Genomic DNA, 113,651 nt, shown 5'->3' on the forward strand with positions numbered 1-113,651 from the left:
CTGGTGCCGTCCGACACGGACCCGGTGGTGCCCTCGGACACGGCGTGGCACCCGGTGGACGCGCTGCCCGCGACCGCGTTCGACCACGAGGCGATCTGCCGCCGGGCCCGGAACCGGCTGGCGTCCAAGCTGTCCTACACGAACGTCGGATTCGCCTTGGCCCCACCGGAGTTCACCATCTCGGCGCTGCGCTCGCTGTACTCGGCGGCGCTCGGGTACGAGGTGACGGCGACCAACCTGCAACGCGTGCTGTCCCGGCGCGGCCTGCTGGAGCCGACCGGCGCGGTCGCCCCGGTCGGCCCGTCCGGCGGCCGGCCCGCGGCGCTGTTCCGGTTCGTGTCACGGGAGATGCGGGTCACCGATCCGTTCGCCGTGCTGCGACCACCGAGCAGCCGTAACTTGGGCACGTGACCACGACGCTCCCCCTGTTTCCGCTGGGTACCGTGCTGCTCCCGGGAACGTCGCTGCCCCTGCACGTGTTCGAGCCCCGGTACCGGCAGCTCACCGTCGACCTGATGACCGAGCAGCTACCCGGTCGGTCGTTCGGCGTCGTCGCGATCCGCCAGGGCTGGGAGGTCGGGACGGGCAACGCGACAGCGCTGCACGCCGTCGGGTGCGAGGCCCTGCTCCGCGACGCGAAGCCGCTGCCCGACGGCCGGTTCGACCTGGCGACGTCGGGCGGGCGGCGGTTCCGGCTGGTGGACGTGGACACCGAGAGCGCGCCCTACCTGCTTGGCAAGGTGGAGTGGGTGGAGGACGTGCCGCTGCCTGCGGAGGTGGCGGAGGTGCTGCCGTTGCTGGTGGACGGGGCGATGGGTGCGTTCCGGCGGTATCGGCGGGCGGCGTTCGAGGACGACCCGGTGGTGGCGAGGACGGACGCGCTGGCCTACGCGCTGGCCAACGACTGCCTGCTGACCCTGGAGGACCGGCAGCACCTGCTGGAGGAGCGCTCGGAGGCGCGGCGGCTGCGCATGGTCCGCCGGATGATGCACCGCGAGGCGGGGATCATCACAGCCCTGCACGCGGTGCCCGCACCCATCGCCGACCTGGGCCACCTCCCCCACCGCAACTGACGCCCTTCCCTCCCGCACCACATCGCCGACCCGCCCCCTCACATCGGTGCCCTGGGCCGTCTTCCCATCCCCCTGGGCCGTCTTCCCATCCGCCCGGACCATCTACCCATCTCCCTGGACCGTCTTCCGATCCCCCTGGACCGGCAGTTGCGTCTGAGCATGCCCGCATGTTCTCGTGTTGATTCGTCCTATTGCCCTCTAGTGGGATTGTTCAACAATCCTCTACGGTGTGGTCCAGCGCACAACCCCACGTCTGCGAGGTGAGAGATGAGCAGCAGCACCGCGGAGACCGCCCGGACGGACGGCGGCCCCTTCGCCTGGTTCCGCACCCTCGGCCGCAACGGCCGGAAAGCCTTCATCGGGGCGTTCGGCGGGTACGGGCTGGACTCGTACGACTTCCAGGTCCTGCCCCTCGGCCTGGTCGCGATCACCGCCTACTTCGGCATCACCAAGGGCGAAGCCGGCCTCCTGACCACGGTCACCCTGGTGGTCAGCGCCATCGGCGGCGCGGTCGCGGGCGTCATGGCCGACCGCATCGGCCGCGTCCGCACCCTCATGATCACGGTCGCCACCTACGCCGTCTTCACCGTCCTGTGCGGCTTCGCCACCAGCTACGAGACGCTCCTCGTGTTCCGCGCCCTGCAAGGCCTCGGCTTCGGCGGCGAGTGGGCGGCGGGCGCGATCCTCGTCGCCGAGTACTGCAAACCCCAGTACCGGGGCCGCACGGTGGCGTTCATCCAGAGCGCGTGGGCCGTCGGCTGGGCGCTGTCCGTCGTCGTCTACACCGTGGTCTTCAACTTCTTCCCGCAGGACATCGCCTGGCGGGTGCTGTTCTGGACCGGCGCCCTGCCCGCGCTCCTGATCATCTACGTCCGCCGCACCGTCAAGGACGCGCCGCACGTCACCGAACGCCGTGCCACCAGCGACCACAAGGGCTCGTTCCGGGCGATCTTCGCCGGGGACCTGACCCGCACCACGCTCTTCGCGTCCCTCCTCGCGACCGGCGTCCAAGGCGGGTACTACACGCTGGCCACCTGGCTGCCCACCTACCTCAAGTCGGAACGCGGCCTCACCGTCATCGGCACCGGCGGGTACCTGGCGTTCCTCATCTCCGGCGCGTTCATCGGCTACGTCGCCGGCGGCTACGTCACGGACTGGTTGGGGCGCAAGAAGACCTTCGCGCTGTTCGCGATCCTGTCCGCCGGGCTGATCATGCTCTACACCCAGATCCCGGCCGGCGCGAACACCACCGTCCTGTTCCTCGGCTTCCCGCTCGGGTTCTGCATGTCGGCGATCTTCAGCGGCTTCGGGTCGTTCCTGGCCGAGCTGTACCCGACCGCGCTGCGCGGCACCGGCCAGGGGTTCACCTACAACTTCGGCCGGGCGGTGGGCGCGCTGTTCCCCACGCTGGTCGGCTTCATGGCCGACCGGATGGGCGTCGGCGGCGCGATGGTGTTCGGCGCGATCGCCTACGGGATCGCCGTGGTGGCGCTGCTCGGGCTGCCCGAGACCCGGGGAAGGGAACTGCTGTGACCTCCGAAGCCGTGAACTCCGATACTGCGAACCCGGAGCTTGCGACGCCCGAGCAGGTGCGCCGCCACGCCACCGGCCCGACCGCCGGCCTCGCCGACGGCTACACCCAGGCCAACCTGATCGCCGTGCCCCGGGACTGGGCCTACGACGTGCTGCTGTTCGCCCAACGCAACCCGAAGCCGTGCCCGGTGCTGGACGTGACCGACGCGGGATCGCCGCGCACCGCACTGGCGCCCAACGCCGACCTGACGCGCGACCTGCCCCGCTACCGGATCTGGGAACACGGCGAACTGACCGCCGAGCCGACCGACGCCACCGCGCACTGGCGGGACGACCTGGTGGCGTTCCTGATCGGGTGCAGCTTCACCTTCGAGTCGGCGCTGACACGGGCCGGCGTGCCGCTCCGCCACGTCGAGCAGGGCCGCAACGTCCCGATGTACGTCACCGACCGCGAATGCCGCCCGGCGGGCAAGCTGCACGGCCCGATGGTGGTGAGCATGCGCTACCTCCCGGCCCACCTCACCGACACCGCCCGCGAGATCACCGCCCGGATGCCCGCCGTGCACGGGTCGCCCGTGCACATCGGCGATCCGGCCGGGCTGGGCATCAAGGACCTCGACGAACCGGACTTCGGCGATCCGACCGTCCCGCACGACGGCGACGTCCCGGTGTTCTGGGCGTGCGGCGTCACCCCGCAGGCGGCGGTGATGGCGTCCAGGCCGCCGTTCGCGATCACGCACGCGCCCGGCCACATGTTCGTCACCGACATCCGCGACGAGGACTACCGCGTGTGCTGAGTTCCGCCGGCTCTCCGTGTCGACGCTCTGCCTGCCGACGCTCTGCCCGCCGACGCTCTGCCCGCCGACGCTCTGCCCGCCGACGCTCTGCCCGCCAACGCTCTGCCCGCCAACGCTCTGCCCGCCAACGCTCTGCCCGCCAACGCTCTGCCCGCCAACGCTCTGCCCGCCAACGCTCTACCTGCCGACGCTCTGCGGCGGTGCTTCAGCCGAGCCGGCGACCGAGGTCGTCCAGACCGTTCCACGCCGCCAGGCACCCGTAGGCCAGCGCCGTGCCCAAGGGCCACGCCAGCAAGCCCCACCACGTCTCCAGGACGGGGGCCAAGGCGATCATGTCCCCCACCTTGGGCGCGGCGCTCACCGCGTACCGGCTGCCCGCCGACCCGAGGCCGGTCCGCTGCGCCAGGTACGCCGCCACCCCGCCGCCCACCGTGGCCGCGAGCATCACCACCGGCCCACGGCGTTCCCGCAGTAACCACACCGCGATCCCGGCCAACAGCCCCGCCGCGAGCCCGATGAGCACGAACAGCATCAGCCCGTCCAGCCGGTGGTAGCTCTCCCCGGTCACCGGGATCAGCGAGCCGTCCTGCGCGACCACGACGTTCTGCGGCGGCGCGACCCGGGCCCACAGCCACCCCACGGGCAGCCCGAACAAGGCGATCGTGGACAACACGGCGAACCCCGGCAACAGGTCACGCTTCACCACGACCCGAGGACGCGGCGGCGCGTAGCGGTAGACGAAGACTGGTGGCACGCGGACGGGCGCGGCCCGCTCGTCCACCGGTTGTTCCGCCACGCACGACCTCCCCAGCCCGGACTACCGATGCAGGGCAGGTTACCGCGCGGAGGTGATCTCGCCGTGACGGCTGCACGTGGCCGTCCAGCCGACCGGCGTCACCTGCACCACCATGCGGCGCGCACAGGCCGCGCAGAACCTCGGCGGGTCGACCACGCGGAGGCGCTCCGCGCACGCCGTGTGATCGGTCCCGCCGAGGTCCTTGCCGCAGTAGTTGCAGTACGTGAGCGCGTCGGCCATGGTCACAGCGTCTTGCTCAGTTCCTTGATCGGCATCGACAGCTCCTGGAGCATGTCCAGGTCGTCCTGCGCCGGACGGCCCAGGTTGGTCAGGTAGTTGCCGACGATGATCGCGTTGACCCCGCCCAACATGCCCTGCTTGGCGCCGAGATCGCCGAAGGTCAGCTCCCGCCCACCCGCGAACCGCAGGATCGTGCGCGGCAGCGCGAGCCGGAACGCACCGACCGTCCGCAACGCGTCCGGCCCCTCCACGACGGGGTAGTTCTCGTACGGCGTGCCGGGGTTCGGGATGAGGAAGTTCAGCGGCACCTCGTCCGGCTCCAGGGAGGCGAGCTGCACGGCGAACTCGGCCCGCTGCTCCAACGTCTCACCCATCCCGATGATCCCGCCGCAACACACCTCCATCCCGGCGTCCCGCACCATCCGCAACGTCTCCCACCGCTCCTCCCACGAGTGGGTGGTGACGACCTGCGGGAAGTGCGAGCGGGCGGTCTCCAGGTTGTGGTTGTAGCGGTGGACGCCCATCGCGACCAGCTCGTCCACCTGCTCCTGGGTCAACATGCCCAGGGAACACGCGATCTGGATGTCGTTGCCGTCGTCGCGGATGGCCTTGATCCCGTCCCGAACCTGCGACAACAGCCGCTTGTCCGGCCCGCGCACGGCGGCGACGATGCAGAACTCGGTCGCGCCGGTGTCGGCGGTCTGCCGGGCGGCGCGCACGAGCCCGGGAATGTCCAGCCACGCGGAACGCACCGGCGAGGGGAACTGACCGGACTGCGAGCAGAAGTGGCAGTCCTCAGGACACCCGCCGGTCTTCAGCGACACGATCCCCTCAACCTCGACCTCCGGCCCACACCACCGCATCCGGACCTGGTGCGCGACCTCCAACAGGTCGGGAATGCGGTCGTCGCCCAGCCGGAGCACGTCGAGCACCTGCTCCTCGGACAGACCGACACCGCGCTCCAGCACCTGTTCACGGGCAACGCCGAGGATATCGACCTGTTCGGGAGCTGCGGTCACGACTTCTCCATAGGGTTGTCCGGCGGTTGTCCGCCGGCCAGTCTGCCGCACAGCGGTACTCACGACCCAGCGACGTACGTCACTGATACGGTCAACCTGCCCGCCTGCGGCCTCCTTCAGGGTGAACCAGTGCGCTTGGTGTCAACCTGATGCCGCTCCCACCGCATGAGCCTATATAGGCACGGTGGCGGTCTCGGCGGCCGACACGTACGTGCACCAGGTGTATGTCAGACGTGTCGGTCAGCAGATGTGTCCGACCCGTTGGCCAGGTGCGCGAGAGGTCAGCAGACGTCCGGCACCGTGGGCACGCGACCGGCGCCGTTGAAGGTGTCCGGCGCCGTGCGTCGGTAGCCGGCAGGTCAGCAGGTGTGCAGCGCGGCGAACTTCTCCGGGTCGAACGTGCCGCCGAACCAGGGCGACAGCGCACCTCGGGCCATCTCCACGAAGTCGCTTCGACCCAGGGTGGCCGCGCCGTCCGGCAGCACGCCGAGCAGGGGGCCGCCGGCGGCTTCGGGGAGGTCGGCCAGGTTGCAGCGGGCTGCCAGGTCCGGTTCGGCGGGCCAGCGGCCCACTACGACGCCTACCGACTCCAGGCCTCGGTGGAGGAGGGCTTCGGTGGTCAGTGCCGTGGTGTTCAGGGTGCCCAGGCCGGCGTGTGCGACGACCAGGACCGGAGCGTTGAGGGCCCAGGCCGCGTCGGCGATGGTGGTGCCCTCGTCGTCGAAGTGCACGAGCAGGCCGCCTGCGCCCTCCACGAGCACCAGGTCGTGGGTGTGGTCGAGGTCTACCGCTGCGGCGGCTACCTCGCTGGGGTGCACGGTCGGTTGGCCGGCTCGGCGGGCGGCGGTGGCCGGGGCCAGGGGGTCCGGGTATCGGCGCAGTTCGCGGGTGGTTACCGGGCCTGCCAGGCGGATCACTTCGGCCAGGTCGCCTGGCTCGTCGGCGGCGACGCCGGTCTGTGCGGGTTTCAGGACGGCGACCCGGCGGCCGTCGGCGGCTGCCAGGGCGGCCAGCGCGGCGACTACCACCGTCTTGCCGACCTCGGTTCCCGTTCCGGTGATCACGAGGACGCTCACGGGCACTCACCCTACGACTACACGGAGCGTCGCGGCCGGCCACGTTCTAGCATCACGCCTATGGGTGAGATCGTTCTCTACGGTGCGGACTGGTGTGGTGACTGCCGGCGGGCCAAGGCCTGGCTGCGGGAGCACGAAGTGCCGTTTTCCGAGGTCGACGTCGAGCGGGATGATGCTGCTCGGGATCGGGCTGTTGAGTTGGCGGGTGGGCGGAAGAATATTCCGGTGATCGTGTTGCCCGGTGGTGTGGTGCTGGTAGAGCCGACGAACGTCCAGTTGGCGGAAGCCGTCAAGGTCTGACGTTGGGCAGGAAGAACCAGGCCGGCAAGAATCGGACCGCCGGGAACCGGGGCGGGAGGAACCGCGCCGGGAGGAACCGAGGTGTTGGCAGGCCGCGGGCCAAGCCCAAGAACTGGTTCACCAAGCGTCCCGGGTGGCAGCAGACCGGGATCGTCCTGGCCGCTACGGCACTCGGCGTGGGCGGGCACTTCTTCCTGTGGGGCAAGCTGTTCCCAGTGCTCGGCGAGGCGGTGGGCCACATCCCGGTGCTGTCCACGGTCGTCGGCTGGCTGTTCGCGGGCGGCGCGTTCGGTGCGCTGGGCATCGTGGCGATCAACCACGAGACCGCGAAGCCGGAGAACGCGAAGCGGCTGAAGATCGTCGCGTGGGTGTGGTCGGCGGTCGCCGTGTTGTGCATTCCCACCGGTTATGCGAACGGCATCCGGCTGCCGACCGACTTCTGGGCGGGTGTGTACGCCGGTGCGTACGGGGTGGCGGCGGTGCCCCTGGCGTTCCTGGTCGTCGTTGTGCTGTGGGCGCTGGTCGTCAAGCTGGTGAAGCGCAAGGGCGAGCCGACCGGGCAGCCGGTGGGGTGGGTGTTGATCGCGTATTCGGCGCTGCTGCTGGTGTGGGGGTCGACCTTGCTGCGGTCGTGACACCGTCCCGAGAAGCGACACCTTCCCGAGAAGCGACACTGCCCCGAGAAGCGGCACCGTCCCGAGGAGCGACACTGCCCCGAGGAGCGACGCCGTGCCGGGAAGCGACCGCCTCGCACGTCCCTCAACGACGCTGCTCGTGTGACGCCCTGGCCGCCGCCACGACGGCCGATCCGATCGCGGCCACCTCGTCGTCGGTGCTGATGAACGGCGGCATGGTGTAGATCAGGTCGCGGAACGGCCGTAGCCACACGCCGTGTTCGACGGCCGCCGCGGTCGCCGCTGCCATGTCGACCTGGTGGTCGAGCTGCACGACGCCGATGGCGCCCAGCACCCGCACGTCGCCGGGCGCGTCGGCCAGTCCGGCTTTGAGCCCGTCCGACACGCGCTGCACGGACGACCGCCAGTCCTGGGACAGCAGGAGGTCGATCGACGCCAGCGACACGGCCGAGGCGAGCGGGTTGCCCATGAACGTCGGTCCGTGGGCCAGCACCGGCACTTCGCCGCGGGAGATGCCGTCCGCGACGCGGCCGGTGCACAGGGTTGCCGCCATGGACAGGTATCCGCCGGTCAGCGCTTTGCCGACGCACATGATGTCCGGGCTGACGGAGGCGTGGTCGGCGGCGAACAGCTCGCCGGTCCGGCCGAAGCCGGTGGCGATCTCGTCGAAGATCAGGAGCACGTCGTGCGCCAGCGTCAGTTCGCGGAGCACGTGCAGGTAGCGCGGGTCGTGGAACCGCATGCCGCCCGCGCCTTGGACGACGGGTTCCACGATGACGGCGGCCAGTTCGCCGGCGTGCTGTTCGATGAGCCGTGCCAGCTCTTCCACGTACGAGGTCTCCAGCGAGCGTGGTGGCGCGGAGGCGAACACCTGGTCTGGCAGCACGCCGCGCCACAGCGAGTGCATGCCGCCTTCCGGGTCGCACACGGACATGGGCTGGAACGTGTCCCCGTGGTACCCGCCGCGCCAGGTGAGCAGCCGCTGTTTCTCCGGTCGTCCCTGCGAGCGCCAGTACTGGAGGGCCATCTTCACCGCGACTTCGACCGACACCGATCCCGAGTCGCACAGGAAGACGTGTTCCAGCGGCGGGGGCGTGATCTCGACCAGTCGTGCGGCGAGGGCCACGGCGGGTTCGTGGGTGAGGCCGCCGAACATCACGTGGCTCATCCGGCCGAGTTGGTCGCGCACGGCGGCGTCGAGCACGGGGTGCCGGTAGCCGTGGATGGCGGCCCACCAGGAGGACATGCCGTCGATGAGTTCGCGGCCGTCGTCCAGCCGGAGCCGGACACCCTCCGCCGCCGTGACGACGAGCGGCTGGTGGGTGCCCGGCATCGGGCCGTACGGGTGCCAGACGTGTGCCTGATCCAGCTTCAGCAGCTCATCGCGGTCCACGAGCCGAGAGGCTAACCGGCAGTGTGTAGAGGCCGCGAATGAGTGTGCTGGACCGCCACCGCAGCGTCTCGGGTTCGTCGGCCAGGCCGATGTCGTACCGGTCGAGCAGGGTGCCGACGGCGATCTCGCCTTCGATGCGGGCGAGTGGCGCGCCGAGGCAGTAGTGGATGCCGTGTCCGAAGGCGAGGTGGCCGCCGGCGGGCCGGGTGATGTCGAACGTCTCCCCGTCCGGGAACCGGTTGTCGTCGCGGTTCGCGGAGATGAGCGACGCGAGCACGATCTCGCCTTCGGGGATGGTCACGTCGCCGACTGTCACCGCTTCGGTGGTGAAGCGGAACGTGGCCTGGTTGACCGGTCCTTCGTAGCGGAGGAATTCCTCCACCGCGCCGGGCAGCAGGGATCGGTCGGCGCGGAGCTTTTCGAGCTGTTCGGGGTGGCGCAGCAGGTTGAGCACGCCGGTGGCGATCAGGTTGACGGTGGTCTCGTGGCCGGCGACCAGGAGCAGGAAGGCCATCGAGATCAGTTCGGTGTGGTCGAGCCGGTCGTCGTCCTCGGTGGCGTGGACGAGGGCGGAGAAGATGTCGTCGCCGGGGTTGGCGCGCTTGTCGTCCACCATGCGGGACAGGAACGCCGCCATCGCGCCGCCTGCCTCTTGGATAATGGCGGGTTCGTTGCCCGCGAGGAGGATGTTGGACCAGCGCCGGAAGTCGTCGCGCTGGTCCATCGGCACGTCGAGTATTTCGCAGATGACCGTGATGGGCAGCGGGAACGCGAGTGCTTCCACGAGGTCGACCTCGGGTTGCCCGGCGACCGCGTCGAGCAGTTCGTCGGTGATCTCCTGGATGCGCGGGCGGAGCCGTTCGACCCGGCGCGCGGTGAAGGCCTTGGTGACGAGTTTGCGCAGTCGGGTGTGGCTGGGCGGGTCGCTGTTGAGCATGTGCTGGGCGAGTGACTGCTCGAAGCGGGCGCGTTCGCCTTCGCCGACGAAGTGCCGGTCGAACAGCGGCTCGAACTGGCTGTAGTCCTTGCTGAACCGCGCGTCGGCGAGCACGAGCCGGGCTTCTTCGTAGCGGGTGACCAGCCAGGCTTTGAGGCCGCGCGGCAGGACGACCTGGTGGGCGGCGGACTGTTCGCGCAGTGCGGCGTGGAACGTGTGCGGGTCTTGGAAGTACTCGTCGCCCAGTTCTTCCTGGGTGATGGTGTTCTCCCCCATGGTGGCCCCTCCTGTTTGAGTTAACCCTGTTAACTCAACGTTCGGGGAATGCCGGATGGTGCCCGTTCCGCCGAACGTCACTCGATCAGCCTAACGATCCTGTCCGATATCTACCGGAAGGCAGACGTGTGGGCGGTTTCCGCTTGGTCGGATCGGTCCATGAAGATCACACGCATGGCCTGCGCCCTGGGGGTGCTCGGGCTGCTCGCCGCCGGCTCGGGGTGGGCTTCGGCGGCGGACCGCGACCGCGTCGGGTGGCGGGCGTGCCACGACGGCCTGTGGTGCGCCGGGGTCGAGGTCCCCGCCGACTGGTCCCGGCCGCGCGGGGACCGGATCGCCGTGGGGCTGCTGAAGATCCCCGCCCGCGGCGACCGGCTCGGCACGCTCCTGCTGAACCCCGGCGGGCCCGGCCCGTCGATCCGGAACTTCGCCCTCCCGACGTACCGGGACCAGTTCGCGGAGTTGGCGGAACGGTTCGACGTCGTGGTGTTCGACCCGCGCGGCATCGGCGAGAGCGGCGGCGTCACCTGCCCCGGCCCGAACCCCGTCGCCGTGACACCGCCGCTGACCGAGGCCGGCCACGCCTCCTATACCGCGGCCAACGCGCGGTTCGCCGCGGACTGCGCACCCGCCACGGGGTCGTTGCGGGTGAACGCCCGGCAGGTCGCCCACGACATGGAGGCCGTCCGGGTCGCGTTGGGTGAGCGGAGGCTGAACTACTTCGGCAACTCCTACGGCACGGTGTACGGGCAGGCCTACGCCGACCTGTTCGGTCGCAACGTGGGCCGGATGTACCTGGACAGCGTGCTGGACCACACGCGGCGGGACCTCGCGGACTGGACCCGGCCGGCCGCCATCACCGCCGAACGCAACCTGCACCGGCTCGCCGCGTGGTGCGCCGAGGACCCCGCCTGCGCCCTGCACGGCCAGGACCTGGTGGCGGTGTGGGACCGGGTGCTCGCCCGCGCGCCGATCCCCGCTCCCGGCACGGACGGCGTGGACGCGACCGCGATCCTGGCGTGGGCGGCCGGCCGGATCGGCAACGACCGCGGTTGGCCGGCCCTCGCGACCGGGCTCGCGCAGGCCGACCAGGGCGACGCGACCGCGATGGTCCGCCGAGGGTGGCTGCCCGACACGAGTCTCGCGCGGACCGCGCTGTGCTCCGACTTCGTCTTCCCGGACGACTACGACAGCCTCAAACGGGTCGAGACCGGACTCCGGCAGACCGTCGCGCCGCGACTGGGCTGGGCGACGCAGGCGTGGAACGTCTCCGGGCACTGCTCGGGCCTGCCCAGAACAGGTCTGCACCCGCCGCGGCCGATCCACGCGCACGGCCTGCCGCCCGTGCTGATCGCCAACGGGGACAACGACCCGCTGACGCCCGCCGAACACGGCCGACGCGTCGCGGCGCAGCTCCCCGGCGCGCGATACCTCGCCGTGGACGGCAACCACGGTCTCTACCTGCGCGGGAACAGGTGCGTGCGGGACCACGTGAACCACTACCTGTGGACGGGTGGGCTGCCGTGGGCGGGCGCACGCTGCTGAGCCGCGTGTACAAACGTGCCATGGACCGCCGCCGGGACGCGTTGTCAGCGCTCCTGGCGGCGGCCGTGGTGCTGGCACTGGGCCTGTTGGAGCACCCGACGGACGTGGCGGCCCGGACCGCCGCCTCGATCGCCGTCGCGGCGCCGCTGGCCGTGCGCCGCACCCTTCCCCTCACCGCGGCGGTCGCGTCGGCGGCGGTGGCGATCGCCGGCACCGCCACCCTCCCGGCCTGGCCCGGCAGCCTCGTCGCGACGGCCGCGTTCGCCTCGGCCGCCTACCACCGCCACCCCCTGCCGGTGCTCGCGCTCTCCGTGTCCTGGCAGGTGGTCGGCAAGCTGCTGGCGATCAAGCCCGACGGCGCGGCGACGGTCACCGACCTGGTCCTGCTGGGCGTCGCCCCGGTGGCCGTCGGCCACGCGCTGCGGCTCCACCGCGGACGGGCCGAGCAGGCGGAATCCCTCTACCGCGAGGAAACCCGCCGGGTGGTGGCCGAGGAACACGCCCGCATCGGCCGCGAAGTGCACGACGCCGTGGGCCACCACCTCACCGCGATCCGCCTCCAGGCCACCGCCGTCCGCCACGTCGGCACCGCCCTCCCCCCGGCCGCGGACCAGGCGCTGGCCTCGATCGCCGACTCGTCCGCCGCGGCCCTCGCCGAGATCCGCGACGTGCTGGCAGTGGTGCGGGACAACGGCACGAGCCTCGCCGACCTGCGTGCCCTGGCGGACCGGGCCACCACCCCGGTCAGCCTCACCCGGACCGGGCCGGCCGACCCGCTGCCGCCGGCGGTCGACCACGCCGGCTACCGGCTCGTGCAGGAAGCCCTGACCAACGCCCTCAAGCACTCCGACGCGACCAGGATCGACGTGACGATCCACCAGGACCGCCACGCCCTCGCCATCACGGTGGCGGACAACGGGAACACCACGCGCACCGACACCGAAGGCGAGGGCCTGCGCGGCATGGGAGAACGCGTCCGACTGCTCGGCGGCACGCTCCGGATCACACCCGCCGACCCGCACGGCTGGCGCGTCGAAGCCCGCCTCCCCCTGGGCCGGCCGTGATCCGCACCCTGATCGCCGACGACCAGGCCCCGGTCCGGTGGGCGCTGCGCCTGATCCTGGACGCCGAACCGGACATCGAGGTGGTGGACGAGGCGGGCGACGGCGCGGAAGCCGTCGACAAGGCGCGGTGGCGGGGCGTGGACGTGGTGGTGCTGGACCTCCGGATGCCCCGCCTGGACGGGATCGCCGCGATCCGCCGGCTCGCCGACTCGGTCAACCCGCCGCCCGCCGTGGTCGCCCTGACCACGTTCGACCTGGACGAGTACCTGTTCGGCGCGCTCCAGGCCGGCGCGGCGGGCTTCGTGCTCAAGGACAGCGACCCCACCCTGCTGGTCGACGCCGTGCGCGCGGCGGCGAAAGGCCAGGGGCTCATCGACCCCCAGGTCACCCGCCGGACGATCCGGAGGTTCGCCGAACTCGCCCCGCGCCCCGTCCAGACCGACGACCGGCTCACCCCGCGGGAACGCGAAGTGCTGCTCCTGGTCGCCCGGGGCCTGAGCAACGCCGAGATCGCCGACGCCCTCACCGTCGGCGAGGGCACGGTCAAGACGCACGTGGCGCGGGTGCTGGCCAAGCTCGGCCTGCGCACCCGCGTCCACCTCGTCATCCACGCCTACGAGAACGGTCTCCGGTGAACGCGGTCGACCCAGCCCCACGAGGACGGGCTCCGGTGAGCGCCGTCAGCCCAGGCAGCCCGGACCCAGCAACGCCTTCAGGTCGCCCATCAACGACGGCGTCGGGCTCACCCGCAGCGCGTCGTCCAGCTTCAGCAGCGTGTTCCGGCTGGAGTTGATCACCAGGTTGAGGTGCACCTCGGTCGTCCCGGGGTGCGCCCGCAGCACTTCCTTCAGCGACGTCACCAGCTTCGGGTCGCAGCGCGACGCCGACACCTTCAGCTTCAGCGCCTGCGCGCCCAGCTCCGACAGGTCCGGCACCACGAGGTCGTTGGCGATCAGCGAGATCCGGTCCTCGCGCTTCGCCACCCGCGCCTTCACCAGCACGATCGCGTCCTCGGCCACCGACATCCCGTGGATCACGTAGCTCTTCGGGAAGAACAGCACCTCGATGCCACCGGCCAGGTCCTCAAGCTGCGCCGACGCCCACGGCTCGCCGTTCTTGTTCACCCGCCGCGTCACCGACGCCAGGATGCCGCCCAGCGTCACCTGCGTCCCGTCCGGCACGTCGCCTTCCAGGATGCGGGCGATCGAAGTGTCCGAATAGGACTCCAGCACCTGCTCCACGCCGTTGAGCGGGTGCCCGGACACGTAGAGCCCCAGCATCTCCCGCTCCAGCGTCAACTGGTGCTTGGGCTCCCAGAACTCGTCCGGGATCTTCACGTCGAAGACGCTCGCGCCGTCGTCGCCGCCACCGTCGCCGAACAGGTCGAACTGGCCGCGCGCCTCTTCCTTCTTGGTCAGCATGATCGCGTCGACCGCCTCGACGTGCACCATGTGCAGGCCCTTGCGCGGGTGGCCGAGCGAGTCGAACGCCCCGGACTTGATGAGCGATTCCACGACCTTCTTGTTGCACACCGTCGCGTCGACCTTGCGCAGGAAGTCGGAGAAGTCGGCGAACTTCCCCTTCTCCTTGCGCGCCTTGATGATCGCCTCGACCACGTTCGCGCCGACGTTGCGGATCGCGCCCAGCCCGAACCGGATGTCGTCGCCGACCGCGACGAACTCCCGCTCCGACTCGTTGACGTCCGGCGGCAGCACGGTGATGCCCATCCGGCGGCACTCGGCCAGGTAGATGGCCGACTTGTCCTTGTTGTCGGAGTTCGTGGTGAGCAGCGCGGCCATGTACTCGCCGGGGTAGTTCGCCTTCAGGTACGCGGTCCAGTACGCGATCAGGCCGTACGCGGCGGAGTGCGCCTTGTTGAACGCATAGTCGGCGAACGGGACCAGGATGTCCCACAGGGTCTTGATGGCCTCCGGCGAGTAGCCGTTGTCCAGCATGCCCTTCTCGAAGCCCTCGAACTCCTTGTCGAGGATCTCCTTCTTCTTCTTGCCCATCGCGCGGCGCAGCAGGTCCGCTTGGGCCAGCGAGTAGCCCGCGACCTTCCGCGCGATCGCCATGACCTGCTCCTGGTACACGATCAGGCCGTAGGTCGTGTCCAGGATCTCCGCCAAGGGCTCTTCCAGCTCCTTGTGGATCGGCACGATCTCCTGCTGCTTGTTCTTGCGCAGCGCGTAGTTCGTGTGCGAGTTCGCGCCCATCGGACCCGGCCGGTACAGGGCGATGACGGCCGAGACGTCCTCGAAGTTGTCCGGCCGCATCAGCCGCAGCAGGTCCCGCAGCGCGCCGCCGTCGAGCTGGAACACGCCCAGCGTGTCGCCCCGCCCCAGCAGCTCGTAGGTCTTCTTGTCCTCCAACGGGACCGTCGCGATGTCGATCGCGCCCTTGCCGTTCAGCTCGATGTTCTTCAGGGCGTCGTCGATCGTGGTCAGGTTGCTCAGGCCCAGGAAGTCCATCTTCAGCAGGCCGAGCGTCTCGCAGGTCGGGTAGTCGAACTGCGTGATGATCGACCCGTCCTGTGGCCGCCGCCACACCGGGATGTGGTCCGTCAGCGGCTCGGCGGACATGATCACCGCGCAGGCGTGCACGCCCGCGTTGCGGATCAGGCCCTCCAGGCCCCGCCCGGTGTCGATGATCTCCTTGACCTGCGGGTCCGTGTCGTACAGGGCGCGGACCTCGGCGGCCTCCGAGTACCGCTTGTGCGACGCGTCGAACACGCCGGCCAGCGGGATGTCCTTGCCCATCACGGCCGGCGGCATCGCCTTGGAGATCCGGTCCGCCACCGCGTAGCCGGGCTGCCCGTACAGCACCCGGGCGGAGTCCTTGATCGCCGCCTTCGCCTTGATGGTGCCGAACGTGATCACCTGGGCGACCTTGTCCGAGCCCCACTTCTCCGTCACGTACCGGATCACGTCACCGCGCCGGCGCTCGTCGAAGTCGATGTCGATGTCGGGCGGGCTGACCCGGTCCGGGTTCAGGAACCGCTCGAAGATCAGGCCGTGCGCCAGCGGGTCCAGGTCGGTGATGCCCATCGCGTACGCGATCAGCGCGCCCGCCGCCGAGCCGCGGCCGGGACCGACCCGGATGCCGGACTCCTTGGCCCAGTTGATGAAGTCGGCCACCACCAGGAAGTACGACGGGAAGCCCATCTGCAGGATGACGTCGATCTCGAACTCGACCTGCTTGCGGTGCACCTCGTCCACGCCCTGCGGGAAGCGGCGGCGCATGCCCTCCCACACCTCGTCGCGGAAGTAGTCCGCCTCGGTCTTGCCCTCCGGCACCGGGTAGCGCGGCATCAGGTTCTGGAACGCGAACATGCCGGTGGTGTCGACCTTCTCCGCCACCAGCAGCGTGTTGCGGCACCCCTCCTGCCACGCGTCGGACGAGTCGATCGCCCGCATCTCCTCCGGCGACTTCAGGTAGTAGCCCGTGCCGTCGAACTTGAACCGGCTCGGGTCCTGGAGCGTCTTGCCGGTCTGCACGCACAGCAGCGCGTCGTGCGCCTCGCGATCCTCGGCGTAGGTGTAGTGCGAGTCGTTCGTCACCACGAACGGGATGCTCAGCTTGCGGGCGATGTCCATCAGCCCGCCGCGGACCCGGCTCTCGATCTCGATGCCGTGGTCCATCAGCTCCACGAAGAAGTTGTCCGCGCCGTAGATGTCCCGCCACTTCGCGGCGGCCTCCAGCGCCTCCTTCTCGTGCCCCAGCCGCAACCGGGTCTGCACCTCGCCGGACGGGCAGCCGGTGGTCGCCATCAGCCCCGCCGAGTGCTCGGCGATCAGCTCGGCGTCCATCCGCGCCCACTTGCCGAGCTGGCCCTCCGTGGAGGCGCGGCTGGCGACCTTCATCAGGTTGTGCAGGCCCTCGTTGGTGCGGGCCCAGATCGTCTGGTGGGTGTACGCGCCACTGGCCGACACGTCGTCGGACTTCTGGCCGGGATCGCCCCACAGCACGCGCTTCTTGTTGAACCGGGACTCGGGCGCCAGGTACGCCTCGATGCCCACCACCGGCTTGATGCCGGCCGCCGTCGCCTGCCGGTAGAAGTCGTAGGCGCCGTACATGTTGCCGTGGTCGGTGATCGCGGCGGCGGTCATGCCGAGGCGCTCGCACTCGGCGAACATGTCCTTCAGCTTCGCCGCGCCGTCCAGCATCGAGTACTCGGTGTGCACGTGGAGGTGCACAAACGAGTCCGCCACCATGCCTCCTCGGAGATCGTAACTGCCCGGTGGGAAGGCGCGGGCACGAGACTCCCGACCCTATAACTTCCCGGCCGGACGGGTGAAGCGGGACACGGGGCTTTCGCGGACCTCCACGGCGGGGCGGCGCAGCGAAGATCGCCACAGGCGGGTAGCGTTCAAGGGGTGGTAGCGCCGGATCCCGTCGACGCCCGTCTCCTGGCCATGCTCGCGGAGATGGGCCGTGCCGCCGTGCACGAGCTGGCCGCGAGACTGGGCATGGATCCGCGCGAAGCCGCCACCCGGCTGATCACCTTGTCCGGCAGCGGGTTGCCGCTGCTGGTGGGCGTCGAGTGCGATCCGAACGGCATCCGCAAGGCGTTGGCCAACAGCGTGGCCTGGGGCAACTACACCGGGCCCCAGGGTGCGCGCGGCACGCCCAGCGGCCCGTACCAGCCCGCTCCCGGCACGGTGCGCGGCACGCCGTCCGGCGCGTACCGGCAGGGCCCGCCCAGCGGCCCGTTCCCCGCGCAGCCCCACTCCGGCCCGGTGCCGGTGCAGTCCGGCCCGATGCCCGCGCCCGAGCCGATGAGCACGTGGGGGCCGCCGCAGTCGTCCGGGTGGGCGCGCGGTGACCAGGCCCCTTCGCCCAAGTCGCGCACCGGCAAGATCGGCAGCACGTTGGAGACCGAGGGCCTGGAAGGCGCCCGGTTCACCATCCAGCTCGTCGAGGTGGTCGACCCGGCGGACTTCCTGTTCACCGCCGCCGGGTACAAGCTGGCCGACGGCGAGCGGGCGGTCGTCGTGCACACCGAGTTGGCCAACATCGGCACGGTGGCGTTCAACGCGCTGCCCGACATGTACCTGGTGCTGATGACCAACACCGGTGAGACGATCGGCAAGGCGCCCGTGTCGCTGTCGTCCCGGCCGCCGCACAAGATCGGCGTGCAGCCCGGGGAGACGGCCGGCGGGCACACCGTCTACGTGCTTCCCGAGAACACCGCGGTCACGTCGGTCCGGTGGAGTTCCCGGCCGGAGACCGATCTCAACACCCTCGTCTGGACGGTCGACGACTGAGACCGTGGCGGCCGGTGGCTCGCGGCGCGCCTAGACGGTCACCACCACCTTGCCGCGGGTGTGGCCCTGCTCGACGTAGGTGATCGCGTCGGCGACCTGGTCCAAGGGGTACGTCCGGTCGATCACCGGGCGTGCTTTGCCCGACGTCAGGAGTTCGCCCACGGTCGCCAGGTCCTCGCGGCGGTTGCGGGCCAGGAACGGCATCAGGCGTTGGGTCGCCAGGGTGGTCAGCAGCAGCATTCCCACCGGGCGCAGCAAGGGGCTCACCAGGTGGTCCTCGAAGGTCTTCTGGCCGATCCCGACGAGCGTCCCCCTCGGGGTGAGCGCCCGCCGGATCTCCGCCAGGGCGCGGTTGCCGGCCATGTCCAGGATCAGGTCGTACGGCCGGCTCTCCGACTTCGTGAAGTCCTCGGCCGTGTAGTCGACCACGCGGTCCGCGCCCAGCGCGCGGACCAGATCCACGTTGTCGCCGCGGCAGACTCCGGTCACGTGCGCGTCGAACGCCTTCGCGAACTGCACCGCGAACGATCCCACGCCGCCCGCCGCGCCGTTGACCAGCACTCGCTGTCCCGCTTGCAGCCTGCCCACGTCCCTCAGCGCCTGCAACGCGGACAGCGCCGCGACCGGCACCGCCGCCGCCTGCTCGAACGTCAGGTTCTCCGGCTTGGCCAGCAGCACGGCGTCCTCGCGGAAGCAGGCGTACTCGGCGAACGCGGCGCTGCGCAACTCCGCCGACGTACCCCGACCGCCGAACACCTCGTCGCCCACCGCGAACCGGGTGACCTCGGCGCCCACCTGCTCGACCTGCCCCGCCAGATCGGCGCCCAGGCCCCCGCCCGGACGGGCCAGGCCGGACGCGGCCCGGGTCACGAACGGTGTGCCGCGCACGAAGTGCGAGTCGAGCGGGTTGACGCCGGCCGCCCGGACCCGGACCAGCACGTCGCGCGGACCTACCTCCGGTAGGTCGACGTCCTGTAACCGCAGCACTTCAGGTGCGCCGTAAGTCTCGTAGCGGATCGCTTTCACCAGTCCCCCTGCATCGTCACTTGTCGCGGTTGAACAGCTTTCCCAGGAACGAGCGCTTGGCGGCCGGTGGCGCGGCGTCCGGTCGGGGCGCGGGCTGCTCGTGGGACGCAGGCCGCGCTTGGGGCGCGGGCGGCGGTGTTTCCGGCAGTTCGCCGCCGATCACGGCGGGAGCGACGCTCCACCCGTCCGGATCGGTCGCGGCGGGCGTGAAACGGTTGCGATAGACCGGCTCGTCCTCCACGGGGCGCGCCCGCTGGGCCCGGTGCTGGGCCTCGGCCGCGGCCCAGGCGTCCACCGTGCCCGGCGCCATCGGCGCGGCGCGGCGGCCCGCTGACGGGTCGACCCGCGGGATGCCTTGCGGTGGCGTGCGATCCGGATCATCGATGTGCGTTGACACCACGCGTACCTCCCATACGAGCGGGCCTGTTGATCCGAACGTTACGCGAACGCGACCTGCGTGGGGAGGCGATGTGGTCAGCCCTCGGCTCGGAGCAACTCCAGCGCCGCCGCCAGGTCGTCCGGGTACTCGCTGGTGAACTCCACCCACTGCCCGTCCGCCGGGTGGTGGAAGCCCAGGGTGCGGGCGTGCAGCCACTGCCGCGTGACGCCCAGCCGCTTGGCCAGCACCGGGTCCGCGCCGTAGGTCAGGTCACCGACGCACGGGTGCCGCAACGCCGAGAAGTGCACCCGGATCTGGTGCGTGCGACCGGTTTCCAGGTGCACGTCCAGCAGCGACGCCGCCCGGAACGCCTCCACCACCTCGTAGTGGGTGATGCTCGGCTTGCCGTTGGCCATCACGGCGAACTTGTAGTCGTGCTTGGGATGCCGGTCGATCGGCGCGTCGATGGTGCCCTTGATCGGGTCCGGGTGCCCCTGCACCAGCGCGTGGTACAGCTTGTCGACGGTCCGTTCCTTGAACGCGTGCTTCAGCGCCGAGTACGCGTGCTCGCTCTTGGCGACGACCATCACGCCCGTGGTGCCGACGTCCAGCCGGTGCACGACGCCCTGCCGCTCGGCCGCGCCCGAGGTGGCGATCCGCACACCCGCCGCCGCGAGGCCGCCGACGACGGTCGGGCCGGTCCAGCCGGGACTGGGGTGCACGGCCACGCCGACCGGCTTGTCCACCACGATGATGTCGTCGTCCTCGTGCAGGACCTCCAGGCCCTCCACGGCGATCGCCTGCACCTGCACGGGCCGTTCCGGCTCGGGCAGCGTCACCTCCAGCCGCGACCCGGCCACCAGCCGGTCGGACTTGCCCGCGGGCTGCCCGTCCAGCACGACCGCGCCGGACTCGGTGAGCGACGCCACCACCGTCCGGGACAGGCCGAGCAGCTTCGCGAGCCCGGCGTCCACCCGCATCCCGTCCAGGCCGTCGGGCACGGGCAGCGTCCGGTAGCCGCTCATGCGCCCTTCCCCGCGGACTTCTTGTCCACCCGCGTGCCGTCGTAGTCGCGCTGGAGGATCGCCATCAGCACGATCACCCCGCCGCCGACGCAGATCGCGGAGTCGGCGATGTTGAACGCCGGGAAGAACGCGCCGTAGGGCTCGACGACCGAGATGAAGTCCACGACGTGCCCGCGCAGCGGTCCGGGACCGCGGAACAGCCGGTCCACCAGGTTGCCCAGCGCGCCGCCCAGCACCAGGCCCAGGCCGATGGCCCAGCCGACCGACCGGAGCTTGCGGGCGATCCACAGGATGAACCCGACCACGCCGCACGCGACCAGCGCGAGGATCACCGTCCAGCCCGACGCCAGGCCGAACGCCGCGCCCGAGTTGCGCAGGAACGACAGGTACACGAGGCCGCCGAACAGCTCGACCGGCTCCTCGCCCTCCAGCGTCGCCACGGCGACGATCTTGGTCACCAGGTCCAGCGCCAACACCACCGGCGCGATCACCGCCAGCAGCGCCACCCGGCGCTTCGGCAGCGGCTGCCCGGCTCCGGCGTCGGTCGGGACGTCCGGCTCGACGCCCGACTCGCTGTTCGGCCCGGTGTTGGACTCTGTGCTCACCGGGCCATTGTCCAGCATCGCGTCAGCGCAGGAACGGCGGGAGCGCCCGGTCGTCGTCCACCGGCTCCCAGCGGCCGTCGACGATCCGGTAATCCGACCGCGGACCCTCGACCACGAGCGACCGCAGAGCCGCCACGAGCCGGTCCACGTGCCCGACCGTCGTGCCCAGCCCCAGCGACGCGCGCAGCGCCCGGTCGCCTTCGGCGAGCCGGTGCACGGCCACGTGCGCGCAGAACGCCCCGTCCCGCACCCCGATGCCGTGCTCGGCGGACAGCGCCGCCGCCAGGAACCCGGCGTCCTGGCCGCCGACCACGAAGCTCACCACGCCCACCCGGTCGTGCGCGGAGCCGAACAACGCCAGCTCCCGCACACCGGGAACGGTCGCGAGGCCGGCCCGGAGCCGGGACAGCAGCTCCCGCTCGTGCGCGACGGTCTGCTCCCAGTGCCGCCCCAGCACGTCGCACGCCACCGCGAGGGCGTGCACGCCCACCACGTTCGGCGACCCGGCCTCGTGCCGCTCGGGCACCGCCGACCACGCCACGCCCAGCCGGTCGCCGTGGTCGGTGACCCGTGCCGTCGCGCCGCCGCCGACCAGGTACGGGTCGGCGGCCTGCAACCAGTCCGCCCGCCCCACCAGCACACCGGCCCCGAACGGGGCGTAGACCTTGTGCCCGGACAGCACCGCGTAGTCCACGTCCAGCGCCCGCAGGTCCACCGGCCGGTGCGGGGCGAGCTGGGCCGCGTCCAGCGCGATCCGCGCGCCGTGCCGCCGGGCCACCGCCGCCAGCTCCGCCACCGGCCACACCTCGCCGGTCACGTTCGACGCGCCGGTCACCACGACCAGCCGAGGGCCCTCCGGCGTGGCGCGCAGCGCGCGGTCCAGCTCCAGCACCGCCGCGGCGGGCGTCGCGGGCGTGCGCAGCCGCCGCACGTTCGGCCCGCGCCACGGCAGCAGCGCGGCGTGGTGCTCGGTGTCGAACAACACCACGGACGTGCGCCGCGGCAGGCTGCGGGCCAGCAGGTTCAGCGAGTCGGTCGTGTTGCGGGTGAACACCACGGTGTCACTCGGCCGCGCGCCGAGGAACCGGCGCACCGAGTCACGCGCCTGCTCGTAGACGCGGGTGGACACCCGGGACGCGAAGCCCGCGCCCCGGTGCACGCTCGCGTACCAGGGCAGCAGCTCGTTCACGGCGTCCCGCACCTGCTCCAGGCAGGGCGCGCTGGCGGCGTGGTCGAGGTTCGCGTACTCGACGCGCTCCCCGGTGACCAGCGGCACGCGCAGCGCGGCGCCGACGACACGGGGCAGAGCGGCGATCGATCCGGGAACTGCGACAGTCACGGCAACCCTCCGACGGGTCCGGCGGACTCCGTGGCATGGGAGGCCCGCGCTTGCCCGACGCCCTGCGCGCCAGGCCAGGTCCTCATCGGGGGCACCCCACCGCGGTAGGAGGGTTGCCGGCCAGCTAGCCCGAGCTTCGCGCTGGCACTCATGACCTCGCCGCCGACGCTAGCCGACATCCGGCCGCCGGGTCGAGCGGCGTTCACATTCTGGGAGCGTCACGGCAGCCCGGCATCGCCCTTCAGCGCGAACCGCCCGGCCCGGCCGCTCGGATCACGGCAGCCCGGCATCGCCCTTCCAACGCGCGAACCGCCCGGCCCGGTCGACCGCGCGGATGCGGCGCTCGGTCGCCGTCCGGGCGGTCTCGGTGCACACCACCAGCAACTGGTCGTGCTCCTGCAACCGGGTGGTCGGCTCCGGCGTGAACCCCTGGTCGGCGCGCACCACGAGGCTCACCGACGCCCCCGGCGGCAGCCGCAGCTCGGACAGGTACACCCCGTGCAGCTTGGACCCGCCCTGGATGCGGACCTGGAGCAGCTCCGCGCCCAGCTCGTCCAGCGCCGAGGAGTCGACCTCGACCTCCGTGGCCTCCCCCGACCGCACCAGCTTCAGCCACCGGGCCAGCCACGGCAATGAGGTGCCCTGCACCACGGTCAGCACGATGACCAGCACGAACACCGCGTCCACGAGCTGCTGCGCGCCGGGCACCTGCTGGATGAGCGGGATGAGGGCGAACACGATCGGCACCGCGCCGCGCAGCCCCGACCACGAGATGAACACCTGCTCGCGCCACGGCACGCGGAACGGCAGCGCGGCGACCACCACCGACAGCGGCCGGGCGAGCAGCACCAGCACCGCGCCCGCCACCAGCGCCGGCACCAGCGCCTCCAGCAGCCGGCCCGGCGAGGCGTACAGGCCGAGCAGCACGAACAGCCCGATCTGCGCGATCCAGCCCAGGCCCTCGGCGAACGACAGCGTGTCCGACCGGTGCGGCAGCCGGGCGTTGCCCAGGACCAGCGCGGCGATGTACACGGCGAGGAAGCCGGACGCGTGCGCGAGGTCGCCCACCGTGTAGGCCAGCAGGCAGACCGCGACCGTGGCCAGCGGGTACAGGCCCGTCGACGGCAGCGCCGCCCGCCGCAGCCCGACGCCGCCGAGCCACCCGAGCGCGATGCCGATCGCCGCGCCCGCGACCAGCTCGTACCCCATCAGCAGCGGCGCGGTCCAGGTCACCGGGTCGGGCGAGGCGAGCAGCACGACCGCGATGTACACCGGGGCGTCGTTGATGCCGGACTCCAGCTCCAGCGGACCGATCAGCCGCTTGCCCACCCCGACCCCGCGCAGCACGCTGAACACCGCCGCCGCGTCGGTGGACGACAGCACCGCGCCCCACAGCAGGGCGGTGCGCCAGTCCAGGCCCAGCAGGTGGTGCAGCGCCAGGCCGGTGACGCCGATGCTGACCGCCACGGACACTGTGGACAGTGCGATGCCCAGGCCCAGCGCCGGTTTCACCGACGACCAGCGGGTCGTCAGACCGCCCTCGGTGAGGATCAGCACGAGCGCCGCCGTGCCCAGCGAACGGGTCAGGTCGGCGTCCTCGAACTGGATGCCGACCACCGCTTCGCCGAGCAGCACGCCGATGCCCAGGTACAACAGGAGCGAGGGCAGACCCAGCTTGATCGACACCCGCACCGCGATGACGGAGACCAGCAGAACCGCGGCGCCGATGCCGAGAACGGCAGTCACACCACCCACTCGACCTCCTGTTGTTCACTCGGTGGAGGTCATTCTCCCTGGTGACACCGATTTGGACTAATCCGGCAATCGTCACACCGCCGCCCGGCCCGTCGCGGCGGCCCGGCACCGACCGTCCACATCGGACCGCGGAGGCCGGGCGGGCGCTAGCCGTCCAGCAGGCGTGCCAGCCTTTCCCGCGCGTCCGGCGGGGCCGGGTCGACCTGCACGACCTTGTCCCGGCCGCGTTCGCCGCGCACCACTCGGACGTCCTGCCTGCGCACGCCGAACGCCTCGGCCAGCGCCTTGCGCACGGCCTCGTTCGCCTTGCCCTCCACGGCGGGGGCGGCGACCGCGACGACCAGCGCCGTCCCGTTCCACCGGCCGCCCACGGCGTCCCGCTTCGCGCCCGGCTTCACCCGGACGTCCAGCCGGAAGACGTCAGGCACGGGACGTCACCGCGGCCAGCATGTCCTCCAGCAGCGCCCGGCGGGCGGTGACGACGTGCGGGGTGCTGGACAGCAACTGCGCCTGTCCCAGGTAGACGGAGTAGGCGAGGACGGCCCGGTGCCGCGCGGTCCCGTCCGGGAAGCCCATGGCGCGGAACAGGTCCTCCAGGTAGCCGATGCGCCGCTCGGCGACCCGGCGCAGCACGGGCGCGACCGCCGGGTCGTCCTTGGCGGCGAGCATGGCCAGCTCGACCGCGCTGTCCCGGATGTCCTCCAGCACCATGCCGAACAGCAGCCGCAACCGGCCCAGCGGGGTGGTCTCGGCCTCGACCCGTTCGATCACGGCCTCGGTGTGCTCGCGTTCCCAGCGTTCGAGGGTGGCCGTGAGCAGCGCCTCGCGGTTGGGGAAGTGCCAGTAGGCGCTGCCCTTGGTCGCACCGAGCCGGACGGCGAGCGGTTCGACGGCCACCGCCGCCACACCGCCCTCGGCCAGCGCCCGCAGGGCCACCCCGGTCCAGTCGTCTTTCGTCCGGCGCTTCCTCACAACTCCGTACGCTACCGTATGGTCAGCACCATACGGAGCCGTATGGAGGAAACCATGATCGAGAACGTGCACGGGCGGCAGGTGCCCGGCGACAACTGGGTCGACCGGGTGGTCGAGCTGTGGCCGGCCGACCGGTGGCCGCGGCTGGTGCTCGACCGGCCGCTCGGCGTCGGCGCGGACGGCGGCCACGGCTTCGTCCGCTACCGGTGCACGGCCTACGAGCCCGGCAAGCGGGTGGAGTTCGCCTTCGACCCTCGACTCGGCCTGGTCGGGACGCACACCCTGGAAGCCGTGCCGGGCGGCGTGCGGCACGTGCTCACGGGTCACCCGACCGGGTGGATGCGGCTGTGGTGGCCGCTCGCGGTGCGGTGGCTGCACGACGCCCTGATCGAGGACCTGTTCGACAACATCAGCGTTTCCGCCGGTCAGGCGATCCGGCCGGCGCGCTGGTCGCCGTGGGTGCGCACGCTGAGGGCGGTCCTGCGCCGCACCGCCTGAACCGGCGGCATCCACAACCCTCCACGGCGTCCGTCTTCCGGGTGCCGGGCGCTGACCAGAGGGAGGGTTCGTGACACCGGGAGACTCCGATGACCACGCAGCCGCCTTCAGCGACTTCTACCACCGCGAGCGCACCCGGCTCGTCCGGTTCGCCGCCGTGATGTCCCCGCACCTCGACCACGAGTCCGCGGTGCAGGAGGCGTTCGTCAGCGCCTGGCGCAACTGGCCGTCGATCAGCCCGCCCGCCCGCCGGGCGTGGCTGGCCAAGACCATCCGCAACCTGCTGGTCGACCAGGCCCGGCGGCTGGAGCGGCCCAGCGAGGTGACCGACGAGGTCGTCGCGCGGTCCCGCATCCTGGTGCAGCGGCATCGCGAAGCCGAGGCGTGGCACGAGCTGACCAGCACGCTCGCCGCCATCGCCCGGCTGCCCGACCAGTTGCGCACGGCCCTGGTGCTGAGGTTCTGGGACTTCGGCGACGACGAGATCGCCGACGTGCTGGGATGCAGACGCGAGTCCGTGCGCCGGTACGTGTCGGACGCGCGGGCGAGGGTCAGCGAGACGGTCGGCAACTCCGAGCGCCGGGTGCGGGGCCCGCGGCGCGGGAAGGGGACACGATGACCGACGACGACCCGGACTCGCCACCGAACCCGAACTCGCCGAAAGAACCGGACTCGCCGACAAACCCGGACTCGCCGACAGACCCGAACCCGAACTCGCCGACAAACCCGGACTCGCCGACAGACCCGGACTCGCCGGCGGACCTGGACCCGCGCCTGGCCGACCTGCGCGCCGAACTGAGCGAGGCGATCCCCGACGACCCCGGCGCGGACGACCTGGGCGTGGCGGCGATCATCGCGCAGGCCTCACCCACGCCGACCACCCCGGAACGCCACGCGGCCCTGCTCACCGCCGCGCGCGACGGCGACCGCCGGGCCCTGAACACGCTGATCGCCGAACTGACCCCGCTGGTCTGGCACGTGACCCGCGGCAACGGCCTGGACCAGCAAGTGGCCGAGGACGTGGTGCAGACCGTGTGGCTGAGCCTGCTGCGGCACCTGGACCGGATCGCCGAACCACGGGCCCTGGCGGGCTGGCTCATCGTCACCACGCGCCGGGAGGCGCACCGGGCGTGGCGCGAGGCGAACGGCCGGGCGGCGCTGTCGACGGACTCGGCCGTCGACGTCCCGGACACCCGCTGGCTGCCGGAGACCGAAGCCCTGCGCGACGACCGCGACCGCCGCCTGTGGCGGGCCTTCGCCACGCTGCCCCGCCGCTGCCAGGAACTGCTGCGCCTCACCGTGCTGGCCGGCCGCGCCGAGTACCGGGCCGTGGCCGAGGCGCTGTCCATGCCGAGGGGCAGCATCGGCCCCACCAGAGGCCGCTGCCTGCACACACTGCGCTCCCACCTGGACCGCGAGGGAGGTGCCTGACATGCCCGACGACCTCGCCCCGTGGCTGGACGACCTGGTCACCACCCTCGACCCGCCGCCGCCCCACCTGGTGGAACGAGTCCACCTGCTGGTGGCGATCGCCCTGGCGTTCCGGGTGGCCTGAGCCTCCCCGATGGCCTGACGGACGCCGCACGGCCCGGAGCCGTGCGGCGTCACCCCGTCAGCTCAGATCCGCCGCACCGCGACCTTCACCTTCACCCCGTCGCCCACGACACCGACCGAGCCCTCCTCCACGGACCCGTAGGACACCTCGCTGCTCAACGTCTCCGAGGCCACGAACTCCTCGAACCGCCGCACCGCCTCGTCGACCTCCCCGGCAGGGAGCTGCAAGACCAGCGAGATCCGGTCCGACACCTCCAGGCCGGCGTCCTTCCGCGCCTGCTGCACGACCCGCACCAGGTCACGGGCGACGCCCTCGGCGGCCAGCTCCCCGGTCACCTCGGTGTCCAGCACGACCAGCCCGCTGTTCTGCGGCAACGCCGCCGTGGCGCCCCGGTCGGTCGCGACCAGCCGCTGCTCGTACTCCTCCGGGAACAGCTCGACGCCCGCCGCCACCACCGTCCCGTTCACCTCGGTCCAGTCGCCCGCCTTGACGGCCTTGATCACCTTCTGCACGTCCGGCCCCAGCCGGGGGCCCGCCGCCCGCGCGTTCACCGCGAGCTGGAAGTGCCCGTACGCGTCCACGTCGGTGGTCAGCTCGACCTCCTTGACGTTCACCTCGTCCCGTAGGATTCCGGTGAACGCCTCCAGCCGCGCCGCCTCGCCGGCCGCGATCACGAGCTTCGCCAGCGGCAGCCGCACCCGCAGCTTGTTGGCCTTGCGCAGCGACAACGCGGTCGACGCCACCTGCCGCACCTGGTCCATCGCTGCCACCAGGGCGTCGTCGGCCGGCAGGTCCGAGGCGCGCGGGAAGTCGGCCAGGTGCACCGAGCGCCCGCCGGTCAGACCCCGCCACACGGCCTCGGTGGTCAGCGGCAGCAGCGGCGCGGCCACCCGGCTCACCACCTCCAGCACGGTGTGCAGCGTGTCCACCGCGTCCTGGTCGCCCGCCCAGAACCGGTCCCGGGACCGGCGGACGTACCAGTTCGTCAGCACCTCCAGGTACTCCCGGATGGACGCGCACGCGCCGGAGATGTCGTACGTGTCGAGCTGCCCCGTCACCTCCGCCACCAGGTCGTGCGTCTTCGCCAGCGCGTACCGGTCGAGCACGTGCGGCGAATCCGTCCGCCACGTCCCCTCGACGTCCTCCGCGTTCGCGTACAACGCGAGGAAGTGCCAGGCGTTCCACAGCGGCAGCACCGCCTGGCGCACCGCGTCGCGGATACCGCGCTCGGTGACGACCAGGTCGCCGCCCCGCAGGATCGGGGACGCCATCAGGAACCACCGCATGGCGTCCGAGCCGTCGCGGTCGAAGACCTCGTTCACGTCCGGGTAGTTCTTGCGCGACTTGGACATCTTCTGGCCGTCGTCGCCCAGCACGATCCCGTGCGCCACGCAGTTCTTGAACGCCGGCCGGTCGAACAACGCGGTCGCCAGCACGTGCATCGTGTAGAACCAGCCGCGGGTCTGGCCGTTGTACTCCACGATGAAGTCGCCCGGGTAGTGGTCGTCGAACCACTCCGAGTTCTCGAACGGGTAGTGCACCTGGGCGAACGACATCGCGCCCGACTCGAACCAGCAGTCCAGCACCTCGGGCACCCGGCGCATCACCGACTTCCCGGTCGGGTCGTCCGGGTTCGGCCGGGTCAACTGGTCGATGTAGGGCCGGTGCAGGTCGGTCGGGCGCACGCCGAAGTCGCGCTCCAGCTCGTCCAGCGAGCCGTACACGTCCACCCGCGGGTGCTCCGGGTCGTCCGACACCCACACCGGGATCGGCGAGCCCCAGAACCGGTTCCGCGAGATGTTCCAGTCCCGCGCGTTCTCCAGCCACTTGCCGAACTGGCCGTCCCGGATGTGCTCGGGCACCCAGTTGATCTGCTGGTTCAGCTCGACCATCCGGTCCTTGAACCGCGACACGGCGACGAACCAGGACGACACGGCCCGCTGGATCAACGGGTTGTCGCACCGCCAGCAGTGCGGGTACGGGTGGTCGTAGGTCTCGTGGCGCAGCAGCAGGCCCGCGTCCCGCAGGTCGCGGATGATCGCCTTGTTCGCGTCGAAGACGTGCTGCCCCTCGTACGGCGGCACGTCCGCGGTGAACCGGCCGTGCGGGTCGACCGGCACGACGACCTCGATGCCCGCCGCGTCGGTGACGACCTTGTCCTCCTCACCGAACGCGGGCGCGATGTGGACGATGCCCGTGCCGTCCTCGGTGGTGACGTAGTCGGCGGCCAGCACCTGGTGGGCGTTCTCCCTGCCCACGAAGAAGTCGAACGGCGGCGCGTACCGGCGGCCCACCAGGTCGCTGCCCTTGTAGCGGGCGACGACCGGGGGCTCCTCGCCCAGCTCACGGGCGTACGCGGGCACGCGGGCCTCGGCGAGCAGGTAGCGCTCGCCGTTCGCCTCCACGGTCACGTAGTCCACGTCCGGGTGCACCGCGGCGGCCAGGTTGGACGGCAGGGTCCACGGCGTCGTCGTCCACACCAGCGCCAACTCGCCGGAGTCGAGCCGCAGGCCGACCGTCACCGCCGGGTCCTGCCGGTCCCGGTAGGTGTCGTCCATCTTGGTCTCGGTGTTGGACAGCGGCGTCTCGCAGCGCCAGCAGTACCAGAGCACCCGGAAGCCCTCGTAGACCAAGCCCTTGTCCCACAAGGTCTTGAAGGCCCACATGACGCTTTCCATGTAGTCCGGGTCGAGGGTCTTGTAGTCGTGGTCGAAGTCCACCCAGCGCGCCTGCCGGGTCACGTAGTCGCGCCACTGGCCGGTGTACCGGAGCACCGAGGTGCGGCAGACCTCGTTGAACTTCTCGATGCCGAACGCCTCGATCTCGGACTTCGACGAGAACCCGAGCTGCTTCTCGGCCTCCACCTCGGCGGGCAGGCCGTGCGTGTCCCAGCCGAACCGCCGCTCGACGTGCCGGCCGCGCATGGTCTGGTAGCGCGGGACGACGTCCTTGACGTAGCCGGTCAGCAGGTGGCCGTAGTGCGGCAGGCCGTTGGCGAACGGCGGGCCGTCGTAGAAGACGAACTCGTTGGCGCCCCGGTCCCCCGCCGGACGGGCGTCGATCGAGGCCTGGAACGTCCGGTCGGACCGCCAGAAGTCGAGGACGTCCTGTTCGAGGACGGGAAAGGACGGCTGGGAGGGCACCGAGCCCCCACCTGCCTTCGGGTAGGCCATCGTGCTGCTCCTCGCGTGCTGCGTCATTCCGGCACGCGGGGACGACACGCCGGGCCAGGCGCACCGCGGTACCACCCCGCTTGCCGACGCAGGTTCACGACGGCCTCTCGTTGACGGCTGTGACGGGCCGCACCCGTCCGGTTCTACTGAGGCTCGCGCCCGTTCTTCCGGAGGCTCCCCGGTGATGGCCGGATCGACGCCGTGCTCACTCCAGCGTAACCGGTCCGCGCAAACCGGTTGTCGGGCCGTTCCACTCCCGCGGCACTAGGCCCCGGCGGCACGATTCCGCGCCGCCAGGGTCGAGTCCGGGCGGCACACCGCGCACGGCGTGAAGCCGAGCTGACGGGCCTCGGACACCGGCAGGCCCAGCGACGCCCGACCGTCCAGCCAGGTGCACGCGGCCAGGTGGTAGCGCGGTCGCTCGTCCACCACCCTGATCTCGTCGGCCAGCTCGGCGACGATCAGCAGGTCGGCCGCGTCGGTGTCCTCCTCCTCGGGCTCTGTCGCCTGATCGGGTGACACGGGGGCGTCGTCGTCGACACCGTCCTCGTCCGCGGGATGATCGACAGCGGGAGGCTGCCGATCACCCGGCTCCGCCGTGGCGCCGGCCGCCCCGGGGGTCGGACCCGACCGGCGGCGCAGCCACCAGTCCCAGACCAGGACCAGGGCCGCCGCCGCGCTCGCGCCCACGGAGAGCCACGCCCAATGGGTCTGGGCGGAGGTCAGCGCGGGCACGAGCAGCCCCAGGGCGGCCAGCACCAACAGCAGAACGATGTAGAGCACGTCCGCAGACTAGATCAACGGGTCAGCCCGCTTCGGCGCGTGCCCCGAACGAGTAGCCCTGCTGGCGGCCATCGGACGGTGCGGCCGGGCCGCGGTCCTGCAGGTCGCGCAGCGAGGACTCCAGCATGGTCTTGAGCCGGGTCCGGTACTCGCGCTCGAACGTCTGGAGCTTGTCGATCTGCTTCTCGAGCGTGTTCTTCTCCTGGGTGATGTTGCCCATCACCTCGGCGTGCTTGCGCTGCGCGTCGCGGTCGAGCGCGCCCGCCTTCTCGCGGGCCTGCCGCTCCAGTGTCTCGGCACGGGTGCGCGCGTCGTTCAGCATGGTCTCGGCACGGGTGCGCGCCTCGTTGACCATCGTGTCGGCCTTGGCGCGGGCCTCGGAGAGGAGCTGCTCGGACTTCGTCCGGGCCTCCGACAGCATCCCGTCGGCCTCGGCCTTGGCCTCCCCGGTGAGCCGGTCGGCCATCTCCTGGGCCAACCCGAGCACCTTCGCGGCCTGGACGTGGTGGTCCCCACCACCACCGGGTGAAGTCTGCTCCAGCGCCGAGGGGGGTGGCACCGGGGCGAGTCGGCGAGGCTCGTCGACGACGCGGCTCGGACCGACGCCGGCGGCGACCTTGGCCCGTGCGTCCTCAAGATCGGCGCGTGCGGTCTCGACCTGCTGGTCGAGCTGCTCGACCTGCTGGCGCAGGTCGTTGTTCTCCTCGATCAGGCGGGCGAGCTCGCCCTCAACCAGGTCGAGGAACGCGTCCACCTCGTCCTCGTTGTAGCCCCGCTTGCCAATCGGCGGCTTGCTGAACGCGACGTTGTGCACGTCCGCGGGGGTCAACGGCATCAGATCACCTCACGCACTCCTGGGCTGTGGACATCCCTGGTCCCCTCACCTGGGATCGGCTACTCGCATCAGAATGATAACGACCAGCAACAGCACAATAATGGACAAGTCCAGACCGATGCCCCCGATCCGCACCGTCGGGATGAGCCGGCGGAGCAGTCGGACCGGGGGATCGGTCACCGTGTAGACGGTCTCCAGGGCCACCGCGACGCCGCCCGCCGGCCGCCACTCCCTGGCAAAAGACCGGACGAGCTCCACCACGACACGCGCCGTGAGCAGCAGCCAGAACGAGAACAGCACGTAGTAGACCACGAGCGACAGGGCATACACACCGTCAACTGTGCCATCACTCACCCGTGGTTGAGGAACCCGCCCTCCGCGAGCCGCCTCCGATCCTCCGCCGTGACGTCGATGTTCGGCGGTGAGAGGAGGAACACCTTATTGGTGACCTTGTCGATCGAGCCGCGCAGCGCGAACGCCAGCCCGGCCGCGAAGTCCACCAGCCGCTTGGCGTCCGCGTCGTCCATGTCGGTGAGGTTCATGATCACCGGGGTGCCGTCGCGGTAGTGCTCGCCGATGGTCCGCGCCTCGTTGTAGCTGCGCGGGTTGAGCGTGGTGATGCGGCCCAACTGGGTGCGGGCGGGCTCGGGCGCCGAGCGGACCCGGGATACCGGCTCCCGCTGCGGCTCGACGGCCAGCGCGCCGTGCGTGGGCTCGGCGCTCCAGGACCGCCGCGACCGGGCGCGCGCGTCCGGCTCGTAGTCCACGGCGTCGTCCTGCTCACCGCGGTAGCGGTTCACCGGGCGACGGCCGTTGCGCTGGTCGGGGTAGGTCTCGTAGTCCTCGGGCTCGGCGTACTCGGGCCGGTAGTCGTAGCGGCCCGGACGGTCGTGCTCGTAGTCCGGGTCGTCGGCGTACTCGGCGGGAACCATCCCGAAGTAGGCCTTCAGCTTGTGAAACCCGCTCATGGTCGAGCCCTTCCTCCGCCGATCCCTACCCGCAAGGACGTCGCGGCCGTCCCAGAGGTTCCAGACAGTTACGGCGAGGCTAGTCTCCGGCTGCCCAGCAACGCTGTTCCGACACGCACGCACGTGGAACCGCACGCGATGGCATCTTCCAGGTCACCGGACATCCCCGCCGAGATCACGTTGGCAGTGGGATGATCGTCACGCAAGCGGGTTACCGCACCTTGTAGAGCGTCAAACGCCTGCACTGGAGACATCCCGAGGGGTGCGACGGTCATCACACCGCGCAGCACAAGTTCATCCTTCCGAGCGACATACTCGGCCAGTCGCGGAACGTCCGGCAGCGGACAACCGCCCCGTTGCGGGTCGCCGTCGATGCTGACCTGGATCAACACGTCGAGCGCCCGGCCGGCGGCCCTGGCCAGCGCGTCCACCAGCCGCTCGGAGTCGACCGAGTCGACTTGGTCGGCCCAGCCGACGACGGATCTGGCCTTGTTCCGCTGGAGGCTGCCGACCATGTGCCACCGAGCCGACGCGTCCGGTCGCAGCGCGCCGAACTCCGCCACCTTGGCCCCGGCCTCCTGGTCGCGGTTCTCGGCGAACTCGGTGAGCCCGAGATCACTCAAAAGTGCGACATCCGCAGCCGGAAACGTCTTGGTGACCGCGAGCAACGTCACCTCGGCCGAATCCCGCCCGACCGCGTCACAAGCCCGCTCGATCCGCTGACGAACCTCAGCGAGGTTCGCCGCCAACTCGTCCCGCCGGTTCACCCGTCGATCCAGATCACGCCGGCGATCCGCCCAGTGCCGGGATCCCGCCGATGGCTGAAGAGGTCCCGCTCCTCGACCGTGCAACGAGGGTCGACACCCACCTTGCCGACCCCGGCGTCGGCCAACTGCTGCCACAACCCGGCCCGCAGATCAAGGGACGGCTTGCCGGCACGAGTCTTGGCCGCACTACCCGGCAGGTGCTTCTCGACATCGTCCCGCATCCCGGCGGGCACCTCGTAGCACTGCCCGCACACCGCCGGCCCGAGCAACACCTCGACCCGCCCCAACTCGGCCCCGAGCCCGCGCATCGCCTCCAGCGCGGCAGGCACCACACCGACCCGCGCGCCGACCCGTCCGGCGTGGACAGCGGCGATCACCCCGGCCTCGGGATCACCGAGCAGCACCGGCACGCAGTCGGCGGTGAGCACCACGAGCGCGAGCTTCGGAACATCGGTGACCACCGCGTCAGTAGCTTCGAGCGGCCCGTCCTGAGGCCCGTCGACCACCTGAACCGTCCGCCCGTGCACCTGCTCCATCCACACCAGCCGGTCCTCGGACAACCCGAGCCCTTCAGCCAACCGCCGGCGATTGGCAACGACAGCAGCCGGATCATCCCCGACGTGATCGCCAAGGTTGAACGACTCGAACGAGGACTTCGAAACCCCACCCTGCCGGGTAGTCACGACACGACGAATGCGCACCCCCACAGCCTGCCACGCACACCAACGCGCACGAGCACACCGACCCGAAGCCCGCGCGAGAGCACAGCAGCCCGAGGCTGGCGCAGGCACAACCACCCGAAGCCCGCGCGAGCACAGCAGCTAGGAGCTTGCGCGAGCACAAAGAAGGGGCCTCGTGTTCTCCCCGTATGGCCTGCCCGCAGGGCTACCGCGCTTGTCCAGGGAGCGCAAGCACGCTTTTCGCTTGCGCTCCCTGGACAAGGGTGGTGGTCTTTGACCAGGTCATACGGGGAGAACACGACGCCTTGCCCTTCCTCCCCGGAGGCCTGCCCAGCGGCGAGCGCCCGCTTTTGATCTTTGGTCTTGAGGCGGTCGCGATCGCGCTTCGACGAAGAGCTACAAGCGTCCTCGCCGGACAGGCAGGCCGCCAAGGATGATCACAAAAGCAGGACCAGGGCGTCGTGCCATCCCCGTATGACCTGGTCAAAGACCACCACCCTTGTCAGGGATGCGCAAGCGAAAAGCGTGCTTGCGCATCCCTGACAAGCGCGGTTCCCTGCGGGCAGGCCATACGGGGATGACACGCAGCCCACCGACAGGTGTGCGCGCTGCGCGCGCCACTGCAAGAGCGCGAAGCTCGCCACTGCGAACAGCAAGAAAAAGGGAGACCCGCCGACTGGTCGGCGGGTCTCCCTCTCGAAGTGCTGGGCCTCAGGGCACCTGGCTAACGTCGCATGAAGGGCGGGACGTCCACCTCGTCGTCCGGGTCGTCCGTCACCGGCACGGCGCGGCTGGGCAGTCCGCCCTGCGGCAGGGTCCGGGGCATGGTCGGCTGGGGCTGCGGCACCGGGGTCGGCGTCGGGGTGGGCGGAGGCGTCTGGTACGCGGGTGGCGGGTTGCCGTTGGTCTGCGGCGGCACGGTCGGCCTGGGTGGCATCACCGGCGGGGGCGCCTGTTCCACCGGCTGGACGGGCTGCTGGTTCACCACGCCCGATTGCCCCGGAGCCACCGGCCCGCCACGGGTCGAGCTGGACAGCGCCTGGGGTTCCAGCTTCTTGTGCGTCGGTCCCCCGCTGTCGAAGCCGGCGGCGATCACCGTGACCCGGACCTCGTCGCCCAGCGAGTCGTCGATCACCGTGCCGAAGATGATGTTCGCGTCCGGGTGGGCGGCTTCCTGGACGAGCGACGCCGACTCGTTGATCTCGAACAGGCCCAGGTCGGAACCGCCCGCGATGGAGAGCAGCACGCCGTGCGCGCCCTCCATGGACGCTTCCAGCAGGGGCGAGTTGATCGCCTTCTGCGCGGCCTGCACCGCCCGGCCCTCGCCTCTCGCCGAGCCGATGCCCATCAGCGCCGAGCCCGCGCCGGACATGACCGACTTCACGTCGGCGAAGTCCAGGTTGATCAGACCGGGCGTGGTGATCAGGTCCGTGATGCCCTGGACACCGGACAGCAGGACCTCGTCCGCCGAGCGGAAGGCGTCCATCAGGCTGACGCCGATGTCGCCGAGCTGGAGCAGCCGGTCGTTGGGGATGACGATCAGCGTGTCGCACTCGTTGCGGAGCGCCTGTATGCCGTCTTCCGCCTGCTTGGCGCGGCGCTTGCCCTCGAACGAGAACGGCCGGGTGACGACGCCGATGGTGAGGGCGCCGAGCTTGCGGGCGATGGACGCCACGACCGGCGCGCCGCCGGTGCCCGTGCCGCCGCCCTCGCCGGCCGTGACGAACACCATGTCGGCGCCCTTGAGGACTTCCTCGATCTCTTCGCGGTGGTCCTCGGCGGCCCTGTGGCCCACCTCGGGGTTCGCGCCCGCGCCGAGGCCGCGGGTCAGTTCACGGCCGATGTCGAGCTTCACGTCGGCGTCGGACATCAGCAGAGCCTGTGCGTCGGTGTTCACCGCGATGAACTCGACACCCTTGAGCCCGACCTCGATCATCCGGTTGACGGCGTTCACACCGCCACCGCCGATGCCGACGACCTTTATCACCGCGAGGTAGTTGTGCGGGGGCGTCATCGGATCCGCCTTCCTGATCGTGTCCGTGCTCATGTGCTGGAGTGGATGACCACCGGTGTCACACCCGGACGGAGCTCCACCCGGATTGAAACCCTCAACCAGAGGTCAAGAGTTATGTCAACCCCGTATGTTCTTGCAGGACGTTATGCACGAAGAATGCCTCGGTCCAGCAGCCACGCCGTGTTGTGTCCCGACCGGGTGAGCCACGTCTACTCGCCGGTCACCCCGTCGAGCATCTCGCGCACCACGTCCAGGTGCCCCGCGTGCCGACCCGTCTCCTCGATGAGATGGATCAGCACCCAGCGCGTGGAAAGCCGCTTGTCCCCGCGGAACACCACCTCGTGGTCGAGGTCGAGCCCCGCGGCGACCTCCCGGCTCACCGCGCACTGCGCAGCGTAGTCGGCCACCAATCCCGAGATCGTCTCACCCGGCTCGATCCGCCAGTCGGCGTCCGGATCCTCCCGCGAATACGGGGCCACGTCCGGCTGCCCCAGCAGCGCCACCCGGAACCAGTAGTGCTCCACCCACCGCAGGTGCTTGACGATGCCCGCGGCCGTGTTGAGCGGCGACGGGAGCACCGAACGGCGGGCGTCCTCTTCGGACAGTCCGGCCACCTTCAGCTCGATGGTGCCGCGCAGGTAGTCCAGGAAACCGCCCAGCAGCGAACGTTCATCGCCGGTGAACGGCACGTCCACCCGGTCCTCGGGCCTGGTCACGATCTTCGTCTCGGTCATGGCGCGCAGTATCGCGGCAGGTCACGGCTGCGCAGAACCGAGTTTCGCCCGAACCTCCGCCGACGTGGGACGTCCGACCGCTCCGACGCCCGCCGCCACGCGCGCACCGCGGCCTCGTGGTCGCCCACCGCGTGGTGAGCATCACCCAACCGTAGAGCGGGTCGCCGGCCCCGAACCGGTTGCCGACCTTCTCCCACAGCGTCGCGGAAGGCTCGCACGGCATGCGCGATCCCGCTTCCGGGAGCGCGCCCAGCCGGGAGTCAGGACACCGTCGGCAGCTCCGGGCTCGACACGTCGAACACCGTTCCTTCACGGGTCATCAACACCTGCGCCACGGCCGCCTTGCGCGGCGTGTCCACCGCCGACCCCCACCGGATCTCCCGGCCGGCGGTCAGCGCCAGCTTCACGTCCGCGCCGGTGGTGGCCGACACGGTGAGCACTTCCCGCCGCAGTTCCTCGGGCAGCCCGGTCAGCACGGCGACCGCGGCCGGCAGCCCCGCCGGCTCGGCGGTCAGCTCCGGCAGGCCCTCCGGCGGCTGCGCCAGCACCGCGTAGTCCTTGCCGGTGGCGTCCACCAGGTGGGCGCCGTCGGCCAGGTCGACCACCGCGACCGGCGTGCGCTCGTCCACGGTGAGCCGCACGGTCCCCGGCACCGACCGCTCCACCCGCACCGCCGCCACCCGGGACAGCTTGCGCACGCGCTCCACGATCCCGTCGACGTCCAGCCGGACCAGCGGCGTGCCCTCTTCGATCTCGGCGGCCTGGCGCACCTCGTCGGCGGTCAGCTCCACGACCCCCTGCACCTCCACCTCCCGCACGCCCAGCAGCGGCGTGAACCAGACCGCGCCCACCACGCCGGTCACCACCAGCAGGACGAGGACCGCGATCGCCCGGCGGCGCAGCACCGTGCGCCGGGACGGTCCGCCACGCCCGGCCGGGCGCCGCCGCCGCACGGGGGCGGGGCGGCGGCGCGCCGTGGGCGTGCTCATCACCGGTCCAGCTCGCCGACGATCTCCGAGCCGAGCATGGTCACGTCGCCCGCGCCCATGGTCACCACCACGTCGCCGTCCCCGACCAGGCCCGCCACCAGCGCGGGCACCCGGTCGAACGACGGCTCGTAGTGCACCTTCTCCGGAGCCAGCGGCACCTTGCCCGCCACCAGCGCACCGGTCACACCCGGCTCGGGGTCCTCCCGCGCGCCGTAGACGTCGAGCACCACGACCTCGTCGGCCAGGCCGAGCGCGGTGCCGAACTCGTCCGCGAACAGCCTGGTCCGCGAGTACAGGTGCGGCTGGAACACCACGACCAGCTTGCCCTCGCCCGCGACCGGCCGGGCGGCGGTGAGCTGCGCGGCGACCTCCGTCGGGTGGTGGGCGTAGTCGTCGTAGACCCGCACGCCCGCCCCATGGCCCTTGAACTCGAACCGCCGGCGCACCCCGCCGAACGCGGCCAGGCCCTCCAGCACGCAGTCCCGCGCCGCGCCCAGCTCCAGCGCCGCGACCAGGGCCGCGATCGCGTTGCCCGCCATGTGCTCGCCGGGCACCGCGACGCGGATGTCCACCGTCTCGCCGCCGACCTCCACGACCGCGAGCCCGCCGCCGTCGCGGGGCCGGTAGTCGACCAGCCTCGCCGCGTCCGGGCCGGTGGCCGTGCGGCCGTACGGGCGGACCCGGATGCCCCGGGCGGTCGCCCGCGCGGCGAGGGCCGCCGCGCCCGGGTCGTCCACGCACGCCACCAGCACCCCGTCGGGCCGGACGCGTTCCAGGAACGAGTCGAACACCGCGACGTACGCCTCCACGGTGCCGTGGTGGTCCAGGTGGTCGGCTTCGACGTTGGTCACCACCGCCACGGACGGCGCGAAGAACAGGAACGACCCGTCGCTCTCGTCGGCCTCGGCCACGAACACGCCGCCCGTGCCCTGGTGGGCGTTCGCGCCGGACTCGTTCAGGTCGCCGCCGATCGCGAAGGAGGGGTCCATCCGGCAGTGTTGCAGGGCGACCGTGAGCATCGAGGTCGTGGACGTCTTGCCGTGCGTGCCGGCGACGCAGGCCACGCGGTGGTCCAGCATCAGCGCGGCCAGCGCCTCGGCCCGCCGCAGCACCACCACACCGCGTTCGCGCGCGGCCACCAGCTCGGGGTTGCCCTCGCGGATCGCCGTGGACACCACGACCGCCGTCGGACCGCCGTCGAGCTGGTCCAGGTGCGCGCTCTCGTGGCCGAGCGCGATGGCCGCGCCCTGCGCCCGCAGCGCCAGCACGGTGCGCGAGTCCTTGGCGTCCGAGCCGGACACCTGCGCGCCCCGGGCCAGCAGGATCCGCGCGATGCCGCTCATACCCGCGCCGCCGATGCCGACCAGGTGCACCCGGTCGAGCACGGTGGACGGATCGCCCGGCAGGCCCTCGTCGCCGCGCACCGCGCCGCGGAGTTCTCCGGCGTTGTTCACTTCTCGATCACTTCCAGGACGATGCGGGCCAGCACCTCGTCGGCCTCCCGGTGGCCGGTGCCGAGCGTCGCGGCGGTCATCGCGGCCAGCCGCGCGCGGTCCGCGACCAGCGGCACCACGTGCTGCGTGACCCACTGCGGCGTCAACTGGTCGTCGGGCACCAAGAGCCCGCCGCCCGCGCGCACCACCGGACCGGCGTTCAGCGCCTGCTCGCCGTTGCCGATCGGCAGCGGCACGAACACCGCCGGCAGGCCCACCGCCGACACCTCGGCGACGGTCATCGCGCCGGCTCTGCACAGCACCGCGTCGGCCGCCGCGTAGGCGAGGTCCATCCGCTCCAGGTACGGCACCGGCACGTACGCGGGCGCGCCCGGCACCGACTGCACCGCGACGGTGTGCTTCGGCCCGTGCGCGTGCAGCACGCCGATCCCGGCCTGCGCGAACGCGGACGCCGCGCCGGTCACCGCGTTGTTGATGGTCCGCGCGCCCTGGGAGCCGCCGAACACCAGCAGCGTCGGCGCGTCCGGGTGGAGCCCGAAGTGCGCGCGGGCCTGCGCCCGCAGCGCGGCCCGGTCCAGCGACGTGATGGAGTGCCGCAGCGGGATGCCGATGATCTCCGCGTCGGTCAGCCCCGAGTCGGGCACGGCGGCGGCGACCCGGGTGGCGAACTTCGCGCCGACCTTGTTCGCCAGGCCGCTCTTCGCGTTGGCCTCGTGCACCACGATCGGCACCCGGCCGCGCGCGGCGAGGTAGGCGGGCAGCGACACGTAGCCGCCGAACCCGACGACCACGTCCGCGCCGACGCGCTCCAGCACCTCGCGGGTGCGCCGGACCGACTCGCGGACCCGCAGCGGCAGCTTGAGCAGGTCGGGCGACGGCTTGCGCGGCATCGGCACCGGCGGGATCAGCTCCAGCGGGTAGCCGCGCGCGGGCACCAGCTTGTTCTCCAACCCCCGCTCGGTGCCGAGCGCGACCACACGCGCGTCGGGCCGCAGCCGCATGACGGCGTCGGCCAGGGCCAGGGCGGGCTCGATGTGCCCGGCGGTGCCGCCTCCGGCGACCACCACGCACGGTCCGACCTGCTGGGGAACCCCGGTCACGCACTTCCTCCTTGTTCGGTACTGCAACGGCTATCGCCCGTCGCGACGCCGGGACCGATCCTGGGTCGCTCTGCGGGAGTCGCGCCGACGGTACTCCGACGGCGGAGCGTGCCGGCCGGCCATCCTCCGCTCGTCCACCGGCGGCGGCGCGGCCTTGCGCCCGCGCGGCGGCGTGGACGGCCGGACCGGCTTGCGCTTGGGCGGCGGCTTGTAGGCCACCGGCGCGGGCAGCTTGAGCACCCCGCCGACCCGGCCCGGACCGAGCGACCGCAGCGCGGACACCGCTTCGGGCTCGTGCCGGGCGCAACTGGCGAGGATGCCGAACACCACCATCGTGGTGACGATCGACGTGCCGCCGGACGAGATCATCGGCAGCGTGATGCCGGTGACGGGCAGCAGCTTGACGACGTACCCGATGTTGATCGCGGCCTGCGCGACCAGCCACACGGTCAGCGTCGCCGACACCATCCGGATCCACGGGTCGGTGTTCCGCGCGGCGATCCGCAGCCCCACGACCGCCAGCAGCGCGAACAGCCCGAGCACCACCAGGCACCCGATGAAGCCGAGTTCCTCGCCGATCACGGCGAAGATGAAGTCGCTGTGCACGTTGGGCAGGTAACGCCACTTCGAGCTGCCGTTGGTCAGCCCCTTGCCGAAGAACCCGCCTTCGGCCAACGCGAACAACGCCTGCCGCGCCTGGAGCCCCGCGCCCAGCGGGTCCTTGTCGGGGTCCAGGTAGGTCATCACGCGCTCCAACCGGTACGGCGAGCCGACCGCCAGCACCACTGCGCCGGACACCGCGCCGATCGCGATCACGCCGAAGAACCGCATCGGCGCGCCCACGAACCAGAGCAGGCTGATCAGCACCACGCCGAGCGTGATCGTGCCGCCGAGGTCGGGCTGGAGCATCACGAGCGCGAACACGACCAGCGCCACCGGCACTACCGGCACCAGCAGGTGCCGGTACTGGTCCAGCAACGCCCGCTTGGTCACCAGGACGTGCGCGCCCCACAGCGCGAGCGCCAGCTTGGCCGCCTCGATGGGCTGGAACGAGATCGACCCGATGATGAACCACGACTGCGCGCCGTAGTTCTCCGTCCCCAGCGGGGTCAGGACGAGCACGAGCATGATCACGCAGGCCAGCATCGCCATCGTGCTGACGTGCCGGATCTTGCGCAGCGGGATGCGCAGGACGATCAGGAACAGCACCGTGCCCACGGCCACGTAGAGGAGCTGCTTCTGGAACACGCTGTACGCGGACGCGCCCACGGCGACCTCGCCGGGAGCGGACGCGGACAGCACCATGATGAGCCCGATGGCGGTCAGCAGGCCGAAGATCGCGAGCAGCAGGTGGAAATCGGCCAGCGGCCGGCTCAGCCACGCGGTGAGCGCGCTGCGGACCACGACCACCCGGCCGCCGCGCCGGGCAGGTGCGGCCGGGGGTGGCCGTTCCGCGATCGCTCTGTCCACCGCTGTCATACGTGCATCGTCTCCCGCTTCGCGCGGGGAAAGGGGAAAATCCGCCGCGTGTCGCTCAGACGCGATCCCGATCACGCCCTTGACCGCCCAGTGGACGCCCGAAACCGGTTGACGGTTGCTCGCGGGCGCGATCGGATCGGCCCGTGCACCCCGACGAACCGACGATCGACCCGCCCCTCGTCCGCCGTCTGCTGGTCGAGCGCTGCCCGGCATGGGCCGACCTGCCGTTGCGGCGGGTGCGGTCGGCGGGCACCGACAACGCCATGTACCGACTGGGTGACGACATGGTCGTGCGACTGCCCCGCGTCGGCTGGGCCGTCGACAGCATCACGCACGAGTACGAATGGCTGTCACGACTGGCCCCACACCTGCCGGTCGCCGTCCCGGAACCCCTGGCACTCGGCGAACCCACCGCCGACTACCCGTGGCCCTGGGCGGTGTACCGCTGGCTGGACGGCGAGAACCCCACCCACGTCCCGCCCGGTTTCGCCCAGGACATCGCCGGATTCGTCGCGGAACTGCGCGGGCTCCGACTCCCCGACCCGCCGGTCGCGGGTCGCGGCAAACCCCTGGCGACAAGGGATGCGGCCACCCGCGAGGCGATCGACGCGTTGGGCGACCGGGTGGACACCGCAGCCGTCACCGCCGTGTGGGAGTCGGCGCTGGCGGCGCCCCCGTGGGACGGCGACCCGGTGTGGGTGCACGCGGACCTGTCACCGGGGAACGTGTTGGTGGCGGAGGGAAAACTCAGCGCCGTGATCGACTTCTCGTCGACCGGCGTCGGCGATCCCGCCGCGGACCTGCCGGTGGCGTGGAACCTGCTGCCGGCCCGGGACCGCGCCGAGTTCCGGGCCGTGCTGGGTGACGACGACGCCACCTGGGAACGCGGCCGTGGCCTGGCGCTGTCGATCGCGTTGATCCAGTTGCCGTACTACTGGGACACCAACCCGACGCTGGTCGCCAACTCCTGGCGCGTCCTCGGGGAGCTGTTGGCTAGCGCTTGAGCCCAGCCAGGAACGCCGCCATCGAACGCCCGGAGAACCCCAGCACCGGCCCAGCGGAGTTCTTGCTGTCCCGCACCCGGAAGGCAGTGGTCGACCGCGCCACTTCGACGCACGCGCCGGAACCGTTGCTACGGCTGCTCTTGCGCCACTCCGACCACATGGTCATCTCCCTCAGGTTTCACCGATCACACGCCGGATCAGTGCTACCGACTCGCGCGGATCGAGCGCCGATGCGCGCAAGTGGTTGAACACCAGGCTATACCGCTCCACCTCGGCCGCGTCATCCAGATAGAGGCCGCCAGTCAGGTTGTCGATGTAGACGACGCTCGGAAAGTCCAGGAACTTCAACAGGTGGAAGGCAGTTCCCATCGCCATGTGCTGCCCCTTGTCGAACGGCAGCACCTGAAGCGTGACGTTGGGCAGTTCGGCCAGCTTCAGCAGGTGGAGCAACTGCTCCTGATGGACTTCACTGCCCCCGACGACCCGACGCAGGGCAGCCTCATCGAGGATCCCCCACACGACCAGCGAGCCGTCTTCCACGCGGTGCTGCCTGGTCTGGCGCAACTCGGCACGCTTGTCGATCACTTCGTCACGGGCGTCGGGGGCGTAGGCGCGCATGACCTGTCGGGCGTACGCAGGTGTCTGGAAGAGGCCGGGAACGAGGTCGATCTCGAAGATGCTGACGGTGTTCGCTTCCGATTCCAGGACCACGTACTCGGAGAACCAGTCGAACAGGACGTCGCCGTAGACGTGCCACCACCCGCGCTTCTTCGCGACCTTCGCCAACCGCAGGAGCCACTGGAGCTTCTCAGGATCGGCCCGGTACAGTTCGGCGAGAGCCTTGGTGTCCACTATGGACACACCGGTGATCGCCGACTCGATCCGGCTGATCTTGGACTTGGAGAAGCCCAACTCGCGGATCACGTCGTCGAAGCTGAGGCCGGCTTCCTCGCGGAGCTGGACCAATGCGCTCGCCAACACACGTCGGCGAACCCCCGGACCCTGGTTCTGCGGCATGACTGCGACATTAGCGGCAAAACAGACCACTGATCGGGTGAACTTCAGCAACACAGCCCTCTGCTGTGTTGCAGCAAAATGCCGTCGGGTGGACTGTTGCGCCATGACCACGATCAATGACGCGCTAGCCCGCGCCCATCACCTGCTCCAGCAGGACATGCTGGGCTACCTGGACACCGTCGAGCACCTGACCAGCGAGTACGACACCGACGACGACACGATCCTGACCGTCGCGCGCACCGAGGTGCCCCGCCTGATCGCCGCCCTGCGCGGCACGGTCACCGGCCACAAGCCCGACCTGCACGGCCTGTGCCTGGGCTGCCCGCCCACCTGGGTCGACGGCCGGCTGGGGCGCGAAGCCTGGCCGTGCCCGACGATCTCGCGCGCGCAAGAGTTCCTGAAGAACCCCGACAGCATCTACGACTCCGTGCCCCACGAGAGGCCCTGACAGCGACCGGCACGACCTACGACAAGCACAACCCACGACAAGCACGACCTACGAACGGCCGTCCCCACCGGTCAGGGCGCGCACCGCGTCCGCGAACGCCTTGCCCCGGTGCGCGTAGTCGCTGAACATGTCCATCGAAGCCGCCGCCGGAGCCAGCACCACCGCGTCCCCCGGCTGCGCCATCGAACGGGCCGCGCGCACCGCGTCGTCCATGGTCGCGTCGTCCAGCACCGCCACCGGCACGGACGGCGCGTGCCGGGACAACGCCGAAGCGATGACCTCCCGGTCCGCCCCGATCAGCACCGCCCCCCGCAGCCGGTGCCCCTCGGACCGCACCAACTCGTCCACCGAAGCGCCCTTCAACAACCCGCCGGCCACCCACACGACGCTCTCGTGCGACCGCAACGACGCCGAGGCCGCGTGCGGGTTGGTCGCCTTCGAATCGTTGACGTAGGAAACCCCGCCGGACTCCGCGACGAACTCCGCCCGGTGCGCGCCGGGCCGGAAGTCCCGCAGGCCCTGACCGACCGCCTCCGCCGACACGCCGTGCGCCCGAGCCAGCGCGGCGGCGGCCAGCGCGTCCGCGACACCGGGCGGTCCGCCGGGCCGGATGTCCGACACGGCCGCCAGCACGGCGTCCGGGCCGAACGCGCGGTCGACCAGGTTGCCGTCCAGCACGCCGAGCTGCCCCTCCGCCGGCGCGCCCAGCGTGAAACCGACGTGGGCGGCGGCCGGCGACGAGGCCAGCAGCCGTGCCACATGAGGGTCGTCGACGCCGGCGACGGCCACCTCGCCCGTCAGCACACCGGCCTTGGCGGCGGCGTACTCCTCGAACGAGCCGTGCCAGTCGAGGTGGTCCTCGGCCAGGTTCAGCAGCACGCCCGCCGCCGGGCGCACCGACGGCGACCAGTGGAGCTGGAAGCTCGACAGCTCCACCGCGAGCACCCGGTGCCCGGCCAGCAGGGCGTCCACCACGGGCAGGCCGACGTTCCCGCACGCCGCCGCGTCGAGGCCGGCCGCCCGCAGGATCGACTCCAGCATCCCGACCGTCGTGGTCTTGCCGTTCGTGCCGGTCACCGCCAGCCACCCGGGCGGGTCGGCCAGTTCCAGGCCCATCCGCCAGGCCAGCTCCACCTCGCCGATCACCTCGACGCCCGCCGCCCCGGCCGCGACCAGCAGCGGGCTGTCCGGCCGCCAGCCGGGGCTGGTGACCACCAGCTCCACCTCCGGCGGCGGCGCGACCAGGCCCGGCACCAGGGCCACGCCCGGCAGCATCGGCTCCAGCGCCGCCAACCGGTCGGCGCTGCCGTCGGTGACCGTCACCGACGCGCCCGCCGCGAGCAGCGCCTCGGCGGCGGACCGGCCGGTCACCCCGGCTCCGGCGACCAGGACGTGGCGACCGGCCAGGAATCCCATGCGTCAGCTCCCCGCCGCGGTCAGCCACTCGCTGTAGAACAGGCCCAGGCCCAGCATGCAGCACATGCCCGCCAGCAGCCAGAACCGGATGATCACCGTGGTTTCCGCCCACCCGGCCAGCTCGAAGTGGTGGTGGAACGGGGCCATTCGGAACAGCCGCCGCCGGGACGTGCGGAACACCGCGACCTGCAACACCACCGACAACGCCTCGACCACGAACAGACCGCCGATCACGACCATCAGCAGCTCGGTGCGGGTCGTGATGGACAGGCCCGCCACCAGGCCGCCCAGCGCGAGGGAACCGGTGTCGCCCATGAAGATCTTGGCCGGCGCGGCGTTCCACCACAGGAAGCCGATGCAGCCCGCCATCGCGGCGGCGGCCACCACCGCCAGGTCCAGCGGGTCGCGCACGTCGTAGCAGCCGGCCACCAGCAGGTTCGAGCAGTTGTAGCGGAACTGCCAGAAGCTGATCACCACGTAGGTGCCGAGCACCATCGCCGACGTGCCGCCCGCGAGGCCGTCCGCGCCGTCGGTCAGGTTGACCGCGTTCGACCAGGCGCTGATCGCCGCGTAGCAGAACACCACGAACCCGACCACGCCGAACGACACGACCGCGATGTCCCGCACGAACGACAGGTTCACCGACGCGGGCGTGAGGCCGTCCTTGTTCGGGAACTGCACGACCAGGACCGCGAAGATGATGGTGGCGACGAACTGGCCGACCAGCTTGGCCGTCTTGTTCAGCCCCAGGTTGCGCTGTTTGCGGATCTTGATGAAGTCGTCCAGGAAGCCCACGACGCCCAGCGACGTGGTCAGCATCAGCACCAGCAGGCCGGACGCGCTGGGCGTCTGCTCGGCCGCCGACGCGGACATCGAGTTCACCAGGTGCGCGCCGAGGTAGCCCGCCCACATCGCGACCAGGATCGCGACGCCGCCCATGGTGGGCGTGCCGCGCTTGGTCTTGTGGCTCTGCGGACCCTCTTCGCGGATCTCCTGGCCGAAGCCCTGCCGCGAGAAGATCTTGATCAGGTACGGCGTCAGCATGATCGACGCGATCAGCGCGATGGCCGCCGCGATGAGGATGCTCTTCACTTGCTGACCGCCTCCAGGAGAGCCTCGGCAACCCGCCACAGGCCGTATGAGTTGGATGCCTTGACCAGCACGACGTCACCCGGCCGAACCTGGTCGCGCAGCAGCTCCACGGCCGCCGCGACATCGGGCACCAGTACCGCTTCTTCGCCCCATGATCCTTCCAGGTGCGCCCCCTGGTGCATCGGGCGGGCGTCCGGACCGACCACGACCAGCTTGTTGATGTCCAGGCGTACCGCGAGCCTGCCGATCTCGTCGTGCGCGCGGACGTGGTCCGCACCCAGTTCCGCCATGGGGCCCAGCACGGCCCAGCTTCGCCGGGCGGGCGTGGCGGCCCGGGAGATCGTGGCCAGCGACTTCAGCGCGGCGCGCACGGACTCCGGGTTCGCGTTGTAAGCGTCGTTGACGATCGTCACACCGTCAGGACGTTCGGTGACGGCCATGCGATGCGCCGACACGCGTTCGGCTTTGCCGAGCGCGTCGGCGATCTGCCGCGGCGTCGCGCCGAGTTCCAGCGCGACCGCGGCGGCGGTGAGCGCGTTGCCGACCTGGTGCGGCCCGTGCACGGCGAGCCGGACCTGCGCCTCGCCCTGCGGGGTGACCAGCCGGAAGCCCGCGCGGGCGTGCGCGTCGAGTTCGATGTCGACGGCCCGGACCTGCGCGGCGCTGTGCTCGCCGACCAGCACGACCTTGGCCTTCGTGCGGTCCGCCATGCCCGCGACCAGCGGGTCGTCGGCGTTCAGGACCGCCACGCCGTCCTCGGGCAGGGCCTCCACGAGTTCGCCCTTGGCCTGCGCGATGCCCTGCCGGGAGCCGAACTCGCCGAGGTGCGCGCTGCCGACGTTGAGCACGGCGCCGACCTTCGGCGGGGCCACCCGGCACAGCTCGGCGATGTGGCCGGGGCCGCGCGCGGACAGTTCGAGCACCAGGAAACGGGTGTCCGCGTCGGCGCGCAGGGCCGTCCACGGGTGGCCGAGTTCGTTGTTGAACGACCCCGGCGGGGCGATGGTCGGGCCGAGCGGCGCGAGGACCTGGGCGATCAGGTCCTTGGTGGACGTCTTGCCGGACGAGCCGGTGACGCCGACGACGGTCAGGTCCGCGAGCCGGTCGGTGACGTGGCGGGCCAGCTTCGCCAGCGCCGCGAGGACCGCCGCGCCCACGCCGTCCGTGTCGCCGGACAGGACGTAGGCCCGGCCGTGCCCGGCGTCCACCGGGGGCACGATGACGGCGGGCGCGTCCACCGGACGTCCGGCGAGGACACCCGCCGCGCCCAGGGCGACGGCCTGCGCCGCGAAGTCGTGGCCGTCGACCCGCGCGCCGGGCAGCGCCAGGAACAGGCCGCCGGCGGTGAGCTTGCGGGAGTCGAACTCCACGGAGCCGGTGACGACCGGCGTGCCGTCGGTGCCGTGCAGCGTGCCGCCGACGATCCGGGCGATCTCGGCCAGGCTGAGCGGGATCACTGGTGCGCCTCCCTGATGGCCGAAGCCAAGGTATCCACGTCGGAGAACGGGTGCACGACACCCGCAACCTCTTGTCCGGTCTCGTGCCCCTTGCCCGCGATCACGACGACGTCGCCGGCGTGGGCCAGCGACACCGCGTGCCGGATGGCGTGCCCCCGGTCGCCGATCTCGACCACCTCGCCGCGCTCGGTCTCCGCGAGCGCCAGAGCGCCCCGCAGCATCGCGGCGCGGATCGCGGCGGGGTCCTCGCTGCGCGGGTTGTCGTCGGTGACGATGAGGACGTCGCTGCGCCGGGCGGCCTCCTCGCCCATCAGCGGGCGTTTGGCGGTGTCCCGGTCGCCGCCGCAGCCGAGGACCGTGATGATCCGGCCGGCGGACCGGGCCCGGACGGCGTCCAGGGCCAGCGCGACCGCCTGCGGCTTGTGCGAGTAGTCCACGACGGCCGCGAAGTCCTGGCCCTCGTCCACCCGCTGCATCCGGCCGGGCACCCACACCTCGGCCAGACCGCGCCGGATCGCCTCGACGTCGATCCCCCGCGCGTGCAGGCAGGCGATCGCGAGCAGGGCGTTGGCGACGTTGAACTCGCCGGGCAGCCGCAGCTCGACGTCGACGGACAGACCGGGCCCGTGGGCGGTGAACGACTGCTCGCCGGTCGCCGAGACCCGGACGTCGGACGCGGTCCAGTCGGCCTCGCCGGTGATCGACACGGTGATCGTGCCGGGCTTCACCAGCCGCCGCCCCCACTCGCCGTCGACGCACACCACCTCCGTCCGGGCCCGGCCGTCGAACAGCTTGGCCTTGGTCCGGAAGTAGTCCTCCATGTCCGGGTGGAAGTCCAGGTGGTCCTGGGAGAGGTTGGTGAACGCGCCGACCGCGAACCCGACCCCGCCGACCCGGCCGAGGCGCAGGGCGTGGCTGGAGACCTCCATGGTCACGTCCGTGACGCCCCGCTCCTCCATGACGGCGAGCAAGGCGTGCAGGTCGGGCGCTTCGGGCGTGGTCAGCGCGCTGTCCAGCCGCTCGCCCGCGATCCGGGTCTCGACGGTGCCGATGAGCCCGGTCTCCCGCCCGGCGGCCTTCAGCACCGCCTCGATCAGGTAGCTGGTGGTGGTCTTGCCCGAGGTCCCGGTGATGCCGAACACCGCGAGCCGGGTGGACGGGTCGCCGTAGACGTGGGCGGCCAGCACCCCCAGCACCTCCCGGGGGTCCGGGTGCACCAGCACCGGGACGCCGTCGCCGACCTTCGCCGCGCCCGCCTCGTCGGTCAGCACCGCCACCGCGCCCAGCGCGAGGGCCTGGTGGGCGAAGTCCGCGCCGTGCGCGCGGGCGCCGGGCAGCGCGGCGAACAGGTCGCCGGGCCGGACGTGCTGGGCCCGCAACGTCACGCCGCTGACGAGCACGTGGGCGCGGTCGGGCGCGGTGAGGCGCGCGTCCACGGTCGAGGCGAGTTCGGACACGGCGACGGGCTGGACGCGGGAAGGGCGAGGCGGGGCGGTCGCGACCTTGCCCTCAAGCTTGGCAGGCACGCGCGGAAGGCTACCGGCGCACGGAGAGTGTCCACCCACCACGTCCACTCACGACACTTGTCGAAGGACCGGCGGGACGACACGCGGACCAGCGGACCGGCGGGGACGACACTTGTCAGAGGACCAGCGGGACGACGGGGCTCTGCTCGGCCGACAGCGGGACCTGGTAGCGCTGGGACAGGTAGGACGCGATGTCGTGGAACAGCGGCGCCGCCGACTCGCTGTACATGCCGCCGGCCGACGGCGCGTCGAGCATGATCCCCACCACAAAGCGCGGGTTGTCGGCCGGGAAGATGCCCGCGAACGTGATCCAGTACGAGCTGTTGCTGTAGCAGCCGCAGTTCTTGTCCACCTGCTGCGCGGTGCCCGTCTTGCCCGAGACCTGGTAGCCCGGCAGGGCCGCCGACGGGCCGGTGCCGGTCTGGTTCCCCGGCGCCTTCTGCACCACGGCGCGGAACATGTCGCGGACCGTCTTCGCCGTCTGCGGGCTCACCACGCGGGTCTCCTCGGGACGCGGCGTCTCCTTGCGCACGCCGTTCTCGTCCACCTCGGCGCGGATGATGCGCGGCGGGACGCGCACGCCGTCGTTCGCGATCGCCTGGTACATGCCGGTCATCTGCAGCAGCGTCATGTTCAGGCCCTGCCCGATCGGCAGGTTGCCGAACGTCGAGCCGGACCACTGGTTGCGCGGCGGCACCGAGCCCGGCTCCTCGCCCGGCAGACCGGACTCGGTGCGCTTGCCGAGGCCGAACTTGCGCAGCATCTCCGCGTACCGGTCCTCGCCGATCTTCTGCGCGGTCATCAGGGTGCCGACGTTCGAGGACTTCGCGAACACGCCGGTGAACGTCATGTCCTGCACGGGGTGGTCCGCCGCGTCCCGGATGACCCGGTCGGCGACCTTGATCCGGTCGTCCACGGTCAGCACGCTGTCCGGCTGGTAGATGCCGTCCTCGATGGCCGTGGCGGCGGTGACCACCTTGTTCACCGAACCCGGCTCGAACACCGACGTCACCGCCGCGTTGCGGGTCTGGTCCGCGGCGGCCTTGCCGAAGTCCGCCGGGTCGAACGTCTTGTCGTTCGCCATCGCCAGGATCTCGGCCGTGCGCATGTCCAGCACCACCGCCGAGCCGGTCTTCGCGCCCGACTTCGCGGTGTACTCGGTGACCATCCGCTGCAACGCGTACTGCGTGTCCACGTCCAGCGTCAGCTCCAGGCTGCGGCCGGGCGTCGCGGCGGCCAGCTCGCGCGACCGGTCGGGGCCGGGGATGACCACGTTGTTGTTGCCCTGCATGGTGTCCACCACGCGGCGGCCGTTGCGGCCGGCGAGCAGGTTGTCCTGCGAGTTCTCCAGGCCGAGCAGACCGTGCGTGGCGGGCGGCTCCTGGTCCTTGCGCCAGTTCGCCGCGCCGACGATGTTCGACGCCAGGTCGCCGTTCGGGTAGACCCGAACCGCCCGGTACTCGGAGCCGATGTCGGCGTACTTGTCGGTGATCGTGGCGGCCTTGCCGGGATCGATGTTGTCCACGAGTTCGATGTAGGTGGTGTCCTCGGTGAGCATCCCGTACATGGTCCGCTCGTCGGTCTTCTGGCCGCCGACCTCGGTGCCGAGGGTGTCCTGGATGAACCGGGCGACCGATTTCGCCCAGTCCTCGTAGCTGCCGATCGAGGGGTCGGTGTCCTGCGCCTTCACCCACTTCTCGCGGGTCATCTGCGGCACTGCGTAGAGGGCGCGCGCCTCGATGCTGAACGCGAGCTGGTTGCCGTTCCGGTCGGTGATGGAGCCGCGGGCGGCCGGGATGTCGATGAACGTCGCCCGCTGCTTCTCGGCCTGCTCGGACAGGGCCTCCGCCTGGAACCCCTGCACCTGCACCAGCTTGATCCCGGCCGACAGCAGCGCGCCGACCAGCAGCAGCCGGCCGATCGCGAGGCGGACACGGCTGTTCCCGCCGCGCCGCCGCTTGGCCGGGGCCGGTCCGCGGACCGACAGTGGCCGCCGCGCGGGCCTGCCCCGGCTGGGACCTGGCATCACCGACCCCCGGGCAGTTGCTCGCCCTGCGGCGACTGCTCACCCTGACCCGGCTGCTCACCCTGCGGCGGCTGCTCGCCCTGCCCCGGCTGCCCGCCTTGCGGCGACTGCTCACCCTGCGGCGGCTGCCCCTCGGCCTGCCCCTGGCCGCCGGCCTGCTGCTGCCCGTTCGGGTCGGCCTGCTGCTGGTTCCGCTGCGCGTTCGGATCCGGGGCGGGGGTTTCGGACGGTGGCGGTTCGGGGGCCTTGGCCTCCGAGGGCTTGCCGTAGACCTCGACCGTCCCGTCCGGCAGCAGCCGCAGCCGCGCCGGGTCGTCGACCGGCACCAGGCCGAGCTTCGCCGCCGCCTCCGCGAGCTTCAGCGGCGACTCGCCGAGCGCCACCTCCTGCCGGAGCTGCTCGGCCTGCCGCGCGAGCCTGGTCTCCTCGGCGCGTGCGTCCTGGAGCCGGTACGAGTCCGCCGTCGCCTGCGTCGACAGCCACATGATCGCCGTGATGCCCACCCCGAGCACCACCATCACCATGATCACGAACGGGGTCCGGGGCGCGATCGCCTGCCGGCGGGTCACCGCCGGGCCGCGGGCGGGCCGGGTGCGCTGCGCCCGACGCGCGTAAGCCCGCTCCGCCGCCGCCGAACGGGGGCGGGCGGGCACGGACTTCAGGGCGCGCTCGCGCGGCTTCGCCGGGGCCGACGGCACGCCGTTCGCCCGTGCGGGTGCGGTCATGTCGCCTCCCGGATGCGTTCCGCCGCCCGGAGTCGTACCGGTGCGGCCCTGGGGTTCTCCTCGATCTCCTGCTCGTTCGCCACCTCGGCGCCCCGGGTCACGAGCCGCAGCTCGGGGCCGTGGCCGGGCAGCTCCACCGGCAGGTCCTGCGGTGTCCGCGAGACGGCCAGCGCGGCGAACGCCCGCTTGACCATCCGGTCTTCCAGCGACTGGTAGGACTCCACGACGATCCGGCCGCCCACCGCGAGCACCGACAGCGCGGCGGGCAGGGCCTGGCGCAGCGACTCCAGCTCGCCGTTGACCTCGATCCGCAGCGCCTGGAACGTCCGCTTCGCCGGGTGGCCCCCGGTCCGCCTGGTCGCGGCCGGCACCACGCTGTAGAGCAGCTCGACCAGCCGGCCGCTGTTCGTGAACGGCTCGCGCTCGCGCTCCCGCGCCACCGCCGAGGCGATCTTGCGGGCGAACCGCTCCTCGCCGTAGTCGCGCAGGATGCGGGTCAGGTCGTCCACCGGGTACTCGTTGAGCACGTCCGCCGCCGTCATGCCGGTGCCCGCGCTCATCCGCATGTCCAGCGGCGAGTCGCGGGAGTAGGCGAAGCCGCGCTCCTCGGCGTCGAGCTGCAGCGACGAGACGCCCAGGTCCATCAGGACGCCGTCCACCGGGCCGTCGACCGCGTCCGCGATCCGGTCGTACGTGGTGCGCACGAACGTGACCCGGTCCGCGTACGGCGCGAGCCGCTGCCGGGACAGCTCGATCGCCTGCGGGTCGCGGTCCAGCCCGATCAGGCGCACCCGCGGGTGCGCCCGCAGCACGGCCTCGGAGTGCCCGCCCAGCCCCAGGGTGCAGTCCACGAAGACCGCGTCCCGGTCGGCCAGCGCGGGCGCCAGCAGGGCGAGGACGCGGTCGAGCAGCACCGGCACGTGTCGCGCCCGCTCCACCATGTCCACTCCCAAGCATCCCCCCGCCGTGACAAGAAATTCGGGTGTCGTCAGGTCCCCGCCCGCCCGTCGGACCTGGCGCCGGGGAAGGTGCGCCAGGGCCGAAAGCCGAGCGGACCGAGGCCTCACGGCACCCGATACCTCAAGCATTCCCATGCCCTCACTCAGAAGACGCCCGGCAGCACCTCCTCGCGAGCCTCGGCGTAGCTGTCCTCGTGCTCGTCCAGGTAGCGCTGCCACGCCTGCGCGTCCCAGATCTCCAGCCGGTTGATCGCGCCGATGACCACGCACTCCTTGGTCAGCCCCGCGTAGCGGCGCAGTTCCGGTGCGATGGACACCCGGCCCTGGCCGTCCGGCCGCTGCTCGTCGGTGCCGGCGAACAGGTAGCGCTGGTAGGCGCGGACCGCCTCGTTGGTGAACGGCGCTTCCGCGATCTTGCGCGCCATCAACTCGAACTCGGCCCGCGGGAACACGTAGAGGCAGTGGTCCTGGCCCTTGGTGACCATGAGACCCCCCGCTAGCGCGTCCCGGAACTTCGCAGGCAGCGTCAACCGGCCCTTGTCGTCCAGCTTGGGGTGGTGCGTGCCCAGGAACACGGCAACCCACCTCCCGCGGCCGGAGATCGAACCGGCAGTGGAGCCCCCGTCTGCCCCACCGGCCGCCACAGTACCCCACTTTTCTCCACAGTCAACGCTGAAACGGGTGGTCGCACGGCACGTCGTTCCCTGTTTACGCAGGTAGAGGCCGGATGGCCGGAGTGGGTCACGGTGGGGGACGCAGGGCACCTCCACCTCCGCGGGTGAGCGCATCCGACCGGAATCCCACTCGAACGGCCCAGCGAAATCGGGCAAAACCGGTTCACCCGATGGTCTGGTGGGGAATGGTGGTGGGAGCGGGTGAACCGGCCGGGCCCGGCGGCCGTGGAAACCGGCGGGACGAAACTGTTCAATCGGTGTAGGGCGCTTCGCTCTGGTTTGACACACTGCGTGAAACGCTCACCGCCTCCGCGAACCGGTCGCGGGTGGGCCCCTCTTCAGGAGGTCGAGTGACTCCGAGTACCCAGCCAGCCGCGCTGCCCGAACACTCGTACGGGGGCGGTGGGCTCAACCACGTGAACAACACTGCCCACCCGAACGGCCGGCCAGACGAGGTGCTCGCCGAACTGCACGCCGTGGTGGGACGCATCGCGGCCAACGTCGAGAAGGTCATCGTCGGCAAGCCCGACGTGGTGCGCGTCGCGATCGTGACGCTGCTGGCCGAGGGCCACCTGCTGGTGGAGGACGTGCCGGGGGTCGGCAAGACCTCGCTCGCCAAGGCGCTGGCCCGGTCCATCGACTGTTCGGTGAGCCGCATCCAGTTCACCCCGGACCTGCTGCCCAGCGACATCACCGGTGTGTCGATCTACAACCGGCAGGACAACGACTTCGAGTTCCGCCCCGGCCCGGTGTTCGCGAACATCGTGGTCGGCGACGAGATCAACCGCGCGTCGCCCAAGACGCAGTCGGCGCTGCTGGAGTGCATGGAGGAGCACCAGGTCACGGTCGACGGGAACACCTACCCGCTGAGCGCGCCGTTCATGGTGATCGCCACGCAGAACCCGATCGAGATGGAGGGCACCTACGCCCTGCCCGAGGCGCAGCGCGACCGGTTCACCGCGCGCGTCTCCATCGGGTACCCGGACCCGCAGGCCGAGCTGGCGATGGTGGACGAGCACGCGGGCAGCGACCCGATGGCGCTGCTGCGCCCGGTGTCGGACGCCGACCAGGTGCTCAAGCTGGTGCACGCGGTGCGGCGGGTGCACCTGTCGCAGGAGATCCGCCGGTACGCGGTCGAGCTGGTGGGCGCCACGCGGCGGCTGCCGGAGCTGCGGCTGGGCGCGTCGCCGCGGTCCACGTTGCAGCTCGTGCGGTCGGCGCGGGCGCAGGCGGCGCTGGCCGGGCGCGATTTCGTGGTGCCCGACGACATCCACGCGGTGGCCGTGCCCGTGCTGGCGCACCGGCTGGTGCTGACCGCCGAGGCGCAGGCCGCCCGCCGGTCGTCCGCCGACCTGGTGCGCAACCTGTTGCAGCGGGTGCCGGTGCCGCAGGCGGCGATGGACCCGACGGGCCAGTTCCTGCACTCCATGAACCAGAACCGCTGACATGCGCGGAGCCCTGTCCGGACTGACGACCAGGGGCCGCTGCCTGCTCGCCGCCGGGATCGCCGCCCTGCTGTGCGCGGTCGTGCTCAACGAGCGCGACCTGCTGCGCGTGGCGGTGTTCGTGGTGGCGCTGCCGGTGCTCGCGGCGTGGCTGGCGCAGCGGGCGCGGGTCGGCCTGCACGCGTCCCGGTTCCTGTTCCCCAGCCGCGTCCAGGTGGGCTCGGCGACCGACGTCCGGGTGGAGCTGCGGTCCACCGGCCGGCTGCCGACCGGCGGCCTGCTGCTGGAGGACGCCGTGCCGTACGCGCTCGGGTCGCGGCCCCGGTTCGTGGTGGAACGCCTGCCGCGCAACACGGTCACCTCCCTGCGCTACCCGCTCAAGCCGGTGCTGCGCGGCATCCAGCAGGTCGGCCCGCTGATGGCGCGGGTGACGGACCCGTTCGGGCTGGCAGAGTTCGACCGCGAGCTGGCGGGCCGCTCGCAGCTCGTCGTGGTGCCGCGCGTGGTGGGCCTGGCGGGTCTGCCCAGCGGCTCGGGCATGGGCGCGGGCGACGACGGATCGATCCGGCTGCGCGCCGGGCAGGGCGAGGACGACGCCGTGGTGCGGCAGTACCGGCACGGCGACGACTTGCGGAAGGTGCACTGGCGCTCGACCGCCCGGCGGGACGAGCTGATGGTCCGCGTGGAGGAACGGCCGTGGCGCGGCGGGACGACCGTGCTGCTGGACCACCGCCAGACCGCGCACCGGGGCACCGGTCCCGGCTCGTCGCTGGAGTGGGCGGTGTCGTTCGCGGCGTCGGTCTGCCTGCACCTGCACCGGTTCGGGCACCAGGTGCGGCTGGTCGGCGACGACGGCCGGGTGCTGGCGGGCGGGTCCGGCGACGGCGGGCACAGCGACGCGGTGGTGCTGGACGCGCTGGCCGCGTTGCAGCCCTCGCACCGCCGTGAGCCGGCGGCGGGCCTGGACCCCGGCGCGGGTCAGGAGGTCATCGCGCTCCTCGGCGGCTCGACGCCCGCCGTGGTGGACGCGCTGGTGCGCAACCGGCCGCGCGGGATGCGCAGCCTCGCCGTGGTGATGGACGTGCGGGCGTGGGCGGCGGCCACCGAGGACCCCGCCCCCGACCCGGAAGAGGCGCGGCGCCTGCTGACCGGGGCGGGCTGGGGCGCGGTGGTGGCCCGGCCGTCGACGCCGATGGGCCAGGTCTGGCAGGAGCTGTGCCACAGCGCGGGCAACCGCGGTCCCGTGGTGCGCACGGAGGTGGGTTAGTGGCAGGCAGGACCGCCGCCGGCGGCGGCAACTGGGCGGTGAGCGCGACCCCCGCCGTGGCGGGCCTGGCGACGCTGTGCGCCGCGACCGCGCTGTCCAGCGTGATCGGCGGCGCGCTGTGGCTGGTGAACCTGGCCGTGGCGATCATCGTGGTGGCGGGCGTCGGCGTGCTGTTGCGCGCGGCCCGGCTGCCCATCCCGCTGGTGGGGCTCGGCCAGGTGTTCGCGCTGCTGTGCCTGCTGGTGACGATCTTCACCCGGACCGGCGTGCTGCTGGTCTTCCCCGGACCCCAGTCGTTGAGCGACCTGCTCACGGTGCTGGGCACCGCGTTCGCCGAGGTGCAGACCGGGGTGCCGCCGGTCGACGACAGCGAGGCCATGCGGTGCCTGGTGATGCTCGCCATCGGCCTGGTCGCGGTGCTGGTGGACCTGCTCGCGGTCGGCGCGTCCGCGCCCGCCGCGTCCGGGCTGGTGCTGCTGTGCGTGTTCGCGGTGCCCGCGTCGCTGGCCGACGAGATGCTGCCGCTGTGGACGTTCGTGTTCGGCGCGGCGGCGTTCGCGCTGCTGCTGGCCGTCGACGGGCAGCACCGGCACGAGGCGTGGCGCGGGAGGCTGCCCAACGGCGGGGTCGGCGGCGCCGGTCCGGCGGCGACCGGCGTCGCGGGGCTGGCGGTGGTGGTCGCGCTGCTCGCGGGCGCGAGCCTGACCCTGGTCGGCACCGTCGGGCGGCTGCCCGGCACCGGCGACAGCGTGGGCGGCGGGGCGGACAAGCTCGGCCTCGACCCGATGACCGAACTGCGCGGCATGCTCAACCAGGGCGCGACGCGGGAGCTGTTCCGGGTGCGCGACCTGCCCGAGTCGTCGTACCTGCGGGCGATGACGCTGCGCGAGTACGTGCCGGACGAGGGCTGGCGCATCGGGGAGGACCTGCCGCCGGGCGTCGCCGCGAACGGCGACCTGCCCGCGCAGCCCGGCGATCCCGGCGGCGGCGAGACCGTCGAGGTGACCATCGAGCCGGTGAGCTGGCTGGACAACTGGCTGCCGGTGTACGGCAGGCCGCGCCGGATCCAGGACGTGGACCAGAACTGGCGCTACGACCCGGTGCGCGGCATGGTCTACAGCGTCCACGCGCGGCAGGCGGGGACGTACAAGATCCAGACCGTGCTCAAGGAGCCGGGCGCGGACGCGCTGCGCAAGGCCTCCGGCACGCTGGACATCGAGGACGCGTACCTCGAAGCGCCCGGCGTGAGCCCGGAGGTGGCGAACCTGGCGCGGACGATCACGCGCGACCAGGACAACACGTTCGACAAGGCCGCGGCGCTGCACCGGTTCTTCACCGACGGCACGCAGGGCTTCACGTACACCACGCAGACCACCGGCCCGCAGACCAGCGACGCGTTGCGCGACTTCGTGTTCACGGGCAAGAAGGGCTACTGCGAGCAGTACGCGTCGGCGATGGCGATCATGGCGAGGTCGGTCGGCCTGCCGTCCCGCGTGGCCATGGGCTTCACGGCCGGGTTCCCGACCGACGACTACCAGACGATCACGACCCAGGACGCCCACGCGTGGGTGGAGATCTACTTCCCCGGCTACGGCTGGATGGTCTTCGACCCGACGCCGCTGTCGGACGGCCGGGGCCTGGTGCCCCCGTACATCGCCGGCCAGAACCCGGACGGCGAGGAGACCGACACCACCGACACGACGACCACGACGACCATCCCGACGACCGCCGGCAGCAGCGGCTCGACGTCCGCCGCGCCGGGCGCCACCGGCCAGGACGGTCAGACCCAGGACGAGGAGCCGACGCCCACGTGGCACACGGTGACCCTGCTGGTCGCGGCCGGCGTGGGGGTGCTGCTGACGGGTTTCCTGCTGGTCTGGCGGAACCGGCGGTCACGCGGCCCCGGTCCGCCGGACTGGGCGGGGCGGACGCCGTGGCTGCTGCCGGCCCTCGGCGGGACCGCCGTCGCAGCCTGGATGGTGGGCCTGACGATGGCGGTCGCGCTGCTGTCGTGGTGGGTGGCCGGGCCGTTGCTGGCGGTGCTGGTGGCGGCGGTGCCCGCCGGCGTGCGGGCCGTGCGGCGCAAGGCCCGCTTGCAGGCGGTGGCGAGCCTCGGACCGGACGCGGCCGGCGCGGCGTGGCAGGAACTGCTGGCCGAGTCCGTGGACCGCGGCACCCGGGTGCCCACGACCGAGACCGTGCGGGTGGCGGCGCGGCGACTGGTCCGAGCGCACAACCTGGACGAGCAGGGCCGCGACGGCCTGCGCGCCGTGGTCGGCGCGGTGGAGCGCTCCTGGTACAGCGCGCGGGCCGACGCGGACCCGTCGTTGCCGCAGGCGTTCGACGAGGTCCGGCGCAGCCTGAGCCGCAACGCGCCGCTGGCGCTCCGGGCGAAGGTGCTGCCGCGGTCGGTGCTGCACCCGAACGTGCCGCCGGAGACGACCTGACGGACTCCTGACCGGACGCCGTCGGTGAACTGACCGGCGGCGCTCCCGCCATGATCATGTCGGGAGCGCGGTTCGCGGAGTGCCTGTGCGAATCGGCAGACGGTCGCCGGATCAGCCCTCCGGCGACCGTGACCGCGTGGACATCCGGAGCACCGCATTGCGCGGGCCCCGGTAGCGCGCACGGCTACGCCCCGTCAGTAGAGCTGACGGGGCGCATTCGCCAACAGCTCCCCTTGATCGGGGAGCGGGCCGGGGTCGGTCAGGCGGGGTTCGTCTCTACTCGTCCTCTAGGCGACGACGGAAACGCTCTTCCATCTTCTGGGAGAACGAGCTGCGGCTCGGCCGACTTCCCTCTTCGGCGGGTTCCTCGGCACCCTGGTCACCACGACGCAACGTCGTCACGGTGAGCAGCACGCCGAAGAACATCACCAGGAAGCCGACTACGCTCACCACCGGGATACCAGCGAGCTTCGGCAACATCACACCCGTCACCAGCAGCGCGACACCCACGGCGAACAGCACGATGCCCTGGATGCGACGCCGTCGGGACGGCTTGCGCAGCTTGGCGCCGCGCACAGTGGATGCGAACTTCGGGTCCTCGGCGTAGAGCGCGCGCTCGATCTGGTCGAGCAGTCGCTGCTCGTGCTCGGAGAGTGGCATGGCTCCTCCTCCGGCACAGCGGTCGCGGGCGCCGGGTGTTCACGGTTGCCGCCGGTCCCGGCGGACGCCCCACCCTGGGGGCGTCACAACCAGGATACGATTCGCGGGGCCCGGCGACTACCCAGTCCTCGACCATAAGCGGTTCGTTCGGTCACCATCATCCTCACGGGTCAACGGTCAGACCTTCGTGAGGTCGCCCAAACCGCCCCGAAGGTCAATTGTCAAGCCTCCGCTCGTAGCGGGTCGACGGCAATGTGAGCCCAAGTACACCCGATCAGGGGCCTCCACCCGGCTCGCACCCACGGTTCGGGATCACGAAGCCCCTAGACTTGCACCCGCCATTCATCCCATCACCACACCTCTATGGTCGCGCATACTCGCTCCTCAATGATCGGCGACGCTTCGGGCATGGGCGCAGGGGGCGATGGCGAGCGGTGGACCGGGCGCAGCCCATCCTGAGCCGGGGGTGGCCACTCAAGGCCGGGTGTGGCCGGTCAGGGCGGGGCGGGAGCGGTTTTGGGCCTGGGTGGTTGCGTGGAGTAGGGATCTGGCTGCTTTGCGGCCGGCGCCGCGCAGTTCCTGTGGTGGGGTTCGGAGCACCACCGCTCCCGCTGCCGTGAGCAGGGTGTCGGGGTTCGCGGTGAACTGCCAGGCCAGCGCCAGCTCCTCCCACCACGCGTCGGCCGTGCCCACCGGGGTGCCGTCCGCTGTCCGCACCTCCACGTTCCACCTCGGGGGCGGGAGCGGGAGGTCGGCGAGCAACGCTTTCGCCCAGGCCTGCGGAACGGTCCGGATGCCGTCCGACAGGTCCCTCAGGATCCGCCTCGTCGGGTCGGCCTCCCTGGACAGGCCCTTCGCCAGGTCCGCCACCCCCACGCCGCCCCGGCGGACCGCCTCCGTCAGCACGGCCCGCACGGCCTCCTGGTCCCCGAGCACGGACTTCGCCGCGTCGACGGCGGCTCTGGCCAGCGGCGCGGTCAGGAAGCCCTTTCTCAGGACCGGCGGCGGGAGCGTGCGCGACCTCGCCACCCGGAGCAGTGGCGTCGGGTCGACCGGTCTGGTGGACAGGACCTGGATCGGGCCTGACACGGGTAACGCACGCATCCCGTGGAGTTGCAGCGCGTCGAGGCCCGTCAACTGGGCGTCGGGGCCGGCGTAGCGGAGGGCCGCCTGCATCAGTTGCCGGCGGTTCGGGGGTTTTCGGGACAGCAGGAGGACTCCGGGCAGGACGTGTTGCCAGGGGGCTCCCGGACGGCAGCGGCTGGTCAGTTCTTCGTTGGACAGGCCCAGGCTGAGCAGTTCCGCCGCGGTGGTCACGCGGTGCGGGAACAGGTTCGCCAGGGCGTCCAGGCTGATCGTGGCTCGGTTCGTGGTGTGCATGGGTCCACGATCGACGTTTCGGGGTGGGCCGTCGACAGGGAGTTCACGAATTGTGGACAAGTGCCGGGGCTGTGGACAACTGGCGCGAACGCGAACGAGAAGAGGCCTTCCGCGGACCCGACCGCCCGCGGAAGGCCTCATGGAACGGCGACCGCCCCTCGTCGGCCACCGCCGGGATCTAGAGCCGGACCAGGTCTTCCCTGATCTCGGCGTCCAAGTCGCGCCGGTTCGCGCGGACCTCGCGCCAGGCGTCGTGCACGGCCACCAGGCCGCCCGACAGCACCAGCGCCACGGCCAGCGCGACGATGCCGCTCGTTTCCAGTTGCGTGACGATGACGGCGGCTGCCCAAAGCTGGACGACGGTGAAGACGAGGGTGCAGGCGAGGCGTTCGGTGAACCGGCGGCGGGACCTGGCGGGCTCCTCGTGGTGGTTCATGGCTCCCCCTCTGAGTTCGGCGTACCTCATTTGTAGGGGGAACGGCGCGGATGTTCTGCGTCAGATGACGCACAAGCCGGAACCCGATTTTTGCAGGTGAGGCCTTGTGCGGATCACATGGTCAGGTCGTAGAGCCGATTCACTTCGAGAATGTCGATCTTCCGCCGCCCGGTGCTGATGATGCCCGCTTCGCGCAGCGACCGCAGCACCCGCACGAGGGATTCGCGGGACGTGCCGGCGATGCCCGCCAGCTCCTCCTGGCTCAGCGACACGGCGCCCTGGTCGGCGATGCCCCGCTCCAGCGCCACGTCGATCAGCACGGCCGCCACGCGCTGGGTCGCCGTGCCGCTGATCTGGACCCGCTGGCGGTCCGTGTCGCGCTGCCGGGCCACGACGACGGTCAGCACGGCCCACGCGATACGCGGGTACCGCTGGCACAGGGACGCGAACCCGGACGCGGAGACGATCAGGGCACGGACCGCGCCCAGGGCCCGGACGGTGGCCGAGCGGGGCAGGCCGTCGATGGCCGAACGCTCGCCCACGATGTCGCCCGCGCCCCGGACCGCCAAGACCTTCTCGGCGCCGTCCGCCTTCGTGGCGGTGACGCGGAGCAGACCTCGCCGGACCACCAGCACGTGGCGGGTCACCTCGCCCTCGTGGCAGATCACATCGCCGGAGGCGTAGTCGCGCTCCGTGCCTGTCGCCCCGAGCACCGCGTGCTCGGCGGGTGTGAGGAGACCCCAGAACCGGTCCACGCTGACAGGGTGCACGGTGATCGACCCGGCCGTTCGGTTTGTCCACTCCGACCACCCGAACGGCCTGCTCCGGCACGTCGGGACACCGAATCGGCGACCGGCATCAGCGCTCGGGCCTGGGCTGCGCCTCGTTCGGCTGGTGCGGCGCCGCGGCCAGCAGGGACGCCGGTTTCACCGCGGCCCGGCCGAACCTGGTCCGGGCCTGGTCGGCGGCCTGCTCGGCTTCCCGCCACCCGCGCTCCGGCGCGTCGAACATCAACTGTTCGCCGTCCTCGCCCTCCACCAACTGCTCGATCCGCACGCCGATCAGCCGCACCGCGCCCGGCGGGACCTGCTCGTCCAGCAGGGTCGATGCGGTCTTGTAGACCTCCTGGGTCACGTCGGTCGCCACCCGCAGGGTCTTCGACCTGGTGATCGTGGTGAAGTCGGCGAACCGGACCTTGATCGACACCGTCCGCCCGCGCAGCCCGCGCGACCGGAGGGACGCCGCCGAGCGTTCGGACAGTCTCAGCAGCTCGCGCCTGAGCAGCTCGCGGTCGAAGTGGTCGACCTCGAACGTCTCCTCCGCGCCGATGGACTTCTCCCTGGTCGACGGCACCACCGGGCGGTCGTCCAAGCCCTGGGACAGGGCGTGCAGGTGCTCCGCCAGCGCCACGCCCAGCACGCGGCGCAGCCGGGGCAGCGGGGTGGCCGCCACGTCGGCGACCGTCTCCAGGCCCACCCGGTCGAGCTGCTCCGCCGTGCGCTTGCCCACGCCCCACAGCGCCGAGACCGGCAGCGGGTGCAGGAACTCCAGCACGGCCGCCTTCGGCACCACCATCACGCCGTCCGGCTTGCACATGCCGGACGCCAGCTTCGCGAGGAACTTCGTCGGGGCCACGCCCACCGAGCACGTGATCCCGTGCGCCTCCTCCACCTGGCGCCGCACGAGCTGCGCGATCGCCGCCGGGGTCAGCCGCAGCCGCCGGAGCGCCCCGCTGACGTCCAGGAACGCCTCGTCCAGGCTCAACGGCTCCACCAGCGGCGTGATGTCCCGGAAGATCGCCATCACCCCGCGCGACACCTCCTGGTACCGGGCGAAGTTCGGCGGCACGAACACCGCGTGCGGCGCGAGCCGCCGGGCGTGGGCGGTCGGCATCGCCGAGCGCACGCCGTACTCGCGGGCCAGGTAGTTCGCCGACGCCACCACGCCCCGGTTCGCCGTGCCGCCCACGATCACCGGCTTGCCGACCAGCTCCGCGTTGTCGCGGATCTCCACGGACGCGTAGAAGGCGTCCATGTCGACGTGCAGCATCGCGCAGCCGGTGTCGTCCGGCCACGTGTCGCCCCGCGCGCGGAAGCGGTCGACCAGGCCGCGTGGCAGGTTCGCGCTGCGGCCCATGCCCACCTCCTCCACCGACAGGGTTCCACCGAGCCAAGCTTCGAACTCGTGTTCGACAGCCTAGTCCAGCCGGTAGGCCCGGTGCGCGTTCTCCGAGCCGATCAGGTGGGCGATCCGCACCGCGTCCGCCTCCCCGAACGCGTGCCGCCGCAACCCGGACAGCAGGAAGTCCGACAACGCCCGCCGGAAGAACAGCGCGCCCAGGTGGTACAGCTCGGCCAGGCCGAACGCGTCCGTCGAGAACAGGAACTTCCCGAACGGCACGATCTCCAGCGCCTCGGCGAACACGCGGCTCGCCTGGTGCCCCAGGTTGTGCGTGGCCAGCCCGAGGTCCACGAACACGTGCGGGAACACCTGCGCCAGGTACCCGGCGCTGCGGTGGAACGGGTAGTTGTGCAGCAGCATGATCGGCACGTCCAACGCCGCCGTCGCCCGCAGCAGGTCCGTCAGCAGCGACGGATCCGCCCGGTGCAACGCCAGATCGCGGTCGCCGTACCCGACGTGGAACTGCACCGGAAGCCCGAGCTCCAGCGCCTCCCACACCAGGAACCGCGACAGCACCTCGTCGGCGCACCGCTCACCGCCGACCGCCAGCCACCGCTCGCACGCCGCCACCACGGCCGCGTCGGACGGACGCTCCCCGGACAGTTGCAAGCCCACCCGGTACGCCGCGATCGACTTCGCCGCCACCGCGGGCCCGACCTCCAACGCCCGACGAACCCGGTCGGGAAACCCCACGGCACCGTCCATGATCACATCTTCGGCGAGGCGTTCCAAGCGAATCACCGGGAGTTCACGCGATCCGGTGAACACCGAAGGCCCGACCAGCCGCTCCGGCCACAGCCCACCGTCCACCAGGAACGTCGTGATCCCGGACGCCACCAGGAACGCCCGGTTCACCTCCGCCGCGCCCAGAGACCGCCGCCGCGCCACGTACTCGGCGGCTGGCGCATGGGGTGAGAGATCCAGCAAAGGCCCACACCAGCGCCGCACCGCGAAGCCCACCGAGGAGTCGAACAGCGAGGTCCCCCAAGGGCTCACGACGTCCGCCTCGGTCAGCATCTCCTCGAACCCGATCCGGTCCACGTCATCCCGCAACACCCCGTGGCAGTGGTGGTCCACGAGGTTCAGCTCGGCGACGTAGGGCAGCAGCGGGTCCACTTGTTGAAGGGTAGAGACCTGGTGTACCCACGCACCTCATGGACACCGCGGAACGGGACCACCGGCACGCCTGGGCCACCGACCTGCTGGACGACCTCGCCGATCGCGACGTCGTGGCGGTCGCCATCACCTGGGTCGACCACAGCGGCATCACGAGGGTGAAATCCGTGCCGCTCGACAAGCTGCCGGACGCCGCCGCGCACGGCGTGGGCGCCTCCCCCGTGTTCGACGCCTTCCTCCTGGACGACTCGATCGTCTCCGGGCGGCACGCCGGCGGCCCGGTCGGCGACCTCCGGCTGCACCCGGACCTGGACCGCATCACGGTGCTCGCGGGCCAGCCGGGCTGGGCGTGGGCCCCGGCCGACCGCCACGACCAGCACGGCGACCCGCACCCGCAGGACGAGCGCGGCCTGGCCCGCACCATGGCCGACCGCCTCACCGTCCACGGTTACGAGATCAAGGCCGGTTTCGAGGTGGAGTGGGCGGTAGGCCAGGCCGGCACCGACGACTTCCGCCCCGCCACCACCGGCCCCGCCTACGGCCACGCCCGCCAGGTGGAGCTGTCCGACTACTGCGTGGACCTGATCGCCGCCCTGGCCGAGCAGGACGTCGACGTGCTCCAGTTCCACCCCGAGTACGCACCGGGCCAGTTCGAGGTTTCCACGGCCCCCGAGGACCCGGTGCACGCCGCCGACACCGCCGTCCTGGTCCGCGAGACGATCCGGGCGATCACCGTCCGGCACGGCCTGCGCGCGTCCTTCTCACCCAAGGTCGTCGCGGACGGCGTCGGCAACGGCGGCCACCTGCACGTGAGCCTGTGGCGGGACGGCCGCAACCTGTTCGCGGCCGACGACCGGCCGCACCGCCTCGCCGCCGACGCCGAGTCGTTCGCGGCGGGCGTCCTGCGCCACCTGCCCGCGCTGTGCGCGATCGGATGTCCCTCGGTGGCGAGCTACCTGCGGCTGGTGCCGTCGCACTGGGCGGGCGCGTTCGCGGTGTGGGGCGTGGAGAACCGGGAGGCGGCGCTGAGGCTCGTCGCGGGCCGTGACCTGGAGATCAAGCCCTACGACCTGTCCGCGAACCCCTATCTGGCGGTGGCGGCGACGCTCGCGGCGGGTTTGGCCGGGATCGTGGACGACGCGCGCCTGCCCGAACCGGTCGGGGTCGACCCGGCCCACGTCCGGCACGCCGCACGGCTGCCCGTGTCGCTGGAGGAAGCCGTGCGGGCGTTCGAGGACGACGACGTGCTGTTCGAGGCGTTCGGGCCGGAGTTCGCCGCCACCATCGCCGACGTGCGGCGTGGCGAGATCGACCGGTTCGCCGACTCGACGCCCGAGGAGATCGCGCACGCCACCCGCTGGCGGCACTAGGCCGCGTCTCGAAGTCATGGCCACTCGTTGATGCGCGTCGGTCAAGTCCGCCCGCCCCGTCACAGCTACACCGTCCACGTACGGAGCTTTCGCACCGGGCTGCACGTGGTCGACACCCCGTTCGTGCGTGAACCAACCCACGATGTCGTCGAATGTGCGGAGCGCGCGTTCCCGGTCGGGCGCGCACGTGGCGTCGTGGGTGTCTTCCATTCATCGGAGGTGCAGTACCTCTACAAAAGAGACCGGTTCACCTACCCACTCTTCGGCGAGCAGCGAGCCGTGACGTACTCCTGGTCCCCGATACCGTGTCGCCGGCCAGAACCGAACGAGTGAGCAGGAGCGGGTATGACCGACGATGTGGCCGGCCAAGTGATCAAGGCCGAGCAGGATCGGATCCAATGTCTCCTCGACGTGGATCGCGGCACCTACGACCGCTTGCACGCCGCGGAGTACCGGTTGTGCAACCCGACCGGCACCGTGTGGACGAAGGCCGAATACCTGGACCTCCTCACCACCGGGCGGGTCGCCTACCGGGAACTGGGGCTGACCGGCGACGTGGACGCCATCGTCGGCACCGACGTCGTCGTCCTCCGCTACCGGTGCGTTATCGAACTCACCGTCGACGGCGCGGACATCCCGCGGCACGATGCCTGGCACACCGACGTCTACACCCATGCCGGCGGCACGTGGCGTTGTGTCTGGTCGCAAGCCACCGGCATCATGGACCTTCCGTTGGCCGCACCCTGACCCGGCACGAGGAAGGCGCGGACCCGCCGGACTTGACGTTGTGACAAATGGCAGGAACCAGAAACGTCCAGTGGTTAGTGGCCCGGTTGTTTCTGGACAAGCTCGCCGTCCGCTACGAGGCCACCGTCACAGTCGCAGCGATCAACGAGTGGCTATGGCTTCAAGACACGACCTAGGCCCTCGCGGCGGGGAAGAACGACTCGACCTCCCGACGAAGCCGCGACAACGCCCGGTGCTGAGCCACCCGCACCGCGCCCGGCGAGGACCCCACCACGGCGGCGGTCTGCTCGGCCGACAACCCCACCACCACCCTCAGCAGCAGGATCTCCTGTTGCTTGTCCGGCAGGATCTTCAGCAGCGCGGCCACGTGGCGGGACAGTTCGGCGCGCAGCGCGCTCTGTTCCGGCCCGTCCTCCTCGGTGGGCGAATCGGGCACGTTGGACACGGGTTCGGCGCGGTTCCGCAGGGCTGCGCGGTGGGCGTCGGCCACTTTGTGCGCCGCGATGCCGTATACGAACGCCAGGAACGGCCGCCCGTGGTCCTTATACGTCGGCAGCGCGGTCAGCACGGCCAGGCACACCTCTTGCGCCACGTCGTCCGCCGAGGCGAACGTGCGTTCCTGGCGGCCGACCCTGGCCCGGCAGTAGCGCACCACCAGCGGTCGGATGGAGGCCAGCAGCCACGCGATGGCGAGCCGGTCTCCCGCGACGGCCCGGCGCACCTCGTCCTCCAGCGACTCGGGCGACGGATCCACGGCCATCAGCGGGCCTCGGGTAAGTGCGGATCTCCCATGCGGGACTCCTGGCGGTCGGCAGTGGTTGCCGACCACGTTTCTACCGCATCGTCACGCCGGCCGACGGGCCAACACGTGCAGCCGGGCGGCCACATCGCGCAGCGGCGACCGGGTCGCGGCGGCGAGTTCCAGCTCGGCCAGCGCGTCCGCCGCGCCCGGGTTGGCCTCCAGCACGGAGCCCGGCACCAGGTCGGACACCACGCCGTGGCCCTGGAGCAGCTCCAGCTTCAGGCCCGCGTCCAGCACCAGCGCCTCCAGGCCCGCCGCGTCGAACCGCCGCTGGACCGTCTCGCGCGACCCGGTGAGCTGCCCCGCCTCGTCGTCCAGCAGCCGCCGCGCGTCGACCAGCTTGCCCGCGATCGCCCGGTGCAGCACGGCCGCGTAGCGGTTCGCCACCAGCACGGACACCGCGCCGCCCGGCGCGACGGCGCGGGCCAGCGCGGACAGCGCGACGGCCGCGTCGTCCACCACCTCCAGCAGCCCGTGCCCGAGCACGAGATCGGCGGACGAGTCGGCGTCCAGCACGTCCGCGTCGCCCTGGACCGCCGTGATGCGGTCCAGCACGCCGGCCTCGCTGGCCCGGCGGTGCAAGGTCGCCAGGGCGTTCGGGTTCGGCTCGACCACGGTCACCGTGCACCCGGCCACGGCGAGCGGCACGGCCCACACGCCGCTGCCACCGCCTACGTCCAGCACCCTGGGCGGTTCTCCGTCCCGGCGCTCCCGCGCGGCGGCCAGCTCGGCGTCGAGCACCCTGTGTACGGCGTCCGGTCGCATGGCACTAGAGCCTAGAGACCGTAGGCTGCACCTCGTGCATACGGTGGCGGTGCTCAGCCTTAAGGGTGGCGTAGGCAAGACGACGGTCGCGTTGGGTCTCGCGTCGGCCGCGCTGCGGCGCGGAGTCCGGACGCTGGTCATCGACCTGGACCCACAGTGCAACGCCACCTCCACGCTGGAGCCCGACGACACCGACGCCAGCATCTACGACGTGCTCCAAGAGCCCACGTTGGAGACGATGCGGTCGGCGATCGCGCCCAGCGCGTGGGGTGAGGGCGTGGACGTGCTGGCGGGTTCGGAGGACGCCGAGCTGCTCAATCACCCCGATCCGGGCGAGTCCCGGCTGGGCAGGCTGCGCGAGGCGCTGCGGGTGCTGGCCGAGGACGACGAGGAGCCGTACCAGCTCGTGCTGCTGGACTGCCCGCCGTCGCTGGGCCAACTGACCCGGTCGGCGCTGGTCGCGGCGGACCGGGCGCTGTTGGTGACGGAGCCCACCATGTTCGCGGTGGCGGGGGTGCAGCGGGCGTTCGAGGCGGTGCAGTCCGAACGCGAGCACAACGCCGACCTCCAGCCGCTGGGCGTGGTGGTGAACCGGGTGCGGCCCCGGTCGCACGAGCACCAGTTCCGCATCGAGGAGCTGCGGGACATCTTCGGCCCGCTCGTGATGCCGGTCGCGCTGCCGGACCGGTTAGCCGTGCAGCAGGCGCAGGGCGCGTGCATGCCGATCCACGAGTGGGGCACGCCGGGCGCGCGTGAGGTCGCGTTGGCGTTCAACCTGCTGTTGGCGCGGATACTGCGGATCAGCCGCAGCCGGCGTCGTCCGGTGCACTCGGACTTCGACGACGAGGAGATCCAGGAGGCGGTGGAGGCGTGAGCACGACCGCGCTGGTGGCGTTCACGGTCGCCGCGTTGCTGCTGACGATCACGCCCGGCCTGGACACCATGATGCTGCTCCGGATGGTGCTCGGCGGCGGGCGCAAGGCCGGTCTGGTGGGCGGGTTCGGCACGACGCTGGGCTGTCTGGTGTGGGGCGCGGCGAGCATCGCCGGGCTGACCGCGCTGCTGGTGGCGTCCCGGTTCGCGTACGACGTGGTGCGGTACGCGGGCGCGGCCTACCTGCTGTGGCTGGGCGGGTCGGCGCTGTGGCGGTCGTGGCGCGGCGCGCGGTCGGAGAAGCCCACGTCGGCGCCTCGGATCACGCCCGCGCAGGCGCTGCGGACCGGGTTCACCACGAACCTCCTCAACCCCAAGATCGGCGTGTTCTACCTGAGCCTGCTGCCGCAGTTCCTGCCCACGTCGGGCGAGTCGACGGGCTGGGCCGCGCTGCTGGTGGGCGTCCACGTGGGCCTCGGGCAGGTGTGGCAGATCGTCGTGGTGTGGCTCGCCGGCCGGGCGGCGGTGGTGCTGACCAGGCCGCGGGTGCGCCGGTGGACCGAGCGGGTCACCGCGTCCGTGCTGGTGGGGTTCGGGCTGAAGGTGGCGTTCGACAGCGGTGCCCGAGGGTGACACGGTCTTCCTGGCCGGGCGGCGTCTGGACGAGGCGCTGGCCGGGCGGACGCTGCTGCGCGCCGAGCTGAGGCACCCCCGGCTGGCCACGGTGGACCTCGCCGGGCGGGACGTGCTCGGGGTGGTGACGGTGGGCAAGCACATCCTGACGCGGTTCTCCGGCGACCTGAGCCTGCACAGCCACCTGCGGATGGACGGCTCGTGGCACCTGTACCGGCCCGGCGACCGGTGGCGGCGGCCCGGCCACCAGGCCCGGGTGCTGCTGGAGGTGCCGGACCGGGTCGCCGTGGGGTTCGCGCTGCACGACCTGGAGCTGGTGCCGACCGGCGAGGAGGCGCGGCTGGTCGGACACCTCGGGCCGGACCTGCTGGGTCCGTGGACGGCCGAGGACGAGGCGGAGGCCGTCGTGCGGCTGACCGCCGATCCGGAACGTGAGATCGGCCTCGCGCTGCTCGACCAGCGCGTGATGGCAGGTGTGGGGAACGTCTACAAGTCCGAGGTGTGCTTCCTGCTGGGCGCCTCGCCGTGGACGCCGGTGTCCGGGGTGGACGGCGCGCGGGCGGTGCGGCTGGCGCGGAAGTTGTTGCTGACCAACGCCCACCGGCCCAACCGGAACACCACCGGGCTGATCGGGCGCGGCCAGGAGTCCTGGGTCTACGGACGGGCCGGCAAGCCGTGCCGCCGGTGTGGGACGCGCGTCCGGGTGGACATGCAGGGACCGGACGCCCAGGAGCGGTCGTCGTACTGGTGCCCGCGCTGCCAGCCTGGGCCGATCGCTTAGAGTTACCGCCGTGGTCTACAAGAGCGTGGTGCGCAAGGCGTTGTTCCGGATGCACGGCGGGGACGCGGAGCGGGTCCACGAGACCACTCTCGGCGCGTTGACGGCGGTGAGCCCGCTGGCGCGGTTCGTGCGGCGCAAGCCGGTCGGCGCGCGCACGGTGTTCGGGGTGCGGTTCCCCAACCCGGTCGGGCTGGCGGCGGGGCTGGACAAGAACGGCCGCGCGCTGCCCGCGTGGGGCGCGCTGGGGTTCGGTTTCGTCGAGGTCGGCACGGTGACCCGGCACCCGCAGCCCGGCAACCCCCGCCCGAGGCTGTTCCGGCTGCGGGACAGCGAGGCGATCATCAACCGGATGGGCTTCAACAATGAGGGCGCGCTGGAGCTGGCGAACCGGCTGGACCGGCTCGGGCCGCTCGCGGTGCCGCTGGGGATCAGCCTGGGCAAGTCCAAGGTCACCCCCGTCGAGGAGGCCGTGGAGGACTACCGGACGTCGCTGCGGGCCCTGTACCGGCACGGCGACTACTTCGCGGTGAACATCAGCTCGCCCAACACGCCCGGTCTGCGCAGCCTGCAGGACCGTGCGGCGCTGACCAAGCTGCTGTCGGCGCTGAACGCGGCGGCGGCGGAGCTGGCCGGGTCCTCGCCGCGCAAGCCCCTGCTGGTGAAGATCGCGCCCGACCTCTCCGACGAGGCGATCGGCGAGCTGCTGGAGGTGTGCGCGGCGCACGGGGTCAGCGGGCTGATCGCGACCAACACCACGCTCTCGCGGGACGGGCTGGCCCCGGCCGACCGGGCGTTGGCGGCCGAGGCCGGCGGGTTGAGCGGCAGGCCGCTCGCGGCGCGGGCCCGCGAGGTGGTGCGGTTCGTGAGCCGGGAGACCGACGGGAAGCTGCCGATCATCGGCGTCGGCGGGATCGCGAGCGTGGACGACGCCAAGCGGATGCTCGACGCCGGCGCGAGCCTGTTGCAGCTCTACACGGGGTTCATCTACGAGGGTCCGGGCCTGGTGCGCCGGATCGCCCGTTCAGTCGTCTAGGGCGCTCTCGTACGCCGTGAGGGTGTCCACGAACATCGCGCGCTGATCGGGCGTCAACGGTTCCAGGGCGGCACGCCACGCCTTCGCGCCGCGCGCGAGCCACGTGTCGATCGACGGGCGTTTGGCGTCCGTGATGCTCACTATGCGCCGACGGCGGTCGTTGTCGTCCTCACGGCGCTCCAGGACGCCCTTACGACTCAGTTCGGCGACCATGAGGCTCACGGTCGTGGGCGCGACCTCCAGGCGGTGCGCGAGGTCGTTGACCGTCATCGGGCCGTCGAACAGCAAGTAGGCCAGCAGCGACAGGTGCCGTGGGGCCAGTGACAGCGACTGGAGTTCCTCGGGCACCGGGATGCGCTTGGCCCGTCCCACCATCCGTGGCATGAGCAGCAGCAATGCCCGGATGGCGTCGTCCGTGGTTGACACCTCGCCGTTCCCTCTCTAGCTTTGCATTCAAAGAGGCTTTGCTATCAAAGCTACTTTGTCGTCACCGCACAGCCTAGCGAGGGAGCAAAGGTGAACCAGCCGATCATCGACGAGTTCCGGACCAACGGCGGTGTCGTCGGAGGCCCGTTCGAAGGCGCTCCGCTGCTGCTCATGACGACGGCGGGCGCCCGGACCGGACGGCCGCACACGACGCCGGCCGCGTATGTGAACGACGGCGGGCGGCTGCTGGTGTTCGCGACCAACGCGGGAAGCGCCCGGCACCCGCAGTGGTTCCACAACCTCGTGGCCGATCCGCAGGTGACCATCGAGATCGGGGAACGGGTGCTCGCCGCGCGTGCGGAGGTGTTGACGGGCTCCGAGCGGGACGCGGCGTACGAGGCGCAGGCGGCCCGCGATCCGGCGTTCCGGGCCTACGAGGCCGCCACCGGGCGGGTGATCCCGGTGGTGGCGCTGCACCCGCTGAAGCTCGACCCCGCCCGTCTGGCAGCGCTCGGCGTGCAGTTGAAGCGGCACCACGCCGCGCTGCGCGAGGAGCTGGTGCGGCTGCGTGAAGACCCGGAGGCGCGGCGCGACCTGATGAGCCACTGCCTGGCGTTCTGCTCGCACCTGCGGCTGCACCACGTTCGGGAGGACGGCGCGTTCACGGCGATCGAGAACGAGTTCCCCGACCTGGCGCCGGTGGTCGCACGGCTGCGCGCGGAGCACCGGGTGATCGCGAAGGCGCTGACCGAGGTCGAGGCCACCGGGGACGTGGACGGGCTGCTGGAGGAGCTGGACGCGCACTTCGCGTACGAGGAGGAGCACCTGCTCGTCACGTCCGCCGGGCCGCCCTCAGCCAGCGCATGACCGGGTGCAGGATGACCACGAGCAGCGAGCCCCAGACCAGGCCGCCGAGTTGCATGTCGCCGAGCCGGAGGGTGAGGTCGCCGACGCCCGCCACCAGGGCCGCGCCGCCGACCAGCGCGTTGCCCGGGTTGGCGAGGTCGACCCGGTTGTCCATCCAGATGCGCACGCCGACCAGCGTGATGAGGCCGAGCAGGACCAGCGTCGCGCCGCCCACGACGCCCGGCGGGATGGTGCCCAGCGCGGCCGTGGCCTTCGGGGAGAACGCCAGCAGGATCGCCATCACGCCGGTCACGGCGTAGGCGGCGGTCGAGTACACCTTCGTCACGCCCATCACGCCGATGTTCTCGGAGTAGGTCGTGGTGCCGGGGCCGCCGCCGAAGCCGGCGAGGCTGGTGGACAGGCCGTTGGCGATGATCGAGTCGCCGACGCTGCCGTCGAGGTTGCGCCCGGTGAGGCCGGCGACCGCCTTGACGTGGCCGACGTTCTCGGCGACCAGGACGATCACGACGGGCAGGATGAGGAGCGTGACGGACGGGCGCAGCTCGGGGGCGTGCAACTCGGGCAGGCCGACCCAGGCGGCGCCGGCGAGCCTCCCGGTGTCGACGATCCCGAGGACGAAGCCGAGCACCCAGCCGACCACCACGCCGAGCAGCACGGAGAACCGGAAGAAGAGCTTCCGGCCGAGCACGCCGCACAGCAGGATGATCCCCATCGTGACGACGGCGAGCAGGGGCTGCTCGGAGAACGAGGACGTCGCGCGGTGCGACAGGTTGAGCCCGATCAGGATCACCACGGCTCCGGTGACGACCGGGGGCATGACGGACTCCAGCAGGCGCACGCCGAGAGCTTTCACCGCGACGCCGATGATGATCACCAGCAGGCCGGCCGCGACGACCCCGCCGAGCTGGGCGGCGATGCCCTCGCTGCGGGCGGCTTCGAGCGGCGCGACGAACGCGAACGAGGCGCCCAGGTAGCTCGGCACCCGGTTGCGGGTGATGACCAGGAAGAGCAGCGTGCCGACCCCGGAGAAGAGCAGGGTGGTGCCCACCGGCAGACCGGTGGTGGCGGGAACCAGGATCGCGGCGCCGGCCATCGCGACCAGGTGCTGGGCACCGAAGCCGATGGTGAGCGGCCAGCTCAGCCGCTCCTGCGGACTGACGGCGTCACCGTCAGTGGTACGGCCATCGCCGTGCACGGTCCACAACGCCACTCAATGCCCTCCCCGGCGCCCAAGCCGGACGGCGCTGTCCGACCACGGGATCCTGCCACGCCATGTAGTGGCTGCGGCCACATAACGGTCTGATAATCACACGATTGCAGCAAGGAATACCAGACCACCGAGGACTTCGGTCCAACTCGCCTACGCAAGGTGACGCAATACGCGTTCGTGCCACCGGGCTCGACCTGAAGGCCCTGGTCAGGTCCAGTGCGACAGGTCACGCAGCGCGGACGCCAGGCCCGCCAGGTGGTCCGTCGCCTCGCCGAGCACCTGGCGCGGGTTGGAGGCGGTGCTCTCGGCCAGGACCCGGCCGGCCGCCGCGACCAGGCCGCAGTAGCCGTCCACACCCTCGTCGAGCTGTGTTCTGAGCCGCCGCACGCCCTCCACCAGCGGGCCCCGGTCCAGCGGGGGCGCGGTGTCGCGGGCGCGTTCCACGGCCTGGAGCTGGTGGGACACGGCCCGGAGCGCCGACGCCGCCTCCGCGCCGGTCGCGCGGGCCTGGGCCACCGAGTCGGCCGGGATGGACGTCAGGGCCGCCGAGTCGAGCTGCCGCAGCAGCTCGCGGAGCGTGTCCTCGGCGTCCTCCAGCCGTTCCATGGGCTGCCGCGCCGCCGAACTCCGGGCGGGCAGCGGGCCGCGGACCGGCGCCGCGGCCAGTTGCCGCCGGGCCGCGTCGATCCCCCGCATCTTCGTGTTCGTGCGCACCGCCAGCACGCCGGTGCCGGCGAACCCCCCGGCGACGAGGACACCGACCGCCACCGGCACGACGCCGAGCAGGGCCAGCGTGCCGACCACGGCCAGGATCGCCAGCACGATCAGCCAGAAGGTGAGCACGCGGCTCGACCGGCGGTAGCGCCGGTCGAGTTTCGCGCGTGGGTCGTTCCAGGCGGCCAGCCGCCGTTTCACCTGGTCCGCGATCTGACCTTGGAGCTGGCCGCCGACGATCTGCGCGATCTCGCCGGCCACCTTCCGCCGGGGATCCATCCTCGGATGATCCATCGCGGACACCGCCCTCAGCCCTGGCTCGCGGGCGGGTTCTGCTGGGGCTGGGGCTTTGGCTGGGCCTGCGTCTGCTGTTGCTGCTGCACGCGCTGCTGGATCTCCTGCTGGATGCTCGCGGCGGCGCTGCCGGGCTTGCCCGTCGTCACCTCGCCCGCGACCTTGCCGCCCTGCATGGACGCGCGGATCTGCTCCAGGCGGGACGAGCCGGCCATCTGCGTGGTCGACTGCTGGACCTCCAGCATCCGGCCCTGCACGGAGTTCTGCGCGAGTTCCGCCGAGCCGAGCGCGGTGGTGTACCGCTTCTCGATCTTGTCGCGGACCTCTTCCAGCGACGGCGTGTTGCTGGGCGCGGCGAGTTCGGTCATCTGGCGCAGCGACGCCGAGACCTGCTCCTGCATCTTCGCCTGCTCCAACTGGCTGAGCAGCTTGGTGCGCTCCGCGAGCTTCTGCTGCAACACCATCGCGTTGCGCTCGACGGCCTGCTTGGCCTGCGAAGCGGCCTGGAGCGACTGGTCGTGCAGGGTCTTCAGGTCCTCGATGCTCTGCTCGGCGGTGACGAGCTGGGTGGCGAACGAGGTGGCCGCGTTCTCGAACTCGGTGGCCCTCTGCTCGTCGCCCTTGGCCCGCGCCTCGTCGGCGAGCACGAGCGCCTGGCGTGCGGACGCCTGGAGCTTCTCGACCTCACCGAGCTGGCGGTTGAGCTTCATCTCCAGTTGGCGCTGGTTGCCGATCACCGCGGCGGCCTGCTGCGACAGGCCCTGGTGCTGCCGCTGTGCCTCCTCGATGGCCTGCTGGATCTGCACCTTCGGGTCGGCATGCTCGTCGATCTTGGACGAAAAAGCCGCCATGAAGTACTTCCATGCCTTCACGAAAGGGTTGGCCATCTCCTACGCCTGCCTTCTCCGCACTTCCCTGGCTCGCGCTCGTGATTGGCAACGACCCGGTGCCGGTGTTGGTTCCATCGTGTCAGTTGTCCGGTGCTGCTTCCACCGACCTGGGGAGATATCCGGGTTCACCCTGAGTCACCCCTGAAACTTCGGTGGACACGGCCATCCTGCCCGCCCCGCGCACGGGTGGACGCGGCGACCCCGCGCGCGGTTGCCAACTCGTTGCAGTGTGACCGAACGCATGCGCGGACGCCCCGCGACGCGGGCCGGGCCGCCCACGACGCCGAAGCCGAGCCGGTAGGTCCCGGCTCGGCTTCGGCGTCGACGTGCTGGGCTTATGCCGCCACCACGGTGCCGCGCGGCTTGGCGATCGTCGTGGCCAGCCGGTGCGTGAGCATCGGCTGGATGCGCAGGTCGGACAGGTCGTTGCCGATCACGGCGGGCACCAGGGTGCCGCCCTCCAGGCTCGGCGCGGGCTGCGCCCGCTCGGTGAGCTCGGCCGGACTGGTCACCGGCTGCTGGACGGCGCCGATATCCGAGGCGACCAGGTGGAGTAGTTCGTACAGGGGCAGGTCCAACGCCTGGCAGATGGCGGCCAGCAGCTCGCTGGACGCCTCCTTGCGGCCACGCTCCACCTCGGACAGGTACCCCAGGCTGACGCGGGCGGTCCTGGAGACCTCGCGCAGCGTGCGGCGTTGGGTGGTGCGGGCATGGCGGAGCCGATCACCGATCGCCTCGCGTAGCAGCACGGTCATCGCGCGCCTCCTTCCGGCCGGCCGTGCCACCACGTTACCGATCCGTCCCGTCGACGGGCAGTGACTTGCGGGCACGTCCGCCAAGGGCGAACGACCGAACCGGCCGGTAAGTTCCCCCGCCGGTCTCCGGGTGTGACCGGGATTGCCCTGCTCATCTCACCCGCCGGGGATCTTGAGGTGGTCGAGCAGTAGATCAAGGACGGCGTCGACGGAGGCCCGCCGGACTTCGTCGCGACCGCCACCGACAGTGATCGATCGGACCACCGAACCGGACGGACCGGACAAACCGAGGTGAACGACGCCCGCCGCGACCCCGTCCTGCGGGTCCGGGCCGGCCACTCCGGTGAGCCCCAGACCCCACGTCGCCCCGCAGCGCGCCCGTGCGCCGTCCGCGAGCTGTCGGGCCACCTCGGGGTGCACCGCGCCGTGTTCGGCGAGCAGAGCGGCGTCCACGCCCGCGAGGGACGTCTTCAGGTCGGTCGCGTATACGACGAGCCCGCCGCGCAGCACGACGCTGGAACCGGCGATCCGGGTGATCTCGGCGGTGACCAGCCCGGCGGTCAGCGACTCGGCCGCGGCGACCGTCTCGCCGCGCGCACGCAGCCGGCGGACGACCTCGGCGGCCCTCACGCCCCGGCCACCGCACGCTTGCCGCGCGCACGCAGCCGGATCGCGCGGATCACGTAGTCGACGCCGGTCACGACGGTCAGCACGGCCGCCGCGTACATCGTGACCACGGCCAGGAACTCCAGGCCGGCGGGCAGCGGCAGCAGGTACAGGCTGATGGCCACGACCTGTACGAGGGTCTTGGCCTTGCCGCCCCGGCTGGCCGGGATCACGCCGTGCCGGATCACCCAGAACCGCAGCAGCGTCACGCCCAGCTCGCGCGCCGCGATCACGACCGTGATCCACCACGGCAGCTCGCCCAGCACGCTCAGCCCGACCAGCGCGGCCCCGGTGAGCGCCTTGTCCGCGATCGGGTCGGCGATCTTGCCGAAGTCGGTGATCAGGCCGTGCTTGCGGGCGAGGTTGCCGTCCACGTGGTCGGTCAGCGACGCGACGACGAACACCGCGAACGCGGCCAGCCGCCACCGGAAGTCGGCGCCGTCCGCGGCGAACAGCAGGTAGAGGAACACCGGCACGAGCACCAGCCGGGACATCGTCAGCACGTTGGCGATGTTCAGCACCGGCACGCGCGCGGGCTCCGTCACCGCGGGAGCACCTCGATCGCGGTGACCACCAGGTCCACGCCCTCGGAGGCGTCGACCCGGCAGCGCACCAGGTCGCCGACCGCGAGGCCGTCGGCGTTGGTGATCACGCACTCGCCGTCGACCTCGGGCGCCTGGTGGGCGGCGCGGCCGACGCAATCGTTCTCGTCGTCCTCCTCGGTCTCGACGAGGACGACGACCTCGTCGCCGACGCGGTCCTCGGCGCGCTGCGAGGTCAGCTCCTCGACCAGGTTGGAGATGCGGGTGACGCGCTCGGCGATGGTGTCGGCGTCCAGCTTGTCCGGCAGCGTCTCGGCCTCGGTGCCGTCCTCGTCGGAGTAGCCGAACACGCCGACCGCGTCCAGGCGGGCCTCGGTGAGGAAGCGCTCCAGCTCGGCCACGTCCTCCTCGGTCTCGCCGGGGAAGCCGACGATCACGTTGCTGCGGATGCCCGCCTGCGGGGCGAGGTCGCGGATCTGCCCGATCAGGCCGAGGAAGGACTCGGTGGACCCGAACCGGCGCATCCGGCGGAGCACGGCCTCGCTGGAGTGCTGGAAGGACATGTCGAAGTACTGGGCGACGTTCGGGGTGGTCGCGATGGCCTTGACCAGGGTGGGCTTGGTCTCGGCGGGCTGGAGGTAGGAGACGCGGACGCGGTCGACCACCTCGGCGAGGCGTTCCAGCAGGTTCTCCAGGCCGCCCAGCTCGCGCGGCAGGTCCTTGGCGTAGGAGGTGGAGTTCTCGCTGACCAGGAACAGCTCGCGGACGCCCTGCTCGGCCAGCCACCGCGCCTCGGCCACCACCTCGTCGGGGTGGCGGGACACGAACGCGCCCCGGAAGCTCGGGATCGCGCAGAACGAGCACCGCCGGTCACAGCCGGACGCGATCTTCAGCGGCGCGACGGGCGTGTCCTCCAGGCGGGTGCGCAGCACGCGGGGCCCCCAGCCGTGGCCGGGCACCTGGACCTCTTCGGCGGCCTTCGGCCGCTGCACCGGCGTGAGCGGGAGGAGGGTGCGCCGGTCGACCGGCTTGTGCGACTCCAGCGCCTTGCCGCCCAGCACGTCGTCCAGCCGGTCGGCGAGGCCCTCGTAGTGGTCGAACCCGAGCACCGCGTCCGCCTCGGGCAGGCTGTCGGCCAACTCCGCCCCGTACCGCTCGGCCATGCAGCCGACGGCGACCACCTTCGCGCCGCTGTCGGCGGCGGCGAGCAGGGTGTCGACGGAGTCCTTCTTGGCCGACTCCACGAAGCCGCACGTGTTGACCACGATCACGTCGGCCTCGTCGTCCACCAGCTCCCAGCCGCCGGCGGTGAGCCGGCCGGCGAGCTCCTCGGAGTCGACTTCGTTGCGGGCGCACCCGAGAGTCAGCATGGCGACGCGCTTGGACGTGGTGGGGGAAGACACGGTGCTCAGGGTAACCGGCGGCAGGGGCGCTGTTTGACGTCAGCGGGTGAGTGCTGCTTCGACCAGTCGCCAGACGGTGGTCGTGGGGTTGTCGGGGCCGAGCGCCTTGGCGCGGGCGATCGCGGAGTCGAGGTGGGGGTCGAAGGTCGAGTAGTCGAGTCGCTTGTCGTATCCGGGCACGTGCTTCGTCAGAAGATCGCGTGCCGCCTTGTAGTCGGCGATGTGTGCGCTGTGGTCGGCGAAGTGCAGGATGAGCCACAACTCGAAACACGGATCCGATACCGCCAGGTCGACCTTCACGGCTTCGGCAAGTCGCACTGCGGCCGGGATGTCGAAGTTGTCCACGTCGACCACGCACCAGACGGCGTCGAATTCTTCGTGGTACTGGTCACGCAGTTTAGCCGCGTATCTGACCAAGTTGAGCGGCGCGTCGACCTTGCATTTGACCGTAATCCGGGCGCGGCGCGTGAGACGTAGTCCGGAGAAGTACTGCTGCTCGGTCTTCTGCCCTCCGCTGATGACGAGCACATTGCTTCTGCGCGGACTGGGCGACCGCATCGACCGACGCTGCGAATTCTCACGCCTCGCCATCAGCGACTCCGCCCCGAACCGCCCTGGCGAAAAGTTCCTCGTAGACTTGGGGAACCGCGCCATACTGGCCGGCGAGGTAACGACGTTCCAGATTGTCTTCGCTCCGGGGCTTGAAGTCGGTCAGCGGGTAGAGCGTGCTCGCACCATCCGCGCCCTTCTCCACGAACCATATCTCGTCTCGCTCCAGCACGTGATCGGCGAGCGGCGGATGCAACAGCGTCGCGTCGTGCGTGGTGAAGATGAGCTGGCCGTTGCCCTGGTTCGATTCGGGATCGTTGAAGAGTGCGACGAGGCGAGCGGACAGCAGCGAGTGCAGGCTCGCGTCGATCTCATCGATGACCAGCGTTCCGCCCTCGGTCAAGACAGTCAGCACGTCCGGCAGGAGGCCCAGCCACGACAGCGTCCCAGCGGACTCGTCGGCCAACTGGAACGGCTCGCCACCATCACCGTGGGCCAACTGGACCCTTCGACGCCGATGAGAATCGGCCTTGGCTACCGGGTATTCGAATTCCAGACGAACCCTGCCCGAGGAAATTCCTGCCTGCGCCCGACGTTCACCGCCTACCACGATATTCGAGATACCGAAATCAGCGGCGCGCAACAAGTCGACCATTTTTCCATGTAGCCCAGGGTTGTCCAACAGGAATTCGGCAACCTTGGGCTCGAAGCTCGAAGCATCGTTGCCCAAACGAAATCTCATGCGGTCCACGAACCAGCGGTAGACTGGCAGCAGGTCCTGAATATTCGACTGCGCGCCCAGACTCAAGAACAGCGCGTTGGATCGCAAAAGATCCTGCAGGACCTCAAGTCTGACCACCCCGTCATTGATCGACGCACCCAGCTTGACCTGGTCTCGGGAGCGCTCGAAAAGCAGGCGTTTCCGTTTTTCAGGGTAGCTGTACAGCCATTCGGAAAGAATCTTTTCGTCATCTACTTCGAACCCGTAGGTGTACCGCACCCCCGACTCGATGAACTCGATCACGAAGACGGACGACTTCTCCTTGCCAGCCGACTCCAGCTTGAAGGGACGGCGGGGAACGCCCCCGGCGGGCGACCACTTGCCGAACGAGTCCCGGACCGCGTCTGCCATGAACTCCAGGCCGTCGAGCAGGTTCGACTTGCCGGAGGCGTTCGCGCCGTAGACGGCCGCAACCGGCAGCGACTGCCGGTCCTTCGCGTACGCCGGTATGAGCAAGAGCTCCTGCTCGTCACGGAACGACCGGTGGTTGCCCAGCCTGAAGCTCCGCAGCATGGGGGCCTCCATCCGAGAAGTTACAGCCCGTTCCGTGCCAGTAAACCGCATGAACCAGCTTCAAGGGCTCCCCAGGGCGGCACTTCGCCAATCTGGAGCGTCGGGCAACGGCAGCCGGCCGCGCGGGTTACGTTGGCACCGTGAACGACCCGATCAACGTCCGGCGGGCCCGCGCCGGTGATGTCCGGGCCATGAAGGCCCTCATCGACCACTACGCGGGGCAGGTGTTGTTGGCCAAGCCGCTCGTCACGCTGTTCGAGGACATCCAGGAGTTCTGGGTGGCCGAAGAGGACGGTGTGCTGCTGGGGTGCGGCGCCCTGCACGTGCTGTGGGAGGACCTGGCGGAGATCCGCACGGTCGCCGTGTCGCCGCAGGCGCTCGGGCGGGGCATCGGGCACCGGCTGGTGCACCGGCTGGTCGAGACGGCCCGCGAGTTGCAGTTGTCGCGCGTGTTCGTGTTGACGTTCGAGACGAAGTTCTTCGGGCGGCACGGGTTCGTGGAGATCGACGGCACGCCGGTGTCCCCCGAGGTCTACGAGGAGATCATGCGGTCCGCCGACGAGGGTGTCGCGGAGTTCCTCGACCTCTCCTACGTGAAGCCGAACACGCTCGGCAACTCGCGGATGCTGCTGCACCTCTGACTCTTCGAACGCTGACTCGAATAGTCTTGACTCCACTAGCACCGGTCGAGAGGATGATCGGCGTGGAGCAGTTGACGGTCGACGAGTTGGCGGTCCGGGTCGGCCTGCCCGGCAGCACGATCCGCATGTACCAGACCAAAGGCGTGCTCCACCCGCCCAAGCGGCAGGGTCGGCAGGCCTTCTACGACGACTCGCACCTCGAACGGCTCACGCTCGTCCAGCGACTGCAGACCCGTGGGTTCTCGCTGCCCGCCATCGCGGAACTCGTGAAGGCGCGCGAGCAGGGCGCGAGTGTCGCCGCCGTGCTCGGCGTCGGTGACACCGAAGGGCCGGACGACTGGGTCCGGGTCCGGGTTCGGGACATCAGCCGGCTGGTGCCGATGGGTGACGTCCGGCCGAAGGTGTTGCGGCGGGCCATCCAGCTCGGGCTGGTGCGGTGGCGGCGTGGCTGGCCGCACACCCGGCGCTGGGCGTTGGAGGCGGGCAACCGGCTCGCGCTGCTCGCCGTGCCGAGTGAGGACGTGCTGGACAAGTTCGCGAACCTGCGCGCCGCCACGGACGGCATCGCCGCGGACTTCGTCGAAATCTTCGAACGGCGGCTCTGGCCGCAGCTCGCCGCGGGGACCGGGCAGGAGGACCAGCTCGACCACATCCGCGCGCTGCTGGTCGAGCTGACCTACACCGCCGAGACGGTGGTCGTGGGCACCCTGCGCGAGTCGATCCGCGAGGCCGCCGAGGAGTTCGCCCGCCGGCACGGCCTGCTGCCCGGCGGCGACTTCCGCCCCGCGTGGGCCGAGGAACCCCTGCCGATCGCCGAACGTCTCATAGACAACGAGACCGAGATCCCGGATGAGCCCGCGATCCGGCGGTTCCTCGACCAGGGCGACGACGCCTGACGCCCTGCCTGCTGTGCCCGACGCCGACGGTGTCCGGGGTGGTTCGAGCCGGTGCGGAGGGGTTCGGCTCGCCCATCCCGCGCCCGGCCACGGGACACCCGTGCCCGGCGGGCCCAGGTCCGCCGGGCACGCGGAACCGGACCGGGCGCAGGTCGCGGGGCACGCGGAACCGGACCGGGCGCAAGGTCGCGGGACCGGATCGGGCGCGGGTGGCCGTCGGCTTTCCGCAGCGATCTACGAACGTTCACCCGGTGTTGCCGTCCAGTGAGCCTGTTGGGGCTGTCGGACGTCGATCACCAGCCGGTATGAACCTCCTCACACCCGATCGACCGAGGGGGAACAACCGTGACATCCCTGCGTGCCGCGTTCGCCGTCGTCCTGACCTCGCTCGCCCTCCTGGCCGGCGCCAACACCGCCCAGGCGGCGATCGACGCGCCTGCCGTGACCGACGACTACCTGTTCACCAAGTCGCTCGCCCAGTTCAGCTCGATCAAGGCCCAGGCGCCCCACGCCGCCCAGCTCGACTGGTCGTCCGACGGCTGCTCCTGGTCGCCCGACAACCCGTTCGGCTTCAAGTTCCTGCCCGCCTGCCACCGCCACGACTTCGGCTACCGCAACTACAAGCGGCAGGGCCGGTTCACCGAGGCCACCCGGCTCACCATCGACAACAAGTTCAAGGCCGACCTGTACCACCAGTGCGCGGGCAACTGGTCCTGCAACCGCACCGCCGACCTGTACTACAAGGCCGTCCGCGAGTTCGGGGCAAGCTGACCGGAAGGCCGGCTCAGTCCCCGTCCTCGAACGAGTCGGGGGCTGGGCCGCCGCCCCGGATCAGGAACACCAGCGAGTCCAGCTCGTCCGGCTTGATCAGCACCTCGCGGGCCTTCGAGCCCTCCGACGGACCGACCACGCCGCGCGTCTCCAGCAGGTCCATCAGCCGCCCCGCCTTGGCGAAGCCGACCCGCAGCTTGCGCTGGAGCATCGACGTCGAGCCGAACTGGGACGTGACGATCAGCTCCGCCGCCTGGATCAGCAGCTCCAGGTCGTCGCCGATGTCGGCGTCGATCTCCTTCTTCTCGCCCGCCTTCGCCGCCGTGACGCCGTCGGTGTACTCCGGCTGCGCCTGGTCCTTGGTGAAGTTGACGATCTCGGAGATCTCGTCGTCGCCGACGTACGCCCCCTGCACGCGCACCGGTTTCGACGCGCCCATCGGCAGGTAGAGGCCGTCGCCCATGCCGATCAGCTTCTCCGCGCCCGGCTGGTCCAGGATGACCCGCGAGTCGGTCAGCGACGAGGTCGCGAACGCCAGCCGTGACGGCACGTTGGTCTTGATCAACCCGGTCACCACGTCCACCGACGGCCGCTGCGTCGCCAGCACCAGGTGGATGCCCGCCGCGCGCGCCTTCTGCGTGATCCGCACGATCGCGTCCTCGACGTCGCGCGGCGCGGTCATCATCAGGTCCGCCAGCTCGTCCACGATCGCCATGATGTACGGGTACGGCCGGTACACGCGCTCGCTGCCCGGCGGCGCGGCGATCTCGCCCGACTTCACCTTGCGGTTGAAGTCGTCGATGTGGCGCACCCGGTTGACCTGCATGTCCTGGTAGCGCTGCTCCATCTCCTCGACCAGCCAGGCCAGCGCGGCGGCGGCCTTCTTCGGCTGGGTGATGATGGGCGTGATCAGGTGCGGGATGCCCTCGTACGGGGTGAGCTCGACCATCTTCGGGTCGATCAGGATCATCCGGACCTCGTCCGGCGTCGCCCGCGCCAGCAGCGACACCAGCATCGAGTTCACGAAGCTCGACTTGCCGGAACCGGTGGAGCCCGCGACCAGCAGGTGCGGCATCTTGGTCAGGTTCGCGGTGACGAAGTGGCCCTCGATGTCCTTGCCCAGCCCGATGACCATCGGGTGGTTGTCCTTGACCGTGGACGGCGAGCGCAGCACGTCGCCCAGCCGCACCATCTCGCGGTCGCTGTTCGGCACCTCGATGCCGACCGCCGACTTGCCGGGGATCGGCGCGAGCAGCCGCACGTTGTCCGTCGCCACCGCGTAGGCGATGTTCTTGGTCAGCGCGGTGATCTTCTCGACCTTCACGCCGGGGCCGAGTTCGACCTCGTACCGGGTCACCGTCGGGCCGCGGGTGAAACCGGTCACCTGGGCGTCGATGGAGAACTGGTCCAGCACCCCGGAAATGGCCTCGATCATCTGGTCGTTGGCCTTGCTGCGGGCCTTGGGCGCGTCGCCGTCCTTGAGGATGGTGGGCGGCGGCAGCTTGTAGTCGCCCTCCACCGCGCGCACCGCGAGGGCCGCTTTGGGCTTCTCGGCGGGTTCCGCGGCCTTCGGCTTCGGACGGGGCGGCGGTGGCGGCGGCACTTCCTCGGCGTCCAGCGGCAGTTCGGGCTGCTCGTCGGGAACGGCGGCCTGCCGTCGACGGGAGGGCCGCCGCAGCCGGGCCGGCTTGGGTTCCTCCTCGGCGGGCTGCTCCTCTTCCCGGCCGAAGCCTTCGAGTTCGTCGTCGGACTTGCGGCCGTGCAGCAGCGCGCCGAGCTTCGCGGGCACCTCGCGGATCGGCAGGTGCGCCAGCACCAGCACGCCGTAGCCGAAGATCAGCACCAGCAGCGGGCCGGCGACCCACGGCGTCAGGCCCTGCGCGAGGAACCCGCCCGACAGGTACCCCAGCGCGCCGCCCGCGCCACGGCGTTCCACGGGGTCGACCGGCAGACCGCCGATGAGGTGGAACATGCCGAGGAACCCGACCGCGACCAGCACACCGCCGATCACCAGCCGGGGACGGGCCTCCGGCTTGGGATCGGTGCGCATCAGCGTGACGCCGACCGTCAGCAGCACCAGGGGCAGGATCATCGCCGGCGCGCCGACCGAGCTGCGCACCGCGACGTCGACCCACTGCCCCACCGGGCCGCCCGCCTGCCACCACACACCCGCGCCGGTGATCACGGCCAGCGCGATCAGCACCAGCGCCAGGCCGTCCCGGCGGTGCTCGGGGTCCAGCTCCTTGCCGCGGCCGACCGCGCGCACGATGCTGCCGACGCCGCGCCCGAGCAGGCCCCAGACCTTGGCGACCGAACCGGATGACTTCTTCCTCGGCGCGGCTTTGGTGGCCCGGGACCTCGGTTTGGACGCGGCGGCACGTGGCTTCGACCCGGCTCTGGAGCCACGGGTCGTGCCCTTGCCGCGCGAGGTACCGGTTCGGCCAGCCATGCGTCTAAGTTAGCCCCTTGAGTCCCACCAGCCACAACGTTCACCGGGGACGTGATGTGCGTTGCCCGCCGCCCATAGTTGCCCGGAATCGGCTACGCCCACACGTCGACACGCCGTAGCCTTCCCCGCTGTGTCCACACCACTGCTGTGGCGCGTGCTGACCACCGTCGACCGTGGGTTCGTCGGTCTCAGCGGACGGCTTCACGTCACCGGCGACATCCCGGCGCACCTCAAGGGCCGTCCCCTGCTGCTCGCGTCCAACCACATCGGCAACCTCGACCCGTTCGTCCTGATCGCCGCGTGCCACAAGATCGGTGTGGCCCCACGCTTCATGCTGGCGGGCGGCCTGCTCGACGCCCCGGTCATGGGCCCCGCGCTGAAGGCGTCGGGCCACCTGCGGGTCGACCGCGCGTCGGCGTCCGTCGGCGAGGCCTACCACCGGGCGGTCGAAGCGCTGCGCGCCGGCGGCGACCCGCTCGCCGTGTACCCGGAGGGCGGCATCAGCAAAGACCCGGGTCTGTGGCCGGAACGCGGCAAGACTGGCGCGGCGCGGCTCGCGCTGAGCGGCGGGGTGCCGGTGGTCCCGGTCAGCCAGTGGGGCGCGCACGAGGCCGTGTACTGGGGTAACACCCGCGTCGACGGCTGGGACGACTTCAAGCCCTACCTGACCTCGTACCTGCGCGGGCTGCGCCGCCGTCCGACGTTCCAGGTGCACTTCGGCTCGCCGGTCGACCTGTCGGACCTGCAGGACGGGCGTCCGGGCGACGCGCGGCGGGCGCACGAGCGGATCATGCGGGCCATCACGGCCGGCTTGGCGCCGCTGCGGGCGGACGAGATGGACCGGCCGAAGTTCCACGACCCGACCCGACCCACCACCGGGCGCAGCCCGTGGCGTCCGGAAGCCGCGTGAGCACACGGGGTCTGGCGCTGGCGCTGCTGTCGTCGCTGACGTTCGGGATGTCCGGTGTGCTGGCGAAACCGGTGATGGCGACCGGGGTCACGGCGACCCAGGTCACCAGCGCGCGGATCGGCATCTCGGCCGTGCTGCTGCTGGCTTTCGTGGCGTTGGCGCGCCCCCGGGCGCTGCGTTTCGCCCGGCGCGACTGGGGACTGCTGGTCGGCTACGGCCTGTTCGGCGTGATCGGCGCGCCGCTGCTGTTCTTCGTGTCGGCGGCGCGGATTCCGGTCGGCATCGCGATGCTGCTGGAGTTCACCGCGCCGATCCTGGTGGCGCTGTGGGTGCGGTTCGTGCGGAAGACCAGGTTGGCCGGGGCCGTCTGGTGGGGCATGGCGGTGGCGCTGCTGGGGTTGGCGCTGGTCGGCGAGGTGTGGCGGTCGGTCCAGCTCGACACCGTGGGCGTGCTGGCGGGGTTGGGGTCGGCGGTGTGCACGGCCGCGTACTACCTGCTGGGTGAGAAGGCGGCGGGCAAGCACGACCCGTTCGGTGTGCTGGCGGTGGGGATGATGGTCGGCGCGGTGGTGCTGGCCGTGCTGAGCCCGCCTTGGCTGGTGCCGATGGGGCGGGACACCGAGCTGGGGCCGACGTGGATCCTGTTGCTGGGGCTGGCTTTCGTCGCGACGGCGGTGGCGTACCTCGCGGGCATCGTGTCGCTGCGCCACCTGTCTTCGTCGGCGGCGAGTGTGATCGGGCTGCTGGAGCCGTTGGTGGCGACCGTGCTGGCTTGGTGGCTGCTGGGCGAGGCGCTGACCGTCGTGCAGGTGGCCGGCGCGGTGGTGTTGCTGAGCGGTGCGGCCGTGGTCCAAGTGGCGAGCAGCCGCACCGCTGCCGTGGTGGAGCCCGTGCCTACGCCTGGGTGAGGCCGGTGACGAACGCTTTCCACGCGGTGATCGGGAACGAGATCGTCCCGCCGGCGCGGTGCTTGGTGTCACGGACGACCGCGCCGTTGGTGGTGGGCGCGACTTCGACGCAGGCTTCGCCGTTGCTGCTGTAGCTGGAGGTCCGCCAAGCCAGGCGGTCGGCAGGGGTCATCTCAGTCCTCCGAACTCGGGTCCAGGGCCGCGATCCGCGCCGCGATGAGGTCGGCGGAATCGGACACCGACAGCGCGGCGGCGCACAACCGATCGGCCGCCAGCCTATACGCGGCGACCTGATCCTGGTCCTGGACGTACACCGCGCCGTTCGGATACTCGATGTAGCCGATGCCCTGGGCCTCCTCGAAGTCCAGCAGGAGGAAGTCGCCGTCCAACCCGTCGTGCACGGCGACCTCGACAGGCATCACGCGCAGCTCGACGTTCTTCTGCCGCATAAGGGAAAGCAGACGCCGGAGTTGCGCCCGCATGACCTCGGCCCCGCCGACCACGCGATCGAGCAGGTGCTGCTCGATGACGGCTCGAATCCGCAACGGGTTCGAGCCGAGAACACGCTGGCGGGCCATCCGCGCCGCGATGACGTGCGGCGCGTCCATCGGTGCGACGCGGAGGTTGCCCACCAACAGCGCGGCGGCATACTCCGCTGTCTGGAACTGGCCTGGCAGCACCAAGGACTTGTAGGTGAACGCCGAGGTGGCGAGGCCCTCCAGCCCGACGAAAGTCTTGAACCAGTTGGGCAACGCGTCCCCGAACGGAGCCCACCACGTGCCTTGATCAGCCCGACCCGCCAACGACGCCATGCGGTCGATGTGCTCGACGTCCGCGCCATAGCGCTTGAGCAGGATGGTCACCTGCTCGGGTTGCTGCTGGGTCCGCCCGCTCTCCAGGTGGTTGATCTTCGGCTGGCTGCACCCCAGTGCCTCGGCGGCCTCGATTTGCTTCACGCCCGCACGTTCGCGCATCGCCCGGAGGTCGTGGCCGATCAGGAAGCGCAACGCGGATGGGTCAGCCCGCCGGTCGGTCATGAACTCAGTATCCCATTCAGGGCACCGAAGGCAGCAGAAGTTCATACGATCGGTTGACTCAGCTTGAATATATTACGAGCCGTCTTACGCTGATTCGCATGGCGCATCCACTTGATCTCTACGTGCCCGACCCGTCCGGCCTCACGCCGCTCGGCGACGAAGCGCGGTTCGCGACCATCCTGGAGCGGATGGTCGCTGATCAAGCTCCGAGGCTGTTCGCGGTCGTTCAGGAATACGGCCACCGGGTCGACGGCGCGATCGCCGCGTGGGGCATGGCGTTCGCCGACCACGCCGAAGTCGTCTCGGTGACGGGCGGGATGCGGCTGAGTCTGGACGAGCCCGAGCACGCGCTGATCGCGTTCCGGATGGGCAGCCGCGTCCGGGCTCGCCTGGTGTGGCTGAACCCGGACGCGGCAACCCCGTCCGACGACTGAACTACCTCACACCGGGATGATCGTGGGCACGATCATCGGCCGGCGGCGGTAGGTCTCGGCGACCCAGCGGCCCACCACGCGGCGCACGGCCTGCGCAATGCGGTGCGAGTCGGTGATGCCCTCGGCCTCGGTGCGGGACAGCTCCATCTCCACCAGCGAGACGGCCTGGTCCAGCGCCTTCGGGTCGTCGGAGAAGCCCCGGCCGGACACGGTCGGCGGCGCCACCGCCCGGCCCGAGTTGGAGTCCACCGCCACCGTGATGGCGATGAAGCCGCCTTCGCCCAGCACCAGGCGGTCCGACAGGGTCGACTCGCCGACGTCGCCGACGGACAGGCCGTCGACGTAGACGTGGCCCACCTCGACCCGGCCGCTGATGGCCGCCTTGCCGTCGACCAGGTCCACGACCACGCCGTCCTCGGCGATCACGACCCGTTCCTCGGTCACGCCCGTCGCGACCGCCAGCGCCGCGTTCGCCCGCAGGTGGCGCCACTCGCCGTGCACCGGCATGACGTTCGACGGCCGCACCGCGTTGTAGAGGAACAGCAGCTCCCCCGCCGGCGAGTGGCCGGACACGTGCACCTTCGCGTTGCCCTGGTGGATGACCGTCGCGCCCAGCCGGGCCAGGCCGTTGACCACGCCGAAGACCGCGTTCTCGTTGCCGGGGATCAGCGAGCTGGCCAGCACGATCGTGTCGCCGGCCTGGATCGAGATCTGCCGGTGCTCGCCGCGCGCCATGCGGGACAGCGCCGACAGCGGCTCGCCCTGCGAGCCCGTCGACACGAACAGCACCTCGTTCTCCGGCAGGTCCATGGCCTCGTGCAGGTCCACGAACAGGCCGTCCGGCACCTTCAGGAAGCCCAGCTCGGCCGCGATGCCCATGTTGCGGACCATGGAACGGCCCACCAGCGCCACCCGCCGGCCGTACTGCACGGCCACGTCCAACACCTGTTGCACGCGGTGCACGTGCGAGGCGAAGCAGGCCACGATGACCCGCTGGTTCGCCTTGCGGATGACGTTCTCCAGCACCGGGCCGATCTCCCGCTCCGGCGACACGAAGCCCGGCACCTCGGCGTTGGTGGAGTCGACCAGGAACAGGTCCACGCCCTCGTCGCCCAGCCGGGAGAACCCGGCCAGGTCGGTCAGCCTGCCGTCCAGCGGCAACTGGTCCAGCTTGATGTCGCCGGTGTGCAGCACCAGGCCGGCCGGCGTGCGGATGGCGACCGCGACCGCGTCCGGGATGGAGTGGTTGACCGCGAAGAACTCCAGCTCGTACGGCCCGAACGCGCGCAGCTCGCCGTCCGAGATCTCCACCAGGGTCGGGTTCTGCCGGTGCTCCTTGCACTTGGCCGCGAGCAGCGCCAGCGTGAACCGCGACCCCACCACGGGCAGGTCGGGGCGCAGCTTGAGCAGGAACGGCACCGCGCCGATGTGGTCCTCGTGCCCGTGCGTGAGCACCAGGGCGTCGATGTCGTCCAGCCGTTCCTCGATCGCCCGGAAGTCCGGCAGGATCAGGTCCACGCCGGGCTGGTCGTCCTCGGGGAACAGCACGCCGCAGTCCACGACCAGCAGCCGACCGGCGTGTTCGAACACGGTCATGTTGCGGCCGACCTCGCCGATGCCGCCCAGTGCGACGACGCGCAGACCTCCGTCGGGCAGTGCGGGCGGGGGTGAGCTCGGATTGATCACGCGTTGACTCCCAGTTCGGCCGTGACGGCCTCGATGTCCTCGGTTGACGCTGGTACCAGGGGCAGCCTCGGGTCACCCGCGTCCACGCCGCGCAGGCGCAGCGCGGCCTTGACGTAGGTGACGCCGGGCATCCGGTTGAACGGCCGCAGCAGGGGCAGCAGTTCGTGGTGGATCGCGGTCGCACGGGCCGCGTCGCCGCCCTCGAACGCATCCAGCATGGCGCGCAGCCGGTCGGCCGCGATGTGCGCGATGACGCTGACGAACCCGACCGCGCCCACCGACAGCCACGGCAGGTTGAGCGGGTCGTCGCCGGAGTAGTAGGCCAGGTCGGTGGCCGCCAACACCCGGCTGCCCGCGAGCAGGTCGCCCTTGGCGTCCTTGACCGCGACGATACGCGGGTGCTCGGCGAGCCGCAGCAGGGTCTCCACCTCGATCGGGATCACCGTGCGGGGCGGGATGTCGTAGAGCATGACGGGCACGCCGACGGCGTCCGCGACGGTGCGGAAGTGCGCTTCGACGCCCGCCTGGGTGGGCCGCGAGTAGTACGGGGTGACCACCAGCAGGCCGTGCGCGCCGGCCGCCTCGGCCTGCTCGGCCAGTTCGACGCTGTGCGCCGTGTCGTACGTGCCGGCGCCGCTGACCACGGTCGCGCGGTCGCCGACGGCCTCCACGACGGCACGGATGAGGTCCGCCTTCTCGGCGTCCGTGGTGGTCGGGCTCTCACCGGTGGTTCCGTTCACCACGAGACCGTCGTTGCCGAGCTCGACCAGGTGCTTCGCGAGCTGCTGCGCCTTGTCCAGGTCCAACGCCCCGGAGGCGTCGAACGGGGTCACCATGGCGGCGAGGACACGGCCGAAGGGGCGGCCGGGCGAAGCGGTAGGGCATCCGGTCATGGCCAAACGCTACCGCCTGACCTGCACGCGGCCCCTGATGGGCCGGTGTTCACACACTCCGATTGAGTGTATTCACGGCCTTGACGTCGTCCGGGTCGCCGTCGTATTCCACGTCGACGCGATCGCGGCCGAACGCGTGCAACAGCAATTCCGATACCTGTCCGGTCAGCACGACGGGGTTCGGCCCGGCCTTGACGGTGGCCGACTCGCCGTCGGGGCGGCGCAGCACCACGGCCACCGGGCTGTTGCGGTACGTGAGCCGGGCGGCGCTGCGCAGGCCCTTCCACAGCACGGCGTCCCGCGCGGGGTCCGGCGAGCGCGGCTCCCAGTCGCTGCGGGCGCGCCGGACGTCCTCGTGGTGCACGAAGTACTCGACGCTGTTGACCAGTTCGTCCAGCAACGCGTACGGGGACCATTTCGGCGGTCCGGTGCGCACCAGCGCCACCAGTTCCGCCCACGGCTTGGCGGCGTAGGCGTCCTGGACCTTCTGGGTGTGCCGGGCCAGCGGTTTCAGCAGGATGCCCGCCGCCGCGTCCGGGCGGCGTTCGCGCAGCACGAGGTGCGCGGCGAGGTCCTTCGTGCGCCACGGGTCGCACAGCGTGGGCGCGTCCGGCCCCACCTCGGCGAACAGCTCGGTCAGCAGCCTGCGTTCGTCCCGCGCGACACCCATGGGGTCCAGGCTACTTCTCGGCGTAGACCTGTTCGGTGAGCAGCACGCGGTCCTTCTTCCACAGCACGCAGGTGACCTCGCGGGAACCCTTGGCGGAGGAGTAGTCCTGCCGCCACTCCGCCTGCGTGGGCACGACCGCCGCGTACCGCAGCGTCGTCTGCTTGTTGTCCACCGGCACCCGCGACGACTCGAACATCAGCGTGCAGTAGTCCTCGCCGTACTTCCGCAGAAAGTCGTCACCGGGGTACGGCACCGACGCCTGCGAGCCGAACGGGTCGCCCTGCGCGAACGCCTCGATGTTGTGCTCGGCGTCGCAGTCCGCGATGGCCACCCGGACCGAGTCGGCCAGCCAGTCGTCGCCGCACCGGTTCGAGCTGAGCGTGAACTCGGGCAACTGGCCGCCGGCGCCGAACGTGAAGGTCGGCGCCATCGCGGCCGGCGGCTGGTCGGTGAACAGCCACCGGTCGACCATGATGCCGCCCAGGAAGAACGCCACCGCGCCGACCGCGACACCGGCCGTGATCAGGCCTTTCAGCCACGGCTTGCGCTGCGCGGGCGGGGTGGGGGCGTACTGCGTGGTCGGGTGCGGCCCGGCGAAGCCCCGCGGCGGGGTCGGCTGGGCGACGGCGCGCTCCAGCATGGCGCGGGCCTGCGGGCCGGTGAGCCGGGCGTTCGGGTCGGGCATCATCAGGCCAGTGATCACCGCGCCGAGCACGCCGTGCGCCCTGGTCAGCCGGGGCATCTCGTTCATGATCGCGTGCAGGGTGGACGCGGTGGTGGAGCGCTCGTAGGGGTTCGCGCCCTCCACGGCGTAGCAGAGCGTCGCACCCAGCGCCCACAGGTCGGAGGCGGGCGAGGCCTCGTGCCCGTGGATGCGTTCCGGCGACATGTAGGCGGGCGAGCCGATCAGGCTGCCGCTGGTGGTCAGCCGGGGGTCGTCCATGGCCTGGGCGATGCCGAAGTCGGTGAGCTTCACCCGGCCGTTGGGCTGCACCATCAGGTTGCCGGGCTTGACGTCCCGGTGCACGATCCCGGCCTGGTGGGCGGTGTCCAGCGCGGACAGCGCCTGCATCGCGACGGCGATCACCCGGTCCTGCGGCAGCGGCCCGCCCTGGGCGATGATCGTGGACAGCGTGGCGGCTTCGACCAGCTCCATCACGATGTAGGTCATGCCGTGCTCGGCGATCACGTCGAACACGGTGACCACGCCGGGGTCGTTGAGCCGGCCCGCGGTGCGCGCCTCGCGGAGCACCCGCTCCTCCAGCACCCGGCGCTCCTCGTGCGCGATGCCGTCGGGCAGGTGCAGCTCCTTGATCGCGACCTGGCGACCGATCACGTTGTCCTGGGCGCGCCACACCACGCCCATGCCGCCTCGGCCCAGCTCGCCGAGCAGTGTGTACCTGCCCGCGATCACCCGGGGCTGGACGTTCACACCTTGGGGACCAGTCACCGTCGTACTCCTCCGCCTTTTGGCGCCGCCTTCGGCGTCGCGGCTCGGCCGCCTGGAAGTCGGCAGGCCGCGCCTGATTTCCGGCGATCGAAGAGCATGATCGCCGGAAATGCGGCGCGGCCTCCCGACGCGGCCTCGCGTGTTTACCACAGCCGGCGGGTCGGGATGGGTCAGTTGGGCAGGTGGACCTCGTGGCCGGACGCCCGCAGCGCGGTGACCGCCCGGCCGAGGTCGGAGGCCTTCACCAGCAGGTGGTCGGTGTCGTAAGTGGACAGCGCGAACAGGCTCACGCCGGCTGCCGCCAGTTCACCCGACAGCGCGGCCATGATGCCGGTGAGCGTGAACTCCAGCGGTCCGCGCACGGTCAGCAGCCGCCAGCCGGCCTGGACGGCGTCGGTGTCCGGCGCGTGCTCGCTCGGGCACACGATGGACAGCTCGTCGGGCGTCCGGGTGACGGACACGAGCGCGTGGTCGAGCAGCCCGGCCGGGACGGGCGCGTCGGCGGGGAGCCGCGCGACGGTGTACTCCCCCGGCCGGACGTCGACGATCAGCCGCTTCACGCTCAGCCCTCGGTGACCAGCGGACTGGAGGCGACCTCGGAGCCGTCGGGCAGCGTGGAGATGGTGAAGTCGGCGAACACGTTGGCGGCGGCCTTCTGGAGCTGGCGCAGGCACTCCACCGCGAGGGCGCGGATCTCGACGTCGGCGTGCTCGGTGGCGCGCATGGCGATGAAGTGCCGCCAGGCGCGGTAGTTGCCGGTGACCACGATGCGGGTCTCGGTGGCGTTGGGCAGGATCGCGCGGGCCGCCTGCCGGGCCTGCTTGCGGCGCAGGGTGGCGCTCGGGACGTCGGAGAACTTCTGTTCGAGGCCCTTGAGCAGCTCGTTGTAGGCGTCCACGCTCGCCTGGGCGGCCTGGAGGAACTTCTCGTGCAGCTCGGGGTCGTCCGCGATCACGTCGGGCTCGACCATGGCGGCGTTGCGCTCGGGCACGTAGCGCTGCGAGAGCTGCGAGTAGGAGAAGTGCCGGTGCCGGATCAGCTCGTGGGTGAGCGACCGGGAGATGCCGGTGAGGTAGAAGCTGACCGAACCGTGTTCGAGGACGGACAGATGGCCGACCTCGATGATGTGCTTGAGGTAGCCGGCGTTGGTCGCGGTGGCGGGGTTCGGCTTGGTCCACGACTGGTAGCAGGCGCGACCGGCGAACTCGGCGAGCGCCTCGCCGCCGTCGGCGTCGGTGGACCACGGGACGCCGTCCGGGGGGAAGAACTCCGTCTTCGCGATCAACTGCACCTTCGGCGACACCGTCTCAGCCATGGGCGGAACCCTAACCGATCCGCTGTTCGGCCCTACCGCGCCTCGGCGGTCCTCGCGCACGGTGTCGGGGCCGTTCCAGTGCGTCGGAACCCGGTCGCCGGGCAGGATCGGCGTCACCGTGACGCTTGACTGATGTCAAATCTGACGGCATGGTGGTGTCATGGATCTGTCGCCGTACATCGCACAACTGCGCGAGGACCTTGCGACAGCCGCGTCCGCCGGGACGGAAGACACCCGGCGCACCGCGGCCGTGCTGTCCGCAGCGCTGGAGCCGGCCGCCCGGCTGGCACTCATGAACGCACTGTCCGACCTGGCCGCGGAGGTGACCGTGGCGCTCGACGGCCCGGTCGTCGAGGTCCGGTTGGACGGCCGGGACGTCCAGGTGGTCGTGACCGGCGCGTCCTCCCGTGAGGACCACGAACCGGAGCCGCAGGAAGTTCCCCGGACCGCCGGGAGTGACGCCACACGCATCACGTTGCGGCTGCTGGACGAGCTGAAGTCCAAGGCCGAGCAGGCCGCCGCGGCGCAGGGGTTGTCGCTCAACACGTTCGTCGCCCAGGCCGTGCAGGGCGCGGTGGGCGGACGCCGCGGCCACCACAGGGGCCACGGGCCGCAGTCCGCCGCCAAGCCGCCCAAGGACGACGGCTCCCGGGTGCAGGGATGGGTGCAGGGCTGATGGAGGGGGAGACCGTGGAGTCGGATGTCGTTCGGCAGCAGAGCTTCGAGGTGGAGGGCGCGGTCGAGATCGACATCGCCCTGCTGGCCGGGCGGGTGCGGGTGCACCTCGTGGACGAGCCCGGCGTGCACGTGGAGGTCCGGCACGAGGCGTCCGCCGGCGAGGCCTGGACCGCGGGTCTGAACAGCTTGCTGAGCTGGGTGAACGACCAGTTCGGGGCCGGCCGCGGCCAGCCGACCGGACCGGCCGAGGCGGTGCGGGACGCGCGGGTCGAGCTGACCGGGCAGCGGTTGAGCGTCCAGTCGTCCAAGTCGCTGCCGCTGCGCGCGGTGGCGTTGGGTGTGACGGTGCGCGCGCCGATCGGGTCGTCCGTGATCGCGAAGTCCGGCGCGGCCGACGTGACCGTGACCGGTGCCGCGGCCCGGCTGGAGATCCGAACCGGGACGGGTGACGTCACGGCCGACCGGGCGGACGCGTCGTCCCAGGTCAACTCGGGGTCGGGCAAGGTGCGCCTCGGTCCGATGCTGGGCGGCCTGCGCGCGAAGACCGGCAGCGGCGACATCGAGGTGTCGTCCGTGGGCGGCAACACCATCCTCTACACCGGCACCGGTGACGTCTGGCTGGGCGCGGTGCAGAACGACGTGCAGGTGCGCACCGGCAGCGGGGACGTCACGGTCGCCGACGCCGCCTCGGGCCGCATCCAGATGGGCACCGGATCAGGCGACGTGCGGGTCGGCATCCGGCCGGGTGTGGCGGCGCAGATCGACCTCGTGTCCAGCTCGGGCACGGCGCGCAGCGAACTCGACGTCTCGAACACCCCGCCGGAGGGTGAGGCACGACTGTTCGTCACGGGCCGCACCGGCAGCGGCGACGCCCTGGTGACCGCGTCGACAAGCTGACCGCGGCCACCAACCGACCGCGGCCACCAGCCGACACGACCATCAGCTCAACACGGCCACCAGTTGACCGCGGCCACCTGCTGACAGACCGCCTGCGGCGCGCGCACCCCCGACGCGCGCGCCGCAGGTGTCCGCAGGTGTCCGCAGGCACGTGCGTTCGCGGCAGTACGGCCTGGTCGCAGTACTCAGCGCACCACCGCCTTCAAGGCCGGGGCCAAGTCGCCGCGTGGCGTGACCTGGACCCTGTCCAGTCTCAGCCAGTCGGCCATGTGGCGGAGTTCGGCGGCCAGCTCCACCGCCACCCGGCCGTGATCGGTGTCGGGCTCGGAGTGGGCGGACTGCACGCGCAGGATGCCCGCCGCCCGGTCGGCCTTCAGGTCCACGCGACCTACCAGCCGGCCGTCGAGCAGGAACGGGAAGACGTAGTAGCCGTGCACCCGTTTGGCTTCCGGCACGTAGATCTCGATGCGGTAGTGGAAGTCGAAGATCCGTTCGGTGCGGGCGCGTTCCCAGATCAGCGGGTCGAACGGGCACAGCAGCGCCCGGCCGGTGATGGCCCTGGGCACCCGGGCCGCGGTGTGGCGGTAGGCCGGCGCGGACCAGCCCTGGACTTGGACCGGCTCCAGGACGCCTGCCTCCACCAGCTCGCGGACCGCCTGTTGGCTGCGCGCCGGCGCCAGCCGGTAGTAGTCGCGCAGGTCGGGTTCCGTCGCCACGCCCAGCGCCGTGGCCGCCCGCGTCACCAGTTCGCGAGCACCCTCCTCGGCCGGCACGCGGCGGGCCAGCACCTCCGGCGGCAGCACGCGCTCGGTCAGGTCGTAGAGCCGCTCGAAGCCCCGCCGGGAGCCCGTCGTCAGCGCACCGGACCCGAACAGGTACTCGCAGACCTTCTTGACCTCGGACCAGTTCCAGCCCCAGTGGTCCTTGTTCCGCGGGCCGCCGCCGGCCAGCGCCTTCTCGATCGCGCCCGCGCCCACCGGGCCCAGCTCCTTCACCACCGCCAGGATGTCCTCCACGAGCTGCGGCTCGCGCTCGACGGTCGACGTGTAGTTGCGCCACCAGCCCGGCCGCTTGGCGCCCGAGTGGAACAGCGGCCAGTCCTCCACCGGCACCAGGCTGGCCTCGTGCGCCCAGTACTCGACCAGCAGCCTCGGCTTGCGGGAGCTGTGCGACCACGCCGCCTCGTCCACCAGCGAGGGCTCGTAGCCGCCGAGCCGGCTGAACACCGGCATGTAGTGCGCGCGCACGGCGACGTTGACCGAGTCGAGCTGGAGCAGCCGCACCCGGGACAGCACCCGCTGGAGGTGCCGGCGGGTCGGCGAGGAGGCCGGCCTGGGGTCGGCGAATCCCTGCGCGCCCAGCGCTATCCGGCGGGCCACGTCCGCACTCATCTTCTGCACGGTCGGATACTCCCACTCAGGTACGACATTTCCGTTCGGCGCGGACCACCAGCAGCACCGCGAGCACCACCAGCAGGCCGCCCGCCAACTGGAACAGGCCGAATCGCTCGTCGGCCAGCCACACGCCGAGCAGCACGGCGATCACCGGGTTCACATACGCGTAGGTCGACACGGTCGACACCGGCAGCTTCCCGAGCACGTACACGTACGAGCTGAACGCGAGCAGCGAGCCGAACACCACCAGGTAGCCCCACGCCCACCACGACGCCGGGGACACCTCCGACAACGTCACCCGCTCCCCCGCGAACACACCGATCATCGTCAACGCCAGGCCACCGGTCAGCATTTCCACCGCCGACATGGCGAACGGGTCGGCGGAAGGCAACCGGCCGTTCAGGTACGTGCCCAGGGCCCAGCCGAACGCCGCCAGCAGCACCACCAACGGCCCCCACCACGTCGACCCGCTCACATCGTGCAGCACCAGCACGGCCAACCCGACGAGACCGAGCACCACGCCCAGATAAGTCACGTAAGGCGGACGCTCGCCGCCTATACGACGCAACAGCACGACATACAACGGCACCGAAGCGACAAGCAATGCGGCCAGACCCGAAGGAACGGACTGCTGCGCCACCACGACGAGACCGTTGCCCCACGCGGGCAGCAGCAGACCCACCAGCAATGCGGTCCGGAACTGCGGCCACGTCATGCGCATCCGACCGCGCAGGACGAGCGCGAGCACCAGGCCGGCTGTCATGAACCTCGCCCCCGCCGACAACATCGGCGGCATGGTCTCGATGCTGAACTTGATCCCGACATACGTCGACCCCCACACCACGTACACGACGCCCAACGCAGCCCAACGCATACATCGCACGCTTTCACGGGACACCCGTCCGGATCACGCAGGTTTCGGCCACTAGGGTGCGTATATGGCCGACGCCACAGTCCGCACCGCGACTTCCGAAGACGTGCCGGAGATCGTCCGCATCCACCGCGACACCTGGCACACCGCGTACAAGGACCTGCTGCCGGACGAAGTGCTGACGGGTCTGGGCGACACCACCGAGGCCTGGACCGAGGCCGTGGCGGACGGGCAGGTGTTCGTCGCCGTGGAAGGCGCGTACCTGGTGGGTTTCTGCGTGGCCGGTCCGGCGCCGGAGGGCGAGGTCGCCCGAGCTGACGGCACGCTGCCCGAGGACGCCGCGACGACCGCGTTGTTCAACGTCCTGGTCGAACCGCGCTGGGGTCGTCGGGGCCACGGCGGGCGGCTGCTCGCGATCGCCGCGCAGGCGTTGCGGGACAACGGGAGCACGCGCGGCATCGCGTGGATTCCAGAGGCGGACAAGGCGTCCACCGGCTTCTACGCCAAGGCCGGCTGGGAGAGCGACGGCACCGTGCGCACGCTGGACGCCGGGGGACGGCCATTGCGCGAAATCAGGGTTTCCGGGGGGTTGACCCTACTGTTGACGGCCTGAGGGGTTGCTAGCCTCGGAGAGGTGTGGGCACTGCTGGGCTGGCTCGGCCTGACGTTCGGCGTGGCGTTCGGGTCCGCGATCATCCCTCTCATCAGCATCGAGGTCTTCGTCATCGGCCTCGTCACGCAGCAACCGCACATCTCGTGGTGGTGGATCGGGCTCGCCGTGGCGGTGGGCCAGGTGCTGGGCAAGATGTTCTACTTCCTGGCCGCGCGGGGTGACTGGCACCTGCCGGCGTGGCTGAAGCGCAAGGAGAAGGCGCCGAAGCCGCTGTCGCCGTTCCGGGTGAAGTGGAAAGCACGCCTGGAGTGGGTGCGGGACCGGTGCCACCGGCACCCGCACTGGATGTTCGGCACGCACGCGGTGAGTTCCGTGGTGGGCCTGCCGCCGTTCATGTTCACGACGGTGCTGGCCGGCCTCGCGGGCATGTCGTCGTGGCTGTTCATCACGACCGGGATGGTCGGGCGGTTCGCCCGGTTCAGCATCCTGGCCGCGTCGCCCGGCCTCATGGCGGGCTGGCTGCTGCACTAACGCCTGACGTGCCGCACGAGCCGTTGCGCGGGCACGGTGAGTCCGTAGTGGTCGTGCAGTTCCGCGTGCTCCACTTCGGACAGTTCCGCGCTCACCCGCGGCGCGTCCTCGATCTCCTGCTTGGCGACCGGCACGACGAGCCTGCGGTCACGCATTTGCGCGCCCCGGATGGGCACGAGGGTGGTGGCGTCGTGGGTGCGCACGGCCGCCCACAGGGGACGGCCGTTGTCCAGCCACAGCTCCGCCACCGGGCCGATGCGCTCGCCGTGCCGGTCGAGCAGGTCGCAGTCGTAGAGGCGATCCACCGCTGTTGCGTCCATGCTTCGCGGCTACCCGAACGGTGCAGCCAACGCACCCGGATGCACCCGGTCGGGTGAGGCTTTCGGGCTACGTCAGGGTGAGGGCGGCACTGAACGCGGTGACGATGACGAGGCACGCGATGGTGAGCCGCAGGGTCGCGTAAGTGTTCGGCACACCACTACGGTATCGAGCTGATACCGAACGAACCAAGGCAAGAAGGCGTTAAGACCGGATGAATTACATCTCACCCGGATGCTTCACACATGATTCTTCGGCACCTGGAATAGGTCGATGGCTTTCCGCATGGTCTCGCGCGCCCGGCCGCGGTCCCCGGCCAGGTCGTAGGCCTGCGCCAGGGCGAACCAGCGCCGCCAGTCCTCCGGCGCGGCCTCCACCTCGGCCCGCCGCTCCTCGAACCAGGCGTCCGCCGCCTCCCGGTCCACCCGGCCCGACGGCCGGCGCGGCAGCCCGGACGTGTCCGGCAGCGCGCCCTCGTCGGCGAGCTGCCGGGCCATCCGCTCCGTGACGAACCCGAACCTCAGGTTCGTCCACGCGATCCACACCCCGATCAGCGGCAGCACCAGCACACCGACGCCGAGCCCGATGCCGACCGGGTCACCCGTGCCGAGCAGCACCACCGCGCGCCCGCCGAGCAGCACGAAGTACACCGCGAGCGCGGCGGTGATGAGGAACGCGGTGGTACGGGTCTTCACAGGTCCATGTACTTGTCGAGCCCCACCGACAGGCCGGGGTGGGTGAAGACGGAGCGCACCGCCAGCAGCACGCCCGGCATGAACGACTTCCGGTCCAGCGAGTCGTGGCGCAGCGTCAGCGTCTCGCCTTCCGTGCCGAACACGACCTCCTGGTGCGCGATCAGGCCCGCCACCCGCAGCGAGTGCACCCGCACGTCGCCCACGAGCGTGCCCCGCGCGCCAGGGGCCTCCTGGGCGGTCGCGTCGGGCATCGGCGCCATGCCGGCCGCCTCACGGGCCTGCGTGATCAGCCGTGCGGTGTGCGCGGCCGTGCCGGACGGGGCGTCCAGCTTGCGCGGGTGGTGCAGCTCGACGACCTCCGCCGACTCGTAGTAGCGGGCCGCCAGCTCGGCGAACCGCATGGACAGCACCGCGCCGATCGCGAAGTTCGGGGCCACCAGCACACCCAGCGACGGCTTGGGCTCCAGCCACTCCGCGACCGTCGACAGCCGCTGCGCGTCGAAGCCGGACGTGCCGACCACCGCGTGGATGTCGTTGTCCACGCAGAACCGGATGTTGTCCATCACCACCTCGGGGCTGGTGAAGTCGACCACGACCTCCGCCCCGGCGTCGGACAGGTTGAACAGCCAGTCGCCCGCGTCCACCATCGCGACGACCTCCAGGTCGTCCGCCGCTTCCACGGCGCGGACGACCTCCGCGCCCATGCGGCCACGTGCGCCGATGACACCCACCCGGACGGGCTCGGTCGAAGACCTGCCGGCGGGCTCGGAAGAACGCTGAGTCAAGAGATCACCTCGTGCACCTGGGGCGGCAAGTCGTCGGCGTGAGCGTAAGGGCCGACCACGGCGGCGGCGACGGGGCGTCGCAGCAACTCCCGGGCCAGCGCGGCCACCTCGTCCGCGGTGACCTCGTCGATGCGCGCCAAGGTCTGCTCCACCGACAGGTAGTCGCCGTAGTTCAGCTCCCCCTTGCCGATCCGCGACATGCGCGAGCTGGTGTCCTCCAGGCCCAGCACGAGCCCGCCGCGCAACTGGCCCTTGCCGCGCGCGACCTCCGCGTCGCTCAACCCTCCCGACGCCACCACGGACAGCACGTCCCGCACCACGCCGGCCACGTCGCCGAGCCGGTCCGGCTGGCAACCCGCGTACACCGACCACGTGCCGGTGTCCGCGTACAGGCCGACCGACGAGTACACCTGGTACGCCAGACCCCGCCGTTCGCGGACCTCCTGGAACAGCCGGGAACTCATGCCGCCGCCCAGCGCGGCGTTCAGCACGTTCAACGCGAACCGGCGCTCGTCGTGCCGGTCCAGCGCCCGCACGCCCAGCATCAGGTGCGCCTGCTCGGTGTCGTCGGTGTGCAGCACCAGCTTCCGCGCGCCGGGGATGCGCGCACGGCCCACGCGCGGCGCGACCGGCGCGCCGGTGCGGCCGAGCCGGGCCCCGATCTGCTTGCGCGCCAACCGCATCACGTGGTTGTGGTCCACGTTGCCCGCCACCGCCAGCACCATCCGGGGCAGCGTGTAGCGGCGCTTGTAGAACCCGAACAGCGCCGCCCGGTCCATGTCCTGGATGGACCGCTCGGTGCCCAGCACCGAACGCCCCAGCGGGTGCTCGCCGAGCATCGCGTCCAGGAACGCGTCGTGCAGCAGGTCCTCCGGGTCGTCGTCGCGCATGGCGATCTCCTCCAGCACGACCCCCCGCTCGGTCTCGAAGTCGCGCGGCTCGCACAGCGCCTCGAACACCACGTCGCACACCAGGTCCAGCGCCAGCGGCAGGTCCTCGTCCAGGACGTGCGCGTAGTAGCAGGTGTGCTCCTTGGCGGTGAACGCGTTCAGCTCGCCGCCCACCGCGTCGATCTCCTCGGCGATGGCCGCCGCCGACCGGTTCGCGGTGCCCTTGAACAGCAGGTGCTCCAGGTAGTGCGCCGCGCCCGCGACCTCCGACCGCTCGTCCCGCGAGCCGACCTGCACCCACAGGCCGACCGACGCCGACCGCACCCCCGGGATCTGCTCGGTGATCACCCGCAGGCCCGCCGGCAGCACGCTGCGGCGCACGTTCACGCCGGTCGCGCCCTGCTCCAGCACCCGCGTGCTGCCGGGCCGCTGGAGGTGCCCGAGCCTGGTGTTAAGCGGACGGCCGCGAGTGCCAGAAGCACTCGCGGCCGTCCCGTTGACGCTCGTGGTCACAGTGCCGTCACTGCGCCGCGGAGTCGGCGGGCACGGAGTCCTGGACCTCGTCCGGCGCGGTGTCCTGCGCCGGCGCGGCCTCGTCCTCGTTGACCAGGACCAGGCTGATCTTGCCGCGCTGGTCGATGTCGGCGATCTCCACGCGGAGCTTGTCGCCGACCTTGACGACGTCCTCCACCTTGGCGATGCGCTTGCCGTTGCCCAGCTTGGAGATGTGGATCAGGCCGTCCTTGCCCGGCAGCAGCGAGACGAACGCGCCGAACGCCGCGGTCTTCACCACGGTGCCCAGGAACCGCTCGCCCACCTTCGGGAGCTGCGGGTTGGCGATGGCGTTGATCAGGTCGATCGCCGCCTCGGCCGACGGGCCGTCCGCCGCGCCGACGTAGATCGTGCCGTCGTCCTCGATGGAGATGTCGGCGCCGGTCTGCTCGGTGATCGAGTTGATCATCTTGCCCTTCGGCCCGATCACCTCGCCGATCTTGTCGGTCGGGATCTTCACCGAGGTCACGCGCGGCGCGAACGGGCTCATCTCGTCCGGGCGGTCGATGGCCTCGGCCATCACCTCCAGGATGGTCAGGCGGGCGTCGCGGGCCTGGCCGAGCGCCGCGCCCAGCACCTCGGACGGGATGCCGTCGAGCTTGGTGTCGAGCTGGAGCGCGGTCACGAACTCCTTGGTGCCGGCGACCTTGAAGTCCATGTCGCCGAACGCGTCCTCGGCGCCCAGGATGTCGGTCAGCGCGACGTACTCCGTCTTGCCGTCGACCTCGTCGGACACCAGGCCCATCGCGATGCCCGAGACCGGCGCCTTCAGCGGCACACCGGCGTTGAGCAGCGACATCGTGGACGCGCAGACCGAGCCCATCGAGGTGGAGCCGTTGGAGCTCAGCGCCTCGGAGACCTGGCGGATCGCGTACGGGAACTCCTCGCGCTTGGGCAGCACGGGCGCCAGCGCCCGCTCGGCCAGCGCGCCGTGGCCGATCTCGCGCCGCTTGGGCGAGCCCACGCGGCCGGTCTCGCCGGTGGAGAACGGCGGGAAGTTGTAGTGGTGCAGGTAGCGCTTGTGCGTCTCCGGGGACAGCGAGTCGATCTGCTGCTCCATGCGCAGCATGTTCAGCGTGGTGACACCCAGGATCTGGGTCTCGCCGCGCTCGAACAGCGCCGAGCCGTGCGCCCGCGGGATCAGCTCGACCTCGGCGGACAGCGACCGGATCTCGGTCAGGCCGCGGCCGTCGATGCGGACCTTCTCGCGCAGGATGCGCTGCCGCACCAGCTTCTTGGTCAGCGAGCGGAACGCAGCGCCGACCTCCTTCTCCCGGCCCTCGAACTGCTCGGCCAGCTTCTCCAGCACCGACGCCTTGATCTCGTCGATGCGGGACTCGCGCTCCTGCTTGCCCGCGATGGACAGCGCCTGTGCCAGGTCGGCCGCGCCGGCCTGCTCGACGGCCGCGAACGCGTCGTCCTGGTAGGCCGGGTAGGTCGGGAACTCGCCGGTCGCCTTGGCGGCGTGCGCGGCCAGCTCGGCCTGCGCGTCGCACAGCGACTTGATGAACGGCTTGGCCGCTTCCAGGCCCGCCGCCACGACCTCTTCGGTCGGGGCCTGCGCGCCCTCGGCGACCAGGTCGGTCACGTTCTCGGTGGCCTCGGCCTCGACCATCATGATCGCGACGTCGTCACCCACCACCCGACCGGCCACGACCATGTCGAACACGGCCTTCGAGAGCTGCTCGTGGGTCGGGAACGCCACCCACTGGCCCTCGATCAGCGCCACCCGGACGCCGCCGATGGGACCGGAGAACGGCAGGCCGGCGAGCTGCGTGGACGCGGACGCGGCGTTGATCGCCACCACGTCGTACAGGTCGGCCGGGTTCAGGCTCATCACCGTGATGACGACCTGGATCTCGTTGCGCAGACCGTCCACGAAGGACGGGCGCAGCGGCCGGTCGATCAGGCGGCAGGTCAGGATCGCGTCGGTCGACGGGCGGCCTTCGCGGCGGAAGAACGAGCCGGGGATGCGGCCCGCGGCGTACATGCGCTCCTCGACGTCCACCGTGAGGGGGAAGAAGTCGAAGTGCTCCTTGGGGTGCTTGGACGCCGTCGTCGCCGACAGCAGCATCGTCTCGTCGTCCAGGTAGGCGACGACGGAGCCCGCCGCCTGGCGGGCCAGCCGGCCGGTCTCGAACCGGATGGTGCGGGTGCCGAACCGACCGTTGTCGATCACGGCTGAAGTCTCGTGGACCTCGATGTCCGTCATGTGCTTCAAAGCTCCTCGTCATACGGGCCGCAGCGGGTACGGGCGCGGGGTCGCGGTCGGACGAGGCCGGTCTTCGATCGAAGTCCCCTGGGGTGCGGCGCGACGGGCGAGCCGTCGAGCGGGTGCGAGCCAGGGGGCCACTACCGAGGACCGGCGAACTGTCGTCCCGTTGCGCCACGCGTGCGTGCGTCCCTCGTCTTTGTTCGGTTGTCGGTGCGCCGAGGGGGAGCGACCGGATCGATCACTCCCCCTCGGCGGCTGTCACCTGCGCAGACCCAGTCGCGAGATGAGCGACCGGTAGCGCTGGATGTCCACCTTCTGGAGGTAGTTGAGCAGCCGGCGGCGCCGGCCGACCAGCAGCAGCAGACCACGACGCGAGTGGTGGTCGTGCTTGTGCTGCTTGAGGTGCTCGGTCAGGTCGGCGATCCGCTTGCTCAGCAGCGCGACCTGCGCCTCGGCGGAGCCGGTGTCCGTGTCGTGGACGCCGTACTCGGCGAGGATGGTCTTCTTTTCCTGGGTGGTCAGTGCCACGTTCCTGCTACTCCTCATACCTCTGGGATGTTCCGTGCGGCCCCCGTCGCCGGGGGTAGACGGTCATGGCCGCCACGGACCGCAGCCAGACCCAACTGTCGAGGTTACCAGTAGTCGCCGCGACTAGTCGTTTGGCGTGGTCAAGGGCACCCGGTCGAGCACTTCGTAGCCCACGGACGGGTGGCTGCGGACCAGCGCGACCTCCGTGACGGTCCACTCGCGACCGGTGAACACGACGTGCGGCCAACGGGTTCCGCGCCGGCGGGAGCGGGCGACCGTCAGATGTGGACGCCAGTCCGCGCCCGCGCCCGCCGCCTCGGCCAGGGGCCGCAACGGGCCGTCGACGCCGATCCACAGGACGCCGGAGAACGTGCCGCCGCCGACCAGCCGGACGGTGGGGGAGGGCAGGCCGCGCAGCGCGTCGAGCCGGCCCGCGGGCTCCGCGTCGTCACCGTGGAAGCAGAGCGTGACGTGCCAGCGACTCGGAGTGCTCCACTTCAGGTCCGGGTACTCCGCGCGCAGCGGGCGCAGCGCCTCGGCCAGCTCGGCGACCACCGGCTCGGGCGGGAAGACGCCCGTGAACAGCCTCAGGACTCGCGCCCCTTGCCCGCGCGGCGCAGCAGGTCGGCCAGCGCCGGGAAGTCCTCGCCCAGCACGTCCGCGGCCTGGGACAGCTCGCGCCGGTCGGCGATGCGGCGCAGGAACGGGAAGACGGTGGCCTCGGCGTCCGTGCCGTTCACCGGCAGCGAGTCACGGCTCACCGTCGGCTTGGACTCGCGCACCTCCTCCAGCGCGCGCTGGAGGGCCTCCGGCGCGCCGGTCGCCACGTCCGGGGTGAGGACCTTGCGCTCCAGCATGATCATCCGCGCCAGCACGGACGGGTTGCCGATCTTGGCCCGCCGGCCGCTCATCACCTGGCTGAGCATCGGGGCGCTGATCCCCAGCACCTCGGCGAGCTGCGCCTGCGACACGTTGAAAGCGACCACCAACCGGCGCACCCGGTCCCCCAAGGGCTCCCCGTACCACTCGCGCTGCAACGCGAGGTTGCGCTGGACGATCTTGTGGTCCTCCACCTTCGCCTCTCCCCTGACCGGCTTGGACGTGACAGGCATCTTGCCAGGTAAGTGGCTCGCGCATGGGTGGTTCCACCCAGGTGGTTCAACGCGTCACGCGCTCGCCCCCGGCAGGATGTCCCGCGTTTCCGCGACGTCCCGGTGCATCTGGTCCAGCAGGTCCTGGACGCTGTCGAACTTCTCCATGTCCCGCAACCGGTCCACGAAGTCCAATGCCACCCGCTGGCCGTAGAAGTCCTCGTCGACGTCGAGCACGAACGCCTCCACCCGGCGTTCCCGGCCGGAGAAGGTCGGGTTGGTGCCCACGGACACCGCCGCGCGCAGCCGCCGCCCGCTGGAGTGGATGAACCAGCACGCGTAGACCCCGTCCGCCGGCACCGCGGCGAACCGCGTGGTGGAGAGGTTGGCGGTCGGGAACCCCAGCTCCTTGCCCCGGCCGTCGCCGCGCACGACGATGCCCTCCAGCCGGTGCGGCCGGCCCAGCGCGTGCGCGGCGGCCTTCACGTCCCCGGCGTCGATGCACGCGCGGATGTAGGTGGACGAGTACGTCACACCGTCGTCGGTCACCAGATCAGCGCCCTCGACCCCGAACCCGAACCGCTGCCCCAGCCCGCGCAGCAGGTCGACGTTGCCCGCCGCCTTGCTGCCGAACGTGAAGTTCTGGCCGACCACGACGGAGGCGACGTGCAGCCGCTCCACCAGGATCTCGTGCACGAACTCGTCGGCCGGCATCCGCGACACCTCGACGGTGAACGGGACGACGCAGAACACGTCCACGCCGAGCTGCTCGACCAGTTCGGCGCGCTGCCGCAGGCTCGTGAGCTGGGCGGGGTGGCTGCCGGGCCGGACGACCTCGGAAGGGTGCGGGTCGAACGTCATGAGGACGGACGGGACGCTCTTCTCGGCGGCCAGCTCGACCGCCCGGCCGATGAGCGCCTGGTGCCCCCGGTGCACCCCGTCGAACACGCCGATCGTCACGACACACCGACCCCAGCCGCCGGGAAGGTGTTCCAGCCCTCGCCACCGTTGCACGGGGTGCAGCCTACGTGGGCCGGCACGGCGGTTCAGCGCCGGTCACTGCCCCCGGTCCTGCCGGACGTCCCGGCCCGCCTGGTAGATCGTGCCGCCGTCGTGGGCCGTGGCGCTCTGGTTGACCGTGGTGCCCGAGTTGAACGTGACGGAGCCCAACGAGCCCGCCTGGACGACCCCGCCGTGCACCGTGCCCGTGACGCTGTTGTGCACGCCGGCGGGCCTGGTCGGCTCCGGCTGGTGGCGCTTCCGCTCGGAGCGCTGCGCGGCCAGCCCGACGAACACGCCGACGGTGGTGAGCAGGACGACGCCACCCCACGTCCAGGGGTTGTCCGCGTGGTCCGTGGCCAGGTTGATCACGACCCCGGTCGCCGAGGTCACCACACCGGCCGCGGTCGGCCACACCCATCTCGCCATACCGACCACGGTAGGCCTATCCGGCGGGTGTGAGAACCACCAATGCCTTGGCGATCGGGCCCTCGTCCTTCGCCAGCGCCACCACGTGGCCGTCCGGGCCGAAGACGCCGTAAGTGCCCTCCAGGCCGCCGGCCGGCAGGCGCCGGCCGTGGGACATGGCGACGGCCTCGCTCGGGGCGATCTCGCGGCGGGGGAAAGCTTTCGCGACGGCCGTGTCCAGGTCCAGCGACAGGCCGGGGTTCTCCTCAAGCTGCGCCAGCGTCCTGGCCACGCGCAGGTCGAACGGCCCCACGCGGGTCCGCCGCAGCGCCGCCAGGTGGCCGCCCACACCGAGTTCCGCGCCCAGGTCGCGGGCCAGCGCCCGCACGTAGGTCCCGGACGAGCACTCCACCATCACGTCGAGTTCGGTCGCCGGCCCCTCGCGGCGGACCGACAGCACGTCGAACCGGTGCACGGTCACCGGGCGGGCGGGGATCTCCACCACCTCGCCGTCGCGGACCCGCGCGTAGGCGCGCTTGCCGTCGATCTTCACCGCGCTCACCGCGCTCGGCACCTGCTGGATGGGGCCGGTGAGCTTGGCGATGCCCGCGCGGACGGCGTCCTCCGGGACGTCCGACGCGTCCGAAGTGGACAGCACCTCGCCCTCCGCGTCGTCGGTGGAGGTGGCCGAGCCGAGCCGGATCGTGGACAGGTACGCCTTGCTGTCCAGCGCCAGGTGCCCGAGCAGCTTCGTCGCCCGCTCCACTCCCAGCACAAGCACGCCGGTCGCCATCGGGTCGAGGGTGCCCGCGTGCCCGACCTTCCGGGTGCCGAGGATGCGGCGGACCTTCGCCACCACGTCGTGGGACGTCATCCCGTCCGGCTTGTCGACGACAACGAGACCTGGCTGCACAGCGGAAGATGATGCGGACACGACCGGTAATCCTAGGCCTCGACCAGAACGTCCCACCGCCGGCGACGCAACCGCACCGGCACGTGCTCCCCGCGCTCCGCCGCGGCGAACACCGCGGCCCGTGCCCGGCGCCACCACACGGCGGTCCGCCACACGCCCAGCACCAGCAGGGACACCACCGACAGGAACGCGATCCGGTACGCCTGCGCGGCCGGCAGCCCGCTCACCAGGTCCAGCGCCACGCCGACCGCCAGGGCCGAGAACGTGATCGCCGCGAACCCGCCGACGTTCGCCACGCCGGTGGCCGTGCTCACCCGGTGCAACGGGTTGTAGTCACGCACCAGCGCGAACGCGACGCCGGACGCGGGGTTGCCGAGCGCGAGCACCCCGAACACCGCGAACAGCAGGGGAACCGGCAGCACACCGCCCGGCCACCCCAGCAACAACGCCCAGCACACCAGCGCGGCGGCGAGGTACCAGCCGACGATCGGCATCCGCCACTCCGGCCGGCGGGCGATCACGGACCCGACCACCGGCCCGGCCACGATCGCCACGACCACCAGCAGGCTCAGCACCGCCGACGCCTCGGGCCGGCTCATGCCCTGCGCCTCGACCAGGTACGGGAAGCCCCACAGCAGCCCGAGCATCGCCGGCGTCGACATGGACGTGAAGTGCACCCAGAACCCCAGCCGGGTGCCGGGCACCCGCCAAGCCCACGCGACCCGCTTCGCGACCGTGCGCAACGGCACCGCCTCGACCGGCGGCTGCGGCGCCCCGTCCGGCGCCTCGCGCACCCGCCAGGCGACGATCGCCGAGTACAGGGCGGTCGCCGCGCCCGCGATCAGGAACGTCGCGGTCCACCCGGCGTTGCCCAGCAGCAACGTCAGCGGCACGGTGGCCACCAGGTTGCCCGCGCCGCCCAACGCGGCGGACAGCGACATCACGACGGTGAACCTGCGCGGCGGGAAGTGCGCGGCGGCCAGCCGCAACACGCTGACCCAGGTCATGGCGTCGCCCACACCCAGCACGGCCCGCGCCGCCAGCCCGAGCGGGTACGACGAGGCGAGCGCGAACATCACCTGCCCGACACCCATGAGCAGGGCGGCGGCGACGAGCACCCGACGCGGCCCGAACCGGTCCACCAGCAGCCCGGTGGGAACCTGCATCAGCGCGTACAGGCCGATCTGGAGCACCGTGAACGTGCCGAGCGCGGCGGGCCCGACGTCGAACCGGACGGCGGCCTCAAGCCCGGCGACGCCGAGCGACGTGCGGTGGAAGAGGGCGGCGATGTAGACGACGACGGCGGTTGACCAGATCAGCCACGCTTGCTTGGTGGCACGATCGACCGGCAAGGCAAAGCTCCTCGTGTCTCCTGCGACGGCACTCCGTCTATCCGGAAACACTTGCCTACTGTTAACAATTCCGGCACGTGCGCCTCACCACACCACACCGACCCGCGCCCACCTGCCGGAACGCGTCCGCACGAGCAACGTGGCCAACCGCACCACCATGAACGCGGAGAGCCCGGCCCAGATGCCGACCAGCCCCCAGTCGAAGGCCAGCGAAGCCCAGACCAACGGCAGGAACCCGAGCCCGGCCGCGACCAGCGTGGCGGTGCGCAGGAACTTGGCGTCACCGGCGCCCAGCAGCACCCCGTCGAGCGCGAACACCACACCCGCGATCGGCTGCAACACCACGAAGAACCACCACGCGTGCGGCACCTCGCCCAACACCTGCGCGTCACTGGTGAACAGCGGCGGAATCACCCCGGCCAACGCCGCGAACACGACGCCGAGCACCACCCCGAACACCAACCCGTACCCGGTGATCTGCCACGCGAACCGCTTGGCCTCGTCCCGCCGGTGCGCGCCCAGGGCCTGCCCGACGATCGCCTGCGCGGCAATGGCCAACGAGTCCAGCACCAACGCCAGGAACGTCCACAACTGCAACACGATCTGATGCGCGCCGACCGCCGCCACCGACGTGCGCGCGGCAACCGAGGCAGCCGAGATGAAGCACGCCTGGAACGCGAGGCTGCGCAACACCAGATCCCGCCCGAGCCCGAGCTGCGCCCGCATCAACTTCGGCTGCGGCTTCAGCGACACGCCTTCGGCGAACAGCGCCCGGAAGAACAACCCGGCCGACAGCACCTGCGCCACCACGTTAGCGACGGCACTGCCTTCAAGCCCCCACCCGGCAACGTGCACCAACACCGGACACAGGACAGCGGACAACCCGTTACCCAACAACACGTACCGCAATGGCCGAACCGTGTCCTCGACACCCCGCATCCACCCGTTGCCGGCCATCGTGACCAGCACGAACGGAGCCCCGAACAACGCGATCCGCAACCAGGCCACCGCCTGCCCGGCCACTTCCCCACCAGCCAACACCCGCGCCGCCGGCCCGGCGAGCAACTGCCCGAACACGATGACGAGCAACCCGACACCCAACGCCAACCAGGTCGCCTGGACACCTTCCTGAACGGCATCAGAGCGCCGGCCGGCGCCGAACAACCGGGCAGCACGAGCCGTCGTGCCGTAGGAGAGGAAGGTCAACTGCGTGGCGACCTGGGTGAACAGCACACCGCCCACCGCCAACCCGGCAAGCGGCAACGCGCCGAGATGCCCGACCACAGCGGTGTCGACCAACACGTACAGCGGCTCGGCGGCCAACACCCCCAATGCCGGCACCGCCAACCCGACAACCCGCTTCGCAGGCACCCGCTCAGTCACGCCCCACTCCTCCAGGGCCGTTCAGAGCAGCCCCCGATCCACCTTCTCACGCGCCACCGACAATCCGACGAGCCGAAGCTGAGAGCCCACCGACCAGAAGCCAGCGCGAGCCCACCGACCCGAGGCCTGCGCGAGCCCGGCAGCCCGAGGCCTGCGCGAGCCCACCGACCCGAAGCCTGCGCGAGCCCGGCAGCCCGAGGCTTGCGCGAGCACAGAGAAGGGGCCTCGTGTTCTCCCCGTATGGCCTGCCCGCAGGGGACCGCGCTTGTGCTGGGAGTGCAAGCACGCTTTTCGCTTGCACTCCCAGCACAAGGGTGGTGGTCTTTGACCAGGCCATACGGGGAGAACACGACGCCTTGCCCTTCCTCCTTGGCGGCCTGCCGGTCCGGCGAGGACGCTTGAAGCCCTTCGACCCAGCGCGATCGCGACCGCTCCAGGCCGAAGAGCGACGCTCGCCGCTGGGCAGGCCTCCGGGGAGGGAAGGGCGTCGTGTCCTCCCGCATGGCC

General features: G+C 71.2%; 116 protein-coding genes and 1 riboswitch (1 of these 117 running past the window's edge). Of the genes, 36 read left to right on the forward strand and 80 right to left on the reverse strand.

Features of this window, described 5'->3' with window-relative positions; translation table 11 throughout:
• The 4 genes from ACQPZF_RS32840 to ACQPZF_RS32855 form a co-directional block, all read left to right on the forward strand.
• Positions 1-411: the 3' portion of an NUDIX hydrolase gene (locus ACQPZF_RS32840; RefSeq protein WP_433263661.1), read on the forward strand. 279 nt of this gene lie to the left of the window's left edge; 411 of the gene's 690 nt are visible here — the last part of the coding sequence; its start codon lies beyond the left edge, outside the window; the stop codon is at positions 409-411.
• Positions 408-1,073: an LON peptidase substrate-binding domain-containing protein gene (locus ACQPZF_RS32845; RefSeq protein ID WP_433263663.1), complete on the forward strand. Its 666-nt coding sequence runs from the start codon at positions 408-410 to the stop codon at positions 1,071-1,073. Before ACQPZF_RS32840 ends, ACQPZF_RS32845 begins: the two co-directional genes overlap by 4 nt.
• 267 nt (positions 1,074-1,340) lie before the next feature.
• Positions 1,341-2,606, forward strand: a complete 1,266-nt coding sequence (locus ACQPZF_RS32850; RefSeq protein WP_433263665.1) for an MFS transporter — start codon at positions 1,341-1,343, stop codon at positions 2,604-2,606.
• Positions 2,607-2,662: 56 nt separating this feature from the next.
• Complete coding sequence (locus ACQPZF_RS32855; RefSeq protein WP_433274812.1) at positions 2,663-3,403, forward strand: putative hydro-lyase; 741 nt, start codon at positions 2,663-2,665, stop codon at positions 3,401-3,403.
• Between the two features lie 205 nt (positions 3,404-3,608).
• On the opposite strand, the gene ACQPZF_RS32860 is transcribed toward ACQPZF_RS32855, so the two are convergent.
• The 4 genes from ACQPZF_RS32860 to bioD all read right to left on the reverse strand — a co-directional run bounded on the left by ACQPZF_RS32860 (position 3,609) and on the right by bioD (position 6,534).
• Complete coding sequence (locus ACQPZF_RS32860) at positions 3,609-4,199, reverse strand: DUF2567 domain-containing protein (protein ID WP_433263667.1); 591 nt, start codon at positions 4,197-4,199, stop codon at positions 3,609-3,611.
• A gap of 39 nt (positions 4,200-4,238) precedes the next feature.
• Positions 4,239-4,439, reverse strand: a complete 201-nt coding sequence (locus ACQPZF_RS32865) for a hypothetical protein (protein WP_433263669.1) — start codon at positions 4,437-4,439, stop codon at positions 4,239-4,241.
• 2 nt (positions 4,440-4,441) lie between these two features.
• Positions 4,442-5,458: a biotin synthase BioB gene (bioB, locus tag ACQPZF_RS32870; protein ID WP_433263671.1), complete on the reverse strand. Its 1,017-nt coding sequence runs from the start codon at positions 5,456-5,458 to the stop codon at positions 4,442-4,444.
• A gap of 359 nt (positions 5,459-5,817) precedes the next feature.
• Positions 5,818-6,534 carry a dethiobiotin synthase gene (bioD, locus tag ACQPZF_RS32875; RefSeq protein ID WP_433263673.1) on the reverse strand — a complete coding sequence of 239 codons (717 nt, stop codon included), beginning with the start codon at positions 6,532-6,534 and terminating at the stop codon, positions 5,818-5,820.
• Between the two features lie 60 nt (positions 6,535-6,594).
• On the opposite strand from bioD, the gene ACQPZF_RS32880 reads away from it, so the two are divergent.
• Entirely contained in the window at positions 6,595-6,834 is a 240-nt protein-coding gene (locus ACQPZF_RS32880; protein ID WP_433263675.1) for a glutaredoxin family protein, read from the forward strand.
• Positions 6,835-6,836: 2 nt separating this feature from the next.
• Positions 6,837-7,469, forward strand: coding sequence for a hypothetical protein (locus ACQPZF_RS32885; protein ID WP_433263677.1), 633 nt, complete (start codon positions 6,837-6,839; stop codon positions 7,467-7,469).
• Between the two features lie 124 nt (positions 7,470-7,593).
• Here ACQPZF_RS32885 and ACQPZF_RS32890 read toward each other — a convergent pair whose 3' ends face one another.
• Positions 7,594-8,862: an adenosylmethionine--8-amino-7-oxononanoate transaminase gene (locus ACQPZF_RS32890; protein WP_433263679.1), complete on the reverse strand. Its 1,269-nt coding sequence runs from the start codon at positions 8,860-8,862 to the stop codon at positions 7,594-7,596.
• On the reverse strand, positions 8,849-10,075 hold the full coding sequence (locus ACQPZF_RS32895) for a cytochrome P450 family protein (RefSeq protein ID WP_433263681.1): 1,227 nt from the start codon (positions 10,073-10,075) through the stop codon (positions 8,849-8,851). Before ACQPZF_RS32895 ends, ACQPZF_RS32890 begins: the two co-directional genes overlap by 14 nt.
• A 159-nt stretch (positions 10,076-10,234) precedes the next feature.
• On the opposite strand from ACQPZF_RS32895, the gene ACQPZF_RS32900 reads away from it, so the two are divergent.
• The 3 genes from ACQPZF_RS32900 to ACQPZF_RS32910 are packed head-to-tail and all read left to right on the forward strand — an operon-like array spanning position 10,235 to position 13,319.
• A complete protein-coding gene (locus ACQPZF_RS32900; RefSeq protein WP_433263683.1) occupies positions 10,235-11,620 on the forward strand; it encodes an alpha/beta fold hydrolase in 1,386 nt (461 codons plus the stop codon).
• A gap of 20 nt (positions 11,621-11,640) precedes the next feature.
• Complete coding sequence (locus tag ACQPZF_RS32905; protein ID WP_433263685.1) at positions 11,641-12,684, forward strand: sensor histidine kinase; 1,044 nt, start codon at positions 11,641-11,643, stop codon at positions 12,682-12,684.
• Positions 12,681-13,319, forward strand: coding sequence for a response regulator transcription factor (locus ACQPZF_RS32910; RefSeq protein WP_433263686.1), 639 nt, complete (start codon positions 12,681-12,683; stop codon positions 13,317-13,319). Before ACQPZF_RS32905 ends, ACQPZF_RS32910 begins: the two co-directional genes overlap by 4 nt.
• A gap of 45 nt (positions 13,320-13,364) precedes the next feature.
• Here ACQPZF_RS32910 and dnaE read toward each other — a convergent pair whose 3' ends face one another.
• On the reverse strand, positions 13,365-16,898 hold the full coding sequence (gene dnaE, locus ACQPZF_RS32915) for a DNA polymerase III subunit alpha (protein ID WP_433263688.1): 3,534 nt from the start codon (positions 16,896-16,898) through the stop codon (positions 13,365-13,367).
• A gap of 162 nt (positions 16,899-17,060) precedes the next feature.
• Between dnaE and ACQPZF_RS32920 the strand changes: the two genes are divergently transcribed.
• Complete coding sequence (locus ACQPZF_RS32920) at positions 17,061-17,951, forward strand: AsnC family protein (RefSeq protein ID WP_433263690.1); 891 nt, start codon at positions 17,061-17,063, stop codon at positions 17,949-17,951.
• Positions 17,952-17,981: 30 nt separating this feature from the next.
• Here ACQPZF_RS32920 and ACQPZF_RS32925 read toward each other — a convergent pair whose 3' ends face one another.
• From ACQPZF_RS32925 to ACQPZF_RS32960, 8 genes are all read right to left on the reverse strand, one after another.
• Positions 17,982-18,977, reverse strand: coding sequence for an NAD(P)-dependent alcohol dehydrogenase (locus ACQPZF_RS32925; RefSeq protein ID WP_433263692.1), 996 nt, complete (start codon positions 18,975-18,977; stop codon positions 17,982-17,984).
• 16 nt (positions 18,978-18,993) lie between these two features.
• Positions 18,994-19,374: a hypothetical protein gene (locus ACQPZF_RS32930; protein WP_433263694.1), complete on the reverse strand. Its 381-nt coding sequence runs from the start codon at positions 19,372-19,374 to the stop codon at positions 18,994-18,996.
• A 77-nt stretch (positions 19,375-19,451) separates the two neighbouring features.
• Entirely contained in the window at positions 19,452-20,381 is a 930-nt protein-coding gene (locus tag ACQPZF_RS32935) for an RluA family pseudouridine synthase (protein WP_433263695.1), read from the reverse strand.
• Positions 20,378-21,004 (reverse strand): signal peptidase II, encoded by a 627-nt coding sequence (gene lspA / locus ACQPZF_RS32940; RefSeq protein WP_433263697.1) that lies wholly within the window; start codon positions 21,002-21,004, stop codon positions 20,378-20,380. Before lspA ends, ACQPZF_RS32935 begins: the two co-directional genes overlap by 4 nt.
• 4 nt (positions 21,005-21,008) lie before the next feature.
• The gene (locus ACQPZF_RS32945) at positions 21,009-22,325 is read right to left on the reverse strand and encodes an aminotransferase class V-fold PLP-dependent enzyme (protein WP_433263699.1); all 1,317 of its coding nucleotides are present in this window, start codon (positions 22,323-22,325) and stop codon (positions 21,009-21,011) included.
• Between the two features lie 41 nt (positions 22,326-22,366).
• Positions 22,367-22,481: riboswitch (SAM riboswitch) on the reverse strand.
• Positions 22,482-22,598: 117 nt separating this feature from the next.
• A complete protein-coding gene (locus tag ACQPZF_RS32950; protein WP_433263701.1) occupies positions 22,599-24,080 on the reverse strand; it encodes a potassium/proton antiporter in 1,482 nt (493 codons plus the stop codon).
• Positions 24,081-24,226: 146 nt separating this feature from the next.
• On the reverse strand, positions 24,227-24,508 hold the full coding sequence (locus ACQPZF_RS32955) for a DUF167 domain-containing protein (protein WP_433263703.1): 282 nt from the start codon (positions 24,506-24,508) through the stop codon (positions 24,227-24,229).
• Positions 24,501-25,052, reverse strand: a complete 552-nt coding sequence (locus ACQPZF_RS32960) for a TetR/AcrR family transcriptional regulator (RefSeq protein WP_433263705.1) — start codon at positions 25,050-25,052, stop codon at positions 24,501-24,503. The genes ACQPZF_RS32955 and ACQPZF_RS32960 overlap by 8 nt, the downstream gene beginning before the upstream one ends.
• Positions 25,053-25,106: 54 nt before the next feature.
• Between ACQPZF_RS32960 and ACQPZF_RS32965 the strand changes: the two genes are divergently transcribed.
• From ACQPZF_RS32965 to ACQPZF_RS32980, 4 genes are all read left to right on the forward strand, one after another.
• On the forward strand, positions 25,107-25,550 hold the full coding sequence (locus ACQPZF_RS32965) for an SRPBCC family protein (protein WP_433263706.1): 444 nt from the start codon (positions 25,107-25,109) through the stop codon (positions 25,548-25,550).
• A 70-nt stretch (positions 25,551-25,620) separates the two neighbouring features.
• A complete protein-coding gene (locus tag ACQPZF_RS32970; RefSeq protein ID WP_433263708.1) occupies positions 25,621-26,169 on the forward strand; it encodes an RNA polymerase sigma factor in 549 nt (182 codons plus the stop codon).
• A 221-nt stretch (positions 26,170-26,390) separates the two neighbouring features.
• Positions 26,391-26,981: an RNA polymerase sigma factor gene (locus ACQPZF_RS32975; protein WP_433274814.1), complete on the forward strand. Its 591-nt coding sequence runs from the start codon at positions 26,391-26,393 to the stop codon at positions 26,979-26,981.
• Position 26,982: 1 nt separating this feature from the next.
• Entirely contained in the window at positions 26,983-27,105 is a 123-nt protein-coding gene (locus tag ACQPZF_RS32980) for a hypothetical protein (RefSeq protein ID WP_433263710.1), read from the forward strand.
• A gap of 62 nt (positions 27,106-27,167) precedes the next feature.
• On the opposite strand, the gene ileS is transcribed toward ACQPZF_RS32980, so the two are convergent.
• The 13 genes from ileS to ftsW all read right to left on the reverse strand — a co-directional run bounded on the left by ileS (position 27,168) and on the right by ftsW (position 42,081).
• Positions 27,168-30,278, reverse strand: a complete 3,111-nt coding sequence (ileS, locus tag ACQPZF_RS32985; RefSeq protein WP_433263712.1) for an isoleucine--tRNA ligase — start codon at positions 30,276-30,278, stop codon at positions 27,168-27,170.
• 264 nt (positions 30,279-30,542) lie between these two features.
• Entirely contained in the window at positions 30,543-31,061 is a 519-nt protein-coding gene (locus ACQPZF_RS32990; RefSeq protein WP_433263714.1) for a hypothetical protein, read from the reverse strand.
• A gap of 22 nt (positions 31,062-31,083) precedes the next feature.
• Complete coding sequence (gene wag31 / locus ACQPZF_RS32995; protein WP_184690543.1) at positions 31,084-31,896, reverse strand: DivIVA-like cell division protein Wag31; 813 nt, start codon at positions 31,894-31,896, stop codon at positions 31,084-31,086.
• Positions 31,897-31,941: 45 nt separating this feature from the next.
• Complete coding sequence (locus ACQPZF_RS33000; RefSeq protein ID WP_433274816.1) at positions 31,942-32,217, reverse strand: YggT family protein; 276 nt, start codon at positions 32,215-32,217, stop codon at positions 31,942-31,944.
• A 29-nt stretch (positions 32,218-32,246) separates the two neighbouring features.
• Positions 32,247-32,864, reverse strand: a complete 618-nt coding sequence (locus ACQPZF_RS33005; protein WP_433263716.1) for a cell division protein SepF — start codon at positions 32,862-32,864, stop codon at positions 32,247-32,249.
• 68 nt (positions 32,865-32,932) lie between these two features.
• Entirely contained in the window at positions 32,933-33,631 is a 699-nt protein-coding gene (locus tag ACQPZF_RS33010) for a YggS family pyridoxal phosphate-dependent enzyme (protein ID WP_433263718.1), read from the reverse strand.
• The gene (gene pgeF / locus ACQPZF_RS33015) at positions 33,628-34,332 is read right to left on the reverse strand and encodes a peptidoglycan editing factor PgeF (protein ID WP_433263720.1); all 705 of its coding nucleotides are present in this window, start codon (positions 34,330-34,332) and stop codon (positions 33,628-33,630) included. The genes ACQPZF_RS33010 and pgeF overlap by 4 nt, the downstream gene beginning before the upstream one ends.
• 703 nt (positions 34,333-35,035) lie before the next feature.
• Entirely contained in the window at positions 35,036-36,325 is a 1,290-nt protein-coding gene (gene ftsZ, locus ACQPZF_RS33020) for a cell division protein FtsZ (RefSeq protein ID WP_433274818.1), read from the reverse strand.
• Between the two features lie 209 nt (positions 36,326-36,534).
• Positions 36,535-37,059 carry a DinB family protein gene (locus ACQPZF_RS33025; protein ID WP_433263722.1) on the reverse strand — a complete coding sequence of 175 codons (525 nt, stop codon included), beginning with the start codon at positions 37,057-37,059 and terminating at the stop codon, positions 36,535-36,537.
• Between the two features lie 260 nt (positions 37,060-37,319).
• Entirely contained in the window at positions 37,320-38,048 is a 729-nt protein-coding gene (locus ACQPZF_RS33030) for a cell division protein FtsQ/DivIB (protein ID WP_433263724.1), read from the reverse strand.
• On the reverse strand, positions 38,048-39,472 hold the full coding sequence (gene murC / locus ACQPZF_RS33035; protein WP_433274820.1) for a UDP-N-acetylmuramate--L-alanine ligase: 1,425 nt from the start codon (positions 39,470-39,472) through the stop codon (positions 38,048-38,050). Before murC ends, ACQPZF_RS33030 begins: the two co-directional genes overlap by 1 nt.
• A 26-nt stretch (positions 39,473-39,498) precedes the next feature.
• A complete protein-coding gene (murG, locus tag ACQPZF_RS33040) occupies positions 39,499-40,602 on the reverse strand; it encodes an undecaprenyldiphospho-muramoylpentapeptide beta-N-acetylglucosaminyltransferase (RefSeq protein ID WP_433263726.1) in 1,104 nt (367 codons plus the stop codon).
• A gap of 30 nt (positions 40,603-40,632) precedes the next feature.
• On the reverse strand, positions 40,633-42,081 hold the full coding sequence (gene ftsW / locus ACQPZF_RS33045; RefSeq protein ID WP_433263728.1) for a putative lipid II flippase FtsW: 1,449 nt from the start codon (positions 42,079-42,081) through the stop codon (positions 40,633-40,635).
• A 143-nt stretch (positions 42,082-42,224) separates the two neighbouring features.
• Between ftsW and ACQPZF_RS33050 the strand changes: the two genes are divergently transcribed.
• Entirely contained in the window at positions 42,225-43,085 is an 861-nt protein-coding gene (locus tag ACQPZF_RS33050; protein WP_433263730.1) for an aminoglycoside phosphotransferase family protein, read from the forward strand.
• Here ACQPZF_RS33050 and ACQPZF_RS33055 read toward each other — a convergent pair.
• Positions 43,075-43,251, reverse strand: a complete 177-nt coding sequence (locus ACQPZF_RS33055; protein WP_433263732.1) for a DUF397 domain-containing protein — start codon at positions 43,249-43,251, stop codon at positions 43,075-43,077. The two genes, ACQPZF_RS33050 and ACQPZF_RS33055, sit on opposite strands and share 11 nt — an antisense overlap.
• A gap of 5 nt (positions 43,252-43,256) precedes the next feature.
• On the reverse strand, positions 43,257-44,102 hold the full coding sequence (locus tag ACQPZF_RS33060; RefSeq protein WP_433263734.1) for a helix-turn-helix domain-containing protein: 846 nt from the start codon (positions 44,100-44,102) through the stop codon (positions 43,257-43,259).
• Positions 44,103-44,205: 103 nt separating this feature from the next.
• On the opposite strand from ACQPZF_RS33060, the gene ACQPZF_RS33065 reads away from it, so the two are divergent.
• Complete coding sequence (locus ACQPZF_RS33065) at positions 44,206-44,550, forward strand: hypothetical protein (RefSeq protein ID WP_433263736.1); 345 nt, start codon at positions 44,206-44,208, stop codon at positions 44,548-44,550.
• Between the two features lie 48 nt (positions 44,551-44,598).
• On the opposite strand, the gene murD is transcribed toward ACQPZF_RS33065, so the two are convergent.
• The 8 genes from murD to mraZ all read right to left on the reverse strand — a co-directional run bounded on the left by murD (position 44,599) and on the right by mraZ (position 54,326).
• Positions 44,599-45,966: a UDP-N-acetylmuramoyl-L-alanine--D-glutamate ligase gene (gene murD / locus ACQPZF_RS33070; RefSeq protein WP_433263738.1), complete on the reverse strand. Its 1,368-nt coding sequence runs from the start codon at positions 45,964-45,966 to the stop codon at positions 44,599-44,601.
• Between the two features lie 3 nt (positions 45,967-45,969).
• A complete protein-coding gene (gene mraY, locus ACQPZF_RS33075; RefSeq protein ID WP_433263740.1) occupies positions 45,970-47,058 on the reverse strand; it encodes a phospho-N-acetylmuramoyl-pentapeptide-transferase in 1,089 nt (362 codons plus the stop codon).
• Positions 47,055-48,515: a UDP-N-acetylmuramoyl-tripeptide--D-alanyl-D-alanine ligase gene (locus ACQPZF_RS33080; RefSeq protein WP_433263742.1), complete on the reverse strand. Its 1,461-nt coding sequence runs from the start codon at positions 48,513-48,515 to the stop codon at positions 47,055-47,057. Before ACQPZF_RS33080 ends, mraY begins: the two co-directional genes overlap by 4 nt.
• Positions 48,512-50,041 carry a UDP-N-acetylmuramoyl-L-alanyl-D-glutamate--2,6-diaminopimelate ligase gene (locus ACQPZF_RS33085; protein WP_433263744.1) on the reverse strand — a complete coding sequence of 510 codons (1,530 nt, stop codon included), beginning with the start codon at positions 50,039-50,041 and terminating at the stop codon, positions 48,512-48,514. Before ACQPZF_RS33085 ends, ACQPZF_RS33080 begins: the two co-directional genes overlap by 4 nt.
• Positions 50,042-50,156: 115 nt before the next feature.
• Positions 50,157-52,067 carry a peptidoglycan D,D-transpeptidase FtsI family protein gene (locus ACQPZF_RS33090; protein WP_433263746.1) on the reverse strand — a complete coding sequence of 637 codons (1,911 nt, stop codon included), beginning with the start codon at positions 52,065-52,067 and terminating at the stop codon, positions 50,157-50,159.
• Positions 52,067-52,792: a hypothetical protein gene (locus ACQPZF_RS33095; protein WP_433263748.1), complete on the reverse strand. Its 726-nt coding sequence runs from the start codon at positions 52,790-52,792 to the stop codon at positions 52,067-52,069. The genes ACQPZF_RS33090 and ACQPZF_RS33095 overlap by 1 nt, the downstream gene beginning before the upstream one ends.
• A complete protein-coding gene (gene rsmH, locus ACQPZF_RS33100) occupies positions 52,789-53,733 on the reverse strand; it encodes a 16S rRNA (cytosine(1402)-N(4))-methyltransferase RsmH (protein ID WP_433263750.1) in 945 nt (314 codons plus the stop codon). Before rsmH ends, ACQPZF_RS33095 begins: the two co-directional genes overlap by 4 nt.
• Before the next feature lie 161 nt (positions 53,734-53,894).
• The gene (mraZ, locus tag ACQPZF_RS33105; RefSeq protein ID WP_433263751.1) at positions 53,895-54,326 is read right to left on the reverse strand and encodes a division/cell wall cluster transcriptional repressor MraZ; all 432 of its coding nucleotides are present in this window, start codon (positions 54,324-54,326) and stop codon (positions 53,895-53,897) included.
• Between the two features lie 449 nt (positions 54,327-54,775).
• Here mraZ and ACQPZF_RS33110 point away from each other — a divergent pair, with 449 nt between their 5' ends.
• The 3 genes from ACQPZF_RS33110 to ACQPZF_RS33120 are packed head-to-tail and all read left to right on the forward strand — an operon-like array spanning position 54,776 to position 59,584.
• A complete protein-coding gene (locus tag ACQPZF_RS33110) occupies positions 54,776-55,870 on the forward strand; it encodes an AAA family ATPase (RefSeq protein ID WP_433263753.1) in 1,095 nt (364 codons plus the stop codon).
• 1 nt (position 55,871) lies between these two features.
• Positions 55,872-57,137: a DUF58 domain-containing protein gene (locus ACQPZF_RS33115; protein WP_433263755.1), complete on the forward strand. Its 1,266-nt coding sequence runs from the start codon at positions 55,872-55,874 to the stop codon at positions 57,135-57,137.
• Positions 57,137-59,584, forward strand: a complete 2,448-nt coding sequence (locus ACQPZF_RS33120) for a transglutaminaseTgpA domain-containing protein (RefSeq protein ID WP_433263757.1) — start codon at positions 57,137-57,139, stop codon at positions 59,582-59,584. The genes ACQPZF_RS33115 and ACQPZF_RS33120 overlap by 1 nt, the downstream gene beginning before the upstream one ends.
• 276 nt (positions 59,585-59,860) lie before the next feature.
• On the opposite strand, the gene ACQPZF_RS33125 is transcribed toward ACQPZF_RS33120, so the two are convergent.
• The 6 genes from ACQPZF_RS33125 to ACQPZF_RS33150 form a co-directional block, all read right to left on the reverse strand.
• Entirely contained in the window at positions 59,861-60,244 is a 384-nt protein-coding gene (locus ACQPZF_RS33125; RefSeq protein ID WP_121008387.1) for a DUF3040 domain-containing protein, read from the reverse strand.
• Positions 60,245-60,718: 474 nt separating this feature from the next.
• Entirely contained in the window at positions 60,719-61,624 is a 906-nt protein-coding gene (locus tag ACQPZF_RS33130; protein ID WP_433263759.1) for a hypothetical protein, read from the reverse strand.
• Positions 61,625-61,802: 178 nt separating this feature from the next.
• On the reverse strand, positions 61,803-62,060 hold the full coding sequence (locus ACQPZF_RS33135) for a hypothetical protein (protein ID WP_433263761.1): 258 nt from the start codon (positions 62,058-62,060) through the stop codon (positions 61,803-61,805).
• A gap of 113 nt (positions 62,061-62,173) precedes the next feature.
• On the reverse strand, positions 62,174-62,815 hold the full coding sequence (locus tag ACQPZF_RS33140; protein WP_433263763.1) for a Crp/Fnr family transcriptional regulator: 642 nt from the start codon (positions 62,813-62,815) through the stop codon (positions 62,174-62,176).
• Between the two features lie 103 nt (positions 62,816-62,918).
• Positions 62,919-64,196, reverse strand: coding sequence for a DNA polymerase IV (locus ACQPZF_RS33145; RefSeq protein WP_433263765.1), 1,278 nt, complete (start codon positions 64,194-64,196; stop codon positions 62,919-62,921).
• Positions 64,197-64,256: 60 nt separating this feature from the next.
• Positions 64,257-65,357 (reverse strand): amidohydrolase family protein, encoded by a 1,101-nt coding sequence (locus ACQPZF_RS33150; protein ID WP_433263767.1) that lies wholly within the window; start codon positions 65,355-65,357, stop codon positions 64,257-64,259.
• A gap of 38 nt (positions 65,358-65,395) precedes the next feature.
• Here ACQPZF_RS33150 and ACQPZF_RS33155 point away from each other — a divergent pair, with 38 nt between their 5' ends.
• Complete coding sequence (locus tag ACQPZF_RS33155) at positions 65,396-66,727, forward strand: glutamine synthetase (protein WP_433263769.1); 1,332 nt, start codon at positions 65,396-65,398, stop codon at positions 66,725-66,727.
• 345 nt (positions 66,728-67,072) lie between these two features.
• Positions 67,073-67,474 carry a nuclear transport factor 2 family protein gene (locus tag ACQPZF_RS33160; RefSeq protein WP_433263770.1) on the forward strand — a complete coding sequence of 134 codons (402 nt, stop codon included), beginning with the start codon at positions 67,073-67,075 and terminating at the stop codon, positions 67,472-67,474.
• Positions 67,475-67,646: 172 nt separating this feature from the next.
• On the opposite strand, the gene ACQPZF_RS33165 is transcribed toward ACQPZF_RS33160, so the two are convergent.
• On the reverse strand, positions 67,647-68,234 hold the full coding sequence (locus ACQPZF_RS33165) for a sigma-70 family RNA polymerase sigma factor (RefSeq protein ID WP_433263772.1): 588 nt from the start codon (positions 68,232-68,234) through the stop codon (positions 67,647-67,649).
• 84 nt (positions 68,235-68,318) lie between these two features.
• On the reverse strand, positions 68,319-69,041 hold the full coding sequence (locus ACQPZF_RS33170; protein WP_433263774.1) for a class I SAM-dependent methyltransferase: 723 nt from the start codon (positions 69,039-69,041) through the stop codon (positions 68,319-68,321).
• A gap of 34 nt (positions 69,042-69,075) precedes the next feature.
• Between ACQPZF_RS33170 and ACQPZF_RS33175 the strand changes: the two genes are divergently transcribed.
• From ACQPZF_RS33175 to ACQPZF_RS33190, 4 genes are read left to right on the forward strand one after another with little or no spacing between them, the layout of a single operon-like run.
• On the forward strand, positions 69,076-69,915 hold the full coding sequence (locus ACQPZF_RS33175; protein WP_433263776.1) for a ParA family protein: 840 nt from the start codon (positions 69,076-69,078) through the stop codon (positions 69,913-69,915).
• Positions 69,912-70,547 (forward strand): LysE family translocator, encoded by a 636-nt coding sequence (locus tag ACQPZF_RS33180; protein ID WP_433263778.1) that lies wholly within the window; start codon positions 69,912-69,914, stop codon positions 70,545-70,547. Before ACQPZF_RS33175 ends, ACQPZF_RS33180 begins: the two co-directional genes overlap by 4 nt.
• Positions 70,534-71,328 carry a DNA-formamidopyrimidine glycosylase family protein gene (locus ACQPZF_RS33185; RefSeq protein ID WP_433263780.1) on the forward strand — a complete coding sequence of 265 codons (795 nt, stop codon included), beginning with the start codon at positions 70,534-70,536 and terminating at the stop codon, positions 71,326-71,328. The genes ACQPZF_RS33180 and ACQPZF_RS33185 overlap by 14 nt, the downstream gene beginning before the upstream one ends.
• A gap of 10 nt (positions 71,329-71,338) precedes the next feature.
• On the forward strand, positions 71,339-72,361 hold the full coding sequence (locus ACQPZF_RS33190) for a quinone-dependent dihydroorotate dehydrogenase (RefSeq protein ID WP_433263782.1): 1,023 nt from the start codon (positions 71,339-71,341) through the stop codon (positions 72,359-72,361).
• On the opposite strand, the gene ACQPZF_RS33195 is transcribed toward ACQPZF_RS33190, so the two are convergent.
• Entirely contained in the window at positions 72,350-72,745 is a 396-nt protein-coding gene (locus ACQPZF_RS33195; protein WP_433274822.1) for a MarR family winged helix-turn-helix transcriptional regulator, read from the reverse strand. The genes ACQPZF_RS33190 and ACQPZF_RS33195 overlap by 12 nt on opposite strands.
• A gap of 132 nt (positions 72,746-72,877) precedes the next feature.
• On the opposite strand from ACQPZF_RS33195, the gene ACQPZF_RS33200 reads away from it, so the two are divergent.
• Positions 72,878-73,654, forward strand: a complete 777-nt coding sequence (locus ACQPZF_RS33200; RefSeq protein ID WP_433263784.1) for a nitroreductase/quinone reductase family protein — start codon at positions 72,878-72,880, stop codon at positions 73,652-73,654.
• On the opposite strand, the gene ACQPZF_RS33205 is transcribed toward ACQPZF_RS33200, so the two are convergent.
• The 9 genes from ACQPZF_RS33205 to ACQPZF_RS33245 all read right to left on the reverse strand — a co-directional run bounded on the left by ACQPZF_RS33205 (position 73,620) and on the right by ACQPZF_RS33245 (position 81,971).
• Positions 73,620-74,864 carry a uracil-xanthine permease family protein gene (locus ACQPZF_RS33205; RefSeq protein ID WP_433263786.1) on the reverse strand — a complete coding sequence of 415 codons (1,245 nt, stop codon included), beginning with the start codon at positions 74,862-74,864 and terminating at the stop codon, positions 73,620-73,622. The genes ACQPZF_RS33200 and ACQPZF_RS33205 overlap by 35 nt on opposite strands.
• 207 nt (positions 74,865-75,071) lie before the next feature.
• Positions 75,072-75,857 carry a phage shock envelope stress response protein PspM gene (pspM, locus tag ACQPZF_RS33210; RefSeq protein ID WP_433263788.1) on the reverse strand — a complete coding sequence of 262 codons (786 nt, stop codon included), beginning with the start codon at positions 75,855-75,857 and terminating at the stop codon, positions 75,072-75,074.
• A gap of 29 nt (positions 75,858-75,886) precedes the next feature.
• The gene (locus ACQPZF_RS33215; RefSeq protein ID WP_433263789.1) at positions 75,887-76,759 is read right to left on the reverse strand and encodes a PspA/IM30 family protein; all 873 of its coding nucleotides are present in this window, start codon (positions 76,757-76,759) and stop codon (positions 75,887-75,889) included.
• A gap of 338 nt (positions 76,760-77,097) precedes the next feature.
• Positions 77,098-77,517 (reverse strand): helix-turn-helix domain-containing protein, encoded by a 420-nt coding sequence (locus tag ACQPZF_RS33220; RefSeq protein WP_433263791.1) that lies wholly within the window; start codon positions 77,515-77,517, stop codon positions 77,098-77,100.
• Between the two features lie 156 nt (positions 77,518-77,673).
• The gene (locus tag ACQPZF_RS33225; RefSeq protein WP_433263793.1) at positions 77,674-78,147 is read right to left on the reverse strand and encodes a CinA family protein; all 474 of its coding nucleotides are present in this window, start codon (positions 78,145-78,147) and stop codon (positions 77,674-77,676) included.
• Entirely contained in the window at positions 78,144-78,677 is a 534-nt protein-coding gene (gene pgsA, locus ACQPZF_RS33230) for a CDP-diacylglycerol--glycerol-3-phosphate 3-phosphatidyltransferase (RefSeq protein WP_433274824.1), read from the reverse strand. Before pgsA ends, ACQPZF_RS33225 begins: the two co-directional genes overlap by 4 nt.
• A 47-nt stretch (positions 78,678-78,724) precedes the next feature.
• Positions 78,725-80,128 (reverse strand): 30S ribosomal protein S12 methylthiotransferase RimO, encoded by a 1,404-nt coding sequence (gene rimO / locus ACQPZF_RS33235; RefSeq protein ID WP_433263795.1) that lies wholly within the window; start codon positions 80,126-80,128, stop codon positions 78,725-78,727.
• Between the two features lie 39 nt (positions 80,129-80,167).
• On the reverse strand, positions 80,168-80,656 hold the full coding sequence (locus ACQPZF_RS33240) for an RloB family protein (protein WP_433263797.1): 489 nt from the start codon (positions 80,654-80,656) through the stop codon (positions 80,168-80,170).
• Positions 80,657-80,705: 49 nt separating this feature from the next.
• Complete coding sequence (locus tag ACQPZF_RS33245) at positions 80,706-81,971, reverse strand: AAA family ATPase (protein ID WP_433263799.1); 1,266 nt, start codon at positions 81,969-81,971, stop codon at positions 80,706-80,708.
• A 140-nt stretch (positions 81,972-82,111) separates the two neighbouring features.
• Between ACQPZF_RS33245 and ACQPZF_RS33250 the strand changes: the two genes are divergently transcribed.
• From ACQPZF_RS33250 to ACQPZF_RS33260, 3 genes are all read left to right on the forward strand, one after another.
• A complete protein-coding gene (locus ACQPZF_RS33250) occupies positions 82,112-82,612 on the forward strand; it encodes an amino-acid N-acetyltransferase (RefSeq protein WP_433263800.1) in 501 nt (166 codons plus the stop codon).
• 53 nt (positions 82,613-82,665) lie between these two features.
• Positions 82,666-83,508, forward strand: coding sequence for a MerR family transcriptional regulator (locus ACQPZF_RS33255; protein WP_433263802.1), 843 nt, complete (start codon positions 82,666-82,668; stop codon positions 83,506-83,508).
• Between the two features lie 345 nt (positions 83,509-83,853).
• A complete protein-coding gene (locus tag ACQPZF_RS33260) occupies positions 83,854-84,279 on the forward strand; it encodes a phospholipase (RefSeq protein WP_433263804.1) in 426 nt (141 codons plus the stop codon).
• 13 nt (positions 84,280-84,292) lie between these two features.
• Here ACQPZF_RS33260 and ACQPZF_RS33265 read toward each other — a convergent pair whose 3' ends face one another.
• Entirely contained in the window at positions 84,293-86,728 is a 2,436-nt protein-coding gene (locus ACQPZF_RS33265) for a DNA translocase FtsK (RefSeq protein WP_433263806.1), read from the reverse strand.
• Positions 86,729-86,858: 130 nt separating this feature from the next.
• Here ACQPZF_RS33265 and ACQPZF_RS33270 point away from each other — a divergent pair, with 130 nt between their 5' ends.
• Entirely contained in the window at positions 86,859-87,638 is a 780-nt protein-coding gene (locus tag ACQPZF_RS33270) for a lysophospholipid acyltransferase family protein (protein ID WP_433263808.1), read from the forward strand.
• Positions 87,635-88,546 (forward strand): EamA family transporter, encoded by a 912-nt coding sequence (locus ACQPZF_RS33275; RefSeq protein WP_433263810.1) that lies wholly within the window; start codon positions 87,635-87,637, stop codon positions 88,544-88,546. The genes ACQPZF_RS33270 and ACQPZF_RS33275 overlap by 4 nt, the downstream gene beginning before the upstream one ends.
• On the opposite strand, the gene ACQPZF_RS33280 is transcribed toward ACQPZF_RS33275, so the two are convergent.
• On the reverse strand, positions 88,533-88,718 hold the full coding sequence (locus tag ACQPZF_RS33280) for a DUF397 domain-containing protein (RefSeq protein ID WP_433263811.1): 186 nt from the start codon (positions 88,716-88,718) through the stop codon (positions 88,533-88,535). The two genes, ACQPZF_RS33275 and ACQPZF_RS33280, sit on opposite strands and share 14 nt — an antisense overlap.
• Before the next feature lies 1 nt (position 88,719).
• Positions 88,720-89,583 (reverse strand): helix-turn-helix domain-containing protein, encoded by an 864-nt coding sequence (locus tag ACQPZF_RS33285; RefSeq protein WP_433263813.1) that lies wholly within the window; start codon positions 89,581-89,583, stop codon positions 88,720-88,722.
• A 98-nt stretch (positions 89,584-89,681) separates the two neighbouring features.
• Here ACQPZF_RS33285 and ACQPZF_RS33290 point away from each other — a divergent pair, with 98 nt between their 5' ends.
• Positions 89,682-90,017, forward strand: coding sequence for a hypothetical protein (locus ACQPZF_RS33290; RefSeq protein WP_433263814.1), 336 nt, complete (start codon positions 89,682-89,684; stop codon positions 90,015-90,017).
• Between the two features lie 6 nt (positions 90,018-90,023).
• On the opposite strand, the gene ACQPZF_RS33295 is transcribed toward ACQPZF_RS33290, so the two are convergent.
• The 6 genes from ACQPZF_RS33295 to thyX all read right to left on the reverse strand — a co-directional run bounded on the left by ACQPZF_RS33295 (position 90,024) and on the right by thyX (position 96,031).
• Positions 90,024-91,703 (reverse strand): ribonuclease J, encoded by a 1,680-nt coding sequence (locus tag ACQPZF_RS33295; protein ID WP_433263816.1) that lies wholly within the window; start codon positions 91,701-91,703, stop codon positions 90,024-90,026.
• Positions 91,700-92,596: a 4-hydroxy-tetrahydrodipicolinate synthase gene (gene dapA / locus ACQPZF_RS33300; RefSeq protein WP_433263818.1), complete on the reverse strand. Its 897-nt coding sequence runs from the start codon at positions 92,594-92,596 to the stop codon at positions 91,700-91,702. The genes ACQPZF_RS33295 and dapA overlap by 4 nt, the downstream gene beginning before the upstream one ends.
• A gap of 49 nt (positions 92,597-92,645) precedes the next feature.
• Positions 92,646-93,266, reverse strand: coding sequence for a TIGR03085 family metal-binding protein (locus ACQPZF_RS33305; protein WP_433263819.1), 621 nt, complete (start codon positions 93,264-93,266; stop codon positions 92,646-92,648).
• Between the two features lie 10 nt (positions 93,267-93,276).
• Positions 93,277-94,716 (reverse strand): serine/threonine-protein kinase, encoded by a 1,440-nt coding sequence (locus ACQPZF_RS33310; RefSeq protein ID WP_433263821.1) that lies wholly within the window; start codon positions 94,714-94,716, stop codon positions 93,277-93,279.
• Between the two features lie 170 nt (positions 94,717-94,886).
• A complete protein-coding gene (locus ACQPZF_RS33315) occupies positions 94,887-95,276 on the reverse strand; it encodes an ACT domain-containing protein (protein WP_433263822.1) in 390 nt (129 codons plus the stop codon).
• A 2-nt stretch (positions 95,277-95,278) separates the two neighbouring features.
• A complete protein-coding gene (gene thyX, locus ACQPZF_RS33320; protein ID WP_433263824.1) occupies positions 95,279-96,031 on the reverse strand; it encodes an FAD-dependent thymidylate synthase in 753 nt (250 codons plus the stop codon).
• Between the two features lie 160 nt (positions 96,032-96,191).
• Between thyX and ACQPZF_RS33325 the strand changes: the two genes are divergently transcribed.
• Entirely contained in the window at positions 96,192-96,707 is a 516-nt protein-coding gene (locus ACQPZF_RS33325) for a toxin-antitoxin system HicB family antitoxin (protein ID WP_433263826.1), read from the forward strand.
• Positions 96,692-97,606: a DUF4097 family beta strand repeat-containing protein gene (locus ACQPZF_RS33330; protein ID WP_433263828.1), complete on the forward strand. Its 915-nt coding sequence runs from the start codon at positions 96,692-96,694 to the stop codon at positions 97,604-97,606. The genes ACQPZF_RS33325 and ACQPZF_RS33330 overlap by 16 nt, the downstream gene beginning before the upstream one ends.
• Before the next feature lie 185 nt (positions 97,607-97,791).
• On the opposite strand, the gene ACQPZF_RS33335 is transcribed toward ACQPZF_RS33330, so the two are convergent.
• Positions 97,792-98,997 carry a winged helix-turn-helix domain-containing protein gene (locus ACQPZF_RS33335; protein WP_433263830.1) on the reverse strand — a complete coding sequence of 402 codons (1,206 nt, stop codon included), beginning with the start codon at positions 98,995-98,997 and terminating at the stop codon, positions 97,792-97,794.
• A gap of 25 nt (positions 98,998-99,022) precedes the next feature.
• The gene (locus ACQPZF_RS33340; RefSeq protein ID WP_433263832.1) at positions 99,023-99,874 is read right to left on the reverse strand and encodes an EamA family transporter; all 852 of its coding nucleotides are present in this window, start codon (positions 99,872-99,874) and stop codon (positions 99,023-99,025) included.
• A 64-nt stretch (positions 99,875-99,938) separates the two neighbouring features.
• Between ACQPZF_RS33340 and ACQPZF_RS33345 the strand changes: the two genes are divergently transcribed.
• Positions 99,939-100,484, forward strand: coding sequence for an N-acetyltransferase family protein (locus ACQPZF_RS33345; protein WP_433263834.1), 546 nt, complete (start codon positions 99,939-99,941; stop codon positions 100,482-100,484).
• Positions 100,485-100,514: 30 nt separating this feature from the next.
• Positions 100,515-101,015: a hypothetical protein gene (locus ACQPZF_RS33350; RefSeq protein WP_433274826.1), complete on the forward strand. Its 501-nt coding sequence runs from the start codon at positions 100,515-100,517 to the stop codon at positions 101,013-101,015.
• On the opposite strand, the gene ACQPZF_RS33355 is transcribed toward ACQPZF_RS33350, so the two are convergent.
• From ACQPZF_RS33355 to ACQPZF_RS33415, 13 genes are all read right to left on the reverse strand, one after another.
• Positions 101,012-101,335: a PRC-barrel domain-containing protein gene (locus ACQPZF_RS33355; protein WP_433263836.1), complete on the reverse strand. Its 324-nt coding sequence runs from the start codon at positions 101,333-101,335 to the stop codon at positions 101,012-101,014. The genes ACQPZF_RS33350 and ACQPZF_RS33355 overlap by 4 nt on opposite strands.
• Positions 101,336-101,572: 237 nt before the next feature.
• Positions 101,573-102,028, reverse strand: coding sequence for a hypothetical protein (locus ACQPZF_RS33360; RefSeq protein WP_433263837.1), 456 nt, complete (start codon positions 102,026-102,028; stop codon positions 101,573-101,575).
• A complete protein-coding gene (gene dapB / locus ACQPZF_RS33365) occupies positions 102,025-102,813 on the reverse strand; it encodes a 4-hydroxy-tetrahydrodipicolinate reductase (protein ID WP_433263839.1) in 789 nt (262 codons plus the stop codon). Before dapB ends, ACQPZF_RS33360 begins: the two co-directional genes overlap by 4 nt.
• Positions 102,810-104,114 carry a M16 family metallopeptidase gene (locus ACQPZF_RS33370; protein ID WP_433263841.1) on the reverse strand — a complete coding sequence of 435 codons (1,305 nt, stop codon included), beginning with the start codon at positions 104,112-104,114 and terminating at the stop codon, positions 102,810-102,812. The genes dapB and ACQPZF_RS33370 overlap by 4 nt, the downstream gene beginning before the upstream one ends.
• A gap of 109 nt (positions 104,115-104,223) precedes the next feature.
• The gene (locus ACQPZF_RS33375; RefSeq protein WP_433263843.1) at positions 104,224-106,467 is read right to left on the reverse strand and encodes a polyribonucleotide nucleotidyltransferase; all 2,244 of its coding nucleotides are present in this window, start codon (positions 106,465-106,467) and stop codon (positions 104,224-104,226) included.
• A 261-nt stretch (positions 106,468-106,728) separates the two neighbouring features.
• Positions 106,729-106,998: a 30S ribosomal protein S15 gene (rpsO, locus tag ACQPZF_RS33380; RefSeq protein ID WP_121008423.1), complete on the reverse strand. Its 270-nt coding sequence runs from the start codon at positions 106,996-106,998 to the stop codon at positions 106,729-106,731.
• 123 nt (positions 106,999-107,121) lie between these two features.
• Positions 107,122-107,553 carry a 2'-5' RNA ligase family protein gene (locus ACQPZF_RS33385; protein WP_433263845.1) on the reverse strand — a complete coding sequence of 144 codons (432 nt, stop codon included), beginning with the start codon at positions 107,551-107,553 and terminating at the stop codon, positions 107,122-107,124.
• Positions 107,554-107,585: 32 nt separating this feature from the next.
• Positions 107,586-108,071, reverse strand: coding sequence for a helix-turn-helix domain-containing protein (locus ACQPZF_RS33390; protein ID WP_433274828.1), 486 nt, complete (start codon positions 108,069-108,071; stop codon positions 107,586-107,588).
• A gap of 93 nt (positions 108,072-108,164) precedes the next feature.
• Positions 108,165-109,103, reverse strand: coding sequence for a bifunctional riboflavin kinase/FAD synthetase (locus ACQPZF_RS33395; protein WP_433263847.1), 939 nt, complete (start codon positions 109,101-109,103; stop codon positions 108,165-108,167).
• A gap of 42 nt (positions 109,104-109,145) precedes the next feature.
• Positions 109,146-109,517, reverse strand: a complete 372-nt coding sequence (locus tag ACQPZF_RS33400) for a hypothetical protein (RefSeq protein ID WP_433263849.1) — start codon at positions 109,515-109,517, stop codon at positions 109,146-109,148.
• A gap of 16 nt (positions 109,518-109,533) precedes the next feature.
• Complete coding sequence (gene truB / locus ACQPZF_RS33405) at positions 109,534-110,430, reverse strand: tRNA pseudouridine(55) synthase TruB (protein ID WP_433263851.1); 897 nt, start codon at positions 110,428-110,430, stop codon at positions 109,534-109,536.
• 11 nt (positions 110,431-110,441) lie between these two features.
• Entirely contained in the window at positions 110,442-111,761 is a 1,320-nt protein-coding gene (locus ACQPZF_RS33410; RefSeq protein WP_433263853.1) for an MFS transporter, read from the reverse strand.
• A gap of 84 nt (positions 111,762-111,845) precedes the next feature.
• The gene (locus ACQPZF_RS33415) at positions 111,846-113,144 is read right to left on the reverse strand and encodes an MATE family efflux transporter (RefSeq protein ID WP_433263855.1); all 1,299 of its coding nucleotides are present in this window, start codon (positions 113,142-113,144) and stop codon (positions 111,846-111,848) included.
• Positions 113,145-113,651 lie beyond the last annotated feature (507 nt).

The sequence above is a fragment of the Actinosynnema sp. CS-041913 genome (assembly GCF_050942485.1).
Lineage (GTDB): Bacteria > Actinomycetota > Actinomycetes > Mycobacteriales > Pseudonocardiaceae > Actinosynnema.

Bases quoted from the DNA above. Each gene is read 5' to 3' on its own strand.
- ACQPZF_RS33330 (WP_433263828.1), top strand. From the start codon at position 96,692: ATGGGTGCAGGGCTGATGGAGGGGGAGACCGTGGAGTCGGATGTCGTT.
- ACQPZF_RS33125 (WP_121008387.1), bottom strand. From the start codon at position 60,244: ATGCCACTCTCCGAGCACGAGCAGCGACTGCTCGACCAGATCGAGCGC.
- ACQPZF_RS33030 (WP_433263724.1), bottom strand. From the start codon at position 38,048: ATGAGCACGCCCACGGCGCGCCGCCGCCCCGCCCCCGTGCGGCGGCGG.
- ACQPZF_RS32900 (WP_433263683.1), top strand. From the start codon at position 10,235: ATGAAGATCACACGCATGGCCTGCGCCCTGGGGGTGCTCGGGCTGCTC.
- ACQPZF_RS33355 (WP_433263836.1), bottom strand. From the start codon at position 101,335: ATGGACGCAACAGCGGTGGATCGCCTCTACGACTGCGACCTGCTCGAC.
- ACQPZF_RS33065 (WP_433263736.1), top strand. From the start codon at position 44,206: ATGACCACGATCAATGACGCGCTAGCCCGCGCCCATCACCTGCTCCAG.
- ACQPZF_RS33305 (WP_433263819.1), bottom strand. From the start codon at position 93,266: ATGGGTGTCGCGCGGGACGAACGCAGGCTGCTGACCGAGCTGTTCGCC.
- rsmH (WP_433263750.1), bottom strand. From the start codon at position 53,733: ATGGTGGAGCGGGCGCGACACGTGCCGGTGCTGCTCGACCGCGTCCTC.
- ileS (WP_433263712.1), bottom strand. From the start codon at position 30,278: ATGGCCTACCCGAAGGCAGGTGGGGGCTCGGTGCCCTCCCAGCCGTCC.
- ACQPZF_RS33340 (WP_433263832.1), bottom strand. From the start codon at position 99,874: ATGCGTTGGGCTGCGTTGGGCGTCGTGTACGTGGTGTGGGGGTCGACG.
- ACQPZF_RS33290 (WP_433263814.1), top strand. From the start codon at position 89,682: ATGGCGCATCCACTTGATCTCTACGTGCCCGACCCGTCCGGCCTCACG.
- ftsW (WP_433263728.1), bottom strand. From the start codon at position 42,081: ATGACAGCGGTGGACAGAGCGATCGCGGAACGGCCACCCCCGGCCGCA.
- ACQPZF_RS32850 (WP_433263665.1), top strand. From the start codon at position 1,341: ATGAGCAGCAGCACCGCGGAGACCGCCCGGACGGACGGCGGCCCCTTC.
- dapA (WP_433263818.1), bottom strand. From the start codon at position 92,596: ATGACCGGATGCCCTACCGCTTCGCCCGGCCGCCCCTTCGGCCGTGTC.
- ACQPZF_RS32965 (WP_433263706.1), top strand. From the start codon at position 25,107: ATGATCGAGAACGTGCACGGGCGGCAGGTGCCCGGCGACAACTGGGTC.
- ACQPZF_RS33345 (WP_433263834.1), top strand. From the start codon at position 99,939: ATGGCCGACGCCACAGTCCGCACCGCGACTTCCGAAGACGTGCCGGAG.
- ACQPZF_RS32935 (WP_433263695.1), bottom strand. From the start codon at position 20,381: ATGAGCGGCTACCGGACGCTGCCCGTGCCCGACGGCCTGGACGGGATG.
- ACQPZF_RS32905 (WP_433263685.1), top strand. From the start codon at position 11,641: ATGGACCGCCGCCGGGACGCGTTGTCAGCGCTCCTGGCGGCGGCCGTG.
- ACQPZF_RS32880 (WP_433263675.1), top strand. From the start codon at position 6,595: ATGGGTGAGATCGTTCTCTACGGTGCGGACTGGTGTGGTGACTGCCGG.
- ACQPZF_RS33285 (WP_433263813.1), bottom strand. From the start codon at position 89,583: ATGACCGACCGGCGGGCTGACCCATCCGCGTTGCGCTTCCTGATCGGC.
- ACQPZF_RS33215 (WP_433263789.1), bottom strand. From the start codon at position 76,759: ATGGCCAACCCTTTCGTGAAGGCATGGAAGTACTTCATGGCGGCTTTT.
- ACQPZF_RS33005 (WP_433263716.1), bottom strand. From the start codon at position 32,864: ATGAGCGGGTTTCACAAGCTGAAGGCCTACTTCGGGATGGTTCCCGCC.
- ftsZ (WP_433274818.1), bottom strand. From the start codon at position 36,325: ATGACGCCCCCGCACAACTACCTCGCGGTGATAAAGGTCGTCGGCATC.
- ACQPZF_RS33130 (WP_433263759.1), bottom strand. From the start codon at position 61,624: ATGCACACCACGAACCGAGCCACGATCAGCCTGGACGCCCTGGCGAAC.
- murD (WP_433263738.1), bottom strand. From the start codon at position 45,966: ATGGGATTCCTGGCCGGTCGCCACGTCCTGGTCGCCGGAGCCGGGGTG.
- ACQPZF_RS33145 (WP_433263765.1), bottom strand. From the start codon at position 64,196: ATGGGCCGCAGCGCGAACCTGCCACGCGGCCTGGTCGACCGCTTCCGC.
- ACQPZF_RS33090 (WP_433263746.1), bottom strand. From the start codon at position 52,067: ATGCCAGGTCCCAGCCGGGGCAGGCCCGCGCGGCGGCCACTGTCGGTC.
- ACQPZF_RS33160 (WP_433263770.1), top strand. From the start codon at position 67,073: ATGACCGACGATGTGGCCGGCCAAGTGATCAAGGCCGAGCAGGATCGG.
- ACQPZF_RS32865 (WP_433263669.1), bottom strand. From the start codon at position 4,439: ATGGCCGACGCGCTCACGTACTGCAACTACTGCGGCAAGGACCTCGGC.
- ACQPZF_RS33060 (WP_433263734.1), bottom strand. From the start codon at position 44,102: ATGCCGCAGAACCAGGGTCCGGGGGTTCGCCGACGTGTGTTGGCGAGC.
- ACQPZF_RS33400 (WP_433263849.1), bottom strand. From the start codon at position 109,517: ATGGCGAGATGGGTGTGGCCGACCGCGGCCGGTGTGGTGACCTCGGCG.
- ACQPZF_RS32980 (WP_433263710.1), top strand. From the start codon at position 26,983: ATGCCCGACGACCTCGCCCCGTGGCTGGACGACCTGGTCACCACCCTC.
- lspA (WP_433263697.1), bottom strand. From the start codon at position 21,004: ATGCTGGACAATGGCCCGGTGAGCACAGAGTCCAACACCGGGCCGAAC.
- ACQPZF_RS33055 (WP_433263732.1), bottom strand. From the start codon at position 43,251: ATGACCATGTGGTCGGAGTGGCGCAAGAGCAGCCGTAGCAACGGTTCC.
- ACQPZF_RS33335 (WP_433263830.1), bottom strand. From the start codon at position 98,997: ATGAGTGCGGACGTGGCCCGCCGGATAGCGCTGGGCGCGCAGGGATTC.
- ACQPZF_RS33115 (WP_433263755.1), top strand. From the start codon at position 55,872: ATGCGCGGAGCCCTGTCCGGACTGACGACCAGGGGCCGCTGCCTGCTC.
- ACQPZF_RS33375 (WP_433263843.1), bottom strand. From the start codon at position 106,467: ATGACGGACATCGAGGTCCACGAGACTTCAGCCGTGATCGACAACGGT.
- ACQPZF_RS33195 (WP_433274822.1), bottom strand. From the start codon at position 72,745: ATGCCACGGATGGTGGGACGGGCCAAGCGCATCCCGGTGCCCGAGGAA.
- ACQPZF_RS32895 (WP_433263681.1), bottom strand. From the start codon at position 10,075: ATGGGGGAGAACACCATCACCCAGGAAGAACTGGGCGACGAGTACTTC.
- ACQPZF_RS33325 (WP_433263826.1), top strand. From the start codon at position 96,192: ATGGATCTGTCGCCGTACATCGCACAACTGCGCGAGGACCTTGCGACA.
- ACQPZF_RS33255 (WP_433263802.1), top strand. From the start codon at position 82,666: ATGATCGGCGTGGAGCAGTTGACGGTCGACGAGTTGGCGGTCCGGGTC.
- dnaE (WP_433263688.1), bottom strand. From the start codon at position 16,898: ATGGTGGCGGACTCGTTTGTGCACCTCCACGTGCACACCGAGTACTCG.
- ACQPZF_RS33155 (WP_433263769.1), top strand. From the start codon at position 65,396: ATGGACACCGCGGAACGGGACCACCGGCACGCCTGGGCCACCGACCTG.
- ACQPZF_RS33095 (WP_433263748.1), bottom strand. From the start codon at position 52,792: ATGACCGCACCCGCACGGGCGAACGGCGTGCCGTCGGCCCCGGCGAAG.
- wag31 (WP_184690543.1), bottom strand. From the start codon at position 31,896: ATGCCGTTGACCCCCGCGGACGTGCACAACGTCGCGTTCAGCAAGCCG.
- ACQPZF_RS33025 (WP_433263722.1), bottom strand. From the start codon at position 37,059: ATGACCGAGACGAAGATCGTGACCAGGCCCGAGGACCGGGTGGACGTG.
- ACQPZF_RS33170 (WP_433263774.1), bottom strand. From the start codon at position 69,041: ATGCGACCGGACGCCGTACACAGGGTGCTCGACGCCGAGCTGGCCGCC.
- ACQPZF_RS33135 (WP_433263761.1), bottom strand. From the start codon at position 62,060: ATGAACCACCACGAGGAGCCCGCCAGGTCCCGCCGCCGGTTCACCGAA.
- ACQPZF_RS33220 (WP_433263791.1), bottom strand. From the start codon at position 77,517: ATGACCGTGCTGCTACGCGAGGCGATCGGTGATCGGCTCCGCCATGCC.
- ACQPZF_RS33265 (WP_433263806.1), bottom strand. From the start codon at position 86,728: ATGGCTGGCCGAACCGGTACCTCGCGCGGCAAGGGCACGACCCGTGGC.
- ACQPZF_RS33165 (WP_433263772.1), bottom strand. From the start codon at position 68,234: ATGGCCGTGGATCCGTCGCCCGAGTCGCTGGAGGACGAGGTGCGCCGG.
- ACQPZF_RS33245 (WP_433263799.1), bottom strand. From the start codon at position 81,971: ATGCTGCGGAGCTTCAGGCTGGGCAACCACCGGTCGTTCCGTGACGAG.
- pspM (WP_433263788.1), bottom strand. From the start codon at position 75,857: ATGGATCCCCGGCGGAAGGTGGCCGGCGAGATCGCGCAGATCGTCGGC.
- ACQPZF_RS33280 (WP_433263811.1), bottom strand. From the start codon at position 88,718: ATGACCCCTGCCGACCGCCTGGCTTGGCGGACCTCCAGCTACAGCAGC.
- thyX (WP_433263824.1), bottom strand. From the start codon at position 96,031: ATGGCTGAGACGGTGTCGCCGAAGGTGCAGTTGATCGCGAAGACGGAG.
- pgsA (WP_433274824.1), bottom strand. From the start codon at position 78,677: ATGTCCCGGCTGGTGCTCGTGCCGGTGTTCCTCTACCTGCTGTTCGCC.